Origin of the sequence: Salipaludibacillus agaradhaerens (assembly GCF_002019735.1) — a bacterium.
Taxonomy (GTDB): domain Bacteria; phylum Bacillota; class Bacilli; order Bacillales; family Salisediminibacteriaceae; genus Salipaludibacillus; species Salipaludibacillus agaradhaerens.
Genome location: NZ_KV917378.1, coordinates 2,198,266 through 2,313,608 on the forward strand (window position 1 = coordinate 2,198,266; position 115,343 = coordinate 2,313,608).

The 115,343-nt window shown below is 40.5% G+C and carries 98 protein-coding genes, 3 riboswitches and 1 other annotated feature (2 of these 102 only partly in view); of the genes, 48 read left to right on the forward strand and 50 right to left on the reverse strand.

The annotated features are described in order from the left end of the window. Positions 1-1,047, reverse strand: partial view of a DHA2 family efflux MFS transporter permease subunit gene (locus BK581_RS10320; protein ID WP_078578087.1) — the 5' portion only. 420 nt of this gene lie to the left of the window's left edge; 1,047 of the gene's 1,467 nt are visible here — the first part of the coding sequence; it begins with the start codon at positions 1,045-1,047; its stop codon lies beyond the left edge, outside the window. A gap of 804 nt (positions 1,048-1,851) precedes the next feature. Further along, positions 1,852-3,270: a sodium/glutamate symporter gene (locus BK581_RS10325; RefSeq protein ID WP_078578088.1), complete on the reverse strand. Its 1,419-nt coding sequence runs from the start codon at positions 3,268-3,270 to the stop codon at positions 1,852-1,854. Between the two features lie 172 nt (positions 3,271-3,442). Here BK581_RS10325 and BK581_RS10330 point away from each other — a divergent pair, with 172 nt between their 5' ends. Beyond that, positions 3,443-3,910 carry a metal-dependent hydrolase gene (locus tag BK581_RS10330; RefSeq protein ID WP_078578089.1) on the forward strand — a complete coding sequence of 156 codons (468 nt, stop codon included), beginning with the start codon at positions 3,443-3,445 and terminating at the stop codon, positions 3,908-3,910. 307 nt (positions 3,911-4,217) lie between these two features. Next, positions 4,218-4,844 carry an FMN-dependent NADH-azoreductase gene (locus BK581_RS10335; protein WP_078578090.1) on the forward strand — a complete coding sequence of 209 codons (627 nt, stop codon included), beginning with the start codon at positions 4,218-4,220 and terminating at the stop codon, positions 4,842-4,844. 169 nt (positions 4,845-5,013) lie between these two features. Here BK581_RS10335 and BK581_RS10340 read toward each other — a convergent pair whose 3' ends face one another. Beyond that, on the reverse strand, positions 5,014-5,529 hold the full coding sequence (locus tag BK581_RS10340; protein WP_078578091.1) for a hypothetical protein: 516 nt from the start codon (positions 5,527-5,529) through the stop codon (positions 5,014-5,016). 631 nt (positions 5,530-6,160) lie between these two features. Between BK581_RS10340 and BK581_RS10345 the strand changes: the two genes are divergently transcribed. After that, a complete protein-coding gene (locus BK581_RS10345) occupies positions 6,161-6,592 on the forward strand; it encodes a ferritin-like domain-containing protein (RefSeq protein WP_078578092.1) in 432 nt (143 codons plus the stop codon). Between the two features lie 454 nt (positions 6,593-7,046). Continuing rightward, complete coding sequence (locus tag BK581_RS10350; RefSeq protein WP_078578093.1) at positions 7,047-7,505, forward strand: GNAT family N-acetyltransferase; 459 nt, start codon at positions 7,047-7,049, stop codon at positions 7,503-7,505. A gap of 176 nt (positions 7,506-7,681) precedes the next feature. On the opposite strand, the gene BK581_RS10355 is transcribed toward BK581_RS10350, so the two are convergent. Both BK581_RS10355 and murB read right to left on the reverse strand, forming a co-directional pair. Next, positions 7,682-8,038 carry an ArsR/SmtB family transcription factor gene (locus BK581_RS10355; RefSeq protein ID WP_078578094.1) on the reverse strand — a complete coding sequence of 119 codons (357 nt, stop codon included), beginning with the start codon at positions 8,036-8,038 and terminating at the stop codon, positions 7,682-7,684. Between the two features lie 277 nt (positions 8,039-8,315). After that, on the reverse strand, positions 8,316-9,239 hold the full coding sequence (gene murB, locus BK581_RS10360; protein WP_078578095.1) for a UDP-N-acetylmuramate dehydrogenase: 924 nt from the start codon (positions 9,237-9,239) through the stop codon (positions 8,316-8,318). 399 nt (positions 9,240-9,638) lie between these two features. After that, positions 9,639-9,802, forward strand: a riboswitch (M-box (ykoK) riboswitch). 276 nt (positions 9,803-10,078) lie between these two features. Here murB and mgtE point away from each other — a divergent pair. Beyond that, positions 10,079-11,440: a magnesium transporter gene (gene mgtE / locus BK581_RS10365; protein WP_078578096.1), complete on the forward strand. Its 1,362-nt coding sequence runs from the start codon at positions 10,079-10,081 to the stop codon at positions 11,438-11,440. A 150-nt stretch (positions 11,441-11,590) separates the two neighbouring features. Here mgtE and BK581_RS10370 read toward each other — a convergent pair whose 3' ends face one another. Both BK581_RS10370 and BK581_RS10375 read right to left on the reverse strand, forming a co-directional pair. Beyond that, complete coding sequence (locus BK581_RS10370; protein ID WP_078578097.1) at positions 11,591-13,048, reverse strand: spore germination protein; 1,458 nt, start codon at positions 13,046-13,048, stop codon at positions 11,591-11,593. A gap of 302 nt (positions 13,049-13,350) precedes the next feature. Further along, entirely contained in the window at positions 13,351-14,160 is an 810-nt protein-coding gene (locus tag BK581_RS10375) for an undecaprenyl-diphosphate phosphatase (protein ID WP_078578098.1), read from the reverse strand. A 621-nt stretch (positions 14,161-14,781) separates the two neighbouring features. Between BK581_RS10375 and BK581_RS10380 the strand changes: the two genes are divergently transcribed. The 5 genes from BK581_RS10380 to BK581_RS10400 all read left to right on the forward strand — a co-directional run bounded on the left by BK581_RS10380 (position 14,782) and on the right by BK581_RS10400 (position 19,514). After that, on the forward strand, positions 14,782-15,738 hold the full coding sequence (locus tag BK581_RS10380) for an ABC transporter permease (RefSeq protein WP_078578099.1): 957 nt from the start codon (positions 14,782-14,784) through the stop codon (positions 15,736-15,738). Next, complete coding sequence (locus BK581_RS10385; protein WP_078578100.1) at positions 15,728-16,678, forward strand: iron chelate uptake ABC transporter family permease subunit; 951 nt, start codon at positions 15,728-15,730, stop codon at positions 16,676-16,678. The genes BK581_RS10380 and BK581_RS10385 overlap by 11 nt, the downstream gene beginning before the upstream one ends. Beyond that, on the forward strand, positions 16,672-17,430 hold the full coding sequence (locus tag BK581_RS10390) for an iron ABC transporter ATP-binding protein (RefSeq protein WP_078578101.1): 759 nt from the start codon (positions 16,672-16,674) through the stop codon (positions 17,428-17,430). The genes BK581_RS10385 and BK581_RS10390 overlap by 7 nt, the downstream gene beginning before the upstream one ends. Positions 17,431-17,447: 17 nt before the next feature. After that, positions 17,448-18,467 carry a siderophore ABC transporter substrate-binding protein gene (locus BK581_RS10395; protein ID WP_078578102.1) on the forward strand — a complete coding sequence of 340 codons (1,020 nt, stop codon included), beginning with the start codon at positions 17,448-17,450 and terminating at the stop codon, positions 18,465-18,467. Between the two features lie 498 nt (positions 18,468-18,965). Next, positions 18,966-19,514: a hypothetical protein gene (locus BK581_RS10400; RefSeq protein ID WP_078578103.1), complete on the forward strand. Its 549-nt coding sequence runs from the start codon at positions 18,966-18,968 to the stop codon at positions 19,512-19,514. Positions 19,515-20,071: 557 nt separating this feature from the next. Here the strand turns inward: BK581_RS10400 and tyrS are convergent. The 6 genes from tyrS to BK581_RS10430 form a co-directional block, all read right to left on the reverse strand. Further along, a complete protein-coding gene (gene tyrS, locus BK581_RS10405; RefSeq protein ID WP_407690334.1) occupies positions 20,072-21,322 on the reverse strand; it encodes a tyrosine--tRNA ligase in 1,251 nt (416 codons plus the stop codon). A gap of 75 nt (positions 21,323-21,397) precedes the next feature. After that, positions 21,398-21,641 (reverse strand) — a binding site (T-box leader). An 11-nt stretch (positions 21,642-21,652) separates the two neighbouring features. Then, on the reverse strand, positions 21,653-22,114 hold the full coding sequence (locus BK581_RS10410) for a MarR family winged helix-turn-helix transcriptional regulator (protein WP_078578105.1): 462 nt from the start codon (positions 22,112-22,114) through the stop codon (positions 21,653-21,655). Positions 22,115-22,519: 405 nt separating this feature from the next. Further along, the gene (gene nagE, locus BK581_RS10415; RefSeq protein WP_078578106.1) at positions 22,520-23,977 is read right to left on the reverse strand and encodes an N-acetylglucosamine-specific PTS transporter subunit IIBC; all 1,458 of its coding nucleotides are present in this window, start codon (positions 23,975-23,977) and stop codon (positions 22,520-22,522) included. Positions 23,978-24,416: 439 nt separating this feature from the next. Next, positions 24,417-26,423, reverse strand: coding sequence for a methyl-accepting chemotaxis protein (locus tag BK581_RS10420; RefSeq protein ID WP_078578107.1), 2,007 nt, complete (start codon positions 26,421-26,423; stop codon positions 24,417-24,419). Positions 26,424-26,825: 402 nt separating this feature from the next. Further along, on the reverse strand, positions 26,826-29,909 hold the full coding sequence (locus tag BK581_RS10425; protein WP_078578108.1) for an efflux RND transporter permease subunit: 3,084 nt from the start codon (positions 29,907-29,909) through the stop codon (positions 26,826-26,828). Positions 29,910-29,982: 73 nt separating this feature from the next. Then, the gene (locus BK581_RS10430) at positions 29,983-30,537 is read right to left on the reverse strand and encodes a TetR/AcrR family transcriptional regulator (RefSeq protein ID WP_169837665.1); all 555 of its coding nucleotides are present in this window, start codon (positions 30,535-30,537) and stop codon (positions 29,983-29,985) included. A 1,137-nt stretch (positions 30,538-31,674) separates the two neighbouring features. Between BK581_RS10430 and BK581_RS10435 the strand changes: the two genes are divergently transcribed. Together BK581_RS10435 and BK581_RS10440 are read left to right on the forward strand one after the other, a co-directional pair. Then, positions 31,675-32,550 carry a transporter substrate-binding domain-containing protein gene (locus tag BK581_RS10435; protein WP_078578110.1) on the forward strand — a complete coding sequence of 292 codons (876 nt, stop codon included), beginning with the start codon at positions 31,675-31,677 and terminating at the stop codon, positions 32,548-32,550. Between the two features lie 12 nt (positions 32,551-32,562). After that, entirely contained in the window at positions 32,563-33,246 is a 684-nt protein-coding gene (locus tag BK581_RS10440) for an amino acid ABC transporter permease (RefSeq protein WP_078578111.1), read from the forward strand. Between the two features lie 139 nt (positions 33,247-33,385). Here the strand turns inward: BK581_RS10440 and BK581_RS10445 are convergent, their stop codons facing one another. Then, positions 33,386-34,264 carry an EamA family transporter gene (locus BK581_RS10445; RefSeq protein ID WP_078578112.1) on the reverse strand — a complete coding sequence of 293 codons (879 nt, stop codon included), beginning with the start codon at positions 34,262-34,264 and terminating at the stop codon, positions 33,386-33,388. A 96-nt stretch (positions 34,265-34,360) separates the two neighbouring features. Continuing rightward, positions 34,361-35,293: a manganese-dependent inorganic pyrophosphatase gene (locus BK581_RS10450; protein WP_078578113.1), complete on the reverse strand. Its 933-nt coding sequence runs from the start codon at positions 35,291-35,293 to the stop codon at positions 34,361-34,363. Positions 35,294-35,604: 311 nt separating this feature from the next. On the opposite strand from BK581_RS10450, the gene BK581_RS10455 reads away from it, so the two are divergent. Continuing rightward, a complete protein-coding gene (locus BK581_RS10455) occupies positions 35,605-35,934 on the forward strand; it encodes an antibiotic biosynthesis monooxygenase (protein WP_078578114.1) in 330 nt (109 codons plus the stop codon). A 102-nt stretch (positions 35,935-36,036) separates the two neighbouring features. Here the strand turns inward: BK581_RS10455 and BK581_RS10460 are convergent, their stop codons facing one another. The 3 genes from BK581_RS10460 to licT all read right to left on the reverse strand — a co-directional run bounded on the left by BK581_RS10460 (position 36,037) and on the right by licT (position 40,641). Then, on the reverse strand, positions 36,037-37,500 hold the full coding sequence (locus BK581_RS10460; RefSeq protein WP_078578115.1) for a glycoside hydrolase family 1 protein: 1,464 nt from the start codon (positions 37,498-37,500) through the stop codon (positions 36,037-36,039). A 127-nt stretch (positions 37,501-37,627) separates the two neighbouring features. Continuing rightward, positions 37,628-39,505, reverse strand: a complete 1,878-nt coding sequence (locus tag BK581_RS10465) for a beta-glucoside-specific PTS transporter subunit IIABC (protein WP_078578116.1) — start codon at positions 39,503-39,505, stop codon at positions 37,628-37,630. Positions 39,506-39,777: 272 nt separating this feature from the next. Further along, positions 39,778-40,641, reverse strand: a complete 864-nt coding sequence (gene licT / locus BK581_RS10470) for a BglG family transcription antiterminator LicT (RefSeq protein WP_078578117.1) — start codon at positions 40,639-40,641, stop codon at positions 39,778-39,780. A 424-nt stretch (positions 40,642-41,065) separates the two neighbouring features. Between licT and BK581_RS10475 the strand changes: the two genes are divergently transcribed. Then, complete coding sequence (locus BK581_RS10475; protein WP_078578118.1) at positions 41,066-41,917, forward strand: VOC family protein; 852 nt, start codon at positions 41,066-41,068, stop codon at positions 41,915-41,917. Positions 41,918-41,979: 62 nt separating this feature from the next. Here BK581_RS10475 and metH read toward each other — a convergent pair whose 3' ends face one another. From metH to BK581_RS10500, 5 genes are all read right to left on the reverse strand, one after another. After that, positions 41,980-45,435, reverse strand: a complete 3,456-nt coding sequence (gene metH / locus BK581_RS10480; RefSeq protein ID WP_078578119.1) for a methionine synthase — start codon at positions 45,433-45,435, stop codon at positions 41,980-41,982. Between the two features lie 4 nt (positions 45,436-45,439). Beyond that, positions 45,440-47,314 carry a bifunctional homocysteine S-methyltransferase/methylenetetrahydrofolate reductase gene (locus BK581_RS10485; RefSeq protein ID WP_078578120.1) on the reverse strand — a complete coding sequence of 625 codons (1,875 nt, stop codon included), beginning with the start codon at positions 47,312-47,314 and terminating at the stop codon, positions 45,440-45,442. Positions 47,315-47,356: 42 nt separating this feature from the next. After that, positions 47,357-48,541: a cystathionine beta-lyase gene (gene metC, locus BK581_RS10490; protein ID WP_078578121.1), complete on the reverse strand. Its 1,185-nt coding sequence runs from the start codon at positions 48,539-48,541 to the stop codon at positions 47,357-47,359. Next, complete coding sequence (locus tag BK581_RS10495; protein WP_078578122.1) at positions 48,534-49,667, reverse strand: methionine biosynthesis PLP-dependent protein; 1,134 nt, start codon at positions 49,665-49,667, stop codon at positions 48,534-48,536. Before BK581_RS10495 ends, metC begins: the two co-directional genes overlap by 8 nt. 156 nt (positions 49,668-49,823) lie before the next feature. Next, positions 49,824-49,932: riboswitch (SAM riboswitch) on the reverse strand. 435 nt (positions 49,933-50,367) lie between these two features. Beyond that, entirely contained in the window at positions 50,368-50,847 is a 480-nt protein-coding gene (locus BK581_RS10500) for a GyrI-like domain-containing protein (protein WP_078578123.1), read from the reverse strand. A 296-nt stretch (positions 50,848-51,143) separates the two neighbouring features. Continuing rightward, positions 51,144-51,256, forward strand: a riboswitch (TPP riboswitch). Between the two features lie 105 nt (positions 51,257-51,361). Between BK581_RS10500 and thiW the strand changes: the two genes are divergently transcribed. The 3 genes from thiW (at position 51,362) to BK581_RS10515 (ending at position 53,560) form a co-directional block, all read left to right on the forward strand. Then, positions 51,362-51,856, forward strand: a complete 495-nt coding sequence (thiW, locus tag BK581_RS10505; protein ID WP_078578124.1) for an energy coupling factor transporter S component ThiW — start codon at positions 51,362-51,364, stop codon at positions 51,854-51,856. A 328-nt stretch (positions 51,857-52,184) separates the two neighbouring features. Next, entirely contained in the window at positions 52,185-53,090 is a 906-nt protein-coding gene (locus tag BK581_RS10510; protein WP_078578125.1) for a WD40/YVTN/BNR-like repeat-containing protein, read from the forward strand. Positions 53,091-53,113: 23 nt separating this feature from the next. Continuing rightward, entirely contained in the window at positions 53,114-53,560 is a 447-nt protein-coding gene (locus BK581_RS10515) for a flavodoxin (protein ID WP_078578126.1), read from the forward strand. Between the two features lie 163 nt (positions 53,561-53,723). Here BK581_RS10515 and BK581_RS10520 read toward each other — a convergent pair whose 3' ends face one another. Beyond that, positions 53,724-54,230 (reverse strand): GNAT family N-acetyltransferase, encoded by a 507-nt coding sequence (locus BK581_RS10520; RefSeq protein ID WP_078578127.1) that lies wholly within the window; start codon positions 54,228-54,230, stop codon positions 53,724-53,726. 313 nt (positions 54,231-54,543) lie between these two features. On the opposite strand from BK581_RS10520, the gene BK581_RS10525 reads away from it, so the two are divergent. Together BK581_RS10525 and BK581_RS10530 are read left to right on the forward strand one after the other, a co-directional pair. After that, positions 54,544-57,006: a heavy metal translocating P-type ATPase gene (locus BK581_RS10525; RefSeq protein WP_078578128.1), complete on the forward strand. Its 2,463-nt coding sequence runs from the start codon at positions 54,544-54,546 to the stop codon at positions 57,004-57,006. Positions 57,007-57,087: 81 nt separating this feature from the next. Beyond that, positions 57,088-57,549, forward strand: coding sequence for a DUF2188 domain-containing protein (locus BK581_RS10530; RefSeq protein ID WP_078578129.1), 462 nt, complete (start codon positions 57,088-57,090; stop codon positions 57,547-57,549). 252 nt (positions 57,550-57,801) lie between these two features. Here the strand turns inward: BK581_RS10530 and BK581_RS10535 are convergent, their stop codons facing one another. Together BK581_RS10535 and BK581_RS10540 are read right to left on the reverse strand one after the other, a co-directional pair. Further along, positions 57,802-58,635, reverse strand: coding sequence for a 1,4-dihydroxy-6-naphthoate synthase (locus BK581_RS10535; RefSeq protein WP_078578130.1), 834 nt, complete (start codon positions 58,633-58,635; stop codon positions 57,802-57,804). Then, positions 58,636-59,298: a futalosine hydrolase gene (locus tag BK581_RS10540; protein ID WP_078578131.1), complete on the reverse strand. Its 663-nt coding sequence runs from the start codon at positions 59,296-59,298 to the stop codon at positions 58,636-58,638. Between the two features lie 389 nt (positions 59,299-59,687). On the opposite strand from BK581_RS10540, the gene pgsB reads away from it, so the two are divergent. From pgsB to BK581_RS10560, 4 genes are all read left to right on the forward strand, one after another. After that, complete coding sequence (pgsB, locus tag BK581_RS10545) at positions 59,688-60,944, forward strand: poly-gamma-glutamate synthase PgsB (RefSeq protein ID WP_078578132.1); 1,257 nt, start codon at positions 59,688-59,690, stop codon at positions 60,942-60,944. 202 nt (positions 60,945-61,146) lie between these two features. Beyond that, positions 61,147-61,596: a poly-gamma-glutamate biosynthesis protein PgsC gene (gene pgsC, locus BK581_RS10550; RefSeq protein WP_078578133.1), complete on the forward strand. Its 450-nt coding sequence runs from the start codon at positions 61,147-61,149 to the stop codon at positions 61,594-61,596. Positions 61,597-61,614: 18 nt separating this feature from the next. Beyond that, a complete protein-coding gene (locus BK581_RS10555; protein ID WP_078578134.1) occupies positions 61,615-62,889 on the forward strand; it encodes a CapA family protein in 1,275 nt (424 codons plus the stop codon). Next, positions 62,886-64,700, forward strand: coding sequence for a gamma-glutamyltransferase family protein (locus BK581_RS10560; RefSeq protein WP_078578135.1), 1,815 nt, complete (start codon positions 62,886-62,888; stop codon positions 64,698-64,700). The genes BK581_RS10555 and BK581_RS10560 overlap by 4 nt, the downstream gene beginning before the upstream one ends. 62 nt (positions 64,701-64,762) lie before the next feature. On the opposite strand, the gene BK581_RS10565 is transcribed toward BK581_RS10560, so the two are convergent. After that, the gene (locus BK581_RS10565; RefSeq protein WP_078578136.1) at positions 64,763-66,091 is read right to left on the reverse strand and encodes a TrkH family potassium uptake protein; all 1,329 of its coding nucleotides are present in this window, start codon (positions 66,089-66,091) and stop codon (positions 64,763-64,765) included. 235 nt (positions 66,092-66,326) lie between these two features. Here BK581_RS10565 and BK581_RS10570 point away from each other — a divergent pair, with 235 nt between their 5' ends. Beyond that, on the forward strand, positions 66,327-67,496 hold the full coding sequence (locus tag BK581_RS10570) for a MalY/PatB family protein (protein WP_078578137.1): 1,170 nt from the start codon (positions 66,327-66,329) through the stop codon (positions 67,494-67,496). A gap of 1,004 nt (positions 67,497-68,500) precedes the next feature. Here BK581_RS10570 and BK581_RS10580 read toward each other — a convergent pair. Further along, positions 68,501-68,710, reverse strand: a complete 210-nt coding sequence (locus tag BK581_RS10580; protein WP_078578139.1) for a YwbE family protein — start codon at positions 68,708-68,710, stop codon at positions 68,501-68,503. Between the two features lie 642 nt (positions 68,711-69,352). On the opposite strand from BK581_RS10580, the gene BK581_RS10585 reads away from it, so the two are divergent. Continuing rightward, positions 69,353-70,144 carry a YihY/virulence factor BrkB family protein gene (locus BK581_RS10585; protein ID WP_078578140.1) on the forward strand — a complete coding sequence of 264 codons (792 nt, stop codon included), beginning with the start codon at positions 69,353-69,355 and terminating at the stop codon, positions 70,142-70,144. A 400-nt stretch (positions 70,145-70,544) separates the two neighbouring features. Here the strand turns inward: BK581_RS10585 and trhA are convergent, their stop codons facing one another. Then, a complete protein-coding gene (gene trhA / locus BK581_RS10590) occupies positions 70,545-71,192 on the reverse strand; it encodes a PAQR family membrane homeostasis protein TrhA (protein ID WP_078578141.1) in 648 nt (215 codons plus the stop codon). A 158-nt stretch (positions 71,193-71,350) separates the two neighbouring features. On the opposite strand from trhA, the gene BK581_RS10595 reads away from it, so the two are divergent. Continuing rightward, a complete protein-coding gene (locus BK581_RS10595) occupies positions 71,351-71,920 on the forward strand; it encodes a DUF1836 domain-containing protein (RefSeq protein ID WP_078578142.1) in 570 nt (189 codons plus the stop codon). A 350-nt stretch (positions 71,921-72,270) separates the two neighbouring features. Then, the gene (locus tag BK581_RS10600) at positions 72,271-72,615 is read left to right on the forward strand and encodes a YflT domain-containing protein (protein WP_078578143.1); all 345 of its coding nucleotides are present in this window, start codon (positions 72,271-72,273) and stop codon (positions 72,613-72,615) included. 57 nt (positions 72,616-72,672) lie between these two features. Here the strand turns inward: BK581_RS10600 and BK581_RS10605 are convergent, their stop codons facing one another. Then, on the reverse strand, positions 72,673-73,281 hold the full coding sequence (locus BK581_RS10605; RefSeq protein WP_078578144.1) for a trimeric intracellular cation channel family protein: 609 nt from the start codon (positions 73,279-73,281) through the stop codon (positions 72,673-72,675). A 246-nt stretch (positions 73,282-73,527) separates the two neighbouring features. Between BK581_RS10605 and BK581_RS10610 the strand changes: the two genes are divergently transcribed. Next, the gene (locus tag BK581_RS10610) at positions 73,528-73,728 is read left to right on the forward strand and encodes a DUF2188 domain-containing protein (protein WP_078578145.1); all 201 of its coding nucleotides are present in this window, start codon (positions 73,528-73,530) and stop codon (positions 73,726-73,728) included. A gap of 237 nt (positions 73,729-73,965) precedes the next feature. Here the strand turns inward: BK581_RS10610 and BK581_RS10615 are convergent, their stop codons facing one another. From BK581_RS10615 to BK581_RS10645, 7 genes are all read right to left on the reverse strand, one after another. Beyond that, positions 73,966-74,841, reverse strand: coding sequence for a CoB--CoM heterodisulfide reductase iron-sulfur subunit B family protein (locus BK581_RS10615; protein ID WP_078578146.1), 876 nt, complete (start codon positions 74,839-74,841; stop codon positions 73,966-73,968). Beyond that, positions 74,841-75,794 (reverse strand): succinate dehydrogenase/fumarate reductase iron-sulfur subunit, encoded by a 954-nt coding sequence (locus BK581_RS10620; RefSeq protein ID WP_078578147.1) that lies wholly within the window; start codon positions 75,792-75,794, stop codon positions 74,841-74,843. The genes BK581_RS10615 and BK581_RS10620 overlap by 1 nt, the downstream gene beginning before the upstream one ends. Continuing rightward, entirely contained in the window at positions 75,794-77,503 is a 1,710-nt protein-coding gene (locus BK581_RS10625; protein ID WP_078578148.1) for an FAD-binding protein, read from the reverse strand. The genes BK581_RS10620 and BK581_RS10625 overlap by 1 nt, the downstream gene beginning before the upstream one ends. Before the next feature lie 37 nt (positions 77,504-77,540). Continuing rightward, positions 77,541-78,113: a Fe-S-containing hydro-lyase gene (locus BK581_RS10630; RefSeq protein ID WP_078578149.1), complete on the reverse strand. Its 573-nt coding sequence runs from the start codon at positions 78,111-78,113 to the stop codon at positions 77,541-77,543. Positions 78,114-78,127: 14 nt separating this feature from the next. Further along, complete coding sequence (locus BK581_RS10635) at positions 78,128-78,973, reverse strand: fumarate hydratase (protein ID WP_078578150.1); 846 nt, start codon at positions 78,971-78,973, stop codon at positions 78,128-78,130. Positions 78,974-79,007: 34 nt separating this feature from the next. Beyond that, complete coding sequence (locus BK581_RS10640; RefSeq protein ID WP_078578151.1) at positions 79,008-80,480, reverse strand: anion permease; 1,473 nt, start codon at positions 80,478-80,480, stop codon at positions 79,008-79,010. A gap of 260 nt (positions 80,481-80,740) precedes the next feature. Then, a complete protein-coding gene (locus tag BK581_RS10645; protein ID WP_078578152.1) occupies positions 80,741-81,709 on the reverse strand; it encodes a helix-turn-helix transcriptional regulator in 969 nt (322 codons plus the stop codon). 117 nt (positions 81,710-81,826) lie between these two features. Between BK581_RS10645 and BK581_RS10650 the strand changes: the two genes are divergently transcribed. Then, positions 81,827-82,660, forward strand: a complete 834-nt coding sequence (locus tag BK581_RS10650) for an SDR family NAD(P)-dependent oxidoreductase (RefSeq protein ID WP_078578153.1) — start codon at positions 81,827-81,829, stop codon at positions 82,658-82,660. Positions 82,661-83,049: 389 nt separating this feature from the next. Here BK581_RS10650 and BK581_RS10655 read toward each other — a convergent pair whose 3' ends face one another. The 4 genes from BK581_RS10655 to BK581_RS10670 all read right to left on the reverse strand — a co-directional run bounded on the left by BK581_RS10655 (position 83,050) and on the right by BK581_RS10670 (position 87,120). After that, positions 83,050-83,757 (reverse strand): response regulator, encoded by a 708-nt coding sequence (locus BK581_RS10655; protein WP_078578154.1) that lies wholly within the window; start codon positions 83,755-83,757, stop codon positions 83,050-83,052. Further along, on the reverse strand, positions 83,754-85,361 hold the full coding sequence (gene dcuS, locus BK581_RS10660) for a DcuS/MalK family sensor histidine kinase (protein WP_078578155.1): 1,608 nt from the start codon (positions 85,359-85,361) through the stop codon (positions 83,754-83,756). Before dcuS ends, BK581_RS10655 begins: the two co-directional genes overlap by 4 nt. A 283-nt stretch (positions 85,362-85,644) precedes the next feature. Further along, positions 85,645-86,385 (reverse strand): class I SAM-dependent methyltransferase, encoded by a 741-nt coding sequence (locus BK581_RS10665; protein ID WP_078578156.1) that lies wholly within the window; start codon positions 86,383-86,385, stop codon positions 85,645-85,647. 120 nt (positions 86,386-86,505) lie between these two features. Beyond that, a complete protein-coding gene (locus tag BK581_RS10670) occupies positions 86,506-87,120 on the reverse strand; it encodes a TetR/AcrR family transcriptional regulator (protein WP_078578157.1) in 615 nt (204 codons plus the stop codon). 493 nt (positions 87,121-87,613) lie between these two features. On the opposite strand from BK581_RS10670, the gene BK581_RS10675 reads away from it, so the two are divergent. From BK581_RS10675 to BK581_RS10710, 8 genes are all read left to right on the forward strand, one after another. Then, positions 87,614-89,128, forward strand: a complete 1,515-nt coding sequence (locus BK581_RS10675) for a NarK family nitrate/nitrite MFS transporter (RefSeq protein WP_078578158.1) — start codon at positions 87,614-87,616, stop codon at positions 89,126-89,128. A gap of 61 nt (positions 89,129-89,189) precedes the next feature. Beyond that, positions 89,190-91,622: a nitrite reductase large subunit NirB gene (gene nirB, locus BK581_RS10680; protein WP_078578159.1), complete on the forward strand. Its 2,433-nt coding sequence runs from the start codon at positions 89,190-89,192 to the stop codon at positions 91,620-91,622. A gap of 18 nt (positions 91,623-91,640) precedes the next feature. Continuing rightward, entirely contained in the window at positions 91,641-91,964 is a 324-nt protein-coding gene (gene nirD, locus BK581_RS10685; RefSeq protein WP_078578160.1) for a nitrite reductase small subunit NirD, read from the forward strand. A 146-nt stretch (positions 91,965-92,110) separates the two neighbouring features. Then, positions 92,111-94,297, forward strand: coding sequence for an assimilatory nitrate reductase catalytic subunit NasC (nasC, locus tag BK581_RS10690; protein ID WP_078578161.1), 2,187 nt, complete (start codon positions 92,111-92,113; stop codon positions 94,295-94,297). Then, complete coding sequence (locus tag BK581_RS10695; protein WP_078578162.1) at positions 94,269-95,321, forward strand: anthranilate phosphoribosyltransferase; 1,053 nt, start codon at positions 94,269-94,271, stop codon at positions 95,319-95,321. Before nasC ends, BK581_RS10695 begins: the two co-directional genes overlap by 29 nt. Before the next feature lie 92 nt (positions 95,322-95,413). Continuing rightward, positions 95,414-96,199: a uroporphyrinogen-III C-methyltransferase gene (gene cobA, locus BK581_RS10700; protein ID WP_078578163.1), complete on the forward strand. Its 786-nt coding sequence runs from the start codon at positions 95,414-95,416 to the stop codon at positions 96,197-96,199. Positions 96,200-96,215: 16 nt separating this feature from the next. Then, entirely contained in the window at positions 96,216-96,974 is a 759-nt protein-coding gene (locus BK581_RS10705) for a sirohydrochlorin chelatase (RefSeq protein ID WP_078578164.1), read from the forward strand. Further along, the gene (locus BK581_RS10710) at positions 96,967-97,590 is read left to right on the forward strand and encodes a precorrin-2 dehydrogenase/sirohydrochlorin ferrochelatase family protein (protein WP_078578165.1); all 624 of its coding nucleotides are present in this window, start codon (positions 96,967-96,969) and stop codon (positions 97,588-97,590) included. The genes BK581_RS10705 and BK581_RS10710 overlap by 8 nt, the downstream gene beginning before the upstream one ends. A 121-nt stretch (positions 97,591-97,711) precedes the next feature. Here the strand turns inward: BK581_RS10710 and BK581_RS10715 are convergent, their stop codons facing one another. Together BK581_RS10715 and BK581_RS10720 are read right to left on the reverse strand one after the other, a co-directional pair. Further along, positions 97,712-98,173: a spore coat protein gene (locus BK581_RS10715; protein WP_078579916.1), complete on the reverse strand. Its 462-nt coding sequence runs from the start codon at positions 98,171-98,173 to the stop codon at positions 97,712-97,714. Between the two features lie 368 nt (positions 98,174-98,541). After that, complete coding sequence (locus tag BK581_RS10720) at positions 98,542-98,865, reverse strand: hypothetical protein (protein ID WP_078578166.1); 324 nt, start codon at positions 98,863-98,865, stop codon at positions 98,542-98,544. A gap of 206 nt (positions 98,866-99,071) precedes the next feature. Here BK581_RS10720 and BK581_RS10725 point away from each other — a divergent pair, with 206 nt between their 5' ends. The 3 genes from BK581_RS10725 (at position 99,072) to BK581_RS10735 (ending at position 101,656) form a co-directional block, all read left to right on the forward strand. Then, positions 99,072-99,590, forward strand: a complete 519-nt coding sequence (locus BK581_RS10725; protein ID WP_078578167.1) for a DUF3231 family protein — start codon at positions 99,072-99,074, stop codon at positions 99,588-99,590. 131 nt (positions 99,591-99,721) lie between these two features. Further along, positions 99,722-100,552: a manganese catalase gene (locus BK581_RS10730; protein WP_078578168.1), complete on the forward strand. Its 831-nt coding sequence runs from the start codon at positions 99,722-99,724 to the stop codon at positions 100,550-100,552. Positions 100,553-100,672: 120 nt separating this feature from the next. Then, a complete protein-coding gene (locus BK581_RS10735; protein ID WP_245828998.1) occupies positions 100,673-101,656 on the forward strand; it encodes an acrylyl-CoA reductase family protein in 984 nt (327 codons plus the stop codon). 34 nt (positions 101,657-101,690) lie between these two features. Here BK581_RS10735 and BK581_RS10740 read toward each other — a convergent pair whose 3' ends face one another. Continuing rightward, a complete protein-coding gene (locus BK581_RS10740) occupies positions 101,691-102,401 on the reverse strand; it encodes a YwaF family protein (RefSeq protein WP_245829000.1) in 711 nt (236 codons plus the stop codon). A 398-nt stretch (positions 102,402-102,799) separates the two neighbouring features. Here BK581_RS10740 and BK581_RS10745 point away from each other — a divergent pair, with 398 nt between their 5' ends. Continuing rightward, complete coding sequence (locus BK581_RS10745; RefSeq protein ID WP_078578171.1) at positions 102,800-103,828, forward strand: outer membrane lipoprotein-sorting protein; 1,029 nt, start codon at positions 102,800-102,802, stop codon at positions 103,826-103,828. 348 nt (positions 103,829-104,176) lie between these two features. Here the strand turns inward: BK581_RS10745 and BK581_RS10750 are convergent, their stop codons facing one another. The 3 genes from BK581_RS10750 to BK581_RS10760 all read right to left on the reverse strand — a co-directional run bounded on the left by BK581_RS10750 (position 104,177) and on the right by BK581_RS10760 (position 106,194). Then, positions 104,177-104,686: a type 1 glutamine amidotransferase domain-containing protein gene (locus tag BK581_RS10750; protein WP_078578172.1), complete on the reverse strand. Its 510-nt coding sequence runs from the start codon at positions 104,684-104,686 to the stop codon at positions 104,177-104,179. 514 nt (positions 104,687-105,200) lie between these two features. Next, complete coding sequence (locus BK581_RS10755; protein WP_078578173.1) at positions 105,201-105,911, reverse strand: Na-translocating system protein MpsC family protein; 711 nt, start codon at positions 105,909-105,911, stop codon at positions 105,201-105,203. 76 nt (positions 105,912-105,987) lie between these two features. After that, positions 105,988-106,194, reverse strand: a complete 207-nt coding sequence (locus BK581_RS10760) for a hypothetical protein (RefSeq protein WP_078578174.1) — start codon at positions 106,192-106,194, stop codon at positions 105,988-105,990. Between the two features lie 540 nt (positions 106,195-106,734). Between BK581_RS10760 and BK581_RS10765 the strand changes: the two genes are divergently transcribed. Next, the gene (locus BK581_RS10765; protein WP_078578175.1) at positions 106,735-107,145 is read left to right on the forward strand and encodes a VOC family protein; all 411 of its coding nucleotides are present in this window, start codon (positions 106,735-106,737) and stop codon (positions 107,143-107,145) included. Between the two features lie 73 nt (positions 107,146-107,218). Here BK581_RS10765 and BK581_RS10770 read toward each other — a convergent pair whose 3' ends face one another. Both BK581_RS10770 and BK581_RS10775 read right to left on the reverse strand, forming a co-directional pair. Next, positions 107,219-108,139 carry a superoxide dismutase gene (locus BK581_RS10770; RefSeq protein WP_245829002.1) on the reverse strand — a complete coding sequence of 307 codons (921 nt, stop codon included), beginning with the start codon at positions 108,137-108,139 and terminating at the stop codon, positions 107,219-107,221. Between the two features lie 265 nt (positions 108,140-108,404). Then, the gene (locus tag BK581_RS10775) at positions 108,405-108,602 is read right to left on the reverse strand and encodes a hypothetical protein (RefSeq protein WP_078578177.1); all 198 of its coding nucleotides are present in this window, start codon (positions 108,600-108,602) and stop codon (positions 108,405-108,407) included. Positions 108,603-109,115: 513 nt separating this feature from the next. Between BK581_RS10775 and BK581_RS10780 the strand changes: the two genes are divergently transcribed. Further along, the gene (locus BK581_RS10780) at positions 109,116-109,463 is read left to right on the forward strand and encodes a hypothetical protein (RefSeq protein WP_078578178.1); all 348 of its coding nucleotides are present in this window, start codon (positions 109,116-109,118) and stop codon (positions 109,461-109,463) included. A 79-nt stretch (positions 109,464-109,542) separates the two neighbouring features. Here BK581_RS10780 and BK581_RS10785 read toward each other — a convergent pair whose 3' ends face one another. Beyond that, complete coding sequence (locus tag BK581_RS10785) at positions 109,543-110,433, reverse strand: SMP-30/gluconolactonase/LRE family protein (protein WP_078578179.1); 891 nt, start codon at positions 110,431-110,433, stop codon at positions 109,543-109,545. Positions 110,434-110,504: 71 nt separating this feature from the next. Here BK581_RS10785 and BK581_RS10790 point away from each other — a divergent pair, with 71 nt between their 5' ends. From BK581_RS10790 to BK581_RS10810, 5 genes are all read left to right on the forward strand, one after another. Beyond that, positions 110,505-110,909, forward strand: a complete 405-nt coding sequence (locus BK581_RS10790) for a potassium channel family protein (protein WP_078578180.1) — start codon at positions 110,505-110,507, stop codon at positions 110,907-110,909. 81 nt (positions 110,910-110,990) lie between these two features. Next, the gene (locus tag BK581_RS10795) at positions 110,991-111,146 is read left to right on the forward strand and encodes a DUF1540 domain-containing protein (RefSeq protein WP_078578181.1); all 156 of its coding nucleotides are present in this window, start codon (positions 110,991-110,993) and stop codon (positions 111,144-111,146) included. 1,386 nt (positions 111,147-112,532) lie between these two features. After that, positions 112,533-113,441 (forward strand): manganese catalase family protein, encoded by a 909-nt coding sequence (locus tag BK581_RS10800; protein WP_078578182.1) that lies wholly within the window; start codon positions 112,533-112,535, stop codon positions 113,439-113,441. A 428-nt stretch (positions 113,442-113,869) separates the two neighbouring features. Further along, a complete protein-coding gene (locus BK581_RS10805; protein ID WP_095995547.1) occupies positions 113,870-114,529 on the forward strand; it encodes a superoxide dismutase family protein in 660 nt (219 codons plus the stop codon). Positions 114,530-114,951: 422 nt separating this feature from the next. Beyond that, positions 114,952-115,343, forward strand: the 5' portion of a protein-coding gene (locus tag BK581_RS10810; RefSeq protein ID WP_078578184.1) for a DUF6612 family protein. It continues 343 nt past the right edge of the window; the window shows 392 of its 735 coding nt (coding positions 1-392); its start codon is at positions 114,952-114,954; its stop codon lies beyond the right edge, outside the window.

Consider the following 115,343-nt stretch of genomic DNA (forward strand, 5'->3'; position numbering starts at 1 on the left):
CGTCCCAGGAATAACGAGAACCCGCGGTCCAAAGCGGTCAAAAATTTTACCTGCAATCGGCGACATGAGGCCATTTAAGATTCCTCCAGGTAATAACGCTAATCCTGCAGCTGCAGCTGCCAAAGCTAACGGTCCCTGTAAGAATAACGGTAAGATAATCATCGTAGAAAACATCGTCATCATCATAATGATTAATAATGCCGTCGTCAAAGAAAACATTGGTGATTTAAATACACGGAATTCAAGAATAGGGTCCTTTAATTTTAATTGACGTGTTATAAACAATGTCAATGAAACAAGGCTGACGATAATCGGCAGATATACCTCTGGGCTTGACCAACCTGCTTCCCCCTCACCAACGCTACTAAAGCCGAAAACCATACCACCAAAACCTAGCGTTGACAGAATGATTGATAGCACATCTACTCGAGGTCTCGTCACATTCGAGACATTTTTCAAATATACAAAGGCAAACGTAATCGAAATAAGTGCGAATGGGATGACGATAATAAACAACCAGCGCCAATTCAATGATTCTATAATTAGTCCGGAAAGGGTAGGACCAATAGCAGGAGCGAACATTATAACAAGCCCCACCATCCCCATTGCCCCACCCCTTTTTTCTGGAGGGAATAAAAATAGGATGGTGTTCATCATGACAGGTAATAAAAGGCCTGTCCCCGCAGCTTGAATCAAGCGCCCTACAAAAAGAACACTAAAGGTAGGAGCTACAGCACATAGTATCGTTCCAATTGTAAATATAATCATGGCGCCAATAAACATCTGTCTCGTTGTAAACCATTGGACTAACAAAGCTGAAATGGGTACTAGTACGCCTACTACTAGCATAAAACCTGTCGTGAGCCACTGTACTGTTGATGCAGTGATTTGAAAAGTCCCCATTAAATCTGTATAAGCTACGTTTAATAAGGTTTCATTTAATATGGCAAAAAACACACCCATAATAAGAGATATCATAATAGGCATTTTCTTCACATCTGTCTTGTTGATGACGTTTATATCATGTTCTGGTATGGAAGTATTCATAACTAATTGCGGTGTCTCTCCAACTAAATAGCACCGCCTGTCCCCCTTTATGTAGTCGATTCTCAGCTTAAATTGACAAGATGATGACTCACTACTAATGGCATCACTTGTCTACTGTCATTTGTTGTTACGCCAAATGTTCCAATGTTATTCTTTCTTCGATGAAAGCGCTCATGGTTGTTCCCTATGACGAATCACCACAATTATTACTCCCCCTGCTAGTGTTTATCTGCCTTCACACGTTACTTACCAGCAATGTTCCCATAACGAATAGGGCTACAGCCCATCTTCTCTTCAAGATCATAAAGCTCTTTTGCAAGAATTTTAAAAAGATATTCAGCTGGCCGATTCATCCATCATGTTTGAGGCATCACTCACACATGGTTCATTTTCTTTTTTAAAATAATAATAAAGCCATGACTTTAGTGGACTACGCTCTTTTAATTACTTGATTCAAACTTGTTCCGTGGTACTCTTTCTTATGACATATGTAGCCTGCTGCCTCTATATACCCTCTCAATTGAGAGAGTTTTTATCTTCTTATAGTGACTACTATCTCTTTTAACAATCAGTCTATATTATAATGTTACATTAAGAAGAAGACGTCAATACTTTTTACATATAGCGTATTGCACCGCCTAATTAAAATTATATCGGTCCTGCAAAGAAAAGCTCCACTACTATTTCTCTTCAAATCAAAACCATCAGTACACAATGGTACTGATGGTTTTGATGCTACTCTCTACGCTTCTCTAACATGACAAATGAGCAACTGAGCTTATTTTCACGCAGTCCTATTTCCTTTTATCCTTTAGTGTCAGCTTGCTTTCTCCCGAAATAAAACAACCCTAGTATTAACCAACCCGTCATGATAACAGCTGCTACTATAAGAGTTAGTACAGGCCCAACCGCTACAATAAGTGGTACGGATGCCGCTGTTACCAAGCCACCTCCGACAAAAATATCAAGAAGCAACTGTTTATAACTAAAACCTTCCTTTGCAGGAGATTTTGTATCAGGGTCAGCTAATTTGATGAGTAATAGGCCTGCCGCTGACATCCCCATTGCTTGACCTAAATCACCAATTGCTCGTTCAAACCAATAATCTGGCATAATCCAAGGGGCGATGACTAAAAAGGCAAATAAATTCCATCCAATGGCAAATACCGCCATTAACAAGAAAGGCCAGATGTACTCTCCGATAACACTTAACGAGAGAGTTGCAATAGCCGCAGCGATTAGTAAATCTAGTGCCAGTCCTTGTATCCGATTAACAACTCCCCTATCTACGACGTTATGGGAAACACATTTATCTAAAAACAATTGCACGATAACAGCCCCAATCATCGCTAATGGGAAAAGAGGGAGGTGAGTTACTATCTCAATATTATCAATCCAAAATGCTTCTTCTATCAAGATAAGGCCTTCAAGCATCACATACCCAAGGGCTATTGCCACTCCAATATACCCTAAATGAACGGTGAGTGTTTCAATGAATTCGGAGTGGGTCGTTTTTTTCCCTGCTGGTTCATCGTCTTGATTTTCTTTAGTTATCAAGCCACGTTTTCGTTCATCAGATATATCTGATGGTTTATTTAGAACCTCTGTTTTACCACGCCGAGCACCCCAATTAATGAGAATCATCCCGATAAATACACCACTTAACACCCCTATCGTTGCCAAGCCTACAGCTAAATCCCGTCCCTCTTCAAAGCCAACACCTTCAAAGGTCTCTGCCAACCCCGCAGCTGTCCCATGTCCACCCACAAAACTGATTTCAAGCAGGGCTCCAGCTGCAGGGTTCATGCCGAACAGCGGTGTTAAAAGCACTAGTGCCAAGGTGATACCTACCACATATTGCCCCCATGAAATCACGTGCGCAAACGTGATTTGAGGACCAGAAATTTTCCACATTTTCTTCACTGACGGCAAGGTCATTCCCAAAAATAAAGAAGCAAAAATAACGTTAATAAGTAAGTCAGGCAGCGTACTCCACACCTCTATCATGGCTTCTGGAAATATCCCTCCGTTATCAAAGAAATGCACACCAGTTAACCCCATTACTTCTGGACCGAACAGCAACCCAAGTAATCCAGCGATCATCGAACTAGGAATAAAAAACGTTTGAAAAAAAGGGGTAAAAACTCTAAGCCATTTCCCTATAAGCAACAAGATCCCAAGAATAATAAAACTAAAACCTACAACTTCTGGTGAAAGTGCCATCCATCATTCCTCCTACTTCAAGTAACGAAACCTTACGTATTACATAACCAGACACAGCTTATCTAAAACTTTTTAGGGACCTTCATATTCCTAAAAGGTTTCACTATACCAATGGCAGCAGAGCTGGTAATCTATAATGTGGGCTTGAAGTCATTTTTGAAGGAGAATACAAATGAGATATTACACACATATCACCACATCCTTATCAACTATCATTCTCGTGGGGGATGTTTTACCGGTCACTATCCCCCTCGATTCTGCAATAGCGCTATCCGGATTGGTAATCGGTTCGGTTTTACCTGATATCGACGAAAGTCGGTCATGGATCGGCCGACGTATCCCCGTCATCTCAACTGTGATAAATGGTGTATTCGGACACCGCGGGCTCACTCACTCCGGGCTGATCTTGCTTTTGCTTGTGGCCGGCCTTTTTCATTTCCCTCATGCCTTTTTACAAGCGATGTTTACAGGAGCCATTTTGCACATTGTTGCCGATTTCTTTTCGGTTGGCGGTGTTCCGCTATTCTATCCTTTCTCCAAGAAACGCTCACAAGTGGGTCTTTACAAAACAGGCACTTGGAGTGAAGGTCTTCTTTTTCTTATCGGATTAGCTGTTATTGTTTCTGCCTTATTAATGTAGTTTCATATAGCCATTTAACAGCTGACTATCTGTACACACCATCTTACTAATGATTAGTGATTTTCTAACTAACTATTACTTACATATCACCTTTTTAACTATTCCTGTGACTAAAAAATTTATTAAACATATACTTTGACAATCAATAAGGAGTTGTGTATACTTCCTTTTCGTAAGCAACTATTTTTTTTATGTTTAGGCAAGTACCACGTTAAATGCTATTATGCGTAAAATTTATGTAGTTTGACATTGTCAGCTCACATGTTGCTTCATAAACTAATTTTAAAAAAAAACGGAGGAAACAAATATGGCAAACGTATTATTTATCAAAGCGAATTCTCGCCCAGCCGATCAAGCAATTAGTGTTAAACTTTACAACTCTTTTGTAGAAAGCTATAAACAAGCTCACCCAGAAGATACAATAACAGAACTAGACTTATTCAAAGAAAATCTTCCATATTATGATACTGATAAAATCAATGGTATGTTTAAACTAGCACAAGGTATGGAATTAACAGATGCTGAAAAACAAGCTACTGACCTCGTCACTAGCTATTTAAATCAGTTCCTTGAAGCTGATAAAGTCGTATTCGCTTTCCCACTTTGGAACTTCACCGTTCCAGCTGTGCTTCATACTTATATGGACTACTTGGCACAAGCAGGTAAAACATTTAAATACACTGAGCAAGGCCCTGTTGGGTTACTAACTGACAAAAAAGTTGCCTTGCTAAACGCTCGCGGTGGCGTCTACTCTGAAGGCCCTGCTGCTGCCAATGAAATGGCTGTTAATTTCATTTCAGGTATGCTTCAATTCTGGGGTGTTTCAGATATCGAAAAAGTGATTGTAGAAGGGCATAACCAATTCCCTGATAAAGCTGAAAGCATCGTAGAAGAAGGCGTGCAAAAAGCTGCTGAACTAGCAAAACAGTTCTAATATCATCATATATCTGTTCATGATTGAACGGCCCCTTCAGTTGATAAGACTAAGTTAAACAACTGAAGGGGCATTTTTAATTTGATACCACGAGAAAGACCCGTCTGGAACGGGAATCAATGTCTTACTCGTTTTTACTGCTCAATCTTCGTTGTATGATGAAATTAATTCAACTAAAAAACAATTTAAAGAACCCCATACTAAATAAGATACAAAACGGTAAAAGTGTTCCGTACTGCTGGAATTTATACATAGAAGCTCTATAAGCCACATAAAGACCGAATAAAAAAAATAACGCAAATAGGCCTCCTGCAATAAAGGGAAAATACCGCCCTGCTGTATCAAATCCTGCCAATAGGCCAATTCCGATATTATCGATGTTAATAATAATAAACAACTTCAACGCAACTGCTTTTTGGAAAATCCCTTTCGTGTCAATTAAATGATAGACACTCAAGATGAGAAGAAACACACCAGATATTTTATTAAATACATAAAAGGGAATAACCTCATCTAATGCTTGCCCAACGTGATAAAAAAGCCATAGAACCGCTCCCGTACCGATAGATAAGAGAAGAAAATGGGTCAGTGGAAAGTAATGACGCCGATAACCGATAATCCAGCCCCATATAAACCCATCTAGGGCAATGAAAAAAACTAAAAATATACTGGATAAAAACGTCATAAGCTGTCCACCACCTTTTATTACACTTTATGTTAAACATCCTCAAAGAAGACGCAGTAATTTCACAGTCATACTCTATTAGTCATTAAATATTTAAGCCAATGTTCTACACGGCTCAGTCAAACGCCTTGAGTCACTATTTCTTACTATTTCTAAATCCCCTTCTCTCAACACGCAAGCTCATCAAGATGTATACTAACTTCATTTTTGACCTGTTAGCTTTAAATCATCAGTCATATGGCAGAAACGTGCTGAGCTTGCGAGTGTATGTCAGCGCTTGATGTTTTTGATCAGCTACTTATCATACTTCTTTCATTTTCATGCTTTCAACCAGCAGATCACATGGCTCAAGTAACTAGCCAGAACCCCTTATACCTTTTCATAAAACGAACCTTCAATCAATCAGTACCGTCGTTCTTCTCCCACTGATTGGTAGTTGAGTCAATCTGGACACATCGCCCGTTGCCTCCCACCTATGTAGATGCTATTTTATAGCAGGCAGGTTTACGGATGGTTATCTGTAACAAATTGTGACAACGATTTGAACTATACGATAAAGGGTTTATTTTTTTGCTGATTGTGGAAATTAAATACTAGCTTGAAAATATTGCGTACGAAAGGATGACGATGAATGGATGCAAAAATGAAAGAACTCATTGACGGCCTAAACGAAGATCTTGCTAATGAATATGCCGCTGTTATTATGTACACTTACAATGCTGCGGTGGTGTCTGGCCTTTATCGCCAAGTTTTAAAGCCTTTTTTTGAAGGGGAAGTCAAAGACGAAACTGGACACGCCCTCTATCTTTCTGAAAAAATTAAGACGTTGGGAGGGCAACCTACCACAACGCCGGCTAACGTCAAACAGCTGACTGACGTGAAGGACATGATAGAAGAAGCCCATAAAGCCGAGAAAGAAACGATTGATCGTTACGAACAGCGTAAGGAACAAGCTGAAGCTCTCGGATTAACAGAGCTCGTTGTCAAGTTAGATGATTTTATTGCAGATGAAACCCTGCATAAAGAAGAAATGGAACGCTTGCTTGACGATCCACGACTCTAATAATTAGAACTGATTCGTCTCGTCTTTTCTGAAAGACGAGATGTTTTAATAGGCGTGTCATCTTCACTATTAAAGTCTGTTTTCTTTCAATAACAAACGCCCCTTCGATCAGTATGTGTTTTCATCCTTCCTACTGATTGGGAGCCGTTAGCTCACCCCTATATAGCTTTCGTCCTCCTCTCTATTTTGATCCGGAAGCTTTACTTACGATTATCTAGAACTGTTCTTCAGCTCACCGCTCACATATCTAAATGACGCTATTTAGTTTGTAATAGCTCCTTCATGCCAAGCCGCCCACACATGCTCACCCCTAAACAACCTACCAAGGGGCAAACTTATATAGATTTTGAAAAATATCTGTCTTTCTCTCTCCTCCTCTACTATGTTTATGTTAATCCTAGAGTTTCTATCTTCTTTTTTGTGTGTTACGGTGTAAGGGGAAAGGAGGGCTAGCATGGTATTATCTAGTGCAAGACTTAAATTATCTGCTTGTTCACCTGATCTTATTTCATTCATGAAAAAAAGCCATTATCATTCCTATCCTCACATTCAAGCCCACTTAGAAACTCTTGCCCGAGACAAAGAAGCCTATGGTTGGGGCCCTTGGCTCATCATTTCTAAGGAGACTTCTCACATTATAGGTGATATAGGTTTTAAAGGTAAACCTGATGATCAGAAAACAGTTGAAGTGGGGTATGGTATTATGCCATCTCATCGAGGCAGAGGGTTTGCTACAGAGGCCTTAAACATGTTAATTAATTGGGCATTTAAAACCAATAAAGTAAGTGAAATTAATGCCCAGTGCCGTCACGACAATCAGGCTTCTATTAACGTGTTAAAAAGGGTTAATATGATAAAATTAAAAGAAGAACACCAGATGATCTATTGGGCACTATATCGTCATTCGCATTAAAAAGAGTCTGTTTAGTGACCGAAAATGTCACTAAACAGACCCTCTTTAGAAACGGGTTTGACATGCACTTAACAGGAGTTGAATAAGAGTTGGCTGCTTAATTACCACACATAAATAGCCTGGCTCCGTATAGTATAGCCAATTACGCCTAACCGTTTTTCATGTGGCAGATTTACCTATTCAACGGTAGCACAAATAACCAGCTTCCCATTCGAATTTAAAGCATCTACTTCCTCACGGGCAGAAGGGAGTTCAGCTAGAATCTTCTTCACAAATTCACTATGAGGCCCTTGTTCATTCAAGCTATAAAACTTCCATTGACCGTGACTGCGCATTTTTATTAACGAAGTGTCTCTTAGACGTTTTAAATGCTGGCTTACTGCCGGCTGGCTCATGTCTAACAAATCGATGATGTTACAAACACATAATTCTTTTTCATTTAAATACAAAAGGATTTTCAAACGATTCTCGTCATTCATTAGCTTAAATAACTGAGCGTAGTCAGTAAGAGATTTTGAGTTCGCCACTTTCATTTAGAACCCATCCTTTCGATTGTATAAAACGAGCCTTGGATCAGGATTTTACCGGCCGTTAGCTCACGCCTGTATAAATCTATTTTAAGCAGGGAGCTTTACGGAGGCTTACCCTTGATATAAACACTTCCTTATATAAAGAGTTTATCAGCTAAGCTTGTCCTAGGCAAATTAACAGATATGAGCTTCACCATATGCCACGAAAACGCCATTAAGCTGGTTCCTCAAGTCGTTTAATCCGCTATCTCGTAAAGCTAAGCTTCAATCAGTGGGGATTTTACTGCCCTTTAGAGTGGGATAAATCTTCTCCCACTATTTTTGCTTCCAACTCCAACTCAACACCGAATGTTTGCTTCACTGTATCACGGACCATTTCAATTGTCGCAATATAATCTGCCGCTGTTGCATTATTTTTATTCACAATAAAGCCAGCATGCTTAGTCGATACTTCTGCGCCACCGACACCTTTTCCCTGTAACCCACTATCTTGAATGAGCTTTCCCGCATAATAACCAGGCGGACGCTTAAAGACACTACCTACAGACGGGTACTCCAATGGTTGCTTTGATTCTCTGCGAAAAGTAAGATCATCCATTTTTTCTTTAATCTGCGAGGCGTCCCCTTTTTCCAATCTAAAGACAGCCTCCAAAACAATATAATGCTTTTTCCCAATGATACTCGTGCGATAGTCTAAAGCTAAGTCATCCTTGGTAAGTGTGACTAAATCTCCTGTAGGTGTAACAACCTTCACGTGATCAATCACATCCTTAACTTCTCCTCCATATGCACCTGCATTCATAACCATCGCCCCACCTATCGATCCAGGAATGCCACAAGCAAATTCCAGGCCTGTGAGATTGTGTTGGAGAGCTATTTGTGCAGCATGAATAATACCAGCTCCTCCTTGAGCAATCAGCTGGGTTCCTTCTACACGCACTTCTGCTAAATGGGACATATACATTACTAACCCACGTATGCCACCATCTTTCACGATCATATTAGAGCCGTTCCCTAGAAGCATAAACGGCAGATTGTATCTAGCTTTTAACCGGACAACTTCCGCTACTTGCTCATAGGTTTGCGGCGTCACAAATATATCTGCTTTTCCACCAATCTTTGTTAATGTATGGTTAGACATCGGTTCATCTATAAAAACGTTATTTTCTCCACAAATTGCTTTTAATTCTTTATATATCGTCATGATTATTTTCCCTCTTTTTCAAAGTATGTTAAGATCAGCCGTTAAGCAGGGCCAGTCTTTTAAAGCAAGCATACAGACTCTTTCATTTTAATAAACGCACCTTCAATCAGTGGGCGTTTTCGTCCTTCCCTCACTGATTGTTAGTTGAGTGAAGCAGGACATTACCGGGCGTTAGTTCTCCTCTCTATTTTGGGTAGAGAGGTTTACGGACGGTTATCTGTGATAAAAAACTCATCAATCATAAAGTATAATGAAAAATGCGCAAAACCGCCAGATGTAAGTGGCACAATTATCTCACATTTTTATCATATGAACTTTTTACTCGTCTAATCCTTTTTTATTTTTAAAAACAGCATTGACAAGACATGCTTATAGAATATATAATGCCACTGACAACTAAAGAATCCTCGTTAGGTGAGGCTCCTGTATGGAGATACGCTGCTGCCCAAAAATGTCCAAAGACGCCAATGGGTCAACAGAGATCATCGACTTAAGGTGATTTTTAATGTAGCTGGCATCGTCCTATGCCATACAGTGCTAAAGCTCTACGAATGGAGGTGGTATAATGATGCTATTCATTATCGATTATTTATCATGTGCTTTTACACCTTTCATTCGTGAACGGTGTTTTTTTAATGTCCAATTTATCAACACTTTTCTTTAATGACCCATGAGCTTCCTTAAAGAAAAGAAGATCTGAAAGGAGTGAGGAAAATATGGACCCCGTTCCCAAACCAAGTTTAAATTTTTGTTCACGTGTAAAACTACTAAAAAGGGACTGTTTTTCTCGCTCACATAGTGAGGAAATAGCTGTCCCTTACTAAAAGGAGGCTTTTGTCATGGTTAAATTAACAGCACAAAATCGCTACGACTATGCACAATCCGTATTAAGAGCCATTAACGCAGAGAATATTCAGCAATTTAGAGAGCTTTTCTTTGAACTCCATCCTCAAGATCAATTGGAGATCTATCTAGAAACATCACATTCACAACGTCAAAAAATGTATGAATATTTATCGCCTGAGGAATTCGCAGAGATCTTTGAAGAACTTCAAATAGAGGATCAAAAAAAATATTTACTAGAATTAAATGACACGTATGCACAGGATATGATATCCCATATGTCAGCTGACAATGTTGCTGACTTCCTCGGTGAAATTCATGAAACGAAGGCCTCAGCCATTATCGAAGGCTTAGAAGAAAAAGACGCGCAAGATATTAAAGAGCTCCTCGCTTATGAAGAAGAAACTGCTGGGGCAATCATGACAAAGGAGTTCATTAGCTTACGTGCTTCTTCTACAATAAAAGAGGTTATTGAAGTATTACGCCAAGAAGGACCCGATGCGGAAACGATTTATTATTTATATGTTATTAACGAAAAGTTTGAACTTGTTGGGGTTGTCTCACTGCGTGATTTAATCACCTCGGAACCAGACAGCCTGGTTGAGACTGTGATGAGCTCTCGTGTTGTATCCGTTCCAACAAGTGAAGACCAAGAAAATGTTGCTACATTATTTAAAAAGTATGATTTTCTTGCTGTACCTGTCACTACAGAAACGAATAAACTCGTCGGCATTATAACAGTTGATGACATCCTTGATGTTATGGAAGAAGAGGCTACTGAAGACATCGGTGAATTTGCCGCTTCCAGAGGGGCAACAGACTTAACGCTTTCCGCCTTTTCAGCAGCTAAAAAGCGAGCACCCTGGATTATTCTACTTATGTTTTTTGGGATGATCACAGCTGGGGTAATAGGACAATTTGAAGAAACACTTGAGTCGGTCGTTCTTCTCGCAGGATTTATCCCGTTAATTATGGACTCAGCTGGTAACACCGGAACCCAATCGCTAGCTGTCGCCGTTCGTTCTCTCGCTCTTGGGCAACTTGAAAAGAAGAGCCTCAGTAAAATGGTCATGAGGGAATTTGGCACCGGCCTCATGCTTGGCTTAATGTGTGCCGTCACATTAATGATCATTATTCCATTTTTACACGGTAGCGTGTGGCTCGCTTTTATTGTAGGCGTATCTATTTTTCTCTCTCTTAGTATCGCTACTGTCATTGGAACAATCGTCCCATTAGCGATTAATAAAATGAAGCTGGATCCTGCAATCGCTTCGGGTCCATTTATTACGACCGTAAACGATATTATAGGATTACTCATTTACTTTTCGATCGCGACATCTTTAATTGCTTATCTATAGAAGGATTTCAGCAGCTCAACTTAGGTTTTCAACAGTATACCCTGATTTTTCAGCAATGAACGCTGGATTTTCAGCATTAATCCCTAATGTCTCAGCCACATCAAACCTAAATGACAGCCCCCAAAAGCTTTTGGGGGCTTGTTTTTCATATTATTTCGTTCTATCTAGGGGATGGAGGACAGAGGGACGTCTATGTTTAGTTGGTATTGGTGAGCGAAACAAGACGTCAGCGAAAGCTTTCCCGTTAAATGGTATGAACGGCCACAAATAGGGAGTATTTAGTGTTTTCGTCATCGCTAAAGCGATAAGAAGTATGACGGATCCTAAGACAAAACCTAGTAATCCAAATAACGAGGTAATGATGAGCAACAGCAGTCTGATAACTCTGTTTGCAATGCTCATTTCATAGCTTGGCGTAGCGTAGCTTGCTAAAGCTGCCACTGCAATGTAAAGAATCACTTCATGTGTAAATAAACCTACTTCAATTGCTACTTCACCAATGAGAATGGCTGCTACAAGTCCTAGAGCAGTTGCCAAAGCATTCGGTGTATGAATGGCTGCCATTCTTAAGATTTCTAATCCGACCTCTGCCAGCAGAAGCTGAATGATTAAGGGGACCTCCCCTGTATCCTCCGGCCCTATATAATGAATGGCGTCAGGGACAATGTCAGGCACACTCGCATACAAAAACCAAAGAGGGAGCAGAAAAATGGAGGACCAGACAGCTATGAAACGAATCCAGCGTAGAAATCCTCCTATTAACGGTTCTTGCCTGTATTCCTCGGCATGCTGTAAGTGGTGCCAGTATGTAGTGGGACAAATCATAACACTTGGAGAGCCATCTACTAGAACAAGGATATGTCCTTCTAATACATGGGCAGCCGCACTATCCGGCCTCTCTGTATAGCGAACTAGGGGAAAAGGCAGTAAGCTTTTCTTAAAAAGATATTCTTCTACTGTTTTTTCCGCCATCGGCAAACCATCTACCTCGATGTTTTCAAGTTTCTTTCGAACCCGATCCAAGAGTTCAGGGTCTGCCACACTGTCAATATAGGCAAGGGTAATATCTGTTTTGGAGCGGATCCCTACTTGCATATATTCCATAATAAGTGATCGATCACGCAAGCGTCGACGCAACAGCCCGATATTGAAAACAAGTGTTTCAACGAAGCCATCCCGGGGGCCTCTTACAACACGCTCAATATCTGGCTCTTCTGGGGACCTCGCAGGGTATTCACGAATGTCCAGTAAAATGACTTCATCTAACCCTTCTCCTACAAGGGCCGCTTGACCTGATAGTATTTGGGTGACAACATCTTCAAGGTCGTCCGATGTTTCCACTTCTATATGAGGAATAACCCTTTCTACTAAATATTTAGTAGGACTATGTCTTAAATCCTCTTCTTTAATTGTAGAGAGCTCCCTCATGATGTTAACCATGATTAAATCTTTTGCGAAAGCATCTACAAAGAATAAGCCAAACTTTCGGTCACCATAAATAAGTTCGTGATGAATAATATCAAAATTTTTCTCCACACGCAGTTGTTCTGTTAAAAAGGTAATATTATCTGCAAATGACTTATATACCGGCACTTCTGCTTCGCTCACACTTGCCACCTCTGCATTCCACTCAGTTTATACTTGTTAGAGTGGCCCGCCTACTGCTCTCTTATTCCAAAAACAGTCATCATTTTTGTCCTCTGACAGATTATCATTGTTATAAAACAAATTTACACTCAGGACTTTACCTTCTACTTATAGATGGCGCTCACCTCTAGTCAATCAGGATATTGACTAGAGCGTCCATAATCTACCGCCTAAATACAATTACCTCTCCACTCTATTTTGAGCAAAGAGGTTTACGATCGGTTAACTGTGAGAAACAGGGCGGTTTGAAAAATTCCCGTCCCTTATGCAAATATAAGTACAAAAATAGCAACTGAAAAGCAGTATAAAGCGAAGTATAGCAGCTTGCCTCGAGTCACCACGTTAATTAACAGCTTAATAGCAAAAACCGAAACCAATAAGGACACAAAGAAAGCAATCAAATAGAGAATAAGGACATCATTTGATAACACTCTCTCCACAATAACCGAGGATTCCAGTACAAGACTGCCGATACTAACAGGTATTGATAAAAAGAAAGAGAATTTCAGAGCTGTTTCTGCTTCGATTTTTCTAGCGAGAGCTGCCACAATCGTAGCGCCAGATCTGCTAATACCAGGCATGAGAGCAAAAGCTTGCGCAATCCCTACTATCACGGCGTCTGTATATGTAATATCACCATCTTTTTTATAGCCTTTCAAGTGACGAATCAGCCATAAGGCTATTCCTGTTATTATTAGGGCCACTGCTACATAATGAATGTGTGTCATTTCCCCACCGATAAAATCACGTAACAGCCCTCCTGCTAGTACTGCTGGAATCGTCCCTACAATAATTAACATTGAAAGTTTAAAAGAAGCTGCTGTTTTTTCAGTGGGCTTTCGCACATGATTAAGTGTTTCTCTCACCATCACTAGTAAATCAGTTTTATACACAATGAAGACAGCTAAGAGTGACGCACCGTTTAAAAATACTTCAAGATGGAGATCAGGCACATCTACGCCAAAAAAGTAGGAAACAATACGCAAATGGCCACTTGAAGACACAGGTAATGGCTCTGTGGCTCCCTGAATTATCCCAAGAATAATGTATTGAATAATATCACTAAATGTCATCTGTATCCTCCTTAATCAAACCATGAATGATTATCGTACCATTTTTTATACAACATGTTAATCACTCAACTTACCTAAATTATTTCATATTTTTAAAATTGATAATCCTTTGTAAAGTGAGAGCTTTTTCACTAATCATTGCGTAATATAATAATAAGGAAAATTTTAGTCGCATTTATCGACCACACGTTTCACCTTTAAACAGTCCCTTACCGAATAAAACTATAGTCTCTGAAAACATTATGAGTACAGATTAAAAATATAAAACGAGGCTTCAATCTGGGCGTTTTCGTTCTTCTCTCACTATTTGGTCGTTGAGTGAATCAGGACATGAGCGGCCGTTAGCTCCCCTTATATAGATTAGCTCTCCTCTTTATTTTGACCCGGGAGGTTTACGGACGGTTACCTGTGATAATGTGAACCATTTGTGATTTCTTATAGTTTAATAGCTTTTATAAATAGAAAGTGCTTGCGATCTTGAGTAAAGATGTTTTAGAATGGAACCAGAGCTCTTAATTGATAATGAATCTCATTATCATATATTCATAATTATTTTTAATACTAATTAAGTTATGAGGAGGGTAAAGAAATCTTTTAGGTAATGGATGTTGGAGGATTTTGATGAAGAAGCTCATAATGATGATCGTATTACTTGCTATAGCATCTTTTTTTTCACTTTTTATCGGGGCAACATCTCTTTCTCCGCTAGATTTATTTAATATGTCTGACCAACAGTCTAACATTTTCTGGACGAGCCGCGTTCCCCGACTAATTAGTATACTTATTGCAGGAGTGGGGATGAGCATTGCAGGGCTGATTATGCAGCAGCTCACACGAAACAAATTTGTCTCACCCACTACAGCAGGAACGATGGATTCAGCGCGCCTTGGTATCCTTGTCTCCATCATGTTGTTTTCCTCAGCTGCTCCGCTGACAAGAATGCTTATTGCGATGGCCTTTGCTATTGCTGGAACCTTTCTATTTATGCATATCTTAAATCGCGTTAAGTTTAAGGATCCTATTTTTATTCCACTCGTAGGGTTAATGTTCGGAAACATAATTGGCTCAATCACGACCTTCTTTGCATACAGGCATGACCTGATTCAGAACATGACTGCCTGGTTGCAAGGGAACTTTGCTACGACGATGCGTGGGAATTATGAAACATTGTACATGACGATTCCCTTAGTCCTGCTGGCATACTTGTATGCAAACCGCTTTACTGTTGCTGGAATGGGCGAGGATTTCTCAAAAAATTTAGGATTGAATTACAAGCAAGTGGTGAATCTTGGATTAGTTATTGTAGCCGTTATAACGTCAGCGATTGTTTTAACCGTCGGGACAATTCCCTTTCTTGGTCTTGTAGTACCTAACATTGTCACGATTTATCTTGGGGATAACATTAGAAAGAATTTACCTTTCACAGCTGTTTTAGGCGCTATATTTGTTTTGATGTGCGATATTCTCGGCCGAATGATCATTTTTCCATATGAAATACCGATTGGATTGACAGTTGGCGTTATCGGTAGTGGTCTCTTCCTTTATTTGTTACTAAGGAGGAGAAAATATGGGCTATAAAACAAAGTTAACTATTTTAATTTTACTTTCCGTTATCCTAGCCACAATCTTTATGGTTTATGACTCAGGCGGTCACTGGGAATACGTGCTGCCGAGACGAGGAAAAATATTACTCGCTATCGTCATAACAGGGGCTGCAATTGCCTTTGCTACCGTTGTGTTCCAGACAATAACTAACAATCGTATTTTGACACCAAGTATTATCGGTCTGGATTCGCTCTATATGCTTATTCAAACATTCGTGATCTTTACTTTCGGGTCCATGAGTATCGCTATGACTAACGCGAATCTCAACTTTGTCCTGTCAGCAGGCGGTATGATCCTATTTTCATTCGTTTTTTATCAATTACTGTTTCGCGAGGAAGGTCATAATATTTATTTCCTTTTACTCGTTGGGTTGATTCTCGGTACTTTTTTTTCAAGCTTGACGACCTTTATGCAAGTATTGATAGATCCTAACGAATTCCAGTCGGTTCAAAATCGGATGTTTGCTAGCTTTAACAATGTTAACACTGATTTATTACTTATTTCCGTCGTATCATTTATCGTCATTAGTGTTTACTGTCTGCGTTTCACAAAATTTCTTGATGTTATTTCGTTAGGGAAAGACCATTCTATTAACCTTGGAATTCCATATAACAAGCTCATCAAACGAATGCTTTTCGTCGTCGCTATACTCATTTCCATTTCTACTGCGCTTGTAGGACCAATTACCTTTCTCGGGTTACTCGTAGCAAATGTGACCTATGAGTTTCTTAAAACGTACAAACATAGCCAAATCATTCCTGCTAGTATTTTTGTGAGCATCATTGCACTAGTAGGAGGTCAATTGATTGTCGAGAGAGTTTTCACATTTGAAACTACGTTGAGTGTCATCATTAATTTTATCGGTGGTGTGTATTTTCTATACTTACTGTTAAAGGAGAGAAAATCATGGTAGAGGCATTGAAATTATTTAAGAGGTACGGTAACAAGCCGGTAGTTAAAGACGTTTCAGTGAACATTCAAAAAGGTAAGATCACCACCTTTATCGGGCCGAATGGTGCTGGGAAAAGTACACTCTTATCCATGATTAGCCGACTGATTGTTAAAGATGAAGGAGAAGTCCGTATTGAAGGGAAAGAGATTAGCGGTATAAAAGATCGAGAACTTGCTAAAAAAATCTCGATCTTAAAGCAAACGAATCATATTAACATTCGTTTGACAGTAAGGGATTTAGTCTCTTTTGGCCGTTTCCCTTATTCTCAAGGTAACTTAACTGACGAAGACTGGCGCTATGTAGATGACGCCATTAGCTATCTTGAATTGGAAGATATGCAGGATAAGTACCTCGATCAACTAAGCGGTGGACAGCGCCAACGTGCTTATATTGCTATGGTCGTCGCTCAAGATACAGAATATGTTCTTTTAGATGAGCCCTTGAATAATCTCGACATGAAACATTCGGTTCAAATTATGAAAGTTCTTCGAAAAATGGTGGATAAGTTAGGAAAAACGGTTGTGCTTGTTATTCATGATATTAACTTTGCTTCTTGCTATTCCGATTACATCGTCGCCCTTAAGGATGGCGAGATTGTAAAAGAAGGCCATAAATGTGACGTCATCCAAAGTGACACATTAAAAGAAATTTATGATATCGATATTCAAATTCAAGATATTAATAACCAACAAATTTGCGTTTATTTCTCATAAAGGAGTGTTTTAATAACATGAAAAAATCATTATCACTTTTATCACTAACAATGGCACTATCTATTTTTACGGTGGCTTGCGGAGCAAATAATGAGAACACCACAGGCAACAATGATGAAGCTAATAACAATGCAAACACACATGCAGAGGAAAATGTAGAAAACAACGATGCCAATGAAAATGCTGAACAACCTGCTGAAATAACTGTGGAGCATGAATTAGGTGAAACGGTTGTTCCGACTAATCCTGAAAATGTTGTCGTGTTTGACTTTGGTACACTCGATACATTAACTGAAATTGGGATTGAGCCAGTTGCTATCCCGCAAGGAAACATTCCGAGCTTTTTAAGTCAATATGAAAGTGATGAGTATGAAAACGCCGGTACGTTGTTCGAGCCAGATTTCGAAACTATTTATGGCCTTGATCCAGATTTAATCATTATTTCTGGACGTACATCTGAAGCTTACGATGAGTTAAGCGACATTGCTCCAACTATTCACCTCGGTGTTGACCAAGAAAACTATGTCGACTCCTTCAAAGAAAATGCCACTCTTCTAGGTGACATCTTCGGGAAAGAAGCTGATGTTGAAGAAAAGCTTGCTAGTCTCGATGAACAAATTGCAGAGCTAAATGAAGCTGCTAACAACAGTGAAGGGACAGGGCTCATTGTTATGACAAATGAAGGGGCATTAAGTGCTTACGGTCCTGGTTCTCGTTTTGGCGTCCTTCACGAAGAATTTGGTATAACACCAGCGGACGAAAATATTGAAGATGCAAATCACGGTCAAAACATTTCATTTGAATATGTCGTAGAAACTGATCCAGATTACTTGTTTGTCATTGACAGAGGGGCGATCGTTTCCGGTGACGGTGAAGACACAGCGGAAGATACGTTAGATAATGATCTGATCCAGCAAACAACGGCTTATGAAGAAGGAAACATCATTTACCTTGACCCAGAGCTTTGGTACATTGCTGGAGGCGGTTTAAATTCAGTCTCTCTCATGGTTAACGAAGTTTTTGAAGGTATTCAATAAAAAGCAAACGTGTTTAACACTCCGGGGCTGATCCCGGAGTGTTTTTATAACCTGTGAGAGGTAGCTTTATGTTAATTTAGTTATTTGCTTTTTGTAAGGCATCGTAACCCTAAATCCACTTTATAATAGATCATGCAGAGCTTATACTTAATGAAGAAAAACAAGCAAGTTACACATTTACTAGAATAAGTCTAAGCTTTCTCCATTAAATTTGTACGCCACTCTCTATAAAACGAACCTTCAATCAGTGGCAGCCTTCGTTCTTCTCTTACTGATAAGGAACACAAGCTAACGTCTTCTCGCGTCCTGCGAAAAAGCTTGTGTGACCAACATCCTGTTGGCCCGAGTGATTGCGGCCGTTATCTCCCGCCTAAATAGCGTTAGCTCTCCTCTCTATTTTGAGGTAGTGGGCTTACGGACGCTTGTCTGCTAAACGATTTAAAAGAAAGGAAACACACACCGAGAAGAAACTAAAAATGATAGGGGGAGGATGCGACTATGGGGAAAAAGCAAGTTAAAATAACTTCCTATATCTCAAACCATGACGGTGAAAAAGGATTTTTAACGTCTAAAACATTAGAGTATATGTCGATAAAAGATCTAGAAGCTAAGAAAGCAGCAGAAACATTAGCTTGCGGAGACTACATGTATTTGCCTGGCTATATAGACATAAAAATCAATGAGCATACTATTTTAGGAGAAGAGGATTGGTCGGATGATATTGTTAGCGAATGGAAATCCATCTGTGATTTTGTTGTGAAAAGGAAAGAAAATGATCCGCAAGAGATATTTATATTTGGTCACCAACATAACTATTATTTAGAGCTGACCAATAACTTAGTACAAGTCAAGGTCAATCGAGACTATATAAGATCTGGAATAGAGATATTTACACATTATAAGAATATTCCATATGTAGAATTTAAGGAAGCGGTTATTGAAGCAGCAGATGAGTTTTATTCTTTGTGCAAGGATCTTCCTTTTGGAGATGAAGCCAACTTCGAATCTTTCGTAAAAACTTATAAATTATTACGTAATCAAGATTGATTATCTTAAGTATTGCCCCAAAAGACCACCGTAAAATAGGAGGGTACTGTTTGCCAAACCATACTCCAAGTCGCGCAACACCGCTAACATAATGAGCAATGTATCACGTTGTGTAGAAATAAAAATCTCTTTGTCAGGCACTCTTTGAACGCCTCACTTCCTAATGATCATCAGTATCCGATAAGTTACTAAAAATGCTACAGCACTTCGAGTAATTAAAATCAGTTACGTTTTCTAAAGTGGATTTAGTACGTCTAACCCCTATGACAGACATAGGGGTTAGCATATTTTAAAATTAATTAAGTGAATGAATGTCATCATTCGAATAATGACTGTGAGCTTCACTTCAGACGGACGTTTTCCCAAAGGCTTGTATTCAACTAACTTTGGCTCGTGAAACCTTAGCAAAAGTGTCTCTTCAGACTGCACTTCATCCTCAGAAAGTCGTCGTCTTACGTTTCAGTCACTTTTTTCATCTGCATATTATTTGTGTTTTTGCTTTTAAAACATCATGATGGAATTGATTCAAGTGTAAACAGTTAGTTTCTATAAAACAATTAAGCCCTTGCTAGGCGGACTGTTTTTCGCTTACCTACTTGGATGATAAGCCCATCTTGAATTGTCACCGTGTCATGTGGGCTTTTAACAGTTTTGCCAGAGAGTTTCACACCATTATTTTCTATCATTTTGCGTGCTTCACTCTTAGATGGTAGCATGTTTAAGATAACTAATAACTCTGTTATACGAACATGTTCCTCTCCCTCCCAAACGACTGTCGTTACATCTTTTGGTAGATTTCCTTCACGAAAAACTGAAATAAACTGCTGTTCCGCGCCCTCAGCCGCTTCCGCACCATGATACATACGAGTAATGGTTCTTGCTAAACGCATTTTTTCGTCCCGAGGATGTCGTTCTCCAGATTCTAAGCCCTTCTCAATTGACGCAATCTCTTTGGGAGACAAATCTGTTATTAGCTGAAAGTATTTTATCATCAAATGATCAGGTAAGGACATGGCTTTTCCATACATGTCTGTCGGTTTCTCATCAATGCCAATGTAATTGTTTTTCGATTTAGACATTTTGTCGCTTCCATCAAGCCCTTCAAGGAGAGGCATTAGCAAAGCTACCTGAGGTTCTTTCCCTTCTTTTTCTTGAAAATGCCGCCCCATTAAAATATTAAAGTGCTGATCCGTGCCTCCTAACTCGATGTCATTTTCTAACACAACAGAGTCATAGCCTTGCATAATTGGGTAGAAAAATTCATGGACCGAAATGGGTTTATGAAGGGCCATTCGTTCATCGAAATCGTCTCTTTCCAACAATCGGGCTACCGTTATTTTACTTGCTAATTTTATAACTTCTTCAAAATTTAATTTAGCGAGCCAAGAAGAGTTGTAATGAAGCTCTACTTTCTTCATATCGAGTACTTTTGAAAATTGTTCAAAGTAGGTTTTAGCATTGTGTGTTACTTCTTCATCGGTCAATGGCTTCCTCGCCACCGATTTTCCTGTGGGATCACCTATTTTACCTGTAAAGTCTCCAATTAGTAGCTGAATAATGTGACCATTATCTTGAAATTGTCTCATTTTATTTAGAACAACCGTATGGCCGAGGTGAACATCTGGCGCTGATGGGTCTAGCCCAAGCTTAATTTTTAGTGGTACGCCTGTTAAGATAGAACGGGCGATCTTGTTCTCAAGCTCCTCCGGTGGAATTATATCTTGCACTCCCTGCCTGTAGAGCGTCATTTGCCTGTTTACTTCTTTCATTTGTTCCGCTGATAGTTGATTAACGTTATCTGCCATCATAATTCCTCCTCTGATATTAACTAATACATTTCATAACCTTTGTATGAAAAACGCAAAAACGCCCCTCCTAATTTAAGAAGGGACGTGGGTTACTTATTGACACGCGGTACCACCCTTGTTGAGGACATATAACTCTTCCTCCACTTGATTTACAACTTAACGGTTTATCCGGTTTCTGCTAGCTTTTTTCATCACTGCTTAGTTCACAGAAACAGCTCAAGGATGTAATTCGCCGTGCCCTTTGTACCGGCTTGCACCATCCGCCGGCTCTCTGTCACAGGGAGTGACACTGCTACTAGGTTCCTATCATTGCTTTTATCTTATTAAATTTTAAAAGTGATTTTCTTTTATAAGTCTCCTTAATAGCTCTGACATCATCTTCTGTTCTTCTACAGATAAGCTTTTCACAAGATCAATTTCCGACTGGTGAAACGATGGGTATAACTTTTCCATGACTTGACGGCCACTTTCAGTAATGATAACGTACGTCGTTCGTTTATTTTTATCATCCACCTGACGATAACAAAAGCCTTTTCGTTCTAGCGTTTTCGTTACATTACTTACAGTTGCTTTCGATATACCTGATGTTTCCGCAAGCTTTTTAGTTTCTAGCATGTCCCATATCCATAAATCATACAAGATCGAAAAGGAGCTCCACGATAGCCCATAAACAGCTAGAACATCTTTTTCTAGCTTATGTTTCAACCCTTGCGACATGCGATATAGATTTGTTACGACTGAAATAGCTTCCAAGTGTAATGCTTTGATGGGGAGCTGTGTCAGTCTATTCATGGCCGCCACTTCTTCAGGGAGCAGTTCATCTTTTTCATTATAGGTATATATAGGCCATCACCTCCATTTTCCATAACCGTTAGCTATGAAATGATTCTAGCAGAGTAAGATATTTTTTGCAACGCTATTTTATGCATATATCACTTTTTTTAAAAATATGATGGGGAGGTAAGAAGCTACACTGACTCATTTACCGGTGTTTTTTAGTAAACTCACATAGCCAAATGATATTTTAGACATACGGGGATGAATGAATAATTCGTAGGAGAAGTTAAAGGACCTTCAGAAAAGCTTTACTAGCCAAAATGTCGTCACACCAAATGTGCCACTACCGTAAAGAAATCGGCAAAAGGGGCTTTCCTCATAAGCCTCTACTTATGGGAAAACCCCTTCTAAATTCTAAGACTATGTCGTTGTTTTTACCTCATGAAACTTGTTGACCTCGTCCGCAACAAATTGAACATTGGTACCCACAATCACTTGCACACTATGCTTTCCTACAATGTTAACTGCCGGAACACCTGCTGACTTAATTTGCTGTTCATTTATATTTGCCGAGTCGCGCACTTCCACACGTAAGCGCGTGGCGCAATTATCAATGTTAGTGACGTTGTCATACCCTCCAAGACCAAGATAAATTTTCTCAGCTGTGGCAGATAAATCTTTGTCTGTCTTTTGAGACGTGGTCTCTTCTTCTGATGTCTCAAGATCTTCCCTACCTGGTGTTTTGAAATTAAATTTAATAATCAATACGCGAAAAATTGTGTAATAGATAACTGCAAATACGAGCCCTTGAACGATAAGCATATATGGCTGGTTAGCTAACGGCAATCGGGAACTTAATGTAAAGTCAACGAGTCCTGCACTAAAACCAAATCCTGCTGTCCATCCAAACGTTGAAGCTATGAATAGGGATAACCCTGTTAATACAGCGTGAACGACATAAAGGGCTGGAGCTAGGAACATGAATGAAAACTCTAATGGTTCTGTCACACCTGTAAAAAATGCGGCAACTGAAGCAGCCATTAATAATGAGGCTACTTGTTTCTTTTGCTTTGACTTCGCTGTATGATACATAGCAAGGGCTGCTGCTGGTAATCCAAACATCATAATAGGGAAGAATCCCGCTTGATACATCCCCGTCACACCTAACTCTCCATCACTTGACCAAAAGTTTCCGATGTCATTAATGCCTGCTACATCAAACCAAAATACTGCATTTAAGGCGTGATGTAAACCAGTAGGAATTAATAAACGATTAAAGAAGCCGTAGAGGCCCGCCCCAACAGAACCTAATTGGCTGATGTTAGTCGCAAATGATACGAGACCGGAGTAAACGACAGGCCATACAATAATAAAAATTAATGATACCGCTACCATTACTGCTGCACTCAAAATTGGCACAAGCCGTTTCCCACTAAAGAAAGCTAACGCATCAGGCAATTTAACATGACTAAATTTGTTATACAATACACTAGCAATAATCCCTGAAATAATCCCCACAAAAGCATTTTCAATATTTCCGAAAGCGGCATTTACCTCTCCTGGATCAACACCTTGATACAACGCGACACTATCAGCTGAAAGCACATTCGTAATGACAAGATACGCCACGAGCCCACTTAAAGCCGCCGCGCCATCTTTCCCTTTTGACATTCCAAGTGCAATACCGACAGCAAATAATAATGGAATATAGTCAATGATTGAACTCCCTGCAGCTATTAAAAAGGCGGCAATAAGATTTCCTTCCCCCCAGCCATATGGATCGATCCAGTAACCAATCCCCATTAATATGGCCGCTGCTGGCAGGACTGCCACCGGCAACATAAGTGACTTCCCAAGATTTTGTACATATTTCATCATTTTAAATCCTCTCCTCCCTTCAATCTCTATGAATCACATTGAGTATAGCATGTTGAAAATATAGTTGTCTATACCAATGTCACATAATATAACATATTTTCAGTTATTTATCCCTCTCCTCTTTTGTTAACTTAAAATAGTCTATTCATTTCCTTGACAGATTTGATAGATAAGTCGGACGTAAGCTGAGCAGTTTGTTCCATATTAAAATATGGTAAATATTTCATTGAAAATTTGGTCCATCAGGTCATGTCCGGTGAAAGCTCAATCTGGACGTTACCAGCTGTTAGCTATCTACTTTACCTCCCCTTTCTATTTTGAGGCGGGCGTTTTACGAACGGTTATCTGTGATATAAGGAAAGAGAGGCACCCACCCAAAATACATTTGGATGCGTTCCTCTCTATGTTTTATTAAAGATTCATTTTTAAGCTCTTTTAATTAGTTCTCATCTTCTTCAGTTACTTCGTTTAATTCTTTTCTTTCAGGTAATTGGAAAGATATTGTGTGTTCCTGTAACTCTTCAGCAACTTTAGCCAAAGATTCTGCTGACGCTGAGATTTCCTCAATTGAAGCAAGCTGTTCTTGTGATGCGCCGGCCACATTTTCCGTTTCAGCCTTTGTATCTCGTGACATAGTTTCTACTTGTTGCATATCAGTCACAACACCTTCGATTTTAGTTGAGATACTCGTTGTCATATTAGCAATGGCTTTCACTTGCTCCGTTACTTGTTTGACGAAAGAATCCACCTCTCCCACTCGTTCCTCTGTTTCTGTGAAACGGGCAATTCCTTGAGTAAGCTCTGCACTTCCTTCTTTCATAGAGCTAAGAGATAAGTCAGCTTTTTGCTGAATAGTGGTAATCATTTCTCTTACTTTACCAGAAGATTCGTTTGTTTGTTCTGCTAAAATACGTACTTCATCAGCAACAACTGCAAATCCTTTACCATGCTCGCCAGCTCGTGCTGCTTCAATGGCTGCGTTCAGGGCCAGTAAATTCGTCTGTTCAGAAATAGAGGTGATCACTTGAATAATTTCATCAATTTCATTTGTTGATGAGTGAACACTTTGGATATTTGACGATAATTCTTGGTTGTTAGATTCAATCTTTCGCATCTGAGCTTCTAACTGTTTAACTGTCTCATTCACACGCTCTAACGCTTGGTCAGCAGACACTGTCTGTTCATCCAATTGAGCAGATTTATCATTAATATCTTTCACACTATCAGAAATATCATGAATACTATTAAAACTGACGTTTACTTTTTCAGCCTGACTATCCATTGATTCTGACACATTCATGACAGAAGAGGCGATAGACTCGGTTGCACGACTATTTTCATCTGTGGTTGCATGTAGCTCTTCTGATGAAGCAGCGACCATAGAAGATTTATCACTAATATACGTCAGTGTATGAACTAATGATTGTTGCATATTTTGGAAGGCTTCGCCCAATTGACCAATTTCATCGTTGGATGTTACTGCGATTTCTTCTCTTAAATCCCCTGAACTAATGACATTAGCACTTTCAATTAACGATTGGATTGATCGTACAATACTTCTTATAACTATAAAGACAATTGCGCCAAATACTATAATAGCTGCTGCTAAAACGATCAGTGTCATAATAATAATTGGGAAACTCGCATCCCTTAATTCCCCTTCTGACATGGCGCCAGCTAACTTCCATCCTGTCAATTCATTCGTTGTATGGAAAATGCGAAGATCTTCATCTGCGAAATCCGTATTGTATGACCCTGACGCTTCCGCAAATAATTGATTCGCCCAGTTACCCTCTGCTACTTCACCTGTTTCAATATGTGGGTGAACGACAACTGCTTGTGAAGGCGATAAAAGCATAGCATAACCTCTTTCACCAATAGAAATGGTGCCTAACAATTCTGCTAGCTCTTCCATCTGCAAGTTTGCAGCTACGACACCACCGCCATTATCTAACTGCTTTGAAATCGTCACCACTAATTCCCCTGTAGACGCAGTATGATAAGGTTCGGAGATAATTAACTCTCCAGACGCCGCCTCAGCATCAATATACCAATCTCTTTCACGAGGATCGTAATCATCTGCTAGTCCCATATCTGGGCGCTGAATCATATCTCCCTCCGTTGTACCAACAAATGACGAAACAAGTCCGTCTGTTGTGAGAAAATACTGTTCTATTAAATCTCCCAACTCTTCTTGGCCATCTGCTTCTAACAAACTTGTATCAAGCGTTGAAGCAAAATACGTCATATTATTTGCGATTGGCTCAATATGATTTGTCACCAGATGATCAGCAATTCTTACACTTTGCTGAGCTGCATCAGACATTTGAGTGTCTAGCTCACTCTCAGCCGTATAATAACTGCTAATTGCAATAATCACACTTGGACATATAAGTGCTAGTGCAAAGGAAATATACAATTTCGCTCTTAATGATAATTTCTTCAATTCGACACACCTCTCTTTAGTTCGACAAGATATTTATTATATCGACACATATTCGTCACTCTACATAGGTATTTTGTTGTTATTATATAAATTATTCTTTTAAAAGAAATAATTACATATATTTAACAAAAAATAGAATAAATTTAGATTTTTCTGTCAATAGGAAGATAGTTACTGGATAAATGCTTGACTATTAATCCACAAGCTGTCCCACCACATACTTAAGAAAACCTACGCTGCTTAAAATGACTTTCAACGAGGAAATGTGAGACTACCAGCTTTGAAGATATAATCGTCTGCTCTTTCTTTAATGTAGATACTATCCTTTTAAAGTCAGCTTTACTAAGGACTGCACACAAACAAGCTCTAACAGTTGATCTGTTAGAGCTTGTCATTGTGACGTTATCCTTTTCCAAATTTAGTGGCAAATGCTGTGTAAATAGCTGGTACAAGGATTATCGTGATTAAAGCAGAAAAGAGTAAACCGGAAATAATTGATATTGCCAGAGGAACGAACAACACATCTCCACTCAATGCTACTGGGGTCAATGCCCCTATAGCTGTGAAAGCCGTCAGTAGGATCGGCCGTAAGCGGACGCGGCCAGCTTCAACTACCGCTTCCTTTAACGGCATGCCTTGTTGTCGTCGCTGTTTAATAAATTCTAAAAGTACGATTGAATTTCTCACGACAATTCCTGCTAGTGAGACAATTCCCATTAACGCCATAAAGCCTAACCCGGTTCTCGTCAAGAACAAGCCTGCCATGGCACCAGCTCCAGCAATATAGACCGTGCTCATCACTAACAATGGGATACTCAACGAATAAAATTGGATTGCCATAATGATATAAATGAGGAACAAGACGACGAGAAACAGCGTAAACAATTCAATAATGAAATCTGTCCTTGCCTCTGTTTCTCCACCAACAGTAACTGAATAGTCAGCTCCCGCTCGGCTCTCAACATCAGCCCCAATTGCTTCAATCGCTTCCTCAAGCCCCTCATCATTTCCCACTGCTGGGTACACTCTCACATTAACTGTTCGGCGTCCGTCTTCCCGTAAAATTTGCGGAATTTCTTCAGTTTCAGCTAAATCGACTAAACGATCTAAAGTGACTGTTTCAGGAAGAGCGTCATTCACTTGTGGCTGAACAGGAATCTCAATTTCTGATAAGTCTGGTAAACTTCCTTCTACCTTGTCAACTGACAAGAGTAGGTTGATGGCTTCCTCTCCTGTTCGGAAAGTCATTAATGGCACCCCTTCTGTTCGAAGTGCGATTTGTTCGCTAATATCACTCAAGGTTATTCCGCTTTCTTCAAGTTCCTCTCGCACTGGCGTATATACGACTGTAGGTCGGCGTGGTCCCATATCATCTAGAACCGTGCCACTATTAGAAAGATCTTCTATTTTCATTTGTAATTCATAGCTCATGTCCATTAATGTCTCTACATCAGGACCTTGCAGCTTCACAGCAATAGGTGCTCCCACTGGTGGTCCTGCTTCTATCGTCGTCAGCTCAATCTCGGCTTCACTGAATCTCTCCTGCAATTCTTCAGTCCATCGTGAAATAGTTTGTTCAGCCGATTGTGCCTCCCTGTTCGTTCTTAATAACAAGTGGCCTGTTTCTTCATTACTGTTATCTATACCACTTCCAAATAACGGTGGCAAACCATCACCAGCGTAAATGGCCGTTTCATAAATATGTTCATCCTCTGCTACTATCACATCTCTCATGTCCCTAAGTAAAATTTCTGTTTCATCTATAGGCGTACCTGCTGGGAGCCTCACTTCCACAGTGACTTCATCTCGGTCCGTTGACGGAAAAAATTCAACAGGAATAAAGGGAATTAAGGCGTAAAAACTTGTCGTGATTAAAAAGCCTATAATAGCGACTTTCCAAGGATGTCGGACAACTTTTCGTAAAATAGTATCACTGTACCAGTCCGCTAATCTGTCAATCTGTTTACCAAACAGTCCTTCCTTCGGAGCATGGTGCTTTTTCTTCCTTACCCGACGCTGTTTTTTCTGTCTCCAAATCAAAAATATTGGAACGAAAGTTAATGCTACTACTGTGGAAGCTAAAATCGTCATAATTAACACAGTAGGGAGTGCTCTAATAAAATCACCATTGCTTCCTGAAATAAAGACGAGTGGAAGAAATGTGACAACGATCGTCAAAGTCGATGTAATGATGGACGTTCTTACTTCCTTGCTTCCTTTCAAAGCACCATCAACCGGTCCTAACCCTTGACGATACTGATAACGGATATTATCTCCCACAACGATCGCATCATCTACTAAAATTCCCAAGGCAATAATTAAACCAATAATTGATATTTGATTTAAATCTACATTAAAAAATGGCAATGGAATTAATCCAATAAACACAGATGTAGGGATAGCTAACGCCACAATGATTGCTGAGGCAGCATTTAAGCCAAGTAATGTCACAATAATAACTGACAGGGCGGCTAATAAAAAAGAGAATGCCAAATCTCCAAAAATGTCATCTACTATCGTTTGTTGTGTATAAAATAAGGTCATCTCCATATAATCGGGCAAGTCTTCTGCTGCTAACTCTGTCATTAACGCATCCACTTCCTCGTGGAGTTGTGGGACACTAGCATCCTCCACAGGAATGATTGTAAAGGAGAGAGCTGCTTCATCCTCATGGAGTGTGATCAAATCATTGGCGTTATCATACATAGGGGCTACTTCAGCCACATCTTCAAGATAGACGCTGTTCCCCTCTTCATCAATGCCTACGAATATGCTGGCAATGTTAGCCTCATTTTCTATAAGTTCTAACGCTAATTGAACATTTCTCTCGTCACTTCTTTGAACGCCGAGTGGTTGAGTGGCTAGTTCACCTTCTAAAGCTGTGATGACACTCGATAGTTGAAGCCCTAACTCGTCTAATGCCTCACTATCCACATCTATCATGAAAAAGTGATCAGGCAATCCTTTTACTATCGTACGTTCTACCCCAGACAGTCCTTCAACCTCTCGCTGCCACTCATGAAGGGTATCTTTCAATTCATAAAGGGTCTCACGATCCTCATAAAAAATATGATAGCTTGATAACGCACCTAATGTCGCTTCCTGAGACAGTTCAGGTGTCATGGCTTCGTCTGGAAATCTACCACTTACACTAAGAATCGCTTGTTGAACATCATTAAATACGTCATTTTGATTAACACCATCTTCTACCTCTACAATAATTGTAGAAAATCCAGAGGTAGAGACGGAAGACATGTCACTTACCCCTTCTATTACCTCGATTTCCTCTTCTAATGGTATCGTTATTTGCTGTTCCACCTCTTGAGGGGTACCTCCTGGATAAACGGTTGAAACAGTCCCTATATTCAGTGAAATTTGTGGTATTTCTCGTTGAGGTAATTGAAAAAGTGTTAATACACCGATGATAACTAATATAAAAACAAACATCAGTGTAATTTTAGGACTTTTTATAATTGAATTAAACATTAGAACCCTCCAAGTGATATTTTTTAAGTTAGGAAAATGACAGTAGTGTCATTTAAAAGCACAAAAAAAGCCATTAGTTAGTAAAACCGTTTAGAAGAAGGTCATGCACCTCATTGACCCACTCTTCAAGTTCAGTGTGCACGGGGATTTGGACCGTTGCCATCATTAAACCCACAAGTGTTGGCATTTGAATATCTGTTCTAATCTGGCCTTCCTGCTGTCCTTTATACAATACATCAGAAATCTTTTTTTTCATTTTTCGAAATAACACATACATTTTTTGTGTGTTCTCTTCAACCTTTGGCGTCGCTTTCTGATCAATATAGGGCATAATTTGCAGCATCTGATGCATATTAGCATACTTCACCCAAATACGTAGAAGTGTTTTAAGAGGCTCTTCCGATTTTATGGCGTCATCCATTTTTCTTACTGCTTCTTCGATAAGGTGAAGCATATAAGCCGTAATGAGCTCTTCTTTTCTCGGATAATAATTATAAATCGTACTTCTAGCCACACCAAGCCGTTCTGCGAGAGCTTTAAAATGAAAGCCAGTATAGCCTGCTTCTAAAATTAATTGTTCCGTTTCGTAAAATAATTGCGTTTGATCTATTGTTTTTTGCCGGCTCATACTGTTAAGCTCCTTTTTACTCAGATGGATGGCCATCGCCAATTTCTTGATTTTACTTATAATAAAGGGTCCCTGCTTATTTGTATGAATAAGGTCACTGACTCCGTTTATTTACCCAGTCTTTCTTAACGATAAACCTCATATTCGTATTTAAATGTACCAAATTGCAACCGTGCCGTCTATCTTGTCCGTAACACGCCCCTTAACAAGCTTTAATGATGGCCTTTTTACGCCTGATTTTTCTTTCACACTAACTTATCCCTTATATGTATTTATAATCATCCTGAATCCGTGATGACATAATTTGCTCTTTTGTATCAAACCCCAAAACCTTACGATTTAACTTTGTAGAGTGAATACTCGAATCCGTTACTGGTGGACGCTTTCCACGGGCACGGCCTCAGCCTCCTCGACGCAAAAAACGCGTCTGTGGGGTCTTCAGCTCGCGCTGTTCCCGCTGGAGTCGCCACCATTCACTGCTTCGATTAAATAGAAAATTCTAAATGAAGTAGCCTAAAATTTGTTAGAATTAGAATAGGGACTATTCACCAGGTGGGTTGCTTTGCTTATAATTTACTTCGTATTATTGGACAAGAAATCTAAAAGAAGAGGATGCCCACTGAAGAAAAAAGTTATTCGTCGACGAGTGAAAACTGTGATTCAAAATTTGATGACACTTGCATCAAACATGGTCTCACACACAAGAAAGCTATATTTAAAGTTTGGTAATCACAGTCCGTGGTTTCCTACATTCAAACGAATATATTTATGTTGTTCTCATTAAATAAAAATCATTAACAGTGATTCAGAGCCTGAAAAATGATCAGTTTATCAGGCTTATTAAGCCCATAGAAGTTGATATGAAAGGAATCTAGGAGACTCCTGCGGGATCAAAGGCAAGGGTGAGACCCCACAGACCGCAGGTCGAGGAGGCTCACCAGCCGCCCGCGGAAAGCGAGTAGATGGATGACATATCAACACTTACTATCACGGATTCAGGATCATTTTAAAATGAGATTTACTGCTGTTAAGGGGAGAATTTAACTTTTAAATTGATAAGCAAGGTGATTGCTTAATCCCAAGTTCCATGCTATGTTTTTACTGGACTAAAGATTTAATTACTTTAAGGAGGACATCATGAATCATTTTTTCAAAAATAAAAAGCAGTCATTGTTACTAGGTGGTTTATCCATGACACTTATCCTTTCCGCATGTGGTGGAGGAGAAAATAATCAGAATGAGCAAAACGAAGAGAGCACGCCAACAGCTTGGGATGAGATCCAAGAAAGCGGCGTTATCACAGTGGCCACATCAGGTACACTATATCCTACCTCGTATCATTCTGATGAGGATAATGATTTAACTGGGTTTGAAGTAGAAATTGTGAGAGAAGTTGCCGATCGACTCGATTTAGACGTGACATTTACCGAAATGGGTTTTGATGGCATGCTCACTTCTATTAATAGCGGTCAAGTAGATTTAGCCGTGAATGATATTGATATAAACGAGCGTCGAGAAGAAGACTTCTTGTTTACAGATCCTTATAAATTCTCATACGGAGCTATGATAGTGCGTCCTGATGATCACTCTGGCATTGAGTCCTTAGAAGATCTGGAAGGAAAGCGACACGGAGGCGCTGCTACTACTATTTATATGCAGCTTGCTGAAGAGTATGGGGCTGAAGGGGTTACGTATGATAATGTGACGAATGATACGTATTTAAGAGATATCGAAAACGGACGCCTTGATGTCGTAATGAATGATTACTATTTACAGTCGCTTGCTATTGAAGCGTTACCCGACATTGACGTTGTGATCCATCCGGACTTATTTTACTACCCTAATAATCAAGCAATGATCATGAAGAAAGACAGCGTTGAGTTGCAAGAAAACATTAATAGCGTCCTTGCTGAGATGATGGAAGACGGTACAATCACTGAGCTTTCCGAGCAATTCTTCGGTGGACAAGATGTTTCTCAAGAGCCGGATATTGACTTTGAAGTGGAACAATAAAGGGGAAGACACATGCGTGACATTCAATGGGAGTACATCTTTAACATCGAACTAGCTACCGATAGCTTTCTCTTTATAATGGAAGGCATAGGATATACCATGCTTATTTCGTTAAGCAGTATGCTTATCGGCATTGTGATCAGCCTGTTCTTAGCACTCGGGCGCATGTCTTCTCTTATATGGCTGCAATGGCCCTCCCGTTTGTATATCTCTTTTATGCGTGGGGTGCCCATTCTTGTAATTCTATTCATTCTTTATTTTGGGTTTCCTTTTATCGGGATAGAGTTCAATGCTGTCACCGCAGCGATTATTGGATTCAGTTTAAATAGTGCTGCTTATATGGCTGAAATTAATCGCTCTGCCATCGGTGCTGTTCCAAAAGGTCAATGGGAATCAGCTAAATCCCTCGGCTTTTCGTTTTGGCCCATGCTGCAGTTAATTGTATTACCACAGGCAACACGCATTGCCATTCCGCCGCTGACGAATGTTTTACTTGATTTAATTAAAGCATCATCATTGGCCGCTATGATTACTGTACCAGAGATTTTTCAACAAGCGCGTATAGTCGGTGGACGAGAAATGGATTACATGACGATGTACATTCTCGTCGCATTAATCTATTGGGGGATCTGCTCCGTTATGACGATTCTACAGAACTATTTGGAAAACCGTTACAAAAAATATGGGGAGATTTAAATGGATTAAGCAGTAACTTATTATTTTTCAGCAACAGCCTCGCTCTTTTCAGCAATACCTCCCCATTTTTCAGCAACAACCCCAATTTTTTCAGCAATACCCTCGACTTTTTCAGCACCTTACATCCCCTACGGCTGTCCTAAGCGCTACGCTTTAGGACAGCTTTTTTAGGTGTATAGATTAACACTGCAAGTCCGGCAAAAATAAGGAATACTCCTAAAGATGCCCATAAGGTTAAGACTTCTCCCACGATGGCAACGCCAAGCAGAGCGGCTGTTAATGGCTCTGCCAGCGATAACGTGACAGCTGTCGAAGCTGGTATACCCATCAGCCCTTTGACAAAAAGTAGGTACGCAATAGCTGTGGCCACTATGCCTAGTTGGAGGACAACAAGTAAACCGTTTAGCTCTGTCACCCAGCTCACATCAAACACGAATAGCAGAGGTGAAAGGATAATCGCGGCTATTGTAAAAACAACTGCTACCGCCATCTCAGGCGCAACTTTTTTGACGATATCCTTATTGACAAGTGTATATGTTGAGAAAGCGAACCCAGCCCCTAATGCTAGAATAAATCCCATAGGATCAAGCTCAATAGTGCCTTGGGTAACGAATAGTAAGATACAACCAAGAATCGATAGACTAGTGGCAATCCACCACTGTCTTATAGGACGCCTTCGGTAAACAATCCACTCGATGAGGCCCGTCATTAAAGGAGCGCTTCCAATGGCAACGACGGTACCGATGGCGACACCAGTGGTTGCCACCGCAGAAAAAAATAACGGCTGGTAGGCAGCCATAGCACATGCAGCAAGTAAAATAGTTTTTACCGGCCATTCAATTGAAGCGACTTTTTTGGTCATGAGACCGATCATAAATAAAACAGTGCCTCCCACTGCCAATCGCATTGTCCCTACTGCAACAGGGTGAGCCTCGTCAGGAGCGAAATACTGTGCGGTTCCTGTTGTGCCCCAAAGGATCGCCCCGAGTAGAACGAGTAAAAATGAAAGCTTGTTCATGAAACATCACGCCTTATATACTCATTTTTATTAACCATCAGTAACATGAGCTAAAAAACAGCTTAGAGAAAAAGCTCTCCAAGCCGTTCGTTACAATTAAGAAAGGGCGTTTGTTAATTGTGGTACGATTTGTTTTTTGCGTGACACCACACCTTTAAGTGTTGCTTGACCATCGTTGAGCGTCACATCGAACGCACTTTCCACTGCTTTAGTTTGTTCACCAACCACTATAGCGAGAGAGTCATTCGTTAAAATATCTGTGACCGCTAGTAAAAATAGGCTTAGGCCTTTCTTAGCAAGAACTGCCTCCATCTCTGCTTTCACCTCGTTAATACGGTCTAGAACATCATTCGTATCTACCACATTAACTTGGGCGATCTGCACGTTATGACTTCCCATTGTAAACTCTTTAGCATCCATATTCAGTAGTTGATCAACTGTCTTATCGCTCATGTCGGCCCCTGCTTTTAGCATTTCTAAGCCGTAAGCTTCTAAATCCACCTCAGCTATTTTGGCCAATTCATTAGCAGCCTCTATATCTTCCTTTGTACACGTCGGAGATTTAAATAAGAGGGAATCTGAGATGATCGCCGATACCATTAAACCTGCCATCTCTTTTTTGATAGAAACGTCATGTTCTTTATATAACTTATTAAGGATGGTTGCTGTACACCCAACAGGCTCCGCTCGGTAGTATAGAGGACTTTCCGTTTCAAAATTAGCAATACGGTGATGATCAATCACTTCCATTACCTGCACTTTGTCCAAGTCCTGGACACTTTGTTGGCGTTCATTATGATCTACAAGGATAACTTTATCTACTTCGTTCGCCACTTCTTTCACGTAGCGTGGGGCGTCTACGCCAAATTCATCAAGTGCATATTGCGTCTCAGCACCAACTTCTCCAAGTCTAACAGCTTCAACATTCATTCCCAATTGTTGCTTCAAGTCCGCGTAAACTAACGCAGAACAAATCGTATCCGTATCAGGATTTTGATGTCCGAAAACTAGTACTTTATCTGTGCTCATACCCTGTCACTCCTTTTACTCTGTCAGTTCATCAATACGATTTATTTTATCACGTTAAAGGGGCACCTGTCACCGCTCACCTATATCTTTCGCCAATTTTTGAAGTAAAAAATCAGCCTGTTTACTCAATTCGTTTTCATTTAGCTCCCCGTGTATATCGAGCATTTAGTTATATCACGTAAACACTATTTAAACTTCCTTAACCCGAAGTAGCAACCCCCAGATTATTAGAAATTTAAGAGCATTTAATTGACAATGATTCTCTTTCTCAATTAAAATAGAGAGCAAATCCCTTTTATGGAGTGATACATATGTTTATTGAAATGAAAAACATCCATGTAACGCACGGCTCTGCCCAAAAAGTTGTTGATCAATTCGCAAGTCCAGGAGTAGTTGAAGAAGCTGAAGGCTTTGTGGATTTAAGTGTGTTAGTCAAAGAAACGCGTAAAGGCCCCGATGAAGTGGTTATTATGATTCGCTGGGAGTCTGAAGAGGCATGGAAACAATGGGAAAAGAGTGAGCCGCATTTAAATATGCATCGCCAAAGCCGTGGGAAAGCAAAACCTGAACATATTATAAGTTCTTCTCATCAAACATATGATGTGAAAGCCGTGAAGGAGAAAGTATCCCCTGCCACATAAGCAGGTCGTTTAAAGAAAAACTTTGCTTGCTATTTTTATCTTCTGTCATACACTTTATTAGTCTAAAGAGCCTTGGAAAGCAGTTTCCAAGGCTCTTTAGTGTTATAGCTCTTCTCCATTTGTTTCAATTACTTTTTGATACCAGTAAAAGCTGTCTTTTTTGGACCGCTTAAGCGAGCCATTACCGTAATCATCTTGATCAACGTAGATAAAGCCGTACCGCTTGGACATTTCAGATGTAGAGAAACTAATAAGATCAATCGGCCCCCAAGCAGTATACCCAATAAGGTCCACGCCATCTTCAATCGCTTTTCCCATTTCCTTAATATGCTCACGTAAATAAGCAATGCGATAATCATCGTGAATGCTACCATCGTCTTCAACTTCGTCAAAAGCTCCTAAACCATTTTCCACGACAAATAGTGGCTTTTCGTAGCGGTCATAGAACATATTTAATAACGTTCTTAGCCCCTTCGGATCAATTTGCCAACCCCAGTCAGACGCTTCAAGATAAGGGTTCTTCAAGCTACTTAATAAGTTACCTGCTGCTTTTTCTCCTTCAGTTTCTGGACGGGCAGACACAGATGACATATAGTAGCTGAGAGCAACATAATCAACGACATTATTTTTTAAGATGGCATCGTCTTCTGCTTCCTTTTGAATGGTAATGCCATTCTCTTTGAAGAAACTTGTCATATAAGCTGGATAATGCCCACGAGTCATAACATCTGTGAAAAAGAATGTGTTGCGCTGGTCATTTAGTGCTGTCATGACATCGTCTGGATGAGGACTGTTCGGATAGTTGATCATACCGACGACCATACATCCAATTTTACCATCTGGAATAATACGATGAAGGGCTTCAACCGCTTTGGCACTAGCTAAAAACTGGTGATGGGCAGATTGAAATTGTGCCTGTAACAGTTCTCCTTCAGCTACATGGTCACGTAAGAAAGCGCCTCCGATATACGGTGCCATTAAAATACAATTAATTTCATTAAACGTAATCCAGTACTTTACTTTGTCTTTGTAACGCTCAAAAACAGTTTCAGCATACTTAGCAAAGAAGTCCACGAGCTTTCGATTTGTCCACCCTTTGTATGTCAATGTGAGATTAAGCGGTGTTTCATAATGGGACAGTGTAACAACAGGCTCAATACCGTTTTTAATTAGTTCATCAAATAGATTATCATAAAATTTTAATCCCGCTTCATTAGGAGTTGCGTCGTCACCATTTGGGAAGATTCGCCCCCATGCGATGGACACCCTTAATGTTTTGAAGCCTAGTTCCTTAAACAACGCAATATCTTCTTTGTAACGGTGATAGAAATCAATACCATACCGCTTCGGGTAATTTTTATGATTCGTGTCATTTAATGCTTCTTGAACTTCAGCTGTTGTTGGAAAAGGGATTTTCATTTTTTTTCTGTCTTCAGGCCTCACAACTTTTACAACATCACTGATAGATAGCCCTTTACCGTCTTCATCAAAAGCGCCTTCAACTTGGTTTGCGGCGATAGCGCCACCCCATAAAAAATTTTCCGGAAATTGTTTCAACTCTGACATCTGTTCATCGTCCTTTCCTCATTTAAATAGTTTGTTCTACCTTCCCCCCCATCACATGTCTGTGGACGAAATGGATTGGCTTTAGTACTTACAATAGAGACGTCATAACAAAGGTATAGACTACCTCTTAGTTACCTTCTGCCACAAGGGTCATCAGGTCGGACCCACGTTCGATAGATCCATCTGTCTTAATTGGTGTAATCATCTCATAGCTGTCACTATTGGTAATAATAATAGGCGTCGTAAGCTCATACCCTTCAGAGCGAATACCCTCTATATCAAACGACACTAATTGATCACCAGGTTTTACAACAGCTCCTTCTTCAATATGCTTCGTAAAGTACTTCCCATTAAGTTGGACCGTGTCGATTCCTACATGAATAAGGATCTCCGCCCCATTATCACTTTTAATACCGATAGCATGCAACGACCGATATAGGGTAACGATTTTACCTGACACCGGTGATACGACAATACCCTCAGTCGGTTCAATCGCTAATCCTTGGCCCATAATACCTTCTGAAAAAGTTGGGTCATTGACTTCACTAAGGGGATTAATTTCACCTGTCAATGGGCTTACAACACCTTCTCCAGATAGATCACTGACTGTTTTTTTGTCTCCTGTTTCTTCAGCTGGTGCTGTTACACTACTTTCTTGTGGAACATCTTCAAATCCAATTAAGTAAGCGACTACCGTTGCAACTATAAAGGAAATAGCTAAACCGATGAGGGCATATCCAAAGTTCATACCTGGCCCAATAAATGTTGGAATGCCTGGTAAACCGGCATTACCACCTAAAATATAAGCGGCTACGTTTGTGAGACCATAGAAAGCACCACCAGCTGCACCACCAATTAAAGCAGCAATAAATGGTTTTTTCAGCCTCACGTTAACACCATACATGGCAGGTTCTGTAATCCCCATGAGGGCTGTGACACTCGTAGACATGGCTAATGATTTAAATTTCGTATTCTTCGATCGTAGAAATACTGCAAAAGCTGCACCTGCTTGTCCCATATTGGCAAGAAACATGGCAGGAATCATGTAATCAAATCCACCGACTGTAATGTTGTTAATCATTATTGGCATAAGTGCATAGTGCATGCCTGTCATAATGATAACAGAGAATGTACCACTCAATAAAATCATCGCTAGTACACCCACGTTTTCGAATAAGAAATTAATCCCTACTGATAAGTAGTCACCTAATATTGTGCCTAATGGTCCGACGGTTATTAAAGTCACTGGCACGACGATGAGCAATGTCAGTGTGGGAACAACAATCAGTTTAAGCGATGCATGTGTGACACGGTCTATCCACGATTCCACATAAGACGCAATCCAAATCGCTAATAGAATTGGGATGACCGTTGAAGAATAGGTTGCAATCGTCACTGGTAACCCGATAAAAGAAATAGGTTCTCCAATAGCAAATAATGCTGTTAAATCAGGATGCAACAAAGCTGCGGCAATGGCTGCCCCGATATACGGGTTACTGCCAAATTTTCGTGCGGCACTAACAGCCAATATAAGCGGTAAGAAGTAAAACGCACCGTCTCCTAATGCACTGAGAATAATATACGTTTGGCTCGTATCACTAAGCCAACCAAATGTGTCTGCTAAGGCGAGAAGTCCTTTGATCATCCCTGCCCCAGCGATAGCTGGAAGAATCGGTGTAAACACGCCAGAAATCACATCAAAAAGAGCACTTATAATGTTTTTCTTGCCTTCCTTCTTCTCGTTACTACTTTCTTCTTTTAAATTTGTATTGGCAATGATCTCCTTGTACACTTTCGGAACATCATTACCAATAATGATTTGAAATTGTTCACCACTGAGGTTTATCCCTAATACCCCATCTACACCTTCTAATTTTGTACGATCAACCTTCTCTTTATCGTAAAGGTTAAAACGTAACCGTGTCATACAATGAATAACGCTTTGAATGTTTTCCTCACCACCAACGAGATGTATAATCTCTTTGGCCGTTTGACTATGCTCCATGATAAATCCTCCTTATTTCCATTAAAACGTCTATAGATGTGTCCAATTTAATATGTAACGTCTCCTGCTCACTAGCTTCTGGAAGAACCTACTTAATTGTGCTTCCTCTCAATGGATAACATCACCTCCCGAAATAATAAAAGGCTCAAAAATTTTGATTAATCCTTTTCTTAAAAAACAAAAAAACCTAAATCACGCCGTTAACACGAGCAAAGATGTTGCTCGATACGGCCGTAACTTAGGTTTTGCCTGCATAAATCAGTAACAATCCTTCAGTCGGTCTTCTTCGTATGCCATTGATGTCTTTGTGTGACCCTATATATATGCAAAGTAAGGTATACCATTTCATCTTTTGATATTTGTCTACCGTGTGTTTTATCAACATATTTAGTAATTTTTTCACTACAATGAAAAGCTTCCTCGTATTTTCTTTTCACTTGTTCATATAAAAAGTCATCTGGATGCTCAGATCCTACTTCATTTTTCACAAGTCGAAAAGCAAAAAAACGTAAGTGGGTTAAAAATCGTTCATAACTAATGGCGCTTTCATCCAACTCCATGCCGAAGTGATATTTTACAATATTTAATATATCGTTCACCATCTTAGTAACGTGAACCATTGATTCAAGTCCTTCTCCAGATATTTGACTATTGAGGAGGTGAAGGGCAATAGAGCCGGCTTCATCTTCTTCTAACACATAGCCAGTATCTTCTTTAATAATATCTAATGCATGGCGCGCCACTTCGTATTCTTTCTTATAAAATTTACGAATTTCCCACAGTAATGGATTCTTCAACTGCATACCTTGCTTATGTCTACTAAGAGCAAAGCTGAGGTGATCGGTTAGCGCTACGTATATATAATCATCTAGCTTATTTGGCAGCTGCGATTTGGCATACGTAATGATTTTATCGGACAGTTGTAAATAAGTCTCAGATACATCGTTTAAAAGTTCTGCTAGTTTGTCAGAAACACCTTGATTTTCTAGCACGAAGGTTTTCTCAATTTTTGACTGTTCGATCTCATCTCCGACTTTTTTCTTAAAGGCCAGCCCTCTCCCCATGACAACGAGCTCTTGTTCATTTTCTCCCTCTGTTAGCACGACGTTGTTGTTAAGTACTTTTTTTATGTCCACATTCACCACCCCCTCGCCATTCCAATATATGGATTGTATAAATATATAAAAAAAACCTAAATTTAATAAAGTTAGCCCGTAGGTCACTTTATCAAACTCAGGTTTTGCCTGCCGAACAGTAACAATCCTCAATTTGAGATTGTAAGCGATTAATCTATTCATAAATTATCATGATTCTACAATATTGTCAACGAATATATTTAATTCTCTACATATCTCGACATGCTTCCTCTAAAAAAGCACGTTATTTGGGCAGTACCTCTTGTATTGCCTAATTAGCTTAAGGGGATGCCCTTGATCGTAGAGGCTCTCCGCCTATGCCGACAGTTATTTTACAATAGGCGTTTAATTTGATTCTTCTATACAATTGAATCTATAATTAATTCAATTACTTACAAAATTAAAGTGCTAAGGAGGAATGGCTATGCCCTTTCACGAAGCATCGGCCACATTTATCAGTCATGTTCACTTAAAAGTAAGAGATTTAGCTACTTCTATGTCATTTTACCGAGACATTCTTGGGTTATCTATTTTCAGTGAGTCTGTCACAACTGTTTCCTTTACAGGCAATAAAAAAACGCCATTTTTAACAATTGAACAAGCCGGTGAATACGTACCGCGTCCACCTCGCACAACCGGCCTTTATCACGTTGCTCTTTTACTTCCTTCAAGAGCTGATTTAGGGAGCTTTCTTAAACATATGCTCGACCACGACTACCCTTTGCAAGGGGCATCAGACCATCTCGTAAGTGAAGCTATCTATATGGCTGATCCTGATGGTAATGGCGTTGAAGTCTATCGCGACCGTCCATCTGAAGAATGGATTTGGCAAAACGGTCGTGTCACGATGACAACTGATCCACTTAATGCAGAGGCTGTGCTCGACGCTGGAAAACACCTCCCGTGGGCAGGCATGCCCTCTGGCACTGTAATGGGTCATCTTCATTTACAAGTGGCCGATTTAAAACAAGCGGAGCATTTTTATTGCGACGGCCTCGGATTTAATATCGTCTCACAATTCGGTGAACAAGCGTTGTTTATCTCTAGTGATGATTATCACCACCATTTGGGATTAAATACATGGTCGAGTAAAAACGCGTCATCCCCACCAGAAAACAGTGTTGGCATTAAAAGCTTCGACGTTTTTTATCCTAATGAAGCTAGTCGTACTAAGGCAGTAGAGAGATTAAGAAGTCAGGAAAGGCCCGTTAATCATCAAGGAAATGCGCTCGTCGTCACTGATCCTTTCAACAATAGAATACGACTTCTCATTTGATAAAATAAGACGTTGCCCTCATAAATAATTATTTATGAGGGCAACGTCTGATCTCTCACTATTTAAACACTAAAGTATCTTCCTTTAGGATGGGCAAATACCATGGCAGACACACTAGCTTCTGGTTCCATCATATACTCTTCTGTGAGCTGAACATCAATTTTGGATGGTTCTAAAAGGTTGAAAAGTTTAGCTTGGTCTTCTAAATTTGGACAAGCTGGATACCCAAAGGAGACACGAACTCCTTGGTAACGGGCGGAGAACCGTTCCTTCATCGTAAAATCGGCTGAATCAGGGAAGCCCCACTTATCACGCATAAGCTGATGAATTCGCTCAGCAAAGGCTTCTGCCACTTCTAATGCCACTGCTTGAACGAGGTGACTGTACAGATAATTGCCTTCATGTTTCGCTTTTTCGGCTATCTCTCTCACACCACTTCCTGCTGTTACTGTTAAAAAACCGACATAATCCATTTCCCCATCTGCTTTATCCCTCAGAAAATCTGCTAAACATAGATAAGGTGGTTTCGACTGTCTTGGAAAATCAAAGCGTTCCAACACGCGCGTATGATCATCGCGGTCAAAGATCAAGACACTGTCTCCGTCCGCCTGTGCAGGGTAAAAACGATACATGCCATTCGCTTGCAGTAGCCTTTCCTTTTCTGCTTTGTGTAGAAATGCCATGACCTTTTCTTTTAATTCAAGTGTTTTCTTATCTCCCCGCTCACAATTGCGGGCAATATTCCCTTGAATACCTAGGTGTTGTCCGAGTAGGGTCTGCATATTTATATAAGGTAACAAATGTGATAAACGGAAATTCCGCAGGACATGCAAAGAAAGATCTTCTGGTATAAATATCGGACTATTTTCTGTCTCACTTCGTCTAGTAAGTACTTTAGTCCCTGAAGTAACACCTTGTTTTTTGGCTACATCACCATGTAAGTCTTGTTCTTTAATTTCTTTCTGCCGCTTTTTATGGAGGGTTATTAGCTCCTTTTTGTCCTCAGGCCGTGCTAATTTATTCGCTAATTCCAACCCTGTCATGGCATCTTTTGCATAGAGGACAAGTCCTTCGTATTGCTTAGAAATTTTATTCTCCGTAAATCGCCTTGTGAGAGCTGCCCCACCTACTAAAATAGGAATGGAGATGCCTCTTTCCCGTAAGTCATTAGCAGTTAACACCATCTGTTGTGTTGATTTTACTAATAGTCCTGATAAGCCGATAGCATCAGGTTTCTCACGCTCTACCGCGTCGATAATGTCATTCGGCGGAACTTTAATACCGAGATTAACAATGCTGAAACCATTATTTTGTAAAATGATTTCCACTAAGTTTTTCCCTATATCGTGTACATCTCCTTTAACCGTTGCAAGTAGAATTTTCCCTTTCCCACGATCATCAGCCTTCTTTTCCATGTAGGGCTCGAGATATGCCACAGCCGCTTTCATCGCTTCAGCACTTTGAAGCACCTCGGCCACGATTAATTCGTTATTGTTAAACAACTTCCCTACTTCATCCATCCCATCCATTAATGGACCGTTAATAATCGAAAGCGGGTCACGATACGTTTTAAGCGCCTCTGCTAAATCATCATTCAAGCCATCTTTTGAACCTTCAATAATATAGTCAGCCAGCCGTTCTTTCAGCGGAAGCTTTTTCACCGCAGTTGCCTTTCGCGGTTTTTTCTTCCGATAGAAATCCGTAAAGGCTGCTAATGTGTCGTCATTTGTACGGAATAACAAATCATCAGCTAACTGGCGTTCTTCTTCTGAAATGGAGCCGTACCTTTCTAATTTTTCCGTGTTGACGATGGCATAGTCTAACCCAGCTCTCGTACAATGATACATAAATGCTGCATTTAACACTTCACGGCCTAGAGGCGGCAAGCCGAATGACACATTACTTACGCCTAGTATTGTTAGACATTGTGGAAATAGCTCCTTAATTTTTCGTATGCCTTCAACAGTAGCCTCAGCTGAACCAATGTACTGTTCATCGCCTGTCCCAACAGGAAAGACAAGAGGATCAAAAATAATGTCTTGCGGGGATACCCCGTAACCATTGACCAATAAATCGAACGACCGCTCTGCAATCGCTACTTTCCGCTCCACACTCACACCCATTCCTTCTTCATCTATCGTCCCGACGACGACCGCTGCGCCAAATCGGTGAATAAGCTCTGCTACTTTTTTAAATTCTTCTTCGCCGTCTTCTAAGTTAATAGAATTAATAATTGCCTTCCCTTGTGAATAAGTGAGTGCCTTCTCAATAACCGACGTATCCGTTGAATCTAACATGAGGGGGACTTTTACTTTATTAATCACATGATGGAGGAAGTTCTCCATATCTGCCAGTTCATGACGATCAGGGTCAGCCAAACAAATATCAATAACGTGTGCCCCACGCTTCACTTGTGCCCTGGCTATTTCAGACGCTTCTTCATACTTTTCTTCCGCAATAAGCCGTTTGAACTTTCTTGAGCCAATGACATTCGTCCTTTCTCCAACGAGTAAAGGGCGCATATCAGTATCATATATGAGTGGTTCAATGCCTGACACGCTATGCCGGGTATTGTCCGGAAGGCGTCTCGGTTCATATTCTTTTACCGCTTCAGCCATTTCACGAATATGATCAGGTGTTGTCCCACAACAACCTCCCACGATATTTAACCATCCCTTTTCCGCAAAATCTATCAACTTTTTCGTTAATGACTTTGGTGATTCATGGTAATGGCCTTCTTCATCAGGCAATCCTGCGTTTGGATAACAATGAACGTACGAAGGAGCTATTTCAGATAACGTCCTGAGATGGTCTTGCATAAATTCCGGGCCTGTAGCACAGTTAAGTCCCACGACGGTTGGCTTCATATGAGCCAATGAAATATAAAAAGCATCGATCGTTTGACCTGCCAACGTCGTCCCCATCGGCTCAATTGTCCCAGAAAACATTAAGGGAATTTGAGCATGACGCTTTTCAAATGCTTGTTCAATTGCCACGTAAGCCGCCTTCACATTACGCATATCTTGACTTGTCTCTAAAAGTAAGATATCGACGCCACCGTCTAACAAACCTTCAACTTGTTCCCGATACGTACTCGTTAACTCAGCAAAGCTCGTTCCGCCTGTGACAGATAAAGATTTTGTCGTAGGACCCATGGCACCAGCGACAAAACGTGGTTTATCATCGGTGGAAAACCGCTGTGCTTCCTTTACAGCTAATTCTGCTGCTTTTCTATTCAACTCATAAGCTAATGCCTGAAGGTCATAGTCTGCCAATACAAGACTTGTGGCACCGAATGTATTCGTTTCAATTATATCCGCACCCGCCTCTAAATAAGCCCTATAAATATGACTAATCACATGAGGGGCAGTAATATTTAAGTACTCATTACATCCTTCAAACTCTTCCCCACCGAAGTGCTCTGCCGTTAAATCGGCATCTTGAAGCATCGTTCCCATTGCCCCATCTAACACTAAAATCCTTTGCTTTAATGCGTGTTCAAAACCAGATTTTGTCATCTGTTCACCTCTTTACCTGTTGCGTTTTATGTTGTCCTTGAATCAATGACTCTTCTTCACTCATGTCTTGAATGTAACGTGTTAATTCTACGGTCATTTCATAACGTAAAAAAGGTGTGATTAAATAAATATGGTTAAAATACGTTTTTGCTTCATCAATGAGCTCTTTTGCTAAAAGCAGGCCTTCCTTCTCTCCCTCTAATTTACTTTTGCCGCAAGTAGCCATACGCTTTCTCACATCATCAGACAAGATAATGCCAGGTACTTCATTATGCAAAAATTCAGCGTTACGGCTACTCACAAGAGGCATGATACCAATATAAATTGGAACGGGTAAATGTTTCGTCGCCTCATAGACGGTCTCTAACTGTGCGATACTATAAACTGGCTGACTCATAAAGTAGTCAGCACCGGCTTTAATCTTCCTTTCTAGACGCTTTACTTCCTTGTCAATATAACGAGCATTGGCATTAAATGCCCCTGCTACCGTAAACACGGTTTTTTCACCGAGGTCTTTCCCTGAAAAAGAAATGCCTTCATTTAATTGTTTAATAAATTTGATTAAGTCTAGTGACGCCATATCGTAAACAGACGACGCCCCTGGAAAATCCCCCACCTTAGCAGGATCACCTGTAATCGCTAATACATCATGAATCCCCAGTGTATGCAAACCAAGCAGATGGGATTGCAGTCCAATAAGATTACGGTCTCGGCATGCTAAATGTAAAAGTGGCCTCGCCTTTGTCTGTTGCTTCATTAATACACCTAACGATAAATTATCTATTCTGGCAGAAGCTAAAGAATTATCAGCGAGAGTTACGGCGTCAGCACCAGCCTCTTTTAACGCCTTCGTTCCCTTTAAAAATTCATCCGTTTTTGACAGGGATTTAGGGGGATCTAACTCTACAATGACTGATTGTCTATTTTGCGAGACATCTGAGAGAGGATGGGCCACATTTGGTGGTGTGACACTAACAGCAGCAGCCCTTTTTTCCTTTATTGGTTTACTAGTAACTGGCATTAATCCTTTGCTGAGGACCGTGGCCTTAATCGCCTTCACGTGGTCGGGTGTCGTACCACAGCACCCACCGATAAGCCTCGCTCCCTCCGCTACCAATTCTTCCGTCATCTTCCCAAAATAATGAGGGTTAGATTGATAGAAAAAACGACCATCCCGTACATTTGGTAAACTAGCATTTGGGTAAACAGATAAATATGTTTTTAGCGGTAAAGGCAGCTCTTCCAACGAACGGAGCATGTGATGGGGACCCATTCGACAGTTCAATCCCACCACATCAGCCCCCTCTTCTCCAAGTCTATCGAGGGCAGCCTTTAACGATATCCCTCCTTGTAGAACACCAATATCTCCAAGTGTCACTTGGGCTATAATAGGCACCTTTGTCTGTTGACGTAAATAACGAAGGATAAGACTTAATTCATCAATATTATAGAACGTTTCTAGCAATATGCCATCTACACCAGCTGTAAGCAGCACATCAGCTTGTTCTTTAAAGCTCGCTTGGACTTCTTCCGTTTCAAATTCTGTCAAGTGAACATTACTAATACCCCCGATCGTCCCTAAAACGTATGTGTGGTCACCAGCAGCCTCTCTAGCTATAGAGACAGCTTTAAGATTAATTTCCTCTGCAAGGTGTTCCAGCTGATAACGTCTCAATTTCAATCGGTTAGCCGCGTACGTATTCGTTTGAATAATATCTGCTCCAGCTTCAATATATTGCTGATGGACTTTTAACACTTTTTCAGGACGATCATAATTTAATAGTTCGAAGCAGCCATGAATGCCTTGCTGATAGAGGAACGTTCCCATCGCGCCATCACCGACCAAAATCTTTTGCTGCAAATCATCTAATAGTGCCATCTCGACTCCTCTCCCCTGTATAACAGATTGTCAGTCTACTTTTTATGATGGTACTTGTTTTTCTCGCGAGATCTTATGGAAAGCCTGCTCAAAATCCGCTATTAAATCATCTTTATTTTCTAGCCCAACAGATAAACGAAGTAGACCATCTGTAGTACCTCGTTTAGCCCGTTCGTTAGGAGGCATTGCTTCGTGCGACATTTTAGCCGGATACGATAAAATAGACTCTACAGCCCCAAGACTAACGGCAAAAACGGGTATCGACATAGCTTCAACTACAGCCTTGACAGCTGACCGGTCAGAAAACTCAAATGACAGCACTGCCCCTGCCCCTTCTGCTTGAGAGTTGTTTAACTCATAACCAGGGTGGTTCTCAAGCCCTGGATAATAGACGTGTTTAACAGTCGGATGATCGTTTAACCAAACAGCTATGTCATGTGCAGTAGCAGATGATAACGTCATACGAGCGTGCATTGTTTTAAGACCTCTCATAATGAGCCAACAATCATTCGGTCCGAGAATCGCCCCAAAGCTGTTTTGTAAAAATTTTAGCTGATTGGCTAAATCACGATCTTTCACAACTGCTAGCCCCGCCACCACATCACTATGGCCACCGATAAACTTCGTGGCGCTGTGTACGACCACATCTACTCCTAAATCTAGTGGGCGCTGTAATACTGGCGTCATAAACGTATTGTCTAGTACGGTGAGACAATCGTGATTTTTAGCCAATGTGACAATCTCTCGGATTGGCGTGATTTTCATCGTGGGATTAGAGGGTGTTTCCATATAAATCATGGCCGTGTTTGGACGTATTGCTTTTTTGACTTCTTCAACATTGGTCATATCCACAAACGTATACTCAATACCGTGGCGTGGAAGTATTTCTGTTGTGAACCGATATGTCCCTCCATAGACATCTTCTGTAATAACAAGATGGTCACCAGCAGAGAGCATCATAAAAGTGGACGAAATCGCTGCCATCCCTGAAGCAAATGCAAATGCTCGCGTCCCATTTTCAAGTTCTGCAAAAGTTTCTTCCAATGCTTGCCTTGTGGGGTTTCCTGACCGTGCGTAATCAAACGTTCCGAAGTGATCCACACTTTTCTGATGAAAGGTTGATGCTGGCTGTATCGGTATACTCACGGCTCCAGTTGAGGCATCCGTTTTATGAGAATGATGTAAAAGACGTGTTTGAATACTCAATGGTTGTCGTGCTTCAGGCATGTCTTTCCTCCTCCTTCTTTACCGCCGCAGCAAGCGCTTGATCAATATCTTCACGTAAATCATCTGCAGACTCAATGCCAACGGAAAAACGTAACAGTCTGTTACATACGCCTAACTCATTTCTCACTTCCTCTGGGACATCCGCATGGGTTTGCGTCGCTGGATACGTCATTAAACTTTCTACTCCTCCAAGGCTTTCAGCAAACGTTATTAGTTTTAAACTCTGTAGAAAAGGGTTGACCCACTTCTCATTTTTCACTCGAAAAGAAAGCATGCCCCCTCTTCCCGGATAATTCACATTAAGTACAGCAGGATGTGCCTGTAAAAAATCAGCTAGTTTTTTTCCATTCACTTCATGCTTTTCCATCCGTAAGGCAAGGGTTTTCATTCCCCTAATTACAAGCCAAGAATCGAGAGGTGATAAGATAGGGCCCATGCTGTTAAAAATATAATATAACCGTTCTGACAAGGCTTCACCTTTAGAGACGATAAGCCCTGCGATCACATCATTATGTCCTGATAAATACTTAGAGGCACTATGAATGACAATATCTGCCCCTTCTAGTATGGGCTTCTGCAAAAACGGTGTGTAAAACGTGTTGTCTACAATTAATAACAAATCGTGCTCTTTCGCTATTTGATTGAAAGCAGCCAAATCAGCTTCGTACATTAATGGATTAGTGGGAGTTTCAATAAAAAGAGCCTTTGTTGTGGGTTTTATATGTTGTTTAAAAAATTCAATATCTGTTACATCCCCATATTGAAACGTAATTCCCCAGCGCCGCCAACACGCTTCAAATAGACGATAGGTTCCGCCATATAAATCACTCGCTGCTAAGATATCATCACCACTATTAAATAGTGATAGGACAACTTGGATGGCAGCCATCCCAGAAGAACAGGCAAACCCCTGATCACCACTTTCTAATGAGGCGATCGCCTCTTCCAGCACTTCCCGCGTCGGATTTCCTGATCTCGAATAATCATAACCAGTCGATTGCCCAATCCCTTCATGTCTGTATGCCGTGGAACAATAAATAGGAAGACTAACCGTTCCAGTTGATGATTCACTGCGGTTTCCAATTTGCACAATCTTTGTTTCTAACTCGTTCGTGTCTTTACTCATTTAACGTCAACCCCTCCTTTAGTAGCATGCGATCCAACTTATCGATACCTTTGTTCCTATCCACATGTGTGGACGTTTAGAAAAGACCTCACTACGACAAAAAACCTTCTTCAAAAATAAGAAGAAGGTTGCTTAATACCATGCACTTTAGTCCTCTCCTTATCTTTGCAAGTTGTCTTCTTGCAGGAATTAGCACCTGACCGCATAAAGCCGGCTGGTTGCTGAGGTTTCTTAGGGCCTTTCCCTCCACCTCTCGTGATAAGAACGTTCTATTATATTCATTTATTTCCCAATCTAAATCTAATTGTTCCCAATTGTATCGAAATTTCTGAAAATATGCAACTCTTTTTCAAAAAATAATGCATCAATGATTTCCCACACAATTCGACTCTTTCTTCCATCCCTTTTTAATTGCTTCCTATTCGAAACACGTACACGCCTTTTTTTCATAACCGTCTTTCATTAATTAAGAGACGGCTCAATAAAGAATTTTCAGCTGCATGATGCCATGAAGCCTTTCGCCTCATTGCCTCTTAACACGTTGCTGATCCTCCGAGGGGCCCATCTTTCACCACAGCCTTTTCTTAAATACAATCATGTGATAGATGATTTATTATGGTTCGCCTGTTCGTGTTAAATATTCACTCAAAAAAACTAGGAGATTGCTTTGACAACCTCCTAGTTTTACGAATGATAGGTCTTACCTGGCAACTGGGATATGAATCTCAAAGATCGGTTCATCAACTAATATTTTTTCGGCGTTATGAAGCTCAATCTTCAGGGGAATGTCATCAAAAGCGTCTATGTCTTCAGGCTTCAATGGCGTCAGACCTCTTTCTATTAACTCTTCTTTAATTTCCTTATACGTCTCACTAATATCTTTATCTTTTCGATGTTTATAAATAAGGTAATCACCTTCAGGAATAATCCGATATGTCATGCCACGGGGCACATCTGTGCCATTATCTACTTCCCAGCCACCGATGTACGTAAAACCATCTCTCCTGTCATGGGTAGACACTCCGATAAATTCATGGGGATTTACTTTTCCTTTGATGTCTTCTATTCGTTGTTTAGCTTCATTGATAACTGGGTGTATCTTTCCTTCAGCTGCTTCCTCAAATGTCCCTGCCCACTCTAACCCGATAATCAATCTCTCACGCATACCTCTTATTTTCATTTTCAATCCCTCCTACCAGTTTATAATAATTGTCGTTTATTCTTAATGTCTTATTCTTTGTTGTGATACCGCCCCTGTATAATGGGGGCTTGTCAGACTCTCTTTCCCGCTAGTTTTCTCTTCTACACTTTGTATTTTATCTTGTTTTCTCTCATAACACACGTACTTATTCTTAAATATGATGATTACTGCCTATGTATCAATCCCATTACTCAAGTATGATCTCAACAATATAGGGACTAAATTCTCTCTTTAATTGACTTTTAAGAGACGTTTGATACAATCTAAGAAACTAGATGAACTACTAGGGGTGTCCATAAATTTTGGACTGAGAGAAAGGTAAAAACCTTTTAACCCTCATGAACCTGATCTGGCTCATACCAGCGTAGGAAAGTAGTCACGTAACAGTAAACACGCATGTTTATGTGACCAGAGCCAGGTTCTTTCATCGTCATGAGAGGACTTGGTTTTTTTAGTCCTTTCATCAATTTAATTTTAGGGAGAGGCTCAACACATGACACGAACTTACAAATTAACATTAATGGCTATGTTGATCGCCATCGGACTAGTGGGAGCTATGTTTATATGGTTTCCTGCTGGTGTAGCGCGAGCATTTCCTGTCCAGCACGCTGTGAACGTCATCGCCGCTGTCCTTTTAGGACCTGGACCAGCCGTCTTGATTGCATTTGCTATTGGGCTATTACGAAACCTCTTAGGGATAGGGACATTGCTTGCTTTTCCGGGAGGAATGGTAGGGGCCTTATTAGCTGGCATCGCCTACCGGACTTTTAAGCATAAAGGTGCTGCTGCTCTAGGAGAAGTAATCGGAACAGCTTTCATTGGCTCACTTTTAGCTGTCCCTATCGCCCATATATTCTTAGGTCAAGCTGCCGGTGTATTCTTTTTCGTCCCTGGCTTCTTTGTATCCAGTATTTCTGGCGCTTTATTAGCATGGATTATCCTCTCACGTGTCCCCTCTCACAAATTACCTCACTCCTTTAAAAAATAACCTTATATTACTCTCATAAAGCTAAGCTTCAATCAGTGGGATTTTCCCTTCATCCCCCACTGATTGTTAGTTTAACTTTATGGACCTTTAGGGGCAGTTTATCCCCACCTTTTCTTAAGTTTTCAGGTGGGGGGTTTACTGCCCCTTTAGAGTGGGATAGAAAGTCCTGTAGGCAACAGGGCTTTTTATATGTATTTTCTTGCCAAGTACCGACAAATAAAAGGTGTCCCCATTACACATGAAAGACAATTACAAAAAAACATTGACAATGATAATCATTCTCAATAAAATCAATACTAGGCTAGTTATTTGAGATGAGGTGACCTTATTGCGTTTGTCTGACTGTTTTGAAGGGGCTACGGCGGTTGTTAGCGGGACAAACAGCGACTATTTCCTTGCTGTTTCCGATGGCATTTTACACATTACGAAAGAAGGCATTCATGAGAAAGCATGTGATGTAAAAGAGCGCATTTTAGATTTAACATCACGTGATCATATTATTGCCGGCTCTGGTGATGCTGGGAGATTTATTATTAGTTTAGACGCAGGACGTACATGGTCACATAAAAAACTTCCTACCTCGGCTTCTGCTTGGAGTATATGTATAAACTCAGCACACATGATCGTCACACACAGCAATTATCAACTTTATCTATCATTCGACTACGGTGACACATGGCAGACATATCAACCCTTCCAGCTCCTCGGCCAAGATCAACCAGCGATCCGCTCCATTTGCATTGATGGATCAACGCTTTACCTGGGCACAAAAATCCATTCCCGTTACGGGGGCGTATGGTCTGTTAATTTAACGAATCATCACGTAAAGCGACTCAAACATGATAGACGTATGATTGCCTCACTACTAAAGCGTGATAACACGCTCATATGTGCTGCTGGTACTTGCCGAAAAAATTTAGGAAGCGTTGATTTTGCCCAACTAGCATCACAAAACACCTCTAGCATAACTTGGAAAACGTGCCACGCTACAGTAAAAGAAGCATGTTATTTAGACCTTTCTGAACACAACGGGTACCTTTACACGACTACTTCCCACGATAAACAAGGCTTAAGCCACGTGGCGAGAGTCTATCTTTCTGAGCAGAAAATAGTACCATGTACACGGATTCACGGCCACGGTTGGCGTGTTACAAATCACGAGGATCGCTTTCTCGTAGCAGGGCTTTATGAATCATTATTTTCAACGTCTTACATGCCCCAGCATGTTCATTAAATTTCTAAAGGAGTTGTTTACTAATGTCCAAAGTATTACTCGTATTTGCAAGCATGACAGGGAACACGGAAGAAATGGCTGATATTATTGAGAAGGGCTTAAAAAATGCCGGTCTTGAGGTAGACAAACAAGATGTCATGGATACAGAAGCAAGCGAAATGGACGATTATTCTTATATCATACTAGGTGCTTTCACTTGGGGAGACGGTGAATTACCTGATGACTTCTTAGATTTCCATGAAGAAATGGAAGAGATGGACCTATCGGGAAAATCATTCGCTATTTTCGGATCTGGTGACACGGCTTATGAAGTTTACTGTGGCGCCGTCAATATATTAGAAGATACGGTTAAAGAATGCGGCGGTCAAATCGTAACGGACAGCTTAAAGGTTGAGCTATTCCCTGATGATGAAGATATTTGTCTTGATTTTGCAAATAAATTCGCTCAAGCAATTGAACAAAAAATTTAAGCTACTGCCTCAAACATAACGATAATGCGAGGATGTCTCTTTAAAGCTACATTTCTACTACTCGAAGGAGACATCCTCATGTTAATTTTTAATCAGTTAGTTATCCAAATTGGCATTCTCGCTTAAAGGCATACCAGAAACCCGAGGCGTCTTTAAGATGTCGCTAAATTTCTCGACAATATCGGTGAGACACAATGTTCTCCTCCACTGCCGACTGATATGTTTTTTGATCGTGCTGTTGGCGAAAGCCTTTCGCTTCATAAAAAGGAATCCCTTTATCGTTATTCTTCATAACAGAAACCCATTGCCATTTCGCACCTTGCTGTTTATGCCAATCTGTTAATCTTTCTAAAAGTTTCGTTCCGATTCCCTCATGTCGCCGGCTTGGATCGATATAAAGCACAAATACTTCTCCCGTCTCAGCACTTGTCATCCCACCACCAATTGCACCTACGACCGCTTCCCCTTCACATGCAATGATCCATCCTCCCCACTCATCACTCGTTTCATTAATTTCGTTAAGAACTCTCTTCTCATTATAAAATGTTTGAATCGTTCTTTCGATATAGTTATGATCACATAATTCCCTGTATGTGGTTCGATAAGCTTCCGAACAGACAGTAACTATTCCAGACACATGCTTCGGCTCTGCCAGTTGTATCGTCAACATTCCATCTCTCCTCCTTGATTTATCGTGAAAGATTCATAACTTGATCACTTATTTCTATTCTTTCTTTTAAATAATAGCATTTGAGTATCAAACATCTTCTAAAACAGTAGCATACTTTTGATTTTATCTCTGCTCACCGTTTTTATCCATTAACAACTCCCTCCCCATGTCAAATATTTTAAAATTTTAAAAACAATTTCTTTTATACCTTACACGGGTATGGTAAACTGACATTGTAAGTTCTTTTAATTTTCAATAACTATTGTTACTATATCAACACATACCCTATGATTTTTACAGGAGGCATCAGAAAATGACCGATAAAAAACAAGATTTTTTCGTACGAGGAATGACATGCGCCTCTTGTGTCGCTCGCGTGGAAAAAATCATCAATCGAAAAGAAGGCGTCTCCTCAGTCAGTGTCAACTTAGCTACTAACCAAGCTCAAGTGATATATGACCCAGAAATAGCGACTGAACAAGAGATTGTTAACGCTATTCATAAAGCTGGCTATGAAGCGGAACCTAAGGCTGATCCGACCGAAAAGAAATATAGTTATTCGGTGAAAGGGATGACGTGTGCCTCTTGTGTATCTCGCGTTGAGAAGGTTATTAACCGGTTAGATGGTGTTAAGGAGGCCAGTGTAAACCTTGCATCGAATCAAGCGCAAGTAACTACGTCAGACCCGTCTTTCAATCCACAGAAGGTTGCTGAAAAAGTAACGAGTATTGGCTATGAGTCAACTTTACTGGAAGAAGAAACACCGCAACTAGCTGACGACCCTCACGAACAGGAAGCGGCTAAATTAAAGCGAGATGTGGTCAGCGGGGCAATCGTCACCACCATCGTGCTTATTGGTAGCCTGCCACACATGATGCCCCACATAAGCGGTTGGGTGCCTGATTGGATGGCCAATCCTTATTTCTTATTGCTTCTTACAAGTTATGTCCAACTCGTCCCCGGGTGGCGTTTTTACAAAAATAGTTATAAAGTATTAAAAAATAAGTCGGCAGATATGAACGTGCTCGTGGCAATGGGGACAACCTCAGCGTGGGTATACAGCGGAGCTATGACCTTATTTCCTGAAACCTTAACAACGAGGGGATTTCCTTACCAACTTTATTACGATGTCACGACCGTCATTACCACATTAATACTTCTAGGCCGCTATTTTGAAGCTAAAGCAAAAGGAAAAACATCCACTGCTATAAAAAAATTAATGAATATGCAGGCTAAAACAGCTAGAGTTGTGACGAATGGCGAAGAAGTAGACATACCAGTGGAACAGGTACGAATTGACGACCTTATCGTTGTGAGACCTGGAGAACGTGTGCCAGTTGACGGGATCGTGATAAAGGGGTACTCCGCTGTGGATGAATCAATGTTAACCGGTGAATCTATTCCCGTTGAGAAATCAAAAGATGATGAAGTCATCGGTGCTACGATCAATACGTCTGGTAGCTTCACTTTTAAAGCAACAAAAATAGGAAAAGATACCGCCTTGGCCCAAATTATCCGACTTGTCAATGAAGCTCAAGGTTCCAAAGCCCCGATTCAACGAACGGTGGATATCATTTCAGCTTATTTCGTTCCAGCTGTGGTGATTATAGCTACGTTATCAGCTATCATTTGGTACATGATTGGACCTGAGCCTTCCGGTATTTTTGCCTTAACGACGTTTATCGCCGTTCTTATTATTGCCTGCCCTTGTGCGCTCGGATTAGCAACACCTACAGCGATTATGGTAGGCACAGAAAAAGGGGCTGAAAATGGGGTTCTTATTAAAGATGCTACAAGCTTGGAAAAAGCCTATAAAACAACGACGGTCGTCCTTGATAAAACAGGCACGATTACTGAAGGAAAACCGACCGTAACTGATATTCTCACGAGCCATTCATACAGTGAAGATCACTTATTAACGATTGCGGGCTCAGTTGAAACAGCCTCTGAACATCCGTTAGGGGAAGCAATTGTCCGTCATGCAAAAACGAAACAGTTACCATTAGCGGAACCTGAAAACGTAAATGCTATTACGGGATTAGGCATTGAAGCTTCGGTAGATGGACAACACATTTTGATCGGCAATGCTAAATTAATGCGCGATCACCAAGTGGATTTTACCGAGTTACTTCCTCGTGCCGAACACTTAGCTAATGAGGGAAAAACACCGATGTTCATCGCTATAGATGGCATGAGTGCTGGTATTATCAGTGTTGCCGACACAGTCAAAAAAGACTCTATTCAAGCGATTAAACACATGAAATCATTAGGTTTGGACGTGGTCATGATAACTGGCGATCATCATAAAACAGCACAAGCTATCGCCAACGAAACAGGTGTGGATCGGTTTATCGCTGAGGTTTTACCTGAGGATAAAGCGAAAGAAGTGGCGGCCCTTCAAGCTGAAGGGAATGTGGTAGCCATGGTTGGCGATGGGATCAATGATGCGCCAGCGCTCGCTCAAGCAGATGTAGGGATTGCCATCGGCACAGGAACGGATGTGGCGATGGAGACAGCTAATATGACACTTATGCGTGGAGATATTATGAGTGTGGTGACAGCACTACGCTTATCTCGTTCAACAATGCGGATGATTTGGCAAAATCTAGGTTGGGCATTCGGATATAATGTTATCCTTATTCCAGTTGCGGCAGGTGTGTTTTATCCGTTCTTTGGCTGGTTACTCAACCCAATGATTGCTGGGGCCGCCATGGCTTTCAGCTCCGTATCAGTCGTTTTAAACACTCTTAGACTCCGTTCTTTTAAATCTCTATAACGATTCACCTCCATCCACTGTTGTTTAGCTTCCCACCAAATGTGGTAAAGAAAGGACAACAACGTGATGGAGGTGTTTCATATGCCATGGGATACAAACGATTATCCTGACTCTTTAAAAAACCTAAAGACGCCTATTAAGAAAAAGGCGATAGACATTGCCAATGCTATGGTTGATGAAGGGTATGAAGAAGGCCGCGCCATTCCAATCGCAACAGAGCAAGCTAAAGAATGGTACAGTCACGCCAGTGAGAAAGAGATTAAAGAGATAACATATAAACGTGATAAAGATTTAAAAAAGCGCGATGGTGACAACCACTCATCTTCCCGACCCGAACTGATGGAAAAAGGCGAACACGTTTATCCGCATGAAAATGGCTGGGCGGTGCAAGCGGAAGAGGCCAAGCAGCCGTCTGAAGTCTTTGAGAATAAGCAAGAAGCCATTAAGCGAGCTAAAGAGATAGCTGAAAATAAACAAACACACCTCGTTATTCACAAATCTGACGGTGCCATTCAGGAACGACAATCATATGATATTCAGTAAGAAAGCCGACCTTCTAGTCATATAAAGCTAAGCTTCAATCGGTGGGAGTTTTCCTTTATCCCCCACCTAAATTAAGTTTTGAGGTGGGGTTTTACTGCCCCTTTAAGAGTGGGATAAAATTGATCAAAGTAGTAGTAGATTATAGGGGGATATTTTCTCCTAGAAAGCTTAATTAAAACAGCGTGTGGGAATCTCATCCACACGCTGTTTTATATATTCCCTGCCCGTCTCACATAACGGCAATCTTCAATTTCAATCCCTAAGCCTAGCTAAATCACATTGAGGTACAACCCCTTCAGCAGCAGCTCTACTTAACAGGGATTCAATAGCAGCATAACCATCCTCACCTAATTTTTCCGTAAACTCATTGACGTATAAATCAATATGCGATTTCGCCACATCCACTGACATTTCGTCTGCGTGACCCATAACATAGTCCATTGACGCTTCTGGATGTTTCCAAGCATACTCTACAGATCGGCGTATCCATTCGGTAATCTCTTCTTTTTTTCCTAATGACCTTTTAGCAATGATCGCCCCTAATGGAATCGGCAACCCCGTGTCTTCTTCCCACCAGTCACCTAAATCCACCATCATTGTTAAGTCGTACTGTTTGTATGTAAATCTAGCTTCATGTATGACGAGGCCCGCATCCACTTTACCAGTTTTAACAGCTGGCATTATTTCATTAAATGGCAGCACAACCACCTTACCTATTCCATGGGGAACATTTTGCGCTGCCCATAACGTGAACAACATAAAAGCAGTTGACTTATCACTAGGAACCGCCACTGTTTTTTCAGACAGATTAGCAGCGTTATCATTCCCCTTCGTCAACACTAACGGGCCACATCCCCGACCAAGTGCGCCTCCGCATGGAATCAACTGATAATCACTCAACACGTACGGTAATGCCGCATACGAAATCTTCATGATTTCAGGCCCCTTATGAGCCATTGCCCAATAATTCGTCTTATCAATATCAGCATACGTCACGTGAAGTTCAGGTGCACCGTTAATAAGTCCATTCACCCATGCATGAAACGTAAACGTATCGTTAGGGCACGGTGAAAAAGCGATGTTCATTTATAAAACCTCCTTTAAGTGCTTACTGACGTGTTCTAATGAACGAAGGGCCACATCAAGCCGCCAAGCTGATTTATCCCTCGGCCCTACTAAATTTGAAATCGTACGTATCTCTAAAAATGGCACACTAGCAATATGAGCAGCCATTGCCACTCCAAACCCTTCCATCGCTTCAGCCACAACTCCCGGCACTCGTTTTTCCAACTCATTCAATGTTTTAGCTGTCCCAGTAACAGTGGACAGTGTCGCCACGGGGCCACTATGGATAGAAAACGTGCATCGTGTGTTAAGCTCTTGAGTTAAACGCTCACCCATTGCCTTGTCACTTCTCAGTGCCGACTGGCCAAATCCTAATTCTTCAATCGGTTTAAAGCCATCATCGCTTTCCGCTCCCAAGTCTGCTGCCGTTATGTCGGTTGCAATGACAGCATCTCCAATGTTTGCCTTGTTAGGGAATCCACCGGCGACCCCCATATTAATCACTACGTCATACGAATGTTTCGCAAGGAGATTAGCTGTATTAACCGCAGCTGTTACAGCCCCAACTCCTACTGTTTGCACGTCTATATTTAAGGTGTTTTTGTTTTGAATCCCTGATAAAACAGCATTTTTTTCTGCATCTACCGAGGTGACTATTAACACATGCTTGGCCAATTGTTCCATATGATAACTCCTTTTACTGAGACTCTTTTTAGTTTATCAATAAGGCATGAAAGATGAAAGTTTTGGCTCTATTATGTTTCTGTACGGCCTTATTTGGAGTCATACCACTCTCCTGTCTCAGTTCCGTTATACATCTCTAATTGAGTAACTCGCATTCTTTTATATGGAGGTAAAAAATAGACAACACAGAAACTAGCCGTAAAAAACAGTTATCATTTTGTGATCTAAATGTAAGATTCTCATCTTTTTTTAACGGGTATAAGGATTAGTAGTTTTTTAAGCTACATCATTTATGAGGTTTAAAGTAAGCAAACGGCCTGTGCTCACACGTCCTTTTATAATAATCAGACCAACAGATCCACGCCGCTGACTAACTAGGAGGTACCACTATGAACGAATTCATCTATCTGTCTATTTTAGCAGGAATCGTCCTTTTCATAGGAATACGTGAACGGAGAAAATTAGACAAAAATATTAATACCATTCCCACCCGCATCCTCGTGAATGGCATTCGAGGAAAATCCACCGTCACGAGATTAATTACCGGTATTCTAAAAGAAGATGGGCAGCAAGTAGCCGGAAAAACGACCGGCACGTCTCCCCGGTTATTTTATTGGGACAGTGAAGATGAAGAACCTATTACCCGCAGTTTGCAAGGCCCAAACATTTCTGAGCAAAAAATGATGGTAGATAAGGTATCTAAACGAAAAGTAACGGCCTTTGTGTCGGAATGTATGGCAGTTAATCCCGACTACCAAGATGTTTTTCAAAAGCGATTTGTAAAAGCTAATATAACTATTATTACGAATGTTATGGCCGATCATCTAGATGCTATGGGACCGACTATCAATCAAATCGCTGAAGCATTTGCCCGCACGATCCCGAAAAATGGATACTTAGTCGTCCCTCCCACCACTTTTAACCGTTATTTTAAAAAGGTCGCTGAAAGTAGGGGAACTAAGATGGTCGTAGCGGATGTTGCTTCAGTAGAGGACGCGTACTTAACACAATTTCCTTTTATGATGTTCGCTGAAAATGCGGCAATCGGGCTAGCTGTCGCTGATATTCTCGGTGTAAAACGGGAGGTGGCGTTACGCGGGATGCTTCATGCACCTGTAGATCCTGGTGCAATGAAAGTCCATCAATTCGGCCATGAAGAAGCCCCAAGCTTTTTCTTCAATGGCTTCGCTGCTAACGATGCGACCTCAACACTTAATATATGGCATAAGATTTTGCAACAAGATTATCCACACAATCATAAAACTATTATTATGAACTGTCGGGATGATCGTATTGACAGAACAATTCAATTTACAGAAGATGTTCTCCCTCATTTAGAAGTAGATTCATTAATACTAACAGGGAAAAGTGTTGCCCCTATCGTTACCGCCTATGAAAATGGGACACTGCCTATTAAAAAAATTATTAATTTAGAAAAACAATCGACTGAACATGTATTGGAAAAAATTAGACAATTACCGGAGAAAAGCCTTATATATGGAATTGGCAACATTCACGGTGGAGGTCAAGAGTTAGCAGAAGGTATTGAACAATTTGAGAAAGACACTTGTGACCTAGCTGACACAATGACAAGCAGTAATCACACTTCATTATCGTCACTGAAAAAAGATAAAGCGTTCGTCTAACGTTGTTTTCACAGATAAAACAAAACTTCAATCAGGACATTATTATCCGTTAGCTCCCTCTAAATAGATGTGGCTCTCCTCTCTATTTTTAGCTAGAAGCTTTACGGGCCTTTATCTGTAGTAAAAAGACATTCTATCATTATCTTTAATTATGACATTTCATAGAGATTGAGAAATACGCAACCTAAGGAGCTGGCTAAACGTGTTTGGGACAGATTTATATATAGCGATTATTGTAGGTGTATTGCTATCACTGCTCTATGCCGAGAAAACCGGAATTGTACCAGCAGGACTCGTTGTCCCTGGTTACCTCGCACTCGTTTTTGATCAATTAATGTACGTGGTCGTAGTAGGTATGATTAGCTTACTCACCTTCCTTATTGTCACACAATTAATTGGAAGAATGACAGTGTTATACGGACGAAGGAAATTTGCGGCCATGTTAACTGTCGGTGTCTTATTAAAAATGGGGATGGATTATCTCTATCCACTGACCCCCTTCCCAATTATGGAATTAAGGGGAATCGGGGTTATCGTTCCCGGTTTAATCGCTAATTCTATACATAAGCAAGGGGTTTTACCAACGTTCGCTTCAACATTTGTTATCGCTTTTTTTACTTTTGTCATCATTACCGTCTATCACTTGTTTTAGATTAGGAGCGTTTTATCTATGTCTGAAAAATTATCATTTAAAGATCGACTAAAGTTAGTGACTATCCGTCATCGTCAAAAAGCTGTTCTTCATGCTACTATCGCTATCGTTATTTTAGCTATTCCATTTTTCGGGCATCATTGGTACTTTTCTGCAAACATGCCTACTGAGACACGTTCGGATGATGTCAACTATCGCATATCCATGGTGGGCGATATGATGATGGGACGGCATGTTCATGACGCTGCTGTTCAAAGTGGTGAACCGATTGATCGCGTCTTTGAATACACTTATCCTTTTTTTGAAGAGTCAGACTATGTGACAGGTAATTTTGAGACACCTATATTGGATACGGATGATCCAGAAGTGGTCGCCCATATGGATGATGCTGAATTACATAATAAAGATATTCACATCTATTCAGAGCCTTGGGCAATGGAAGCATTAGAAAATGCAGGTTTTGACTCTGTGAATTTTGCAAATAATCATGCTCTTGATTATGGGGATTTGTCCCTTCAACAAACATTATCAGCTATAGGCAGTTCTTCTCTTGAAACACTTGGAATCGGTGACGCCATCAATTTATCAGAAGAAGAATTAAAAGATGGTGCTATTGATGCCGCTGACATGTCCTACTTTAACATTAATGGCGATGTGAGAGTTGGTATTATAGGCTTTACAGATGTTTTTGTGCAAGGATTCAGTGCACAAGACTTTGTAGGTGGGGTCTTCACTCCTCAATATCAAGGGCTCGCCGAACTGCGCAACCGACTGCTAGAAGCAAAAGCACCTGAAGAAGAAGGCGGCGGTGGAGCTGATATTGTCATGGTGCATATCCATTGGGGCGACGAATATCAAGTAGGGTATAACGACCGTCAAGAGGAATTAGCCCATTACATCACTAATTACGGAGCAGATGTTATCATCGGACATCACTCACACGTGCTAGAGCCTGTGACAGTCGTAGATGGTACGAACGGCAATCGCGCCATCGTCATGAACAGCCTTGGAAACTTTGTATTTGATCAAGGATGGACCCGCACGAAAGAATCAACCATCGCTCAGCTTGATTTTTTAAATGATGGCACGAAACAACTCTCCTTTGTCCCTATGTATATTGAAAATACCCAGCCCCGTGAAACAGCTGGATGGACAAAGTTTTATCGTGACTATCGTATTTTCCGCACACTTCGCAAAGAACTTCCAGATGAGTGGTGGACAATTGAAAACGGTAGATTAAAGATTGACTTAGATGCAGCAGGTGTACTTGAAGGAGTGGACTTAACCTCATGAATTATAAACGTTATTTAAACGTCACTTACGTCTTTGCCAGTGTTATTTTCATAGGCTTAATCAGTTGGTATTTTTATTTTGAAAGTGAGTTTGATCCTTTTCGGGAACCGTATTCTGATAGTAGCTTCACAAACAGGCAAGTGGAATCCCTTATGACTAGCGAAAATAATAGTCAAACCGCTGAACAAAATAATGGTGAGGCTCGTGTCGATATTTATGGCACGAGCTCCGCCCATCCGTTAGCTGCAGAAGTTGGAATGGACATTATCGAGAATGGCGGTACTGCTATCGATGCCGCTGTGGCTGTTTCATTTATGCTTAACGTAGTTGAGCCTTACGGATCTGGAATTGGAGGCGGTGGGGTTATGCTCTACCACGACCCAGCAGAAGGGGTCATAAGTTATGATTATCGTGAAGCGGCCCCTATAAGCGGGAATGATGACCCTACTGGCCGAGGGGTTGCAATCCCTGGCTTTGTTAAGGGAATGGACCTCATTCATGACAATCATGGAGAACTTCCGTGGGAAGACGTTATCGCCCCTGCCATTGAACGGGCTGAAACAGGTTTTCAGGTAGGTGATATTTTTCACCAGCAAACAGGTAATGCTGTTCGTTACCTTGAAATGGAAGAACACGAGCGTCAACTATTCTTTCCCGAAGGACAGGCTCTCGGTGTCAATGACCAACTCGTTCAAGAAGATTTAGCAGATACGTTACGACTCATTCAGGAGAACCGGTCGGATGGTTTTTACAGTGGACCAATCGGGGATCTTTTACAACAACAATTCAACTTTACTGAAGAAGATCTGGCTAGCTATGAACCACAAATAACTGAACCTGTCTCTGCTGAAGTGGGAGAACAAATTGTCTATGGTGGTCCCTCACCTTCATCTGGAACAGTAGTCGTCCAAGCTTTGCAAGTGGCAGATCAGCTCGATTTAAATGACGTTTTCCCGGATGAAGACCTGCCCGAAGATTTCTCATTCGGAGACCTTGCTAACTCTGAGGATTCACAGCACATTTATATTCATTTGATAAATGAAATAACAAAAGCCACCTATGACAGCCGCCTTGACACTTTAGGTGACCCTGCGTTCGATGATATTGATCATCAAGCACTGACAGATGATGATTATATTCAACAATTACTAGACGATATTTCTTTTAATGAGATTACACCTGGTGATACCTCCGAGTTATTCGATTCTCCTGCAGAGGAAGCCGATTCTCGACATACCACTCATTTCGTTATTGTAGATAAAGAAGGCAGAATGGTATCCGCTACCCATTCACTAGGTGAATTTTTCGGTTCTGGTATTTATATTGACGGCTTTTTTATCAATAATCAAATGACTAATTTTAGTGATAATCCAGATTCCATTAATCGTTATGAGCCAGGTAAAAGGCCACGTACTTTTGTCGCACCCATGATTTTTGAAGAAGAAGGCCAGCCAGTTCTCGGGATGGGGTCACCAGGTGGAAGACGTATTCCTGCTATGGTATTTCAGACGATCATGCAATATCATTATGGAATAAATGACGATGGTGATCCAATGACACTTCAAGAAGCGATCGAGGCTCCCCGCTTTTATAACGAAGAAGATGTCATCTATTTACAAGAGGAATTACCTGAAGATGTTAGCAACGAACTTCGCAATATGGGATACTCTGTTGTTGGACATAGCTCACCATTGTTTTATGGTGGTATTCAAGGACTTGGTGTGGTCATCGATGATAATGGGAACGTGGAAGGGATGTACGGTGGCGGTGATCCTCGTCGTAACGGTGCATGGCAAATCGAATCAGAATAATAGCAAAAGCCGTCCTGTTTACTACTACGGACGGCTTTCATGTGTTATTAACTTTACGAGCGTTATCCTGTAAACACATCGCCTTTCGGATAGCGAACATGAGCTGTTTCAGCTTTAGCTAATGCAAATGCTAGTGTCACAGGGCCGATCCGTCCTATCACCATCAGGACAATGATAACCTGCTTCCCTATAAACGTTAACTCATCAGTAATCCCCATGGACAGTCCTACAGTTCCAAAGGCTGAGAATGCTTCAAAAACGAGTGTTAAATAGGGGGCTGACTCTGTAACTGATAACATAAAGATACTAATAAAGACGGCGGTCAGACTAACGCCGACAATGGAAAGGGCACGAATCACAATGTGATTATCGATACGGCGCTTAAAAACGATCGTTTCCTTTCGTCCTCTTAAATAGGAGCCAATCGCCAACACAATAATAACAAACGTTGTGAGCTTAATACCACTCCCTGTAGAGGCGCTCCCAGCACCAATGAACATCAGTAGCAACATAAAGGTGATCGTACCTGGGGTCAGGCTTCCGATATCAACGGTATTAAAACCTGCCGTTCTCGGAGTAACCGCTTGGAAATAGGAAGCCCATAGCTTTTCACTCCCTGCTAAACTTCCAAGTGTATGAGGGTTACCGTATTCAAGGACAAACATCAGGAACATGGCGACTATATTTACAATCAACGTCCCTACTAACATTAATTTTGTGTGGAGAGACAGCTGCCTAAATGTTTTTGTGCGAAACAAATCATAAACGACGGTAAATCCGATACCCCCTGTTATAAATAAGAACGTGATGATGATATTAACGACAGGATCACCAACATATCCTGATAAACTGTCACTCCACAAAGAGAAGCCCGCATTATTGAACGCAGAAATAGAATGAAATAAGCTCGTAAAGAAGCCAAAGCCCCAACCATACTTCGGAATCCAATGAAATGACAAGAAAAGGGTGGCGATAGCTTCCATAGAAAATGCAAAAATAAGCAGTACTTTAACGAGCCGAATCATGCCTCCTAAGGAAGTTTGATTTAAAGATTCTTGGACTAGCAATCTCTCCCTTAAACCGATACGTTTCCCTAATGCTAAAACAATTAAAATAGCAAATGTCATTAGACCAAGACCACCTACTTTAATTAAAAGCATAATGACGACCTGCCCAAAAAACGTAAAGGCTGAGCCGGTATCTACGACAATTAGGCCTGTCACCGTCGTAGCCGACGTGGCAGTAAACAAAGCATCGATCAGAGTAATGCCTTCTTTTGTAGCAAAAGGCAGCATAAGTAACAACGTCCCTATAACAATCGTGACAAGAAACCCAATAGCAAGGACTCTCGGTGGTGATAGTTTTTTGTGTTTCATTGATGATAATTTCATAGTCTTCCCCTCTTATGTGCTTGTTAGCTAGTTAAACTGTAACAGCGTGTTTGCCCTAACAGACACGTACATTTTCCTCTTATTAATAATAAAAATTTACGCCTGTTCCCCATTAAAGTCAATCATTTTTTTGTGAACGATTACGTCACTAAAACTTCTGTTGAAACACTAGCTTTGCTTAAATAAACTATTTCACCTTATACTGAAGTGAGACTATAGAATAGCGGGTGATAAAATGGACTTTTTTGAACAAAATATAGACCGAACAGGTACGTTCTCTGTTAAATGGGAACGCACTAAGGAAGTCTTTAAAACCGAAGAAGACGTTTTACCGATGTGGGTAGCTGATATGGATTTCAGACCGCCTCAAGCTATTAGCGATGCCCTTAAAAAGCGAGTTGAACATGGCATTTTTGGCTATACCTTTACAGGAGAAACAGTAGCTGATGCAATTATTAATTGGCTAGCTGATCGTCATGGATGGGAAATAAATAAGAGCTGGATCACCTACAGCCCTGGTGTTGTTCCCTCAATAGGCAAAGCGATTCAAGCATTAACAGAACCAGGTGATCGCATCTTAGTCCAATCACCTGTCTATCCACCATTTTTCTCAATGATTACGGATAACGACCGTAAAGTGGAAAATTGTCCTTTAATTAAAAAAGAACACCAGTATGATATTGACTTTGACGCTTTTGAGCAAGCGCTTAAAAATGGTGTAAAACTTTTCATACTTTGTAGTCCTCATAACCCCGTTGGGCGGGTATGGACCGAGGACGAGTTACGCCGCATGGCCGAGCTTTGCCTAGCCCATGATGTTATCATTGTCTCTGACGAAATTCATTCCGATTTAATTTTATCAGGCCATCAACATGTTCCAATCGCCTCTTTATCTAAAGAGATTGCAGAAAATACGATTACATTAATTGCACCGAGTAAAACCTTCAACTTAGCTGGGCTTCAGGCGTCAGTCATTATTTGTGCTAATCATGACCTTCAAAAAAAGTTAAACGTCATTGCCAAACGCCAAGGAAGCTTTACCCTTAATACGTTTGGTATCGTTGCAATGGAGGCCGCTTATCGATACGGTGAAGAGTGGCTTGACGAACTTTTAGCCTATTTAAAAGGTAATGTTGATGTGGTGAAAAGTTATATCGCTGACGAACTACCTGAATTAACACTCGTGGAGCCTGAAGGGACATACTTGTTATGGATTGATTGTCGCAAATTAGGTCTTTCAGATGGAGAACTGAATCATTTATTCACTCACAAGGGCAAAATAGGCTTCAATCCTGGCATAAGTTTTGGTAAAGGCGGAGAAGGATTTGTACGAATGAATGTGGCCTGCCCACGTAGTACAGTTATCGAGGGACTAGCTAGGATGAAAAAGGCGATCCATTCCTAATTATTACGACATGATTGGAAAACGAGAGAGAGCTCTATTGCTAATTATTAAAACATTACTTTTAGAATTCGAAAAAAATAAATACTTATTAAAAGCCAAGGCAATACTCCTGAAAACAACACGATCTGAAACCTCCACAGAAGAAGTGCTGTTTGTTTTCATCTGTGATATAAAGCTAAGCTGCAATCAGTGGGAATTTTACGGTCGCTTATCTGTGATATAACGAACCTTCAATCAGTGGGCATTCGTCCTTCTTCCACTGATTGGTAGTTGAGTTTAATCAGGACATTACCGACCGTTAGATCCACACTATTTCGATTTTGTTCTTTACTCTATTTTGATGCTGGGAGCTTTACGGACGGTTATCTGTGATATAACAAACCTTCAATCAGTGGACATTCGTCCTTCTTACACTGATTGGTAGTTGAGTTTAATCAGGACATTACCGACCGTTAGATCCACACTATATCGATTTCGCTCTTGACTCTTTTTTAAGCTGGGAGCTTTACGGACGGTTATCTGTGATATAACGAACCTTCAATCAGTGGGCATTCGTCCTTCTTACACTGATTGGTAGTTGAGTTTAATCAGGACATTACCGACCGTAGCTCCATCCTATATCGATTTTGTTCTTTACTCTATTTTAAGCTGGGAGCTTTACGGACGGTTATCTGTGATATAACGAACCTTCAATCAGTGGGCATTCGTCCTTCTTCCACTGATTGGTAGTTGAGTTAAATCAGGACATTACCGACCGTAGCTCCATCCTATATCGATTTTGTTCTTTACTCTATTTTAAGCTGGGAGCTTTACGGACGGTTATCTGTGATAAAAAATTCCGAACGAATTCAAGAGAATCGTTCGGAATTCCTTATAAGTAACAGACGTTCTCTCAGGTCCTGCTTTTTTCACAATCATTAGTCTTTACTTCTGTTGTGAACATCCTTATTTTAAAAACATGCGTGCCTACTACCAATCTCTACACCCTTTTAATAGGGCGTTTCTTACTGACTATCGCTATTAGAAATAATCTCTTTCACACGCCCCACTTGTCCGTCAGTGAGTCTCACTTTGATCCCGTGTGGATGCGTCTGTGACTTCGTTAAGAGATCCTTCACAATCCCTTTCGTTAACTTACCTGTTCGTTGATCTTGCTTTAATACAATCGCTACTTCTATACCTGGCTTAATATTTTTTCTTTGCTCGCCATTCATGATCGTTTCCTCACTTTCAACTTGACCACTCACTCATGTCGTTGACTAAAAAGAGTGACTTCTATTTTTCTAAATAAAACGAACCTTCAATCAGTGGACGTTTCGGTTCTTCTATCACTGATTGATAGTTGAGTTTAATCAGGACATTACCGACCGTTAGATCCACACTATATCGATTTCGCTCTTGACTCTATTTTGAGCAAGGAGCTTTACGGACGGTTATCTGTGATATAACGAACCTTCAATCAGTGGGCATTCGTCCTTCTCCCACTGATTGGTAGTTGAGTTTAATCAGGACATTACCGACCGTTAGATCCATCCTATATCACTTTTGCCCTTTACTCTACTTTGAGCTGGGAGCTTTACGGACGGTTATCTGTGATATAACGAACCTTCAATCAGTGGGCATTCGTCCTTCTTACACTGATTGGTAGTTGAGTTTAATCAGGACATTACCGACCGTTAGATCCACACTATATCGATTTCGCTCTTGACTCTATTTTGAGCAAGGAGCTTTACGGACGGTTATCTGTGATAAATTTTGAACGTTATGCGTAACTTATATGTATTCCTGATTCTTCTTCACACTTTACGGGAATAAGGTATTAAATACAAGCTATTTTCTTTCAGGAGGAATTCGCCATGTTTAAATTGCTATGGACTCGATTTAATCAGCACAACTTAATCGACTTAGGCGCTCAGTGTGCTTACTATTTTCTATTATCACTATTTCCTTTTCTCATTTTTATTATCAGTCTTTTAACATTTCTTCCTTTCACATTTCAGGATGTTTACCGTCTCTTACAAGAGGCTTATATTCCTACTGGAGTGCTTGAAGTCATTGAAAACCAGTGGCAAGTCCTTGAGCGTAATCAACAAACCGGTGCCCTTTCATTAGGGATTATCTTTACTTTATGGACGGCTTCCCTTGCCTTAAATGCCATTATAAGAGCATTAAATACAGCCTACCATGTGTCAACGGAACGCGGGATGGTGATGGCCCGCTTAACCTCTATCATCTTAACAATCTCCATGTTTTTTGTCATTATTGTGGCGCTAGGGGTTCAAATTATTGGCTCTCAGCTGCAACATTACTTAGAGTTTGATTTAGGGCTCTTTGAAATAGATGTCTTTCGTTGGTTATTTACTTCAGCCGTAACATTTTTAGTTTTCTTAATTCTCTATCTAGTCGGCCCCAACATTCGTCTTCATTTTCGCGAGGTCTATATTGGGGCGATCGTAGCGACGATCGGCTGGCAGTTAACCTCATATGGTTTTTCCATTTATTTAAATACCTTTGCTAATTACTCAGCTACGTATGGGACGATCGGGACCGTTATTGCTCTCATGGTCTGGTTCCACTTATCCTCCCTTATTTTGCTTCTCGGCGGTGAAATCAACGCGATATTAAAAGAGGACAGACACCATTTATAAGTTACATCCAACGTTCATATGATGAGGTTGGGACAAAATCCAGTGAATAATAATGGCCCTCACTTATGGGAGCCATTTTTTTAATGAATGTTATTCAACCCCATTGATGGTCCAAAACATGAGACTCCCGTGGGAAAAGCAAGAGCTAATTTATTTGCGACGAGTACTCGCAGGAGCAGAAGATCCATCGGGGTGATCTTCCCCCGATTAGCTGAAGCCTTGTCCACGGCAAGCGAGTGTATTTTTGCCAAGCAATCTAACGCAAAAAGAATTCCTTCTGACAAAGTTAAATGACCACAAAATAACAGAACAGGAGGTATCCTTGTGTTTAAAGTTTATAACATGCATTTCTCCAAACAAAAAACCAACTGGACGATTCCAGTCAGTTGAAAATTATAAATTATATGACATATAAATAGACACTCAGGAAGTGTGCTAAGCTTCCAAGTAAAATAAAGATATGAAAAATCTCATGGTAACCGATGTGTTTAAATTCTAGCCAATGTGGCTTCCAACCATAGATCACCCCGCCTATCGTATATAAAATGCCACCAGTAAGGAGGAGCATCAGTCCAGGATAGGCCATCACTTCAGATAACGGAGCATAAAAGAAGACGACAAGCCACCCCATTCCAATATACAGCCCCGTTGAGAGCCATCTAGGAGAATGAAACCAAACCATTTTAAAGACAACACCCGCAATGGCAAGACCTGTAACAACACTAAACAGTGTCCACCCTGCCACACCGTTCATCGTAATAAGACAGAAAGGCGTATAAGTCCCTGCAATTAACACGTAAATCATTGAATGATCCATCCGTCTAAAAAAAGCAATCACTTTATCTTTAGCAATGACCATATGATAGGTCGCAGAAGCTGAATAAAGTAATATGAGACTGATTCCAAAAATAATAACTGCCATAAGCTCCAAAGGAGAGGCACCATCTAGAGAAACCTTAATAACCATTGCTAGCAATGCAACGAACGAAAGCAAGGCACCAGCCAAATGTGTGAGACCGTTCACCGGTTCTCGAATATACGTATTCATTAATACAACCCCCAAGTTACTTCATGTAGTTTTTATAACTACTTATTATAATATACTCACAATACTTAATAGTCAACATTTACTTGAGCTGTTTTACCATATATACTTTATCTAATTAGCCATTCATTTTTTTGCAATTATTATTGGAGGTTTTAATTATGGAATCCCTTGAGCAACTGTTATCTAAGCTCCAGCTTAACAATCACATTGAACTGACGGACATCCCTGATCTCGATTTGTATATGGACCAAGTCATTCAATTATTCGATAACACATTTAATGATGCTAAACGCCATGAAAAGGATAAAGTTTTAACGAAAACGATGATTAATAATTATGCGAAAGGAGGGCTAATTCCTCCTATTAAAAATAAAAAATACACTAAAGAGCATATGATATTTCTCTCTTTAATTTATGAATTAAAGGGTGTATTATCTATCCAAGACATTAAATTGACGTTATCTGAGCTTATTGAAGGATCCAGTCGTTCATCTGAAGAGCTTCAAACATTCTATAGGCATTATTTAAGCCTCTCTAAGAGGAATTCAGATAAATTTCGTCAGGATTGTACTGAGCACTTGTCAGAGGTTGAGCACCTTCTAAAAGATGAAAATGCCATAAGTTCTGAGCATATTATGTTAATTTTAACGCTTATTAATATGAGTAATATTTATCGAAAAGCCGCAGAAAAATTAGTAGACAGTCTAACAGTCCAACAGGATAAGTAAGAGCCTACAAACACACGCTGTGAACTAACAACCTCAGTTACCTCAACAGATTTCCTGCTAATTAGTATAGTCCTAAAAAGCTGTCTCACAAATTGAACGCTGATGACAGCTTTTTCTATGTCCTCCTCTAGTCTTCCCCACACAAGTCGTCTCGTTTCTCGATAGTCACCACCGTTTAACTTCTTGCTGTTACTCCTCTTTTTATTATCACAGGTCCTTACTATCGCCTAATCCAAGAGTCCTAATTCGCCCTTTTCTATCAAAAAAGAGGTTTATTTCTCTCTCCTAAATGGAAAACAGTCCATAACACCATAAAATAAAACTTACTTTAATCGAAAGGATGATAAGATATGACACCTATTTACAAAGAATTTCACAATGATGAGGAAGTTGTATCATCTGTTCAAGCATTGAAGAACAAAGGTATTAGTGGAGACGACATTTATATTGTGGCTCATGACGATGATCGAACAAAAAGAGTCGCTGATAATGCAGATGCGAATACGATTGGTATGAGTGAACAAAGCTTTGGAGAAGCGACAAAAAATCTGTTCCGCCAAAAAGGTGATGAGCTACGTACGAAATTTAATGAAGTTGGCTTCACTGACACTATGGCGGAAGATTTAGAGGAAAGTCTAGATGAAGGAAAAATTGTCGTGGTCGTTAAAGATGCGCCAGAAGATGTCTTTATTTAAACACAACAGAATTAGCAAAATATCATGAAACGAAGCAGTAAGTATCACTGCTTCGTTTCATGATGTATGGTAACTAACTGTTCGAATGGGGAGCTTCCAACCGAAATAGGAGGCGAAAAGTCGCATAATAACGACTGTCACAACAATTAATAAAAGCTGCCATGGCGCCGTTAGCCAGCCTGTTCCTACAATGACTCCTGGAATTAATGTCCACGCAATATAAATATCTTTCTGAAGAAATAGCGGCTTCCTTCCTGCTAAAACGTCCCTAATCATCCCGCCACCTGTTCCAGTTAATGCAGCCGCAGCGATGCTAGCACTTAACGGCAAGCCCATGGAATAGGCATACATCGCTCCTTGTACCGAAAATGCCCCAAGTCCAATGGCATCAAAAAAGACACCTCTACGAAGAAGTGTCCATCGCACTACTTTCGGAAATACGAATGCTAACGTCATAACAGCAAAAGCAACGGTGAAGAGTGTCCCTTGCTCCCACAACTCTGATACTGGGACACCAATAAGTAAATTCCTCACAGCTCCACCACCGAATGCCGTAATAAACCCTAAAATATAAATACCCATTAAATCATACTTTTCTTCCATCGCTACTAGCACACCACTTAATGCAAAGGCAATGGTACCAATAACGTTTAATACATCCCACATGTCTTTACCTTCTTTCTAACGATCAAAATACGTCTCAATTTTAGGCGAATAAAGTGAAATCAGCAAGCCTTTTGTTTCATTGGTGTAAAAAAGCCTATATCCATTAGCATATGGTAAATTTCATCTACCTTCTTGTTTAGTCTCATTCTCAATCGGGAATCGCAACACTAAGCACCTTTTAACAAAAAAACAAGTTATTTAGTTGCTTTAGAAATTAATTATTCTTCACAAAGGGAGGTGTCAACAATGAAAGAATACACTGTCAGACCAAATAAAGATGCTGATGCATGGTTTTTAAAAATCGAGGATGTAGCACCTGAGAAAGACTTTGATAAAATGGATGAGGCCATAGAAGCAGGTAAACAGGTTGCGGAGGAAAATAAACCGAGTCGACTTGTTATATACAATCACCTCAATCAAATAGTAGATGAAAAAACGTTTCATTGAGGATGGAAGATTCATTGATTTTAGAAGCTTGAAAATTGGGTGGACGACTTCCATAAGAAGAACCATGATGACACTTCTGATCCTCAGATAACCCCCGCCTATATAGATGATATGGTTACTTATTTAAAAGGGTTGCCGCATAAGTATTAACTTATGAAGACAACCCTTTATTTGAAATTTGATATCTTATTTTGAATGATGACATTTGTTCAGTTCATTATAGTTCCAGACCGTCAACTAACCTATTGCCACCTTTAGTGTAGGAATGACATCGACTATATGGCGATCAATCGCCAATTCTTCAGGCTCGAACCCTAATGCCAAACCAATTAATTGTGGCAAGTGTAAAATTGGCATTGTAATATCCATTTGGCTTCCTTTTTGCGCCTCTGGTTGGTACATATCTAACTGCATTTGACAAAGAGGACACGGTGTCACGATACAATCAGCTTTAGCTGCTTTAGATGACAAACAATTTTTTTCTGTTAGTTTCATGACTTCTTTTTCTGCAGGAAAGACGGCATGAAAGCCACAACAAGCAAGTCGTTGATCAAAGTCCACAACTTCCGCACCTAATGCTTCTGCCACCATCTCCATCGATTGAGGGTTTAATGGATCTTCAAATCCCATCACATCTGCTGGTCTTAAAATATGACAACCATAAAAGTTTGCCACTTTCAAACCTGTTAACGGGCGTTTTACTAGTTTCTTAAGCTCATCCAACCCATAGTCTTTAATGAGAACCCACAATAAATGTGTGACATCAGACGTTCCTTTATAAGTCATCCCAGCCTCATTTAACTTCGCATTAGCTGAGTCCCGTTTTTTCTCACTTTTATCGAGCTTTGTTTTTGTATTTCTAAGCATGAGTGTACATGTATTACATACGGTTAATAAAGGGGCGTTCAGTTCTTCTGCCAAAGCAATGTTTCGTGCATTAACTGCATCGCTCAAATCAGCGTTCACATCTTGTATATGGCTGGCTCCACAACACGTCCAGCCGTTTAGTTCAATCAGTTCGATTCCCATGGCCGCTGCTACTTTCTTCGTGGAAATCATTAATTCCTCAGCCGCAGATTCTAACGTACATCCTGGAAAAAAGGCATACCTCATTAGACTCGCTCCTTTTCATTCTCGCTGTATATTTTTCTCACGCCTTCAATGCCGTCAATTTTCTTAGGAAAATGAAATGGATTTATTTTCCCTTTTGCTATCATGCGATAAGCAAATGGAATCTTTTTCGTTACCGTTTTGACAACACCATCCGTTTTCACTGGGAGCATCATCTCATTTAAGCGCCCTTTGCTCCTCACATCATCATGGAAAGCATAGGCATGACGCGCTCCTTGATTATTCCTTTCACCGCTTTCCATCGACCGTTGTCGTAAGTAGGCGATCTGGTCTGTTAAAGGAATCCCTTTAGGACATTGTGTCACACACTCATTACAATGAAGACATTTCCATAAGCCATTCTCGACTACCGGTTTTAAGCGTGCGTCAGGCGCATTATCTCTAGAATCAACGAGAAAACGATACGCTTTATTAAAGATAAAGGGATCGAGATATGAGCCATCATTCACATCTAATTGATTACATTCAGAGGCACAGGCCCCACATAAAATACAATCTGTCGGCTTAGCAATGGCATCAGCCTCTTCTTTTGATTGAATAAAACCGTTGCTCTTGCTACCATGATTAGCTGGTGAAAGCCATGGATTGACTTTTTTCATCTTCTCCATCTTAGGTTTCCAATCAATCACTAAATCTCTTACAACATCGAAATTCCCCATTGGTTCGAATGTGAGTGTTTTAGTTTTAAATGTTTCTACTAGCTCATCTAAAGATGTTTTGCAGCTTAAAAATGAGTGACCATTTACTTTAATTCCACAGCTTCCGCAAATGGCATGTCGACAGGCCGACGTAAAGTTTAGCGTTGGATCTAAGTCGTCCTTAATCGTCGTTAACGCCCAGAGAACGGTTTTCCCTGGTTCATAGGGAAGTTCATAGCGCTGAAGCCATTTTTTCTCCCCATCAAAACGTTGTATTTGAAAAATAAATTTATCCATTAGTAAACTCTCTCCTCAGGCGTATATGACGTAATACTCACTGGATGGTGGTCAAGGCGGTAATTGTCGCCCTCTTTATAGATCAGGGTATGCTTTAAAAATTCGTCATCACGGCGCTCAGGGAAGTCTTCCCTTGAATGCGAGCCACGACTTTCTTCTCTTGCGATAGCCCCCATTGCCACAGCTTTAGCTAATGTGAGTAAGTTGCCAATTTCAACGTAATTGACGAACGCCATATTATAACGGACCGCAGCATCTCCAATGAATGTTTCTTTATAATCTTCAATGAGCTGTTCAATTGTCTCAAGAGCATGGACCATCTCATCTTTTTTACGAAAAATACCGACATTATCCCACATTGTACCTGCCATCGTGTTACGGATCTCAACAAGGCTTTTACCGGCTTCTTTTTGTCGCATCGCATGAAATTTATCATGCCATTCTGTTGCCTTATTTGTCAGCAGTGTGTCGCCTTTGAACGTCCGTTGTTCAGCCGTTTTCCTAGCACCAATCCCTGCATATTTTCCAAATAGCACAACGTCAGCGACCGAGTTTCCACCTAACCGGTTTGCTCCATGTAGTGAGACACAGGCACATTCTCCGGCGGCATGAATACCTTTAACAGGTGTTTCAAGTGTTTCCGGATTAATAACATGAATGCCGCCCATCATGTAGTGACAGCTCGGTCTGATCGGAACCGGCTCTGTCATTAAATCTGTTCCCTCAAAGTCTAAGGCCAATTCCCGCACTTGTGGGAGACGTTCCATGATTTTTTCTTCACCTAGATGACGCAGATCCATAAGAACATAAGCCTCTAACCCTTCACCGAATCCTCTACCCGCTTTTATTTCCATTTCAATCGAACGGGATACGAGATCTCTCGGTGCTAATTCCATTTTGTCAGGAGCATATTTTTTCATAAACCGCTCTCCATCTTTATTCAACAGGTAACCACCCTCACCACGGCATGCTTCCGAGAGTAAAATCCCAGTAGAAGCGAGACCTGTCGGGTGGAATTGAACGAATTCAGGATCTTTAACAGGTATACCTGCCTCAAAACAAGCAGCTGTCCCATCACCTGTCATGTTGAAAGCGTTCGTCGTTCTATTCCAATAAATGCGGCCGAAGCCTCCGCTCGCTATAACGACTGATTTCGCTTTGATTGCATGGATTTCTCCTGATTTAATGTCCATGGCTACCAAACCATGGCATTCATCCTCTTCAACAACAAGTGAGAGAAGAAACCATTCGTCTAAAAAGGTCACATTATTTTTTAAACATTGTTCATAAACAGAGTGTAAAATGACGTGTCCTGTTTTATCCGCCGAATAACATGTACGAGGACTAGACGCTCCACCAAATGGTCGCTGAGCTACCTTACCATTCTCATCTCTTGAAAACGGGACCCCATAATAGTCCAATTCTTGAATAATCTCTGGCATCCGCTTCGTAAAAAACTCGACTGCATCCTGATCAGCTAAAAAGTCACTCCCCTTAACCGTATCTTTAAAATGCTTCTCAGGCGAATCGGTGTTATCACGGTTACCCATCGCGGCGTTAATTCCCCCTTGAGCAGCTCCTGTATGAGATCTCGTTGGGAATATTTTTGATAAACAGGCCACCTTTAAATTTTTATTTTCACTGGCTGAAAGGGCAGCCATCATTCCTGCGCCCCCGGCACCAACTACAACTACATCATAAGTTAACATATTCGGTTCCCCTTTATCGCTAAAGTTTCTGCCTGCCTCACGACGACGTAGGCTCTGTTTGCTTATATTTTTCAACACCTAATTTGTATAAATCGTTTCCTAAGCTATCAATAGCCACAACACATGGATAGTCGACAACTTCCATTTTTCTTATAGCTTCGGGTCCTAATTCTTCGTAGGCGACCACATCGACTTTATTAATGGAATCAGAGATAACAGCAGCCGCACCACCTACTGCCGCAAAGTAAACAGCACCGTGCTGTTTCATCGCTTCAATCACTTCAGGGCTTCTTGGCCCTTTACCAATCATCCCTCGCAACCCTTCCGCTAATAAAGCTGGTGAGTATGCGTCCATTCTGCCGCTTGTGGTCGGTCCACAGGAACCGATAACACGTCCTGGTTTCGCTGGTGTCGGCCCAGCATAATAGATGACTTGGTCCGTAACATCCATTGGAAGAGCCTCTCCAGCAGATAAAGCCTCCGTCATATTTTTATGTGCTGCATCTCTGGCCGTATAAATCGTTCCAGTTATCGTTACAAGATCACCTGCTCTCAAATCTTTTACTTGGTCATGTGTGAGCGGGATGGTCAATGCTTTTTGTTCAGCCATGTATATACCCTCCTTTATAAAGTTGCTTCAGTGTGTCTTGCTGCGTGACAATTGAGTGTGACACATACCGGTAGCATCGCTATATGCGTTGGAAAAGTCTCAATATGAACGGCAAGAGCTGTTACACGTCCACCAAAGCCTTGAGGACCAATTCCGAGACGATTAATACGCTCAAGAAGTTGTTGTTCCATCTCGGCATACCCTTGTTCAGGATGTGATGACCCAGCGTGACGAGCCAATGCTTTTTTCGCTAATAGTGTACATTGATCCATCGTCCCACCGATGCCAACGCCTACGATAATCGGTGGACAGGGATTTCCTCCCGCATTAGTGACTGAATCTACGATGAAATCCATCACGCCTTCGATACCTTCTGAAGGTTTACACATTTTCACTGCGCCCATATTTTCACTTCCGGCTCCTTTAGGGAGGATTTGAATGTGAAGTTGGTCACCTTCTACTACTTCCGTATGGATAACAGCTGGTGTGTTATCCCCTGTATTCACACGATTTAATAAAGGGTCTGCTACAACAGATTTTCTTAAGTACCCGTCTGTATAACCTTGTCGCACACCTTCGTTGATTGCTTCAGTCATACTACCGCCTACAATTTTGACTTGTTGGCCAAGTCGCACAAGTATGACTGTAATACCTGTATCCTGACACATCGGCACATTATCATGACGCGCTAATGACACATTTTTAATAATTTTGTCTAAGCTATATTTCCCAAAGTCAGATTCTTCTTTCTCCAACCCTTGCTTCAACAGTACTTCAACGTCTTCCGGCAAATCATAAGCTGCTTTGATACAAAGTTCTCTTACTTTATCTGTTATCGTTCTCGTCGATATTTCTCTCATGTCATAACCCCCGCTTTTTTAATTCATCTATGGTTTACCAAAGACCTAACAGCTTCCACCATAGCCCACCGATACCAAGCCATACAATTATGTGAATGACGGATATAATAAGCCCTAGTGACCACCACTTGTTTTGACTCACGTAACCCGATCCGAAAAACACAGGAGCAGGACCACAGCTGTAATGTGTTAAACAACCAAACAAGTTACTAAAAAACGCAAGGATGAGTGCAGATACAAGTGGCGGAGCGCCTGCTGCTACTAAAACAGCAAGGAAAGCAGCGTACATAGCACTTACATGCGCCGTATTACTCGCAAAGAAATAATGTGAATAGAAGTAGACGACTGCAAGAATAATCAACGTCCATATCCAGTTAAAGCCACTTACCATATCACCCATGAGTGCACTGAACCAAGGAATCATTCCTAATTCGTTTAAGAAGGACGCTAGCATGACAAGCACAGCAAACCACACGAGAGTATCCCAGGCGCCTTCTTCTTTTTTAATATCAGCCCACGTTAATACTTGGCTTATAAGAAGGACAGATAAACCGATAAAAGCAGTGGCCGTGGCACTGATCTCAAAGTTCGACCCGAATATCCACAAAACGAGAACTAAGAGGAAAACACCGATCATTGCCCATTCTTCTCGTTTAAGGGAACCCATCTCTTTCAATTTATCAGCTGCCATTGTTGTTGCAGCTGGTGTTTCTTTTATTTCTGGAGGATACAACTTATAGATGACAAATGGAATTAGAATTAAACTAATAAGTCCAGGAACAAGTGCCGCTAATGCCCACCCCGTCCAAGACAGTGTTTCCCCTGTAATATCAAACGCAATTTGCATCGCTAAAGGGTTCGCAGCCATCGCAGTTAGGAACATTGCCGACGTGATCATATCCCCTTGAAATGTTACCTTTGTTAAGTAGCTTCCAATTTTTCTTTCAGTTCCGTCACCAACTTTTGAGCCATAGCTCTCTGAAAGTGAACGGACAATAGGAAACAAAATACCTCCTGAACGCGCCGTATTTGATGGCATCGCCGGTGATAAAATTAAATCACTTGCCACTATGGAATAAGAAAGTCCCAGTGTTTTTTTACCAAATCGCTTTACAAAAAGATACGCGACACGTGAACCTAATCCCGTCTTGATGAAACCACGAGAAATAAAGAAGGCGATAACGATAAGCCAAATCGTGGAATTTTGAAAACCTGATAGAGCTTCATCTATTGTCAGTGTCTGTGTCAGGACGGTGGCCGTTAACGCTAAAATAGCCACACTTCCCATTGGAAGAGGTTTAATGATAAGTCCAACTATCGTCGCCACAAAAATAGAAAAAAGATGCCATGCTTCTTGTTCTAGTCCTGCTGGTGCTGGGATAAACCAAAGAATGATGCCAATAGCTAATGTGATAAACAGAGGTTTCCATTTCACATCTGTTGGACGCCTGTTGTCTGATTTAGCCGTCTGGCTGCTTTGTCTCTTCTGCTTTACTGCCTGTGCCATACTATTCACTCCTTTTTTTAGACGAAGATCAAAAAGTTTGTGAAAAAAATCACATAATGTCTTAAAAAAAAGCCACTTTCATCTTCGCCAGACTCCTTAATCTTTCATCTTAATCGTATTAGAAAACCTGCGGCACAGATAGAAAATGAAAGTAGTTAAAGTGTTTTGAAAGTAAAAAAAGTAACGGCAGTAAAACCACATTTTGTCCAATTTAATAGCTATGTATTACACAGTCTCATACTCTCTTTCTAAATTGTCTCTTATCTCCCAAGCTTATGGGAAACAACAATCGATTCTGCTAATTGAAAAATCTTATGATGGAGATCTTCAGGTTCAATAATGATAAGCTGGTCTGCAAATCCGAGAAGATATCTTTTGGCGTCCTCTTCTGTATGAAATGATAATTTAACAGGTATGAAAGAGTCATGATCTTGAGCTCTAACTTCTACTACCCGTACAAAATGATTAGTAAAAGATAATGTTAGCAGCAATGATTTAGGCACCTTCACCCAAACATCATAAATAGGTAATTCTTCTATAAATGCTTTTTTGGAAGCTTCCCAATAACGAGCAATGTTAAAGTGCTTCGGTCTACAAAATGTCTCGTCAATAGTGACTGCAGTATGAATTCGTGACGCCCTGTAATTTCTAATTTCTCCATTTTCTTTAGCTGCAATGAAATACCAGTTGACCCCTTTAGCCACTAACCCAAGGGGTTCAACAATACGCTCACTTATTTGACCATCTGCTCGCTCGTAAACAATTTTTAATTTATGATCTTGCCATATAGCATCTTTCAAAACATCGAAAGTGTCTATTTTTTCTTTCCTACTTCGCCATGAACTGGTGTCAATATAAATCCGGTTCCAAACCTCTTTTGCTTTTTCACGATATATAGCAGGAATTGAGGAGATAACTTTATTTCTAGCTTCCTCTGATGGACGGGTCAATCCTAAATCGTCGAGTAATTGGTCCGACGGTGAAACAAACAACGCTTGTATTTCTGATTCTTTTAATCCCGTTAAATTAGTTTGAAAATTTTCGAGTAATGACCATCCCCCGTTTTTTCCACGTTCAGCAAAAACAGGGATACCGGCTCCGCTTAAAGCGTCCATATCCCGATAAATTGTGCGTTCAGATACTTCTAATTTTTCCGCCAATTCATTTGCAGTCATTCTCCCTTGAGCTTGCAGCATCAACAGAATCGTGAGCAATCGATCTCCCCTCATTCATCATCACCTTTTCACTCATCATTTATAGCTATAGTCATTTAATTAAATATGACACTTGTTGTCAAGTATAAGCTTTTATAATAAAGCTATCATATAACGAAAGGAATGGGATCTATGAAGTCACTAAAAGGGAAAGTTGCTCTCGTAACAGGAGGGAGCAGAGGAGCTGGTAGAGGTATAGCTATAGAGCTAGGGAAAGCTGGTGCGACGGTGTATATCACAGGTCGCAGTGTAAAAGGAGCTTCTACTAATCAGTGGCCTGGTACAATCGACGATACTGTCTCACAAATTGAAGCTCACGGTGGAAAAGGGATAGCAATCCAATGTGACCATACTCACGATTCAGAAACGGAAGCCGTTATTAATAAAATTCGTACAGAAGAGGGACAATTGGATGTGTTAGTTAATAATGTATGGGGAGCACATGACCTAAGTATTGATGCCAAACCTTTTTGGGACTTATCATTACAGAATTGGGACACGATGTTTACTGCAGGTGTTCGCGCCCAGTTAGCTACGAACTACTTTGCAATGCCACTCCTTCGTGAAAATAACCAAGCACTTATTATTCACACGACCTTCTGGGATGACGACAAGTACATCGGTCATTTTTATTACGATTTAGCCAAGCATTCACTCATTCGTATGGCTCATGGCCTTTCAATCGAGTTAAAAACGGACAATATTGCTGTTCTCGCCATTTCACCAGGATTTATGAGAACAGAACTTGTGTTGAAATACCATGAATTAGATGAGAAGCATTGGCAAGAGGCAGAAGAATTAACGGGAAGTGAAACGCCTCATTATGTCGGGCGTGGAATATTAGCTTTAGCTAGTGATCCCAATGTTATGGAGAAAAGCGGGAAGGTGTTTAAAGTAGGAGACTTAGCCAAAGAATATCAGTTTAGTGATATAGACGGACGTTATATTCCCCCTTTCACACTATAAAACAAACCATCAATCAGGGGGAGTTTTCGTTCTTCCCACTGATTGACCCGTTTAGTGAATCAGGACATTAGCGTCCGTTAGCTCCCACCTATATAGAGTAACCTCTCCTCACTATTTTGACATGGACGTTTACGGACGCTTATCTATGATAAATATTAATATGAAAACTCACAACGCAAATGATTTGTATAAAATAATCATCCTCTTTAAAAAATGACCATTGTCTTTATCTCTCAGGACACACGAACGTTGGACATTAAAAGGCCATGTTCACTAGCCTCATTGTCTCTCTGAAATTTTACAAAAAAGAACAACCGCAGTATACAAACAGCGGCTGTCCACATAAAAAAGTATTTTCTCCCGCCCGCCTAATTCTACAGGCACTACTCTCATTTTTCACAAATAGCAAAATCTAGCGAGGTAACATGATAAATAACAGAAGGCCTTCCAACTGTGTGATAATTCATCGTTTCTTCAACCATGCCTAATTCAAGTAAATAAGCTAAATATTTTCTCACTGACACTCGGGAAATCCCTGTTTCTTCTGCCAGCATATCTGTCGTAAACGATGCCCTTTCGGAAGCTTCAATGGTCTTTATGACTTTTTTTAAAGTTGGCTTTGTCAGTCCTTTAGGTAATTCTATCGTTTCTCCACTTCCATGGTGATCCTTTCGAAAGAGATTGTCATCCAAATCTTTTTGATGAAAATCATGTTGCTGATTCATGAAGCTATTCTCTTCTCGATAAGAGGCTAACGCTTTTTGAAATCGTTCAAATTCAAACGGCTTTATCAAGTAATCAACCGCTCCGAGCCTAAGCCCCTTTTTGATGCTTTCTTTATCCCGAGCTGCAGAAATAACCATCACATCAACGTTCTTATTAGCCATTCTAATTTTGGAAAGAAGCTCCCAACCGTTTTTACCAGGCATATAAATATCGAGTAAAATGAGATCAATGTCATGGGCATCGATAAATGGAAGAGCGTCTTCTACCGTCTTAAAACTATTGATGAGCTGATACCCGTCAATCTTCTCTAAGTAACGCTTATTAAACTCCGCTACCATTGGATCGTCTTCTACAATGATGACTTTAATCATTCTGTCTCACCCCGTGGTTGATAAGGTACTTTCACATAGACTGATGTGCCATTTCCCCATTCAGAATGCAGCTTCAATTTACCATCGAGCTCTTTCACTGTTCGCTCTACTAAATACAAACCCATGCCTCGTTGCTTACCTTTTGTCGAGAATCCCTTTTCTGTTGCCCTGATGAGCTGCTCCTTTGTCATCCCTGTGCCATAATCAGTGACGATCATTTCGAGTACACCGTCTTCATAATAGATCTCTAGTTCTATCGGTTTTTTCTTAGTATTTGTGGCGTGAATGGCATTATCTAATAAGTTCCCGAGGATGCTGACGAGTTGATGTGTTGTATCAACCTTGTTTGAAACTGGTAAGTGACTCGTATCAGCTAATTCCAGCTTGATGCCGTTTTCTCTCGCGTAACTCATTTTCCCGAAAATAATCCCTGCTAATACAGGATCTTTAATCATTGTAGACACGTTTCCTACTTCTGATTGACTCTGTCTTGTTGTTTCTTTAACGAACTGACGCAGCTCTTCATACCTTCCCAATGACACCATCCCAAGAATCACATGAAGCTTATTCATAAATTCATGGGTTTGAGCACGTAGAGCCTCTGCGTATGTTCGTACACCAGTTAGCTCCTCTGCCATCTTCTTCACTTCTGTTTTATCACGGAAGGTAGCGACCGCTCCCACCATGTCACCTTCTACTATAATAGGAACTCGATTGACAACGAGAATCAGGCCGTTTAGTTCAAACTCTTGGTCCAGCTCCCTTTTTCCTGATCTTACTACTTCATGAAGGCGAGTATCTGGTAAATAGTTCTGAATAAGTTGGCCAACTGGGTCATCCGCATAGCCTGCTTTTTTGAAAAGTCGAATGGCTTCATAATTAACTAATGAGATTGTCTCGTTTTTATCAATAGCAATGATGCCTTCTTTCGTACTTTGCAAAATGGCGTTACGTTCTTCGAATATTTTGGCAATATGGGCCGGTTCAAGGCCAAACATAATTTTTTTAACTTTTCGACCCATTAGATAGGCACCTATTATCCCTGCAATGATACCTATAACCATGCCGAACAAAATAATAAAGTGACTGCCCCACACTTCTTTTTTCACATCATCGAGCAAAATACCGACGACTACCGCCCCTATCTGCTCTCCCTGATCATTTATAACAGGGGTAAACGACCGTAACGAGTAGCCCATCGTTCCTTCAGCGGTGGAAATATGTTCAACCCCTTCAAAAACCGGGCCCTCGTCCCCTCCTACAAACGTTTGACCGATCATCTCTTCAACAGGGTGTGACTGCCGAACACTGTCCATATCTAAGACAACAACAAACGCCACCCCCGTAATATCTCTTATGCGCTCTGCAAAGGGCTGAATCTCACCGTTAGGATTACCAGCCTCTAATTGTGACACCGTTAATTCTGATAAAGCTACCATTTGTGACACGTTTCTAGCCCGTTCTTCAATGCCACTGATCGTCCTTTGTTCGATGAACTGGCTAATTAAAAAACCAGTTATTAATAACGAAACGATGATCACACCGCACACAAGGATTGTAATTCTCGTAATAAGATTGAGATCATCTATCCGCTTGATCGTCATGACATGCCCCTCATCCTTTTTGTCATTATGAAACTAATTATATTGTAAATGAACTTGCTCTTAAAAAGGGGGAAGGGTTCTAACAATTCTATGTCTCTTTTAAAAAGGAAGAAAACGCTCCTTCAATCAACGGTAGATTTACGGAAGGTTAACGAACTATCTCCTTTGCTACAGCTAGCTTACTTAACAAATCTAGCAATACGATCACAGCACCTCAATCGACATGTTCATGCTTTCCAGTGATAAAAATTTATATGTGATAGTATAGCAAACCAATGTTAAGTTAATTCTTTCTCATGACAGCAATAAGCGCTGGTGAGTCATGCGTCAACCCCTCACCATCAAACGTCCCATAAAATTCAGCCTGTTGAAAGAGTGATTGACGAATAATCGACATAAACTCATCTTTCAGGAGTGGCATTAACCTCGTTTCTTGTTCATAAATAGCTGCTTCATCATCGGCATTTCCCACTGTTAACTTCATCTGAAAAGAGATATCTTCTTTATTAAATGTATAAAACCTTTCAAACAAAAGACCTTTAGCCTCATTTTTAATAACAGGTAGTTTCGTAATCTGATGTTTAAATATCCGATCATAATTCACGATTTGCACGATGAACGAGCCGCCTCTTTTCAATAAGTGGTACACAGAATTTAGGCATTTCCTCATCGCCTCAGTGTGAGGGAGATGAACAAATGAATTGCCTATACAATAAATACCATCTTGATTTGACAATAAGGTGTGATCAAGCTGGCACATATCTGATTCAAAAGCTTTTAATGTAACATTATGTAGGGTTGCTTTTTCTTGCATTTTCTCAACCATTAACGGACTTAAGTCTACAGCTGTAACTTCATATCCTTTCTTTGCTAAAGCCACGGCTTCTGCCCCAGTGCCTGCTGCTAAGTCTAGTAGCTTGCCACCTTTTGATGAGATAACGTCTTCAATAAATGTGATCGCTTTCTCTTTTGTTTGAAAAATATCATCGTAGTATTTACTTAATCGTTCATAAAAATCCATCATCGTTCCTCCAACTTATTAATGAGTCATTAATAATCTTTTCGTTTTATCATATCAGATTGGTTGGCTAAACGTCATTCAGTCAAATCGTAAGTTTATAGAAGATAAGACCCATATTCTTATCTATCCTTTGGAACCTTTAAAAATACGATAAGCTAACGATTGGATGAGAAAATCAATGCTGGCATCAAATACGTCATAACCAATTTCTCTTTTATGTGTTGAAGCAAGTAGAAGCGCTCTTATAGCCCCGCTTATTATAGTTGAATCTAAATTTCCGTCCAGGACACCTTGGTCCTTCCATAAATGAAACAACTGATTAAAGCTAAGAATATCTTTCTCTTCATGTCTTTCAACCACATCTGCCGGGAGCTTCCTCACAAGTGCTTGATACTCATCACTTACCATTACACGGCGAAGCAATGGTCGTTCTTCAATCATTCGCAACGCTTTCTGTAACAACTTACTGAACCCCTCTGCATCCATCTTTTCTAAAGCTCCCATATAATAAATCGTCTGATTAATGGATGCCTCATCCTGTTCAAGAAGTCTAAAATATAAAAGCTCTTTTGATTCATAAAACTTATAAAAAGAACCTTGTGCAATGCCAGCTATCTCTGTTAAATCCTTAATACTTGTCTTCCTTAACCCCATTGTTCCAAACTTCTCTCGCCCTGCTTGCATCAAATCATAACGAATGCGTTTTTCTTCATCATCAGTAAATCCACGTGGCGCCATAACACCCTCCTCTTTTGGCTACATATATGAATATTTCTTTTTTTTATTCACACATTCATATTATGGCTAACGACTTAAACTGTCAACAAGGTTTTTTAAGTGAGTAATTATGGGGAAAGGGGTATAGACCTCATTTTTTGTAATCGTTACCATTTATACTTAATTAGTCACATGAAACCTGTCATTTCCACTTATTTTAAAGTATGTTCACATTCCCTACACAACTCTTTAATCATTGTGAAGCGTTCTTCATACCCCCTCCTCCCCCTTTGTTTATTCCTAATTGTAAAAATATCTACACTGAATTTCAGTGTTAAATTATTTCACACTTTCTCCTTAAACCTCTAACAACTATGTCATAATACTTATCATACTTCCAGGAGGCATGGCTAGCCTCAAAACGTCCAGGAACAATTATCAGAATATACAGAATTGACGATTAATAACGCCGCTACAACGGGCGATAACATTTAATTAAAGGAGAGATGCTTCGGTGAAGTTGTTAGATGTTTTCAAATTTAAGAACGACCAGATGAAAATGTTGCACTTAACATGGATCGCTTTTTTTGTTTCCTTTTTCACGTGGTTTAATATGGCACCTTTGGCTACGACAATGATGGAATCAAGCAACTGGCTCACCCGAGAACATCTAGGAGCTTTAGCCATCATTAACGTGGCTTTAACGATTCCAGCTCGCATTGTCATCGGCATGCTACTTGATCGTTTTGGTCCCCGTCTCGTCTATTCAGGACTTTTAATCCTCATGTCGATACCTACCTTTTTATTTGCCTTTGGGGATTCATGGACACAACTCATGATATCTCGTTTACTGTTAAGCAGTATTGGCGCGAGCTTTGTCGTAGGGATCCGCATGGTATCTGAATGGTTTCCACCTAAAGATGTGGGATTTGCTGAAGGTATTTACGGTGGATGGGGAAATTTCGGTTCAGCCGTAGGTGCCATGATTTTACCTTGGTTGGCGTTGACGATGTTCGGTGGTGATGAGGGATGGCGATATGCCATCGCATTAACAGGTGCCATTTGCTTCATTTATGGCATCATCTATTATCTTCTTGTTAGAGATACACCAGAAGGGAAAGTGTTTATTAAACCTAAAAAATCCGGTGCCCTAGAGGTCAGCTCATGGAAAGATCTTGTGCTCCTTATCATTTGGACACTCCCACTAGGCGGAGCCTTAGCGGTCTTAGCCTGGCGCTTAGCAGGCATGGGCTTTATCTCAACAACAGTACTTTATGCCACTTACACTGTTATTGGGCTAACAATGATTTATCAAATTTATAAGATTTTACACGTCAATATTCCTATATTACGGCGTGGCGTTCCCGAGGACGACAAATATGCGTTCAAAAATGTCGCAGCATTAAATAGTACGTACTTTGCCAACTTTGGGGCAGAGTTAGCAATCGTTTCAATGCTCCCTATGTTTTTTCAATTAACGTTTTCACTGTCCCCTGCTGCAGCTGGTATTATCGCGTCGTCTTTTGCATTTATTAATTTATTTGCCCGACCACTTGGCGGCGTCCTGTCTGATCGAATGGGAAACAGAAAGAACACCATGCTTATTTATATGGTTGGGATCACGATCGGACTGATCTCGATGGGGTTCATCGATTCAAGCTGGCCCCTTGCGTTAGCCATTGCTGTCACCATTTTCACTTCCATCTTTGTTCAAGGGGCAGAAGGCGCTACATTCGCCATCATTCCTATGGTTAAAAAACGTCTCACAGGTCAAGTAGCTGGCATGGCTGGCGCTTATGGGAATGTGGGTTCAACGTTATATTTAACGCTGTATACGTTCGTATCCCCTCAAACATTTTTCTTCGTTTTAGCAGGTGGCGCGTTAGTCAGCTTTTTCATGTGTTATCTATGGCTTGAAGAACCAGATAATGCTTTTGCAGAGGACTATTATGAATCATCCGTTGATATAGCAAACGCCATTCACACTGAACCAGAAATCCCTTTGAAACGTGTAGCATCAGATAAATAGCGGAAAGACGTCCCCAAAGGCACGACTATCATTAACGATACTTTAACTTAGGAGGAATATCATGTCTAAAAGAAAGTTAGTTCTCGTCGGCAACGGAATGGCTGGGGTCAGGTGTCTTGAAGAAATTCTTAAGGAAGACCCTGACCGATTTGAGATAACGGTTTTCGGTAAAGAACCTTACCCAAACTATAATCGCATTATGCTTTCTTCAGTCTTACAAGGGGATACCTCCATTGAAGACATCGTGATTAACAGCTATGACTGGTATGAAAAACACAACATTCAGCTTTTCACTGGGGAATCTGTTGAGCAAATCGACACTCTCGCTAAAACGGTGCACACTGACCAGGGTAGAGACGTTGCCTATGATGACCTTATTCTCGCCACAGGGTCAAATCCGTTTATGCTTCCTCTTCCAGGAAGTGATAAAGAAGGCGTCATTGCTTTTAGAGATATTAAAGATTGCCAAGCCATGATTGATGCGTCTCAAAAATATAAAAAAGCGGTCGTCATCGGTGGCGGTCTGCTCGGACTTGAAGCAGCACGTGGGCTATTGAATTTAGGCATGGACGTTGATGTTGTACACATTATGGATCACTTAATGGAAAGACAATTAGATGCTTCTGCCTCGGCTATGCTTAAGAAAGAGTTGGAAAGTCAAGGCATGAACTTTTTAATGAATCACCATACAGAAGCCATTCTTGGGTCAGATCGCGTCAAAAAAGTCTCCTTCAAAGATGGCCGCACTGTCAAGGCAGATCTCGTCGTCATGGCAGTTGGCATTAAACCTAATATCGCTGTGGCAGAAGCTTCAGGTATTCAAACGAATCGCGGTGTGGTGGTCGATGATTATATGCAAACGAGCGCACCAAACGTTTATGCTGTTGGGGAATGTGCTGAACATAGGGAAATGGTATATGGTTTAGTCGCTCCTCTCTACGAACAAGGGAAAGCACTCGCTAAAAAAATCTGTCAAAAGGACGCCGGTCAAGGTTACCAAGGATCTATTCTATCAACTAAATTGAAAGTAAGCGGTGTGGATGTCTTCTCTGCTGGTGAGTTCGGAGATGATCCAGCTGCTCGGGCTATTCGAATTCAAGACGAATTTGAAGGCATCTACAAAAAAGTAATTATACGACAAGATAAAATTGTCGGTGCTGTCCTCTTCGGTGACACGAGTGAATCTACCAAATTACTTGGGATGATTAATCAAGAGACCGATACGTCTGATATGAAAAATATCTCTATTTTCCAAACGAAAGAAGCTTCCGGAGGAGAAAGCACGGTAGCACAAATGGCGGATACGGACACAATATGTGGCTGCAATGGCGTTTCAAAGGGGGACATCGTCACAGCCATTAAAAATGATAACTTAACGACTGTCGCCCAAATTAAAGATTGTACGAGTGCATCTAGATCCTGTGGAACGTGTAAAGGGCTGGTCGGTGAATTACTTGCCCATACACTAGGCGAGGCATTCGAGACAGCTGATGAAAAGGAAACGGTTTGTAGTTGTACGGACTTAACTCACGAAGAAGTTGTGGCAAACATTCGTGAGAAAGGTCTTACTCATACAAGAGAGGTAATGAACGTGCTCGGCTGGAAAACAGAAGAAGGTTGCTCGAAATGCCGACCTGCGGTTAATTATTATCTCGGTATGGTCCACCCGACAGATTATGAAGACGAAAGAGAATCTAGGTTTGTTAATGAACGCATGCATGCCAATATTCAAAAGAACGGCACGTATTCTGTCGTCCCAAGAATGTATGGGGGTGTGACGAATGCCAAAGATTTAAGGAAAATTGCAGACGTAGCTGACAAATATGACGTGCCACTTCTTAAAATAACCGGTGGACAACGGATTGACATGTTAGGCATTAAGAAAGAAGATGTACCGAATGTATGGAAGGATTTAGATATGCCTTCTGGTTACGCCTACGGTAAAGCTGTAAGAACCGTTAAAACCTGTGTCGGCGAAAATTTCTGTCGATTTGGTACGCAAGATTCAATCGGGCTTGGTATCGCCATCGAGAAAAAATTCGAAAGACTTAATACACCTCACAAAGTAAAAATGGGCGTCTCTGCTTGCCCACGAAATTGTGCTGAATCTAGCATTAAAGATGTAGGTATTATCGGAGTTGAAGGAGCGTGGGAAATTTATGTCGGTGGTAATGGCGGCGCCACTTTAAAAGCAGCGGAGCTTTTATGCACAGTTTCAACTGATACTGAGGTACTCAACACAATTTCTGCTTACTTGCAGTACTATCGTGAAACAGCACGTTATCTTGAAAGAACGTCCCATTGGCTTGACCGAGTCGGTTTGGAACACGTTAAGTCTGTCATTTTAGATAACAAGGAAGAAAGACGCGAACTCATTAAACGTATGGAAATCGCTCTAGACGACTTAAAAGATCCATGGCATGAGATTATTCAAAATAGCAAAGAGCAACGTGATCTTTTTGAAAATAAGGCGGTACCTATCAGTAACAAATAATCAAAGGGAGTGAAAACGATGAAACAAACCATTGATTCTCAGCTTACAAAACTGAGTAGCCTTGAGGAGCTACCCGTTCAAGTTGGAAAAAACATCGTTGTTGGTGATCATGACCTCGCCGTTTTCCGATTACAAAACGGACAGGTAAAAGCCGTAGAAAATAAATGCCCTCATAAACAAGGGCCACTGGCTGAAGGTATGATAAGTGGTGAATATGTTTTTTGTCCATTACACGACTGGAAAATTGATTTAACGACCGGAGACGTTCAAAAGCCTGATGATGGGTGTGTTCGCGCTTACCCTGTAAAAGTCATTGATGGTGAGGTCTATATTGAATTGTGAGAGCCTCATCATCACAAGGTGATTCGCCGTCTTACCGGTATTAAGGGAAGAGATATGCCTCTTCCTAAAGCCTCACTAAACGATACAGGCGTTTCAGCCTTCCCTATGAGTGAATAAATGACTTTCCTTTAAAAGGTGTGACATCTATGGATGATTTCCTAAAACACTTCCGTTCAAAGCAATTAGAAAAAAGCCAGGAAACGCTTTTGCCCACACAGTGTCCTTATTGCAGTGTCCAATGCTCAATGACACTGATTGAAGAAGCGTTCATGACAACAAAACAATATAAAGCGAAACCGAATAAGGAAGATACCACTTCTGGCGGACGAATGTGTATAAAGGGGGCTAACGCCCATCAGCACGTTTATCATAAAGAACGCATTACCTCTCCACTTTTAAAAATAGACGGTGAATTCGTGCCTATCTCTTGGGAGTTAGCTATTGAATACATTGCGGAGCGCTTTCATTCTATTCAAACACATGACGGCAACGATGCTATCGGTGTTTACGGTGGTGGATCTTTAACGAATGAAGAAGCATACTTACTCGGAAAATTTGCCCGAGTAGCTTTAAAAACCAAGCATATTGATTATAATGGCCGCTTCTGTATGAGTGCAGCAGCTGCTGCTTCAAATGCAGCATTCGGGCTTGACCGCGGATTGACTAATAGTTTAAATGACATCCCTCACACCAATGTGATTATTCTGGCTGGGACTAACATTGCAGATTGTCAGCCAACCATCGTGCCCTATTTTCGGCAAGCAAAGAAAAATGGCGCCTATATCATTGTTATCGACCCACGTGAAACAGCTACCACTAAATTAGCAGACCTTCATTTAAAGGTAAAACCAGGAACAGATAGTGTCTTAGCCACTGGATTATTAAAAGCGATTAAACAAGAAGGCTATATAGATCATGCATTTATAAATTCAAGGACAACAGGGTTTGAACATTTAGATACTCACCTTGATTCTTTCACATTAGACGATGTTTCGTCCATAACAGGCGTTCCTACTAAAGACATTATAGAAGCAGGTAGACAATATGGGGCCGCTAAGGAAGGATTTATTTTCACAGCACGTGGGGTTGAACAACATGCTAATGGGAGTGACACAGTAAAGCAATTTATTAACCTTGTTCTAGCCACTGGTAAGATTGGACGACATGCCAGCGGCTTCGGTTCTATTACAGGCCAAGGGAATGGCCAAGGTGGAAGAGAACATGGTCAAAAAGCGGACCAATTACCAGGCTATCGCTCAATAGAAAACGATCTCGACAGAAAAATAATCTCTTCCATATGGGATATTGATGAAAAGAACCTTCCTCGAAAGGGCGTTTCAGCCTATGAAATGATTGAAAAAATGATGGACGAAGATATCACTGCCCTATTTATTATGGGATCTAACCCTATCGTGTCTAATCCAAACGCAATTTTAGTCAAAAAAGCCATCCAAAAACTAAAATTTTTAGTCGTTGTGGATATGTTTATCTCTGAAACAGCAGAATTAGCTGACCTCATCCTCCCTTCGTCCTCTTACCTTGAGGATGAAGGAACGATGACAAATCTTGAAGGCAAAGTCACTCTTAGAAAAGGGGAACGACCACCTCCGAAAGATGTCAAACATGATTGGGAGATCCTTTGTCTACTCGCTAAGGCATTAAATAAGGAAAATGGCTTTGAATTTACGTCGCCCAAACAAATATTTGATGAATTACGTTTAGCATCCAGAGGAAGCAAGGCTGATTATTTCGGTATATCGTATGAGCGCCTTTCGCATGAAGCACTGGCTTGGCCTTGTCCCCATCAAGAACACAGTGGCACACCACGATTATTTGAGACTCGATTTGCCCACAGTGATGGAAAAGCGATATTCTCACCATTAGTCATGTTACACAGCTGTGAGGCTCCTCCAGAGTACCCGCTTCTATTGACAACAGGCCGGGTCATGGCACACTATTTAACTGGGGTCCAAACACGGCGAAGCCCAGATCTGTTTAAAAAATCACCTGAGCCGTTAGTTGAAATGCATCCAGAAACAGCTGCACGCTATCATATTCAGCACGATGAACTCATCCATCTCTATTCAACCCAAGGCTCGGTGGTTATGAGGGCCTGCTTAACAGATAAGATTCGCAAAGACACACTATTTGCCCCTTTCCACTGGGGCGGATCGCAAGCCATCAACCGTCTTGTGGCACCGTTTTTGGACCCTGTATGCCATATGCCAGCGTTTAAATTAACTTATGCCGGCATGAAACCAATAACGGGAGAGATAGACTCTCAAGACTCTGGAGGGCTTATTTATGAAACAGTGGATCAAGGAAGTAGCTAAAGGAAAGAAAAGAGCACGAGACTTAACGTTTGATGAAGCCTCTCAAGCAGCACAAAGTATTATTGACGGAGAAGCAACAGATATTCAAGTTGCGGCTTTCCTGATTGCTCAGCGCTTGAAAAACGAGTCACCTGACGAATTAGCAGCGTTTGTTACCCAATTTCGCCAGGCGGCCTCACTCATACCTATATCACCAGATAAACGCCAGCAGCTCATTGATTTCTCCGGTCCATATGACGGACGAAAAACATTCGCTGCCACCATCCCATCTGCGTTGCTTATGGCAGCCGAGAGAATCCCTGTATTTCTACACAGCAGTGACACATTACCACCAAAATATGGATCCTCTTTAAAAAGTATTTTAGATGAACTCGGTGTGACACCTGACCTCGATGCTGACTCTATAGGTCAATCAATCGATAAGCATTGTATCGGCTTTGCTCATACTGAGCAATTATGTCAGCCACTAGCTAACGTTCGTCACATTAGAGAAGAAATCGGTGTAAGATCCTTTATCAACATGGCCGAAAAATTGCTCAATCTGTCTAATGCTCCTTCAGTCATGCTTGGTATCTTTCACAAAACGGTGCTTGATACAAACGTTGATAACTTAAGACGACTGAATTTTCAAAAAGCATTTATTGTACAAGGTGCTGAAGGATCCGAAGACTTACCGATTCACAGAAAAAGCTTCATCTATGAAATCACGGAAGACACTGTCATATCACGAGACTTAGACCCTGCTGACTATCATCTCTCATGTCGGAAAGACCCCGATAAGGAAGTACTGACACTTCAGGAACAAGCGGAGCTTATTGAAGCGATAGTTGCTGGTGAAACGTCAGATAATCTCACATATTATCGCAACCAAGTGATTTTCAACACTGCCGCTCGTTACTACTTATTTGGAAAAGTCCGTTCACTCGCGGAGGGCATTGATCTCACGATGTCACAATTAGAGGATGGAAGTGGGCGCGATCAATTACAGAAATGGCAATCATTTATGAAAGTCGTTAAAAAGTAGGCGCTTTATGGATGGAAAAAAGGGGCTATTAAAAAAAGCTAGTGCCCCTTGGATGCCATCTCAAACAACCTTTCATTATAAGGAGGCATACTGTGGCAACATGTAAAGGTACTGTCTATTTTATTGGAGCGGGTCCTGGCGACCCTGAATTAATCACTGTTAAAGCTGTTAAAATACTTCAAAAAGCAGATGTCATCGTCTATGATCGTCTCGTCAATAAAGACCTTCTCAATGATACAAAACCGCTCGTAGAATTGATTTATTGCGGAAAACTCCCCAATCAGCACATTATACCACAGGAAAAAATAAATGAGATTCTTGTCCAGCATGCGCTAAAAGGGAGGGTGGTCGTCAGATTAAAGGGAGGAGACCCGAGTATTTTTGGACGTGTGGGAGAAGAAGCAGAGTATTGTGTCAATCACGATGTGCGTTATGAGATTATACCTGGCATTACATCCGGCATATCAGCGCCACTCTATGCCGGCATCCCTCTAACCCATCGGGATTTTAGTTCTTCCTGTGCCTTTATTACGGGACACAAGCGAACAGATGAAGGAGGGCCTGAAATTAAATGGGAGAAGCTCGCAACATCTGTGGATACGCTCGTTTTTTACATGGGTGTAGGAAATATCGCTCTTATTCAGGAGCAGCTCATCCGTTATGGGCGACCAAAACACACACCAGTGGGCCTCATTCGCTGGGGGACGACAACATCACAAGAAACCTTAACTGGGACTCTTGAAGACATTGTTGCTAAAGTTTCTGAAGTCAACTTTCGTTCTCCCGCTATTATTGTCGTTGGAGACGTGGTAAAGTTAAGGGAAAAACTGGCTTGGTTTGAAAATGAGGCCTGTGCCCATTTTCCAATAGCCAAATGACTGACAGGTGATATACATGACTAATCAAAAAGGTATTCTTGTGATCGCCCATGGCTCTCGCAATAACAAATGGGTGAGATTAATTGAGGAAAGTGTAGCAAAGGTAGACACCTCCCTGCCAATCGAAATAGGCTACCTCGAACTCGTTGAAGGAAAAAGCATTCCGGAGGGGGTTAAACAACTTGAGGCAGCAGGTGTTGAAGAAATTTATGTCATCCCTTACTTCGTTTGTTCTGGCAGCACCCATCTTGAAGAAATCAAGTATGCTCTCGGTTTAATTAAGGAACCAAAAGTGGACACTCATTTAGAACTGATTAAACCTAAAGCAACGATCCTTTGGGGAGATCCTATGGATGACCATCCGCTTATCATGGAGTTGCTAGCAGATAGACTCTCTTCCTTATCTAAAGATGCATCTAAGGAAAGCTTATTCCTTGTCGGCCACGGTAGTGACCAACAAGATTTTCAGCCTATTTGGCAAGTTACCCTAGAACGCATGTGTAGCCAACTCAAAGAAACGTTCGGATTCACCCATGCCAGCTACGGAACGATTCTTCCAGACACGGTCACACAATCCGCCAAAAAATTAAGTGAGAATACAGATTCCCATCTGGTAGTCGTCCCATTATTTTTAAGTGAAGGATTCTATACATCGACTAAAATTCCGGAAAAACTTCGTGAGGCTGACATTCATTATTCATATGATGGGAAAACATACCTTCCTCATCCGCTTATTAATGAATGGTTACAACTTAAGGTGAAACAGTATGAATGACGCAATTCCAAGTATGATTTGTTTAACCGGTAGACGCTGTATTGTGATTGGTGGAGGAACTGTTGCATCTCGACATGTGAGAAGACTAATAGAAGCAAAAGGTGACGTAACCGTTATAAGTCCAGAACTGTCGCCTTCTCTCTCCTCTAGAAAGAATGACTTTACGTTTTATGAACGCACCTTCAAGGCTGGTGATACAACTGGTGCCTTTCTCGTTATCGCCGCTACAAATAACTCACAATTAAATGAAGCTATTTATGAAGAAGCAGTCAAAAGTGTGCCTTTAGTAAACATTGCTAGCAACCAAGCATTAAGTAATTTTTTCTTTCCAAAGGTGGTCAAACGCGGCCCTCTTCAGCTTGCCGTATCAACGTCTGGAACAAGTCCGTTTCTTACTAAAAAAATCGCTAACGAACTTGAACATCAATATGGACATGAGTATGGTGATTACTTAATTAAAGCAGGTGAATTACGTCAACACATTCTCGCTTCCGACCTTACATCTGAACAGAAAAAACAATTATTAAAACACCTTACGTCCCCTGCGTTACTCGATGCTTTTCGAACACATGACCAAAAAGCGATAAATGAATTTATTGCTCAATTAAACCTTTGACGCATTCCTCTAGAACAAAGGATTAATATTATCGTATTCATTCCTTTAGTTAAACCTTGGAGTTATTTAACAGAAAAGCGTGAAGTAACTCGTTTAGTTACTCCACGCTGGTGGCTCCACTTTACAAAATATTGAGGTTGACAATCAAAGCAAGCAAAATTTGTAAGAGCACCTGCAAATTGATCGCTATTTGAGTATCTGTGGTTTTCACATCTACATTTCTTGAATTTTCTACGACCGTTTTTTGGAATGTTATTTGCTTTGTTTTAGCCGTTTGGAGTAAATCCTGTGTGATCCTCTCCGCCTTGCTGCTATCAGCAATTGAAATATTAATGACCAATGCGATAGCCGCTTGCAAAGCTGCCTGCAAGGAAACTGCAGCTTTCGTATCCGTTGTTGACACCGTAATATCACATGAGTCTTTAATGAAAATATACTCTTCAGAAGATTGTAACGTTTTATTTACTTGCTCTGCATTTTGTAAGTTTGTGTCAGGTCGATCTGTCGGATGGCAACAGTCCGGATCTAGTGCTGACCATTTTCTCTTTTTTTCTGTGCCTGAATAATGCACTTCCTGATTCATTATAAAACCTCCCTTCTGTTTTACTTCAGTGTATGTGTCGGTAGGTAGTGTGTGTGGACAAACAGTCTGATACAAGCGACTCAATTTTTTAAAAAGCCCTATCAAAAATTTATCCTCTTTTTTGGCATTTCCTTTAAAAAGAAAGGGAACCACTTTACTTTCCCCTTCCACTTCTTGGCCCTTTCTCAAGATCTTCATAAAGCTAAGCTTCAATCAGTGGGGGTTTTCCTTCATCCCCCACTGATCGTTAGTTGATTTAATAAGGACATTACCGACCAATAGCTCGTGCCTATTCGGATGTCGCTCTCCATTTTATTTTGAGCAAGGAGCTTTACGGACAGTTATCTGTGATCCACGCCTTATTTGTCTTACTTATTTCGCTTTGGCAAGAATATTTTTTTCGCATTCGCATCGTTCGGTGCCACCTTGACATTCATCTTGTTAGAGGAAGCTGGTGCAGACTCACGTGGCGTTGGTTTTAACGTGTCATCAGACGGTCTTTGTGCATCTTGCTCTGTGACCGTCTTTTTATGCGTTTCCACAAAATTCTCAACATCTTCTTTCAACTGCTCCACCATCTCTTGCAGCTTTATTTTTTCCTCTTCCGGTAGTTCATCTTGTTTGATTACATTATGCTTAGAAAGCACATTACTAACCATCAAATTAATAAGCTTTTCTTGTGATTTTTCCATACTAAAACTCCCTTACCTTTTTTATAATACTTTATGGCGACTTGTCTTTTATGTGTTACTTCAAGTGCGGATTTTCTCTCATTAAAAGGCGCATGTGGAGACCATTTTTTGCATGGATAGATCCTTTTAATGAACACATCCTATAAACGGTGGTCAATATTAGTCAAAAGGAGATCCGCCACATGAATAAAATGAGGAGGCTTATTATGGGGATATTAAGTGGAAATCAACAGAACGAGCCCATGCATTATGGGGAAATTTTTAGTGCTTGGACACATTTAGCTGGTATGAAATCAACCATTGCCACATATCAAATTTACGAAAATCATTGTGGAGATGAAGACCTGCTTACTATCATTAATTCTCTTATTGGTTTAGCACGTCAAGAAGAAAAGCAGTTAGAAACTTTGTTAAAAGAAAATGGTATCGCCTTACCACCAAGTCCACCGGAGCGTCCAAAAGCGTCCCTGGAAGATATTCCAGCTGGAGCAAAATACAATGACCCCGAAATAGCGATGGCTATTTCTTCTGATCTTGCGGCTGGGCTTATTGCGGATAGTAAAGCGATGGGACAAAGTACACGTGAAGATATTGCCATGATGTATGGGCAATTCCACACTGCTAAAGCTCAAGAAGCAGGCAAGTTACTAAGATTAAACAAAGAAAAAGGCTGGCTTGTTGTCCCACCACTTCATGAAAAGCCAAGAGAGCTTCAAATGAATTAATATCTGCCTCGAAAGAATGAACGTCTGAGAGCTAATGCTTTCAGGCGTTTTTTTACTAATTCAAGGTTTGTGGTCTAAAAATGACACCCTCTTAATAACCTAACAGAAGAAGAATTTAAGGGGGAAAGTTCATGTTTTTTCATATGAAGGAGCTCCAATACGAAGCGAAGCCATCAAAACCCGATCCCATATTTGCCAATCAACTTCAAGAAATACTCGGTGGACAATTCGGTGAAATATCTGTGGCACTACAATATTTGTTTCAAGGATGGAACAGTAGAACGACTGATAAATACCGTGACTTATTGATGGACGTAGGAACAGAGGAATTAGCTCATGTGGAAATGCTCGCCACGATGATCGCCCGTCTTCTTGATAAAGCACCTCTTGCAGATCTTGAGAAAGCAGCTGAAAATCCAGTGACAGCTGCCATATTAGGTGGTATGAATCCTCAACACGCTATCGTCTCAGGTTTAGGAGCATTACCTGCTGATAGTGCAGGGAATAGATGGACTGCTGATTATATTGGCGCAAGTGGCAATTTACTTGCCGATTTTCGAGCAAATTTAACCGCAGAATCTCAAGGGCGCCTCCAAGCAGTCAGACTTTATGAAGCTACCACTGATCCAGGAGTAAAAGATATGCTCGCTTTTCTTATCGCAAGAGATACAATGCATCAAAACATGTGGAAAGCTGCAATCGCTGAAATAGAAGCGCAAGAAAATATTGTGGTACCTAGTACGTTCCCTAGAGAGTTGGAAAATCAATATGTATCGTATGATTTTTATAACCTTTCGGCAGGGGAAGAAAGTAAAAAAGGACGGTGGGCAAAGGGTGCTAGTATGGATAGCATGGGCGAGTTTAATTATGTATCTCCTGCTCCCGCATACGGTGAGGCACCTAAATTGAAGCCTGCTCCACCCTACATGCATAATACGCCCCCTACAACACGGGAGGAATAACAGCGTATATGTCAAAATCATGACGTTTTCATATAGCAGATGCCTTTTACTCGACACTGCCCCTTCTTTTTTGTCACAATAAGAATGAAAGTTGGACATTCCTCAAGGAGGCAGACTATCTTGGTACAATCCTTTAAAGCTTTTCAGACCCATGGTGACGGAACAGGACAACTCATTACGCGAACATTAGATGATTTACCTCAAGGTGACGTCACAATTAAAGTACATTATTCAGGCGTCAATTTTAAGGATGGCATGGCTACACAGGCAGATGCTAAAATCGTTAAGGACTATCCTGTCATTCCAGGAATTGATTTAGCCGGAGAAATCGTTGCTACAACTAGTGATCATTATCAAATCGGTGATCACGTTATCGTGACAAGTTATGAGCTAGGCGTTAGTCACGATGGCGGGTATAGTGAGTATGCACGTGTCCCAGCTGGTTGGGTGGTCCCACTACCTAGCGGATTGACGACACGGGAAGCGATGACTATTGGCACAGCTGGTTTCACTGCAGCCTTGTCCATTCACAAGCTTGAGATGGATGGACTCACACCTGAAGATAAGCCTGTGCTTGTTAGTGGGGCGACTGGTGGCGTGGGAAGCATGGCAGTTGATATGCTAAAACAGCGGGGCTATTATGTCACGGCTAGTACTGGTAAAGCCACTGAGCATGATTATTTGAAGACTTTAGGAGCAGACGAGGTTATCGGACGCGACGACGTAACACCTGACACATTAAAACCTTTGCAAAAAGAACGATGGGCAGCTGCTATCGACCCCACCGGCGGAAAGCCCCTTGCTTCTATATTAAGTGCAACTAAGCGCGGCGGTGCTGTAGCAGCCAGTGGTTTAACGGCAGGCTCTGAACTCCCAGTTACAGTCATCCCTTTCATCTTGCGTGGTGTGAAGCTTATCGGAATTGATTCCGTTTACTGCCCGATGGATATAAGACGAACTATCTGGGAACGGACAGCAACAGATTTAAAACCAGCTCATTTAAACGATATAGCCACCGAGATTTCACTTGATCAGTTACAAGAAGCATTAAAAAATATCCTAGAAAGTAGCATCAAAGGGCGCGTGCTCGTTAAAATCTCATAAAGATAATTAGTCAAATAAGAAACGGACTCCGAACTTAACCGGAAGTCCGTTTCCTGTTGCCAAACAATAACCAAAGAAGCGTAAATAACAAAAAAGCCGTTATTTCCATTCCAAGAATATACCAAGGGTGTGGGCCTAAAAAATCTAACAAACTCACGCCTCCAGGTTTTTGCCTCACAAACCAGTAGTTTCCCTCCACAACAACGTTGATCGTATAAATCACTGGTAAAAGCACATTCAAGAAGATCATTGCCTTCACAACACTTTTAAACGTTAACACATACCCTCTAAACCATAGAAAGTAAAATACGACCCAAATCACGAGGATATGCGTGTAAAAAAAGTGTATAAATCGAAAATGTGGCCAACCAAAGCTTAATACAGGGGTGACAATGGCTTGAACAGCACCACCAATTCCAACAAAAAAGACAATACCAAAAAGCCATCTGTTTCCTGTCCACAATAGTATAATCACTAATATGACACTTATATTGCTTAATTCAAGAGGTAAGGCATGACTAACATGCCATTGTTCTGTCTGGATGAGCCACATCTGATAACCTGCTTCAAAAAAAATAAGAGAGAGTGCTCCCCATTTTTGCCAGTGTTTCAATTTTTCAGTGACCGGTTTATGACGAGTACAATAAAGAATTAAAAGGCCTATCAACAATAGCCCCACCATAACCCAATGCTCAACAGAAAACATTGTAAAAGGTACCACAGCACTATCTTTACCAATCCACACGTTCATCCCCCCTTTATTTCAATATTTAATGAAGGCTATTTTTCATAGTAACTCTATATAAGCTTCCCCTCGTCTATCTCCCCCTCACCCCAATGATAAAATTACAATTTTCCCCACTGATTATTCAAATAAACCTCACTATCCCCGCTTTTTAACACAATTGGTACAACTTTTCTATTGGTTTTACTAAAAAGCAGTGAGTTTGATATCTTAATTTAGTATAATAAAAAGTAAATATAAACAAAATACAGTTTAATGAATTGGAGAAGGGTGACACCATAAATAGATAAATCGCACCCTATGCTCGTACAAATCCGCTCTTGAGCGCTTTTTTTGTGTCTAGCATGTAAGGCACGTTTTACGTTTAATCATTACTGATTTACAGGGGGAACAATTTAATGTTAAAAGGGCTTTTACCTCTGGTAAGTGGCTTGTCACTCGTATCAACCGTTGTGGGATGTTCACTCCAGAATACAGAGGAGATCATAGAAAATGCCACTCAAGCTTATGATAACCTTGAAAGCTATTATGCTGAAATTACTCATTCTTATTATATCGATGGCGAAAAAGAGACCGTCATCTATAAGGAATGGAATGTGGCACCTGATAAGCACCGAATAGAGCTGAGAGACGGTTACACGTATGTTTCTAATGAGGATGAATCTTGGCTATATGACAAGGAAGAAAATATGATTACCATACTTGATGACCAAGAAGACATCATGATAGGTATACCTGACGAATCACATGTAGTAAACGATATACTCACAGCAATGCTTGATTCAAGTGACGTAGTCGTTGAAGGGAATGTCACTGTAGCTGGCCGTTCAACAGTTCACTTATCTTTAACGCCTAACAGCTCGACACTCAATTCGGGAAGTTACGATATTTGGATAGATGAAGAAACATATATTCCTTTAAAAATAATGTGGGAAGAAGACAGTTTTCGGTCGGAAACATTATTTAACCTTATTGATTATAATATAAATGTTAATAACGATTTATTTCGTTTAGACCCTCCAGCTAATGCTGAAATTCAAACAATGGAAGAGTATTTATCTGACTCCCTAACACTTGAAGAACTTGAGGAGAAAGCTGATTACGAGATTCCTCAGCTAACCTATGTGCCATCAGGCTATCATTTTCAAGAAGCCAAGTATTTTGAAGCCTTTCGGGAGAGTATGATTGAATTTAGAAATAACGATGACGATTATCTGATTCTTTCTGTATCCGAAACCACTCGAGATCTTCCTGACGATGGTCAACATGAATTGTTAGATATAGGTCGCTTTATTGGAACTTACTCAAGCATTGAAAATACACAACTATTATCTTGGAATACAGGAAAACTTCAGCTTGAGCTTATTGCTACAGGGGCAGATCTTAATAAAAAGGACGTCTTGAAAACAGCTGAGCATATTAACTAACAGGCCCCTTTAAAATGACTTAACTCTATAAAGATCACTAAGAGGAAGAGCCTATATTAAACATGGAAGATGTCTCAAAAGTCGCTATACAATGACTTTTTGAGACATCTTCTTTTCGTTTAAAGTCTCTAAGCGATATATTGGCGTGCAGAGGTTAGGGCTCACACCATCTTTATTTCTGTTGGCAACGTATATCAGTCTCGATTTCCTTTATCAGTTTCTCGATCAATCTTCTGCTCTTGATTTGTCGAAGGCCTCACTCATTAAAAGAAAGGATCCTTCAAAAAGTATGAGGGAAAGGGGCAGAAGAAAAATCTCCTACCCCTACATTTGACGTAGAGTCGCTTTTTAAGATAACTGATTAACCGATTCCCGATTAAAGGCTTCTAAATCGTCTGGTGTTCGACTCGTCACTAAGTTGCCACAAACAACTACTTCTTCATCAAAAACATTTGCTCCAGCATGCTTTAAATCTACTAAAATGGATTTGAAACCAGTTACCTTTCTTCCATAAAGAATGTCAGCTGTTATTAGCAACTGTGGTCCATGACAAATAGCGAACACAGGTTTATTTTTCAACATATAATGCTTTGAAAATTCGACAAAACGGTCATCAGCTCTGAGAAGATCAGGAGAAAAACCGCCAGGGATAAATAAAGCATCGTATTCTTCTGGCTTAGCATCTGCTATACCAACATCTACTTTCACTTTAGCTTCACCGTTTTTTCCTTCTACCTCTTGATTTTTTTCCGTTCCTATCACTACCACTTCATGACCTGCGTCTTTGAACGCTTTCTCTGGTGAGGTATACTCTGAATCCTCAAACATATCTGTCAGGACACAAGCTACTTTACTCATACTACCTATCACCCTTTCCTGTTGGTTTCAAAGAGTATCTACCCGCAGAATCTAAATTCAAAACATCTCTTATTTAGCAGTGTGACATGAGCATAAAGCCTCCACAGTTCATGGTTGTTTTCTTGGTATCCCTCTCATATGGAAACCCTCATCATTTGAACTGAATAATCGGGTATTTCCCCATAAAACGAACCTTCAATCAATGGAAGTATTCGTACTTCTCCCTCTGATTGGTAGTGGCCTGAATCAGGGCTTTAGCGGGCGTTTTACGGACGGTTAAAATTAAAAGCCCTTCTTTCTAATAGGGCACATGTCGCTTCCAAGATAAAGGGGACTTTAAGCCATCAGCATGTAAAACAATAACTTTGTCCTTTTACCTGAATAAATTAATTTTTAACCTCCCTAAAAATATGGGTCATAAACAGCTCAACAGCACTATTATTCCATACTAAAAACCATAACTCTCTATATGAGAGCATGGTTTTACTTACATTTCCTCATTTGGTGTATGTTATTACGTCTCTTTTTTAGAAGTTGTAATAAAGACAAAATAGCCAATGTCTTGGTCAAAGTTCCAATCAACAAATGTGTCATCAATGTCTTTTCCTAGAATGTCTTCTAATTTGCCTTGATCAATAAGGCGTTTTTCCATAGGACGCTTCGTGAGTTTTAATTCTTCAGTAAATTGATTTTTAATCAGTTCCTTTTCCACATTTACGAGAATGCCAGTACGTTTCGTCAATATTGTTCGGTCATTTAGTACAAATACTTCTGTTCTTTCAGGCATTTTCTGACCGCGTTTACTCGCTTCGTTAATTTCTTTATAAAAAGGACCTTCTACCTCAGCTGGCAGAGGGGAGACAGCTCTATGCTCGTGAGAAGTTCCTTCTGGAATACATCCAAAAATAATACCTGAACGATTTTCGAGATTCCAATCATAATGTAAATCTTTCACCTTAATAGACACAATCTCTTCAAGCTTACACATAATTTCCGGTAATAGTTCTTCCATCAAAACGTCTCTCGTTTCTTCGACGCGTTTCTTCTCCCCTTTCTCGAGTAACACCCGCTCCATTGGAGCTAAAAAGTCTTTCAGGTAAATGGTCATATAAGGATGTTTAATTGTCACATAAACAGATGTCGGTCCTTTCCCGAACTTTTCCCTGATCAGACGTCCGATATAACTGGAAATTTGCGCATATACCTTAGAATCATTTACCGCCATTTTCTACACAACCTTAGTCATTTTTAAGTTTTATATTCATTATACTCAATTTGTGATTTCAATCCTAGTAAGCCCATTACATATCTTTAATATTCGGCTTAACAGAGTTAATCTTGCAAAAAGGACATTCTTCAAATCCTTCCTCTTCAATCAGCTTTTTAATATAAGTGTGATCTTCAGAGAATTCCCTTTTTTCTGCCGGTGTGGTGTGGAAGTGGCAGCTATCATTAGCAAACGTGGTACGATGTACAGATTTACGAACATGATCGATTAAATATCTCATAAGCTCTCCTTTCACAGTAGCTACGATGGTTAAGAATAGAAATAGAAAGATGTGTTGATCACCAACCGTCATGAAGAAATCTTTATGGGGCTTGTATATGAAATGCCCTTTAATTATGTACGGTCAAAAATTATAGACGACACTAAAAAAGCTGAAAAGGGCACACGTCTCACGTGATCCTTTTCAGCTTATGTTCGGCTCTTTTGTCCGAATCATTTCCACCTAGTGACTTAATCTATTAACTTTAAATTTGAGTTTGTCATTCATTTTCTCGGAAACGCTATTGTTTTCCAAGCATACACGATTGTACAATAATTTACAGGGAAGTTCAAGAACTATTCACTCTTTAATAAGAATTACTCTTATCATTTAATGTTGAAAATGAAACCTATTGATTAAAACAAAGCGTTTTTTTACAATAAAACATGTTAATCTGGTATAACTTTAGTAAAGTTGTCTGTTTCCCTTATACAGAAGTTCACATCGTCATATTCAGCTTACTAAACAGATATATCATTAGAAGAATAGGAGGAATACTGCATGATTACAGGACTGGCACACATTGCTCTAACAGTTGAAAATATGGATAAAAGCCTTTCTTTTTACTGTGATACTCTTGGCTTAACCCATGCTTTTCAGGTTTCTGATGATAACGGCGAACCATGGATAGAATATGTACAGGTTGGCCCCCAGCAATTTATTGAACTCTTTTACGGAGGTAAGAATAAAGGGCCTTCTGTAGACCAAAAAATTGGCGTCCATCACCTCTGCTTCCGTGTTGATAATGTCCATCGAATAGCGGAGCATTTAACATCTCAAGGCATTCAATTAGATGTGGAACCAAAACGGGGAAAAGGGGGAAATGATCAATGTTGGGTTAGTGATCCAGATGGAAATCGGATTGAATTTCTTAAACCTGATGATGATTCCCCTCATTTACAACTATATTAACGCAAGAATGGATGGCCGGAAGACAGCTTCACATATGCGAAGCTGTCTTCAAAAACATTCCTCTTACTTAAATTTACAAAGGCCTCCATGTTACTTGACGCGCTTCTTTAAACCGATCAGAAACATTACGCCAGTTAATAATGTTCCAAAATTGCTCAACATACTCATCACGATTATTTTCATATTGTAAATAATAAGCATGCTCCCATACATCCAGCCCTAATAAAGGAATGATATCTTGCTGGCTCAAGAGATGGTGAAACTCAGCTTGTAAAATCTCTAACTTCCTTGCTCGCGGCGCCCATACTAATAACGCCCACCCCGCACCTTGCACCTTTTTAGCTGCTTCACTAAAATGCTGTTTAAATGCTTGAAAGCTACCAAAATCTTTGTTAATTTGCTCGCGTAATTTACCGCTTGGTTCCCCTCCACCTTGTGGGCTCATGTTTTCCCAAAACATCGTATGGAGGTAATGGCCGGCGCCATGAAAAGCCGCTTCTTTTTCCCAATGTCTAATCAATTCAAAGTCATGTGTTTCTCGGGCTTCTTTCATTGCCAGTTCTGCTTTATTTAAGCCGTCTACATAGCTTTGATGATGTTCGAGATGATGTAAACGCATAATTCTCTCTGAAATATAAGGCTCTAAAGCATCATAAGCATAAGGGAGCGACGGTAAGCGGTGACCTCCTGGTGGCACTGCCTGATTGTTACCAGCAAAAGGCTCTTTTCTCACTTCTCTATTCGCAGTTCTCCACTGTTCAAAAGCGGTTGCAACATAATCCACTTGTGATGTAAAAGCTAGCTTTAACTTTTCATCATCAAGTGGTTCTAATAATTTACCTCGGAGACTTTTCAACGACTCCAATTCGGTAGCAACATGTCCTTTCTCTTTTTGTTTTTCCTCTGATCGATAACTAATCGCCTCTTCTACAGCCGTCATCCACTCATCTACTTGACTCACATACGTATTCCATTCCTCCTGCGCTGTAGGCACTAACATCACTCCTCATATGTTTAATCCGCCTTCTCTCCACACAGTCTATGATAATAAAGAAAAGCGGGTGCCTGCCTAATATGAAAAGCAGCAATAATACTTATTAAAATAACAACAGGGCACTTTTTAATGATGCACTTCAAGGTATTAGTCAGCATCCACGCAAAAACACTGCATGAAGTTTAAATTCAAGCAGTGTTTTAGTCTTACTTATGCTTTTTTATTTCTATCTTATTAGTATTTATGCGTTAATCCTTCAATTAAACTATGTTAACTTATCTGTAGAAGAGCGCTTTTTTGTTTTTTCTTTATTTTTATCTCTCTGCTCTTCCTCTTCATATTTGATCTCCTCTAAAGGAAGTTCATCTATGGGCATGACTTTTTGATCTCTTTCCAATTGCTTTTCTTTATCTTTTTTAAAGCGTTGATCATGTTGAAAAGGTTTCTTATCTTCACGACTCATGAAATCAACTCCTAGCCTTTAATCAAAACTTGATTCTACGAGTGTTCAATTAAATCATTGACAAGATAAAGCTAATGACCACGATAGCTCCAATTATCATTAAAATTGTCCGCAGCATCGCCTCTTCATTCCCTTCTTTAGTGGATAGTTAACCGTTCCCGTCTCATTCTAATGTTAAACAATGAGATAAGCACAATGATTCTCATAAATGTCATAATTCAAAATCCGAATAACGAATATGACCTTCATATCAGATGAAAGTTTCCCTAGTAATTGCCTTCATTCTACGGGGCTGCCTTACGTCACTACTATTTTTAAAAATTTCATAGATCATTGTTTCTTTGCTCATAAAACGTCCTTATGAAATTGATTCGTTAAAATAACTAAGTAATGGCTGGGAACAACTTCTAATAAATGAATTATCACGTTACTGGTATAATTAATGACTAATTGAAGCAACTGCTACATACATTTTATAAACAATCATGTTTTAGGAGGAGGTATTCGGTACTTATGTATTATTCCCCCTATCCTTTCTACTATCGCTATCCTGTAAATACATACCCGCCAGTGGACACCACCTTGTTTCAGCAGTCGTTACAAACGTATCCTTCATTACTTGAAAAAGGACGCGACGTCGTACAGCATTTCACGACTTCTTCTGTACGAATGCAACAACTGATGACCGCAGCTCAAGCAGGACAAGATGAGGAAGTAGATAGAATCATGCAGGAAGTGGCAGGCCCTTTTGATGTCAGGACAACGTACACCCCAATGTCAGTGACATTTACCATCTCGATTAATCAAGCTAATGCTGCGCCTCAATGCTGCCGCCTTCAAATGTATTTAAGATGGGGCTAGTATCTAGCCCCATGATTAAAAGGTTTAGCGTTTTATTCCTGTGAGTCTGACATGCGCTATCCCTAGTCAAGCAAAGGTACTATCTGTTAATGTCTTGAAACGTGTAGGAGGGGACCCCCTTCACTCCCGGTTTAAATTTAAAAAGGCCTCCTGCATGTGGCTGTTTTGTTAAATCAGCATCCGATAATCCATTTCGCGCTGTAGTTATATATAACTCATCTAAATTTTCACCGCCAAATGTACATGATGTTACTTGACTCGCCGGTACTTTTACCTCCATGAGCGTTTGTCCGGTTTCAGGATTCAAACGGATGACTTTCCACCCGCGAAAAAATGCTACCCACAGCATCCCTTCTTCATCTATTGTCATCCCATCTGGACTTCCCATTTCCGGTTTGAATGTCACGGCTGTTTTGGCGTTGGCTATATTCCCTGTTTCATTATCAAAGTCATAGGTGCGAATCGCCTTTGTTCGTGTATCAATATAATACATACATGATTTCGTGATATCCCATGCTAGTCCATTGGATACTGTCACATCAGCAACCATTAACTGAACTGTTAAATCATTGTCTAACCGATAAAGATTAGCTTCTCCAGGGTTACCGTCCAAAACCATGGTTCCTGCCCAAAATCTCCCTTTCGGATCACACTTACCATCATTAAACCTGTTTGTTTTAATATGGGATTCAGTATCTTCAATACGAGAAATCGTTTCAGTCTTCATATCAAAACTATAAAATCCGTCCGTCAACGCAAGCAGCAATCCACCATTTTCACGCACAACTGCAGCTCCGACGTATTCCCCTACATCATAGCGTTTATCCTCTCTCGTCATTGGATTATAGACATTGACGGTATGACCATTTATATCTACCCATATTAATGTGTTCGTCTTTGCATCCCAGCAAGGTCCTTCTCCTAATAACGCTTTCGCATCCAAGATTAATTCTGCTCGATTCTTTTCCATCATCATCACCTCTTTAATATGTTTAAGGCTTCCAAAAAGGGGAAGCTCAAAGTGTAGAAAGGGGTTCTCTTATGTTTTCAACGATACTCATTATTCTCACCGTTCTTTTTTTACTTGTAAATGTTCTTTCCTTTTTCTTGAAGAAATCTTATAAAAAAAGTTTTTATGATTCTGCATTATTAACGAAACTATTTCTAATTCTAAGCGGATTGACTGTAGGTTTTGCCTGCCTTTATTATTTATTATCTTTGGAAAAACCTATTTTAAAAATTAATGATCCAACTGATGAGGTAGCTGAAGTCACTTTTTTAGACGCCTTATACTTTAGTGGTGTGACCATGTTATCTGTTGGCTACGGGGATTTAGTTCCAATTGGTAGTGCCCGTTTTTTCTCACTTGTCCAAGCTGCACTAGGCCTCCTTCTACCCACTGTTTATTTTGTAAAAGCTTTAACTGAAACCAATGATAAGAATTGACCAAACCTTTTCCAGAAAATTTTACCTGTGTAACCTTCCCCGCTTTTGCCTATTTTAAAACTATGAGGGGAGGGATTACCTATGGCTGTTGATGTCCTTTGTGAAGTAAGTAATTGCGTCTATTGGGCCAACGGAAACAAGTGTGATGCAGATCAGATTTACGTGGTCAGTCATACCGGTAAAGAGGCTGACAATCAAAAGGAAACCGACTGTAACACATTTGAACCAGAACAATAGGGTATCCGACATGTTTTGTGAGGGGATTGGTAATCCATCCTCTCCTTCTTAGTGTCTTTAAACCGTCACGCTTTGGGCACTCTCCTTTAGGCCCGTTATTATTTGAAGAAAGTACCAGGAAAAGATAAGAAGATAACACGAAATTTTGATAATGGAAAAAATCGGAGTAATGATAACTTACAGATTGATTAAACTATTTAAGTCATTTAGCCCGATCTGAGAAATAGGCGAAGAAAGTCCCCTTAAATTGTCATTAGCATTATCAATAGCTTAATTAAACGGAGATGTTCCGCCTATTGACTCGGAAACTCTGAAAATGTGGCATTTTGCTTTGCATAACCGGAATATATCCCCCTATATTCCTAAAAATCAGCTCTTTCCTTCATCTAACCGAAAAATATCCGCTTATTTCATTCTCACTTGAATATCACACTCCCAATCAATTTTAGAAACTGCCATCGTTCAGTTTTCTGAAATCCATCAAGCGAAATCTTGGTAGTAAAAAACATGTGTCTTCTATCTTGACGTAGTATCATATCACCTATTATAATTTTGTCATTTATTAATCAAGTTGTTATCGGAGATGCTACTTACTATGGGTTTATTAAATGCCTTTGATCCCTCTATACTACAGCTTGTTATAGTAACATGAGTTGTTATTGGTTTAGGACTAGCCGCTTCATTTTTAACTAAAAGAGTATATGTAGCTCCTATTTGTACTGTCTTATTCAATGTTACCTATGAGACAACTACTAGTTTGATTAGGTATGGACAGCTCAGTTTAACTATATGGCATGTTATCTTCCCCATTGTCTCTTTTTTTATTGCTTGGCTTATATTTATGACTAAAAAGTGAAGAACGACCTTTTTTAACTTCTCACCATGCCTCTGAGTTCATCCCTCCTGCTTTGCTTTATTAGCAGCATTTCTATCTGATAAAGTAAACAGGTATCGTCAACATAAAGCTTCCTGCTCTAATCTTATTCATCATCACGGCCTAAACAAAAGCCCCATGGACAAGTATCGTACAACAAGCGTCAATTAGTGTGTCTTTCAGCTCCCCTCCCTATAAAATGGCTTCCACTAAATCCATACTTCACTTCTCTCTATCACCTATACATTCCTGCGTAAACCTTTCGACTCTTAAAATAGAAAAATAAATCTCCACTTGGACATTATGATTAGTGGCCCTTTTGCTTTTGTTCATAACATGTTTTTTTCCTCCCCATCATCCACATACCCCAGACAGGGCCAAGTTACCATCCTTTAATATAAGCAAGTTAGGACTTCCCCACAATTCTATATTTTTTTTCTGTTTCATGTTTTAACCGCTGTCTACAGGGAAGAGCAGTTAATGACTTTCATTCTATTTGAGGAGGGGTAACTTTGTTTAAGCGCATCGACAAATTGCAGGTGGATTTACCGAAGCCGAGTAAACCGGACCCTGAAGCAGCTGGGGTTGTACAAGAGCTACTAGGTGGCCGATTTGGAGAGATGTCAACGTTAAACAACTATCTGTTTCAATCGTTTAACTTCCGTGCTAAAAAGAAGCTCCGCCCGTTTTATGAGCTTATTGCGAGTATTTCGGCAGAGGAAATTGGTCACGTCGAACTTGTTGCCAATACGATTAACATGAATCTCGATGGTTCCGTTGGAAACGGAAGTACGAATCCTGATGATACGCCACTAAGAGAAGCCCTTGGTTTTGAGAATAAATTCAATTTTATTTTAGGCGGCCAAAATGCCCTTCCTGCTGATTCTACTGGGAAAGCATGGACGGGAGATAATGTTTTTTCAAGTGGTAACTTAGTGAATGATTTACTTCATAACTTTTATCTTGAGTGTGGTGCAAGAACACATAAAATGCGGGTATATCAAATGACAGATAACGAAACAGCGCGTGAGTTGTGCGGCTATCTGCTCGTCCGTGGTGGTGTACATGTTGTGGCCTATGCAAAAGCACTTGAAAAAGTGACAGGAGTTAACGTTATGAACATGCTTCCTATTCCAGATTTAGATAACTCTAAGTTTGACCACGCAAAGAAATACGAAGATGAAGGATCACACTTGAAACTTTATCGATTCAGTGATGAGGATTACGGTTTATTAAATCGTATTTGGACAGGCCCTACTCCTGTTGGTCCTCCTGGTGAATTAGAGGTTGTGGATGGGGTACCAGAAGGTGGTGACATTCCAGATCTAGAACATATTCCTGAAGAATTTGCACCGGGATTTGACGAAGAGCAATTCCGCGAATTGTCTAAACGTCTGCAATATGAAGCAGGTATGTCATAAACTTAGAGCTCGAGATAATAAAAACGTATGAAAATCCTGTATTCTTCAGTCACCAGTTATACTTGATTGAGATAAATACTTAAGGAAATGGGGTGTAAAAGAGCTTATTTTCCTTTTCAGAAGGAAAGGCGTTGAACACGTTCTGTTTCCACAAGCATGTGTATACACCGATTGCGCTAAAAGTGATGGGTGATTGCAGGAAAGTTGCTCACAGAAATGGCGTGTGTGCCACCAGTAAGCAATCAAACCAGTTACCTTTAGTGCGGCATGCTATTTCCGTCCCAATTTCTTAGTGTTTCAATGTTTCCTACTAGAAAGGACTTCTCTTATAAAATTTAGATTGCGCCCCAGATTAGACGAGTATCCATGATGTGGTGAGAAACGGGTATTTGCATAAGATGTTTAACTTTATAGAGGGAGGGATCACGATGACAGCACAAACGCCAAAACTATTGCTACCAGCAGTCATCATACTATTTACATTAGCTGCTTGCGGTGAAGAAAATACGCCAGAGATGTCTAATGCTAATACAGACTTAAATGGCAACAATGATGAGGTCATAGTCACTAATAATAACACAAAACCGGCATTTACCAATGGAAGTGTAGCAGAAGCAACCCTTTTAAACGAAGATGAGGAAGAAATAGGAGACGTTTTATTTTTTAATGAAGGGGAGTATGTCATTGTTGAGGCTCATATAGATGGAATAGAACCGGGTTTTCACGGCTTTCATCTCCATGATGAACCCATATGTGAACATGATGAGGACACACCCTTCTCATCAGCAGCCGGTCACTATAACCCTGAAAATGAGGACCATGGGAACCACGCCGGAGACATGCCACCACTATATGCTAATGAGGATGGAACAGCTTATATGGCTGTACAGCTTGACACGTTCACCCCTGAACAATTATTAGAAGATGGCGTGGCTGTCATGATTCATGAAGATCCTGACAACTTAGGCCATATCCCTGACAGATACGAATCAACAGAGGCTCAAACAAGTGGTCCTGATGATGAAACACTAGACACAGGTGATGCTGGTGCTAGAATTGCATGCGGCGTCGTAACCGAAAGTCCATAAAAATGCCATTTATAAGAGGATAGAAATGGGAGACAGTGTAGTACCGTTCGCACTGTCTCTTTTATTATTAATACAGCTATGAGGTGTAATCCCACATTAAATCATATAACGAACGGTTCAATCAGTGATCGTTGCGTGAATCAACACATTAGCATCCGTTAGCTCCCGTCTAAATAGATTGAGCTCCCCCTCTCTATTTTGACACGGGAGTTTTTAACTGTGATAAATAAGTAAAGCTGTTTTCACCTCCTCCCTTCTTAAACCCCTTTAAAAAAATAAGGTATTAATACGCAACTCATGATATACTTTATAACGAATATTCATACATTTTAATATGATAAGACCTTTACTCTCCTCTATAAAAAGTGATTCATTCTTCTATTTTTACTTTTTTAGTTGTCAAAGGTCAGAAGGAGTGAGCAATGAAAACATCATTTGTGTTATTAACTACTGGACTATTAGTATTAGTGACAGGCTGCGCCGAAAGCTCTGATAACTTGTCACAAGAAGACGTCATTGAACGTGTATCTACAAGTAAGGACGATGTGGAAAACTATCATGGGGAATTCGTATTAACATTTGAGTTGGAAGCAGGATTATATGGTAGTCAAGCTTCGGAAGCGAGCTATTCCGTAGACATGTTTGAGAATACGCAAGACAGTCATGGTATTTTTAATAGTGTGGCAGATGATACAGAAGATGCCATGGAATATTATAAAGTGGGCGAAGAAGCCTATACGAATACGAATGACGAAGGCTGGGAAAACACTAGTGATTCCATAGATGACTTTACTAACTTTGACTCTGATTACAA

What these genes read in the sequence shown, in the direction of transcription:
- BK581_RS10625 (WP_078578148.1), bottom strand. Translation starts at nt 77,503, where the DNA reads ATGTTAACTTATGATGTAGTTGTAGTTGGTGCCGGGGGCGCAGGAATG.
- BK581_RS10600 (WP_078578143.1), top strand. Translation starts at nt 72,271, where the DNA reads ATGACACCTATTTACAAAGAATTTCACAATGATGAGGAAGTTGTATCA.
- BK581_RS10455 (WP_078578114.1), top strand. Translation starts at nt 35,605, where the DNA reads ATGTTTATTGAAATGAAAAACATCCATGTAACGCACGGCTCTGCCCAA.
- BK581_RS10345 (WP_078578092.1), top strand. Translation starts at nt 6,161, where the DNA reads ATGGATGCAAAAATGAAAGAACTCATTGACGGCCTAAACGAAGATCTT.
- BK581_RS10665 (WP_078578156.1), bottom strand. Translation starts at nt 86,385, where the DNA reads ATGATGGATTTTTATGAACGATTAAGTAAATACTACGATGATATTTTT.
- BK581_RS10350 (WP_078578093.1), top strand. Translation starts at nt 7,047, where the DNA reads ATGGTATTATCTAGTGCAAGACTTAAATTATCTGCTTGTTCACCTGAT.
- BK581_RS10475 (WP_078578118.1), top strand. Translation starts at nt 41,066, where the DNA reads ATGCCCTTTCACGAAGCATCGGCCACATTTATCAGTCATGTTCACTTA.
- BK581_RS10790 (WP_078578180.1), top strand. Translation starts at nt 110,505, where the DNA reads ATGTTTTCAACGATACTCATTATTCTCACCGTTCTTTTTTTACTTGTA.
- trhA (WP_078578141.1), bottom strand. Translation starts at nt 71,192, where the DNA reads ATGAATACGTATATTCGAGAACCGGTGAACGGTCTCACACATTTGGCT.
- BK581_RS10715 (WP_078579916.1), bottom strand. Translation starts at nt 98,173, where the DNA reads ATGAATCAGGAAGTGCATTATTCAGGCACAGAAAAAAAGAGAAAATGG.
- tyrS (WP_407690334.1), bottom strand. Translation starts at nt 21,322, where the DNA reads ATGATGGCAGATAACGTTAATCAACTATCAGCGGAACAAATGAAAGAA.
- BK581_RS10780 (WP_078578178.1), top strand. Translation starts at nt 109,116, where the DNA reads ATGTATTATTCCCCCTATCCTTTCTACTATCGCTATCCTGTAAATACA.
- BK581_RS10635 (WP_078578150.1), bottom strand. Translation starts at nt 78,973, where the DNA reads ATGAGAGAAATATCGACGAGAACGATAACAGATAAAGTAAGAGAACTT.
- BK581_RS10335 (WP_078578090.1), top strand. Translation starts at nt 4,218, where the DNA reads ATGGCAAACGTATTATTTATCAAAGCGAATTCTCGCCCAGCCGATCAA.
- BK581_RS10795 (WP_078578181.1), top strand. Translation starts at nt 110,991, where the DNA reads ATGGCTGTTGATGTCCTTTGTGAAGTAAGTAATTGCGTCTATTGGGCC.
- BK581_RS10785 (WP_078578179.1), bottom strand. Translation starts at nt 110,433, where the DNA reads ATGGAAAAGAATCGAGCAGAATTAATCTTGGATGCGAAAGCGTTATTA.
- BK581_RS10560 (WP_078578135.1), top strand. Translation starts at nt 62,886, where the DNA reads ATGAATTATAAACGTTATTTAAACGTCACTTACGTCTTTGCCAGTGTT.
- BK581_RS10760 (WP_078578174.1), bottom strand. Translation starts at nt 106,194, where the DNA reads ATGAGATATTTAATCGATCATGTTCGTAAATCTGTACATCGTACCACG.
- BK581_RS10670 (WP_078578157.1), bottom strand. Translation starts at nt 87,120, where the DNA reads ATGGCGCCACGTGGATTTACTGATGATGAAGAAAAACGCATTCGTTAT.
- BK581_RS10395 (WP_078578102.1), top strand. Translation starts at nt 17,448, where the DNA reads ATGAAAAAATCATTATCACTTTTATCACTAACAATGGCACTATCTATT.
- BK581_RS10525 (WP_078578128.1), top strand. Translation starts at nt 54,544, where the DNA reads ATGACCGATAAAAAACAAGATTTTTTCGTACGAGGAATGACATGCGCC.
- BK581_RS10520 (WP_078578127.1), bottom strand. Translation starts at nt 54,230, where the DNA reads ATGTTGACGATACAACTGGCAGAGCCGAAGCATGTGTCTGGAATAGTT.
- BK581_RS10555 (WP_078578134.1), top strand. Translation starts at nt 61,615, where the DNA reads ATGTCTGAAAAATTATCATTTAAAGATCGACTAAAGTTAGTGACTATC.
- BK581_RS10380 (WP_078578099.1), top strand. Translation starts at nt 14,782, where the DNA reads ATGAAGAAGCTCATAATGATGATCGTATTACTTGCTATAGCATCTTTT.
- nagE (WP_078578106.1), bottom strand. Translation starts at nt 23,977, where the DNA reads ATGATGAAATATGTACAAAATCTTGGGAAGTCACTTATGTTGCCGGTG.
- BK581_RS10775 (WP_078578177.1), bottom strand. Translation starts at nt 108,602, where the DNA reads ATGAGTCGTGAAGATAAGAAACCTTTTCAACATGATCAACGCTTTAAA.
- BK581_RS10385 (WP_078578100.1), top strand. Translation starts at nt 15,728, where the DNA reads ATGGGCTATAAAACAAAGTTAACTATTTTAATTTTACTTTCCGTTATC.
- BK581_RS10340 (WP_078578091.1), bottom strand. Translation starts at nt 5,529, where the DNA reads ATGACGTTTTTATCCAGTATATTTTTAGTTTTTTTCATTGCCCTAGAT.
- BK581_RS10440 (WP_078578111.1), top strand. Translation starts at nt 32,563, where the DNA reads ATGCGTGACATTCAATGGGAGTACATCTTTAACATCGAACTAGCTACC.
- BK581_RS10435 (WP_078578110.1), top strand. Translation starts at nt 31,675, where the DNA reads ATGAATCATTTTTTCAAAAATAAAAAGCAGTCATTGTTACTAGGTGGT.
- metH (WP_078578119.1), bottom strand. Translation starts at nt 45,435, where the DNA reads ATGACAAAATCTGGTTTTGAACACGCATTAAAGCAAAGGATTTTAGTG.
- BK581_RS10650 (WP_078578153.1), top strand. Translation starts at nt 81,827, where the DNA reads ATGAAGTCACTAAAAGGGAAAGTTGCTCTCGTAACAGGAGGGAGCAGA.
- BK581_RS10620 (WP_078578147.1), bottom strand. Translation starts at nt 75,794, where the DNA reads ATGGATAAATTTATTTTTCAAATACAACGTTTTGATGGGGAGAAAAAA.
- BK581_RS10710 (WP_078578165.1), top strand. Translation starts at nt 96,967, where the DNA reads ATGAATGACGCAATTCCAAGTATGATTTGTTTAACCGGTAGACGCTGT.
- BK581_RS10580 (WP_078578139.1), bottom strand. Translation starts at nt 68,710, where the DNA reads ATGAATGGCGAGCAAAGAAAAAATATTAAGCCAGGTATAGAAGTAGCG.
- BK581_RS10640 (WP_078578151.1), bottom strand. Translation starts at nt 80,480, where the DNA reads ATGGCACAGGCAGTAAAGCAGAAGAGACAAAGCAGCCAGACGGCTAAA.
- BK581_RS10605 (WP_078578144.1), bottom strand. Translation starts at nt 73,281, where the DNA reads ATGTGGGATGTATTAAACGTTATTGGTACCATTGCCTTTGCATTAAGT.
- BK581_RS10755 (WP_078578173.1), bottom strand. Translation starts at nt 105,911, where the DNA reads ATGGCGGTAAATGATTCTAAGGTATATGCGCAAATTTCCAGTTATATC.
- BK581_RS10745 (WP_078578171.1), top strand. Translation starts at nt 102,800, where the DNA reads ATGTTAAAAGGGCTTTTACCTCTGGTAAGTGGCTTGTCACTCGTATCA.
- BK581_RS10535 (WP_078578130.1), bottom strand. Translation starts at nt 58,635, where the DNA reads ATGAACATCGCTTTTTCACCGTGCCCTAACGATACGTTTACGTTTCAT.
- BK581_RS10570 (WP_078578137.1), top strand. Translation starts at nt 66,327, where the DNA reads ATGGACTTTTTTGAACAAAATATAGACCGAACAGGTACGTTCTCTGTT.
- BK581_RS10465 (WP_078578116.1), bottom strand. Translation starts at nt 39,505, where the DNA reads ATGGAGCATAGTCAAACGGCCAAAGAGATTATACATCTCGTTGGTGGT.
- BK581_RS10615 (WP_078578146.1), bottom strand. Translation starts at nt 74,841, where the DNA reads ATGAGGTATGCCTTTTTTCCAGGATGTACGTTAGAATCTGCGGCTGAG.
- mgtE (WP_078578096.1), top strand. Translation starts at nt 10,079, where the DNA reads ATGGTTAAATTAACAGCACAAAATCGCTACGACTATGCACAATCCGTA.
- BK581_RS10390 (WP_078578101.1), top strand. Translation starts at nt 16,672, where the DNA reads ATGGTAGAGGCATTGAAATTATTTAAGAGGTACGGTAACAAGCCGGTA.
- BK581_RS10645 (WP_078578152.1), bottom strand. Translation starts at nt 81,709, where the DNA reads ATGAGGGGAGATCGATTGCTCACGATTCTGTTGATGCTGCAAGCTCAA.
- nirD (WP_078578160.1), top strand. Translation starts at nt 91,641, where the DNA reads ATGAAACAAACCATTGATTCTCAGCTTACAAAACTGAGTAGCCTTGAG.
- BK581_RS10630 (WP_078578149.1), bottom strand. Translation starts at nt 78,113, where the DNA reads ATGGCTGAACAAAAAGCATTGACCATCCCGCTCACACATGACCAAGTA.
- BK581_RS10695 (WP_078578162.1), top strand. Translation starts at nt 94,269, where the DNA reads ATGAAACAGTGGATCAAGGAAGTAGCTAAAGGAAAGAAAAGAGCACGA.
- BK581_RS10325 (WP_078578088.1), bottom strand. Translation starts at nt 3,270, where the DNA reads ATGGCACTTTCACCAGAAGTTGTAGGTTTTAGTTTTATTATTCTTGGG.
- BK581_RS10805 (WP_095995547.1), top strand. Translation starts at nt 113,870, where the DNA reads ATGACAGCACAAACGCCAAAACTATTGCTACCAGCAGTCATCATACTA.
- BK581_RS10765 (WP_078578175.1), top strand. Translation starts at nt 106,735, where the DNA reads ATGATTACAGGACTGGCACACATTGCTCTAACAGTTGAAAATATGGAT.
- BK581_RS10515 (WP_078578126.1), top strand. Translation starts at nt 53,114, where the DNA reads ATGTCCAAAGTATTACTCGTATTTGCAAGCATGACAGGGAACACGGAA.
- BK581_RS10540 (WP_078578131.1), bottom strand. Translation starts at nt 59,298, where the DNA reads ATGGAACAATTGGCCAAGCATGTGTTAATAGTCACCTCGGTAGATGCA.
- nasC (WP_078578161.1), top strand. Translation starts at nt 92,111, where the DNA reads ATGGATGATTTCCTAAAACACTTCCGTTCAAAGCAATTAGAAAAAAGC.
- BK581_RS10565 (WP_078578136.1), bottom strand. Translation starts at nt 66,091, where the DNA reads ATGAAATTATCATCAATGAAACACAAAAAACTATCACCACCGAGAGTC.
- BK581_RS10725 (WP_078578167.1), top strand. Translation starts at nt 99,072, where the DNA reads ATGGGGATATTAAGTGGAAATCAACAGAACGAGCCCATGCATTATGGG.
- BK581_RS10375 (WP_078578098.1), bottom strand. Translation starts at nt 14,160, where the DNA reads ATGACATTTAGTGATATTATTCAATACATTATTCTTGGGATAATTCAG.
- BK581_RS10730 (WP_078578168.1), top strand. Translation starts at nt 99,722, where the DNA reads ATGTTTTTTCATATGAAGGAGCTCCAATACGAAGCGAAGCCATCAAAA.
- BK581_RS10430 (WP_169837665.1), bottom strand. Translation starts at nt 30,537, where the DNA reads ATGAGCCGGCAAAAAACAATAGATCAAACGCAATTATTTTACGAAACG.
- BK581_RS10585 (WP_078578140.1), top strand. Translation starts at nt 69,353, where the DNA reads ATGTTTAAATTGCTATGGACTCGATTTAATCAGCACAACTTAATCGAC.
- BK581_RS10530 (WP_078578129.1), top strand. Translation starts at nt 57,088, where the DNA reads ATGCCATGGGATACAAACGATTATCCTGACTCTTTAAAAAACCTAAAG.
- metC (WP_078578121.1), bottom strand. Translation starts at nt 48,541, where the DNA reads ATGCCTGAAGCACGACAACCATTGAGTATTCAAACACGTCTTTTACAT.
- BK581_RS10655 (WP_078578154.1), bottom strand. Translation starts at nt 83,757, where the DNA reads ATGATTAAAGTCATCATTGTAGAAGACGATCCAATGGTAGCGGAGTTT.
- BK581_RS10460 (WP_078578115.1), bottom strand. Translation starts at nt 37,500, where the DNA reads ATGTCAGAGTTGAAACAATTTCCGGAAAATTTTTTATGGGGTGGCGCT.
- pgsB (WP_078578132.1), top strand. Translation starts at nt 59,688, where the DNA reads ATGAACGAATTCATCTATCTGTCTATTTTAGCAGGAATCGTCCTTTTC.
- BK581_RS10720 (WP_078578166.1), bottom strand. Translation starts at nt 98,865, where the DNA reads ATGGAAAAATCACAAGAAAAGCTTATTAATTTGATGGTTAGTAATGTG.
- BK581_RS10445 (WP_078578112.1), bottom strand. Translation starts at nt 34,264, where the DNA reads ATGAACAAGCTTTCATTTTTACTCGTTCTACTCGGGGCGATCCTTTGG.
- BK581_RS10750 (WP_078578172.1), bottom strand. Translation starts at nt 104,686, where the DNA reads ATGAGTAAAGTAGCTTGTGTCCTGACAGATATGTTTGAGGATTCAGAG.
- BK581_RS10500 (WP_078578123.1), bottom strand. Translation starts at nt 50,847, where the DNA reads ATGAAAATAAGAGGTATGCGTGAGAGATTGATTATCGGGTTAGAGTGG.
- BK581_RS10450 (WP_078578113.1), bottom strand. Translation starts at nt 35,293, where the DNA reads ATGAGCACAGATAAAGTACTAGTTTTCGGACATCAAAATCCTGATACG.
- BK581_RS10425 (WP_078578108.1), bottom strand. Translation starts at nt 29,909, where the DNA reads ATGTTTAATTCAATTATAAAAAGTCCTAAAATTACACTGATGTTTGTT.
- nirB (WP_078578159.1), top strand. Translation starts at nt 89,190, where the DNA reads ATGTCTAAAAGAAAGTTAGTTCTCGTCGGCAACGGAATGGCTGGGGTC.
- BK581_RS10705 (WP_078578164.1), top strand. Translation starts at nt 96,216, where the DNA reads ATGACTAATCAAAAAGGTATTCTTGTGATCGCCCATGGCTCTCGCAAT.
- BK581_RS10495 (WP_078578122.1), bottom strand. Translation starts at nt 49,667, where the DNA reads ATGAGTAAAGACACGAACGAGTTAGAAACAAAGATTGTGCAAATTGGA.
- BK581_RS10400 (WP_078578103.1), top strand. Translation starts at nt 18,966, where the DNA reads ATGGGGAAAAAGCAAGTTAAAATAACTTCCTATATCTCAAACCATGAC.
- BK581_RS10355 (WP_078578094.1), bottom strand. Translation starts at nt 8,038, where the DNA reads ATGAAAGTGGCGAACTCAAAATCTCTTACTGACTACGCTCAGTTATTT.
- BK581_RS10485 (WP_078578120.1), bottom strand. Translation starts at nt 47,314, where the DNA reads ATGGCACTATTAGATGATTTGCAGCAAAAGATTTTGGTCGGTGATGGC.
- dcuS (WP_078578155.1), bottom strand. Translation starts at nt 85,361, where the DNA reads ATGACGATCAAGCGGATAGATGATCTCAATCTTATTACGAGAATTACA.
- murB (WP_078578095.1), bottom strand. Translation starts at nt 9,239, where the DNA reads ATGACGATATATAAAGAATTAAAAGCAATTTGTGGAGAAAATAACGTT.
- BK581_RS10595 (WP_078578142.1), top strand. Translation starts at nt 71,351, where the DNA reads ATGGAATCCCTTGAGCAACTGTTATCTAAGCTCCAGCTTAACAATCAC.
- thiW (WP_078578124.1), top strand. Translation starts at nt 51,362, where the DNA reads ATGACACGAACTTACAAATTAACATTAATGGCTATGTTGATCGCCATC.
- BK581_RS10610 (WP_078578145.1), top strand. Translation starts at nt 73,528, where the DNA reads ATGAAAGAATACACTGTCAGACCAAATAAAGATGCTGATGCATGGTTT.
- BK581_RS10410 (WP_078578105.1), bottom strand. Translation starts at nt 22,114, where the DNA reads ATGAATAGACTGACACAGCTCCCCATCAAAGCATTACACTTGGAAGCT.
- BK581_RS10330 (WP_078578089.1), top strand. Translation starts at nt 3,443, where the DNA reads ATGAGATATTACACACATATCACCACATCCTTATCAACTATCATTCTC.